The organism is Roseivirga echinicomitans (genome assembly GCF_001592935.1).
In the GTDB taxonomy this organism is placed as follows: domain Bacteria; phylum Bacteroidota; class Bacteroidia; order Cytophagales; family Cyclobacteriaceae; genus Roseivirga; species Roseivirga echinicomitans.
Genome location: NZ_LRDB01000012.1, coordinates 230,687 through 346,029 on the forward strand (window position 1 = coordinate 230,687; position 115,343 = coordinate 346,029).

General features: G+C 39.4%; 108 protein-coding genes (2 of these 108 running past the window's edge). 54 read left to right on the forward strand and 54 right to left on the reverse strand.

The annotated features are described in order from the left end of the window. Both AWN68_RS09930 and AWN68_RS09935 read right to left on the reverse strand, forming a co-directional pair. Positions 1-1,017, reverse strand: partial view of an FtsX-like permease family protein gene (locus AWN68_RS09930; RefSeq protein ID WP_068414794.1) — the beginning only. The gene continues 1,590 nt to the left of window position 1, outside the view; 1,017 of the gene's 2,607 nt are visible here — the first part of the coding sequence; it begins with the start codon at positions 1,015-1,017; the stop codon falls past the left edge of the window. Positions 1,018-1,020: 3 nt separating this feature from the next. Then, positions 1,021-1,353, reverse strand: a complete 333-nt coding sequence (locus tag AWN68_RS09935; protein ID WP_068414797.1) for a PadR family transcriptional regulator — start codon at positions 1,351-1,353, stop codon at positions 1,021-1,023. Positions 1,354-1,565: 212 nt separating this feature from the next. On the opposite strand from AWN68_RS09935, the gene AWN68_RS09940 reads away from it, so the two are divergent. Both AWN68_RS09940 and AWN68_RS09945 read left to right on the forward strand, forming a co-directional pair. After that, entirely contained in the window at positions 1,566-2,165 is a 600-nt protein-coding gene (locus AWN68_RS09940) for a TetR/AcrR family transcriptional regulator (protein WP_068414800.1), read from the forward strand. Between the two features lie 26 nt (positions 2,166-2,191). Continuing rightward, entirely contained in the window at positions 2,192-3,466 is a 1,275-nt protein-coding gene (locus AWN68_RS09945; protein WP_068414803.1) for an MFS transporter, read from the forward strand. Between the two features lie 453 nt (positions 3,467-3,919). Here AWN68_RS09945 and AWN68_RS09960 read toward each other — a convergent pair whose 3' ends face one another. Then, a complete protein-coding gene (locus tag AWN68_RS09960; protein WP_068414811.1) occupies positions 3,920-6,136 on the reverse strand; it encodes a M1 family metallopeptidase in 2,217 nt (738 codons plus the stop codon). Positions 6,137-6,328: 192 nt separating this feature from the next. Here AWN68_RS09960 and AWN68_RS09965 point away from each other — a divergent pair, with 192 nt between their 5' ends. The 7 genes from AWN68_RS09965 to AWN68_RS09995 all read left to right on the forward strand — a co-directional run bounded on the left by AWN68_RS09965 (position 6,329) and on the right by AWN68_RS09995 (position 12,611). Beyond that, on the forward strand, positions 6,329-7,207 hold the full coding sequence (locus tag AWN68_RS09965) for a glycerophosphodiester phosphodiesterase family protein (RefSeq protein WP_068414814.1): 879 nt from the start codon (positions 6,329-6,331) through the stop codon (positions 7,205-7,207). Positions 7,208-7,323: 116 nt separating this feature from the next. Further along, positions 7,324-8,493 (forward strand): hypothetical protein, encoded by a 1,170-nt coding sequence (locus AWN68_RS09970; RefSeq protein WP_068414817.1) that lies wholly within the window; start codon positions 7,324-7,326, stop codon positions 8,491-8,493. Positions 8,494-8,502: 9 nt separating this feature from the next. Next, a complete protein-coding gene (locus tag AWN68_RS09975) occupies positions 8,503-9,498 on the forward strand; it encodes an adenosine kinase (RefSeq protein WP_068414820.1) in 996 nt (331 codons plus the stop codon). Positions 9,499-9,569: 71 nt separating this feature from the next. Continuing rightward, complete coding sequence (locus AWN68_RS09980; protein ID WP_068414824.1) at positions 9,570-10,826, forward strand: RNA polymerase sigma factor; 1,257 nt, start codon at positions 9,570-9,572, stop codon at positions 10,824-10,826. Positions 10,827-10,829: 3 nt separating this feature from the next. Further along, positions 10,830-11,261, forward strand: a complete 432-nt coding sequence (locus tag AWN68_RS09985) for a response regulator transcription factor (protein ID WP_068414827.1) — start codon at positions 10,830-10,832, stop codon at positions 11,259-11,261. A 132-nt stretch (positions 11,262-11,393) separates the two neighbouring features. Continuing rightward, positions 11,394-11,912 carry a DUF4199 domain-containing protein gene (locus AWN68_RS09990; RefSeq protein WP_068414830.1) on the forward strand — a complete coding sequence of 173 codons (519 nt, stop codon included), beginning with the start codon at positions 11,394-11,396 and terminating at the stop codon, positions 11,910-11,912. A gap of 87 nt (positions 11,913-11,999) precedes the next feature. Next, complete coding sequence (locus tag AWN68_RS09995) at positions 12,000-12,611, forward strand: DUF1684 domain-containing protein (protein ID WP_068414832.1); 612 nt, start codon at positions 12,000-12,002, stop codon at positions 12,609-12,611. Between the two features lie 8 nt (positions 12,612-12,619). Here the strand turns inward: AWN68_RS09995 and AWN68_RS10000 are convergent, their stop codons facing one another. Together AWN68_RS10000 and AWN68_RS10005 are read right to left on the reverse strand one after the other, a co-directional pair. Continuing rightward, entirely contained in the window at positions 12,620-13,153 is a 534-nt protein-coding gene (locus tag AWN68_RS10000; RefSeq protein WP_068414834.1) for an NADPH-dependent FMN reductase, read from the reverse strand. Between the two features lie 85 nt (positions 13,154-13,238). Next, positions 13,239-13,535, reverse strand: a complete 297-nt coding sequence (locus AWN68_RS10005) for a phosphoribosylpyrophosphate synthetase (protein WP_068414836.1) — start codon at positions 13,533-13,535, stop codon at positions 13,239-13,241. A gap of 132 nt (positions 13,536-13,667) precedes the next feature. Here AWN68_RS10005 and AWN68_RS10010 point away from each other — a divergent pair, with 132 nt between their 5' ends. Then, positions 13,668-14,168 (forward strand): GbsR/MarR family transcriptional regulator, encoded by a 501-nt coding sequence (locus tag AWN68_RS10010; RefSeq protein ID WP_068414838.1) that lies wholly within the window; start codon positions 13,668-13,670, stop codon positions 14,166-14,168. Between the two features lie 137 nt (positions 14,169-14,305). After that, complete coding sequence (locus tag AWN68_RS10015) at positions 14,306-15,223, forward strand: epimerase (protein ID WP_068414841.1); 918 nt, start codon at positions 14,306-14,308, stop codon at positions 15,221-15,223. A 457-nt stretch (positions 15,224-15,680) separates the two neighbouring features. Here AWN68_RS10015 and AWN68_RS10025 read toward each other — a convergent pair whose 3' ends face one another. Beyond that, complete coding sequence (locus tag AWN68_RS10025; protein ID WP_068414847.1) at positions 15,681-16,700, reverse strand: VWA domain-containing protein; 1,020 nt, start codon at positions 16,698-16,700, stop codon at positions 15,681-15,683. A gap of 106 nt (positions 16,701-16,806) precedes the next feature. On the opposite strand from AWN68_RS10025, the gene AWN68_RS10030 reads away from it, so the two are divergent. The 7 genes from AWN68_RS10030 (at position 16,807) to AWN68_RS10060 (ending at position 23,347) form a co-directional block, all read left to right on the forward strand. Then, on the forward strand, positions 16,807-17,211 hold the full coding sequence (locus tag AWN68_RS10030) for an OsmC family protein (protein ID WP_068414850.1): 405 nt from the start codon (positions 16,807-16,809) through the stop codon (positions 17,209-17,211). Between the two features lie 11 nt (positions 17,212-17,222). Further along, on the forward strand, positions 17,223-17,453 hold the full coding sequence (locus AWN68_RS10035) for a hypothetical protein (protein WP_068414853.1): 231 nt from the start codon (positions 17,223-17,225) through the stop codon (positions 17,451-17,453). Positions 17,454-17,546: 93 nt separating this feature from the next. Beyond that, a complete protein-coding gene (locus tag AWN68_RS10040) occupies positions 17,547-19,616 on the forward strand; it encodes a PAS domain-containing hybrid sensor histidine kinase/response regulator (RefSeq protein WP_068414856.1) in 2,070 nt (689 codons plus the stop codon). Between the two features lie 22 nt (positions 19,617-19,638). Then, positions 19,639-20,250, forward strand: coding sequence for a dethiobiotin synthase (bioD, locus tag AWN68_RS10045; protein WP_068414859.1), 612 nt, complete (start codon positions 19,639-19,641; stop codon positions 20,248-20,250). Continuing rightward, positions 20,243-21,541: an adenosylmethionine--8-amino-7-oxononanoate transaminase gene (gene bioA / locus AWN68_RS10050; RefSeq protein ID WP_068414862.1), complete on the forward strand. Its 1,299-nt coding sequence runs from the start codon at positions 20,243-20,245 to the stop codon at positions 21,539-21,541. Before bioD ends, bioA begins: the two co-directional genes overlap by 8 nt. A 175-nt stretch (positions 21,542-21,716) precedes the next feature. After that, complete coding sequence (dnaN, locus tag AWN68_RS10055; protein ID WP_068414865.1) at positions 21,717-22,838, forward strand: DNA polymerase III subunit beta; 1,122 nt, start codon at positions 21,717-21,719, stop codon at positions 22,836-22,838. 95 nt (positions 22,839-22,933) lie between these two features. Continuing rightward, positions 22,934-23,347, forward strand: a complete 414-nt coding sequence (locus tag AWN68_RS10060) for an RrF2 family transcriptional regulator (protein WP_068414868.1) — start codon at positions 22,934-22,936, stop codon at positions 23,345-23,347. 103 nt (positions 23,348-23,450) lie between these two features. Here the strand turns inward: AWN68_RS10060 and AWN68_RS10065 are convergent, their stop codons facing one another. The 7 genes from AWN68_RS10065 to pyrE form a co-directional block, all read right to left on the reverse strand. Then, positions 23,451-24,152, reverse strand: coding sequence for a hypothetical protein (locus AWN68_RS10065; RefSeq protein WP_068414871.1), 702 nt, complete (start codon positions 24,150-24,152; stop codon positions 23,451-23,453). Positions 24,153-24,224: 72 nt separating this feature from the next. After that, complete coding sequence (locus tag AWN68_RS10070; protein WP_068414874.1) at positions 24,225-24,959, reverse strand: VIT1/CCC1 transporter family protein; 735 nt, start codon at positions 24,957-24,959, stop codon at positions 24,225-24,227. Between the two features lie 67 nt (positions 24,960-25,026). After that, complete coding sequence (gene murA / locus AWN68_RS10075) at positions 25,027-26,331, reverse strand: UDP-N-acetylglucosamine 1-carboxyvinyltransferase (RefSeq protein ID WP_068414877.1); 1,305 nt, start codon at positions 26,329-26,331, stop codon at positions 25,027-25,029. Positions 26,332-26,334: 3 nt separating this feature from the next. After that, positions 26,335-26,973, reverse strand: a complete 639-nt coding sequence (locus AWN68_RS10080; RefSeq protein WP_084362824.1) for a DUF4290 domain-containing protein — start codon at positions 26,971-26,973, stop codon at positions 26,335-26,337. Positions 26,974-27,144: 171 nt separating this feature from the next. Continuing rightward, positions 27,145-29,415: an ATP-dependent helicase gene (locus AWN68_RS10085; RefSeq protein ID WP_068414882.1), complete on the reverse strand. Its 2,271-nt coding sequence runs from the start codon at positions 29,413-29,415 to the stop codon at positions 27,145-27,147. A 215-nt stretch (positions 29,416-29,630) separates the two neighbouring features. After that, positions 29,631-30,725 (reverse strand): glycosyltransferase family 4 protein, encoded by a 1,095-nt coding sequence (locus tag AWN68_RS10090; RefSeq protein WP_068414885.1) that lies wholly within the window; start codon positions 30,723-30,725, stop codon positions 29,631-29,633. 21 nt (positions 30,726-30,746) lie between these two features. Then, positions 30,747-31,397: an orotate phosphoribosyltransferase gene (pyrE, locus tag AWN68_RS10095; RefSeq protein ID WP_068414888.1), complete on the reverse strand. Its 651-nt coding sequence runs from the start codon at positions 31,395-31,397 to the stop codon at positions 30,747-30,749. Between the two features lie 188 nt (positions 31,398-31,585). Between pyrE and AWN68_RS10100 the strand changes: the two genes are divergently transcribed. Next, entirely contained in the window at positions 31,586-32,182 is a 597-nt protein-coding gene (locus AWN68_RS10100) for an NUDIX hydrolase (RefSeq protein WP_157716158.1), read from the forward strand. Here AWN68_RS10100 and coaD read toward each other — a convergent pair. The 5 genes from coaD to AWN68_RS10125 all read right to left on the reverse strand — a co-directional run bounded on the left by coaD (position 32,179) and on the right by AWN68_RS10125 (position 36,629). Further along, positions 32,179-32,634 carry a pantetheine-phosphate adenylyltransferase gene (coaD, locus tag AWN68_RS10105; protein WP_068414893.1) on the reverse strand — a complete coding sequence of 152 codons (456 nt, stop codon included), beginning with the start codon at positions 32,632-32,634 and terminating at the stop codon, positions 32,179-32,181. The two genes, AWN68_RS10100 and coaD, sit on opposite strands and share 4 nt — an antisense overlap. Positions 32,635-32,650: 16 nt before the next feature. Further along, complete coding sequence (locus tag AWN68_RS10110; RefSeq protein ID WP_157716159.1) at positions 32,651-33,475, reverse strand: DUF3822 family protein; 825 nt, start codon at positions 33,473-33,475, stop codon at positions 32,651-32,653. Positions 33,476-33,535: 60 nt separating this feature from the next. Continuing rightward, on the reverse strand, positions 33,536-34,114 hold the full coding sequence (locus AWN68_RS10115) for a hypothetical protein (protein WP_068414901.1): 579 nt from the start codon (positions 34,112-34,114) through the stop codon (positions 33,536-33,538). A gap of 383 nt (positions 34,115-34,497) precedes the next feature. Next, positions 34,498-36,078, reverse strand: a complete 1,581-nt coding sequence (locus AWN68_RS10120) for a TlpA family protein disulfide reductase (RefSeq protein WP_068414904.1) — start codon at positions 36,076-36,078, stop codon at positions 34,498-34,500. Between the two features lie 59 nt (positions 36,079-36,137). After that, positions 36,138-36,629, reverse strand: coding sequence for an NUDIX domain-containing protein (locus AWN68_RS10125; protein WP_068414907.1), 492 nt, complete (start codon positions 36,627-36,629; stop codon positions 36,138-36,140). 38 nt (positions 36,630-36,667) lie between these two features. On the opposite strand from AWN68_RS10125, the gene AWN68_RS10130 reads away from it, so the two are divergent. The 3 genes from AWN68_RS10130 (at position 36,668) to AWN68_RS10140 (ending at position 39,768) form a co-directional block, all read left to right on the forward strand. Beyond that, the gene (locus AWN68_RS10130) at positions 36,668-37,123 is read left to right on the forward strand and encodes a PaaI family thioesterase (protein WP_068414910.1); all 456 of its coding nucleotides are present in this window, start codon (positions 36,668-36,670) and stop codon (positions 37,121-37,123) included. A 3-nt stretch (positions 37,124-37,126) separates the two neighbouring features. Continuing rightward, entirely contained in the window at positions 37,127-38,527 is a 1,401-nt protein-coding gene (locus AWN68_RS10135; RefSeq protein ID WP_068414913.1) for an ATP-dependent DNA helicase, read from the forward strand. Between the two features lie 122 nt (positions 38,528-38,649). Further along, positions 38,650-39,768, forward strand: a complete 1,119-nt coding sequence (locus AWN68_RS10140) for an ATP-binding protein (RefSeq protein ID WP_068414916.1) — start codon at positions 38,650-38,652, stop codon at positions 39,766-39,768. Here the strand turns inward: AWN68_RS10140 and AWN68_RS10145 are convergent, their stop codons facing one another. Both AWN68_RS10145 and AWN68_RS10150 read right to left on the reverse strand, forming a co-directional pair. Further along, on the reverse strand, positions 39,769-40,146 hold the full coding sequence (locus AWN68_RS10145) for a DUF423 domain-containing protein (protein WP_068414919.1): 378 nt from the start codon (positions 40,144-40,146) through the stop codon (positions 39,769-39,771). Further along, positions 40,146-40,823, reverse strand: a complete 678-nt coding sequence (locus AWN68_RS10150; protein WP_068414922.1) for a YggS family pyridoxal phosphate-dependent enzyme — start codon at positions 40,821-40,823, stop codon at positions 40,146-40,148. The genes AWN68_RS10145 and AWN68_RS10150 overlap by 1 nt, the downstream gene beginning before the upstream one ends. Before the next feature lie 115 nt (positions 40,824-40,938). Here AWN68_RS10150 and AWN68_RS10155 point away from each other — a divergent pair, with 115 nt between their 5' ends. Genes AWN68_RS10155 through AWN68_RS10165 form a run of 3 tightly spaced genes read left to right on the forward strand, consistent with a single transcriptional unit; the run spans position 40,939 to position 43,729 of the window. Next, the gene (locus AWN68_RS10155; RefSeq protein WP_068414924.1) at positions 40,939-42,492 is read left to right on the forward strand and encodes a GH3 family domain-containing protein; all 1,554 of its coding nucleotides are present in this window, start codon (positions 40,939-40,941) and stop codon (positions 42,490-42,492) included. Next, a complete protein-coding gene (locus tag AWN68_RS10160; RefSeq protein ID WP_068414926.1) occupies positions 42,492-43,130 on the forward strand; it encodes a LysE family translocator in 639 nt (212 codons plus the stop codon). Before AWN68_RS10155 ends, AWN68_RS10160 begins: the two co-directional genes overlap by 1 nt. Positions 43,131-43,132: 2 nt before the next feature. Continuing rightward, the gene (locus tag AWN68_RS10165) at positions 43,133-43,729 is read left to right on the forward strand and encodes a DUF6992 family protein (RefSeq protein WP_068414928.1); all 597 of its coding nucleotides are present in this window, start codon (positions 43,133-43,135) and stop codon (positions 43,727-43,729) included. Here AWN68_RS10165 and AWN68_RS10170 read toward each other — a convergent pair. The 4 genes from AWN68_RS10170 to AWN68_RS10185 all read right to left on the reverse strand — a co-directional run bounded on the left by AWN68_RS10170 (position 43,726) and on the right by AWN68_RS10185 (position 47,176). After that, complete coding sequence (locus tag AWN68_RS10170) at positions 43,726-44,208, reverse strand: hypothetical protein (RefSeq protein WP_157716160.1); 483 nt, start codon at positions 44,206-44,208, stop codon at positions 43,726-43,728. The two genes, AWN68_RS10165 and AWN68_RS10170, sit on opposite strands and share 4 nt — an antisense overlap. 155 nt (positions 44,209-44,363) lie before the next feature. Continuing rightward, positions 44,364-45,413: a vWA domain-containing protein gene (locus AWN68_RS10175; protein WP_068414932.1), complete on the reverse strand. Its 1,050-nt coding sequence runs from the start codon at positions 45,411-45,413 to the stop codon at positions 44,364-44,366. Beyond that, positions 45,406-46,305, reverse strand: a complete 900-nt coding sequence (locus tag AWN68_RS10180) for a hypothetical protein (protein ID WP_068414934.1) — start codon at positions 46,303-46,305, stop codon at positions 45,406-45,408. Before AWN68_RS10180 ends, AWN68_RS10175 begins: the two co-directional genes overlap by 8 nt. Next, a complete protein-coding gene (locus tag AWN68_RS10185; RefSeq protein WP_068414937.1) occupies positions 46,298-47,176 on the reverse strand; it encodes a DUF58 domain-containing protein in 879 nt (292 codons plus the stop codon). The genes AWN68_RS10180 and AWN68_RS10185 overlap by 8 nt, the downstream gene beginning before the upstream one ends. Before the next feature lie 151 nt (positions 47,177-47,327). Here AWN68_RS10185 and AWN68_RS10190 point away from each other — a divergent pair, with 151 nt between their 5' ends. Next, positions 47,328-47,672, forward strand: a complete 345-nt coding sequence (locus AWN68_RS10190; RefSeq protein WP_068414939.1) for a DUF4296 domain-containing protein — start codon at positions 47,328-47,330, stop codon at positions 47,670-47,672. Positions 47,673-47,692: 20 nt separating this feature from the next. Then, positions 47,693-50,071, forward strand: coding sequence for an endonuclease MutS2 (locus AWN68_RS10195; RefSeq protein ID WP_068414942.1), 2,379 nt, complete (start codon positions 47,693-47,695; stop codon positions 50,069-50,071). Between the two features lie 288 nt (positions 50,072-50,359). Here AWN68_RS10195 and ytxJ read toward each other — a convergent pair whose 3' ends face one another. Then, positions 50,360-50,728, reverse strand: a complete 369-nt coding sequence (gene ytxJ, locus AWN68_RS10200; RefSeq protein ID WP_245657994.1) for a bacillithiol system redox-active protein YtxJ — start codon at positions 50,726-50,728, stop codon at positions 50,360-50,362. Between the two features lie 5 nt (positions 50,729-50,733). Then, on the reverse strand, positions 50,734-52,707 hold the full coding sequence (locus tag AWN68_RS10205) for an alpha-ketoacid dehydrogenase subunit alpha/beta (protein ID WP_068414945.1): 1,974 nt from the start codon (positions 52,705-52,707) through the stop codon (positions 50,734-50,736). A gap of 98 nt (positions 52,708-52,805) precedes the next feature. Between AWN68_RS10205 and AWN68_RS10210 the strand changes: the two genes are divergently transcribed. The 6 genes from AWN68_RS10210 to AWN68_RS10235 all read left to right on the forward strand — a co-directional run bounded on the left by AWN68_RS10210 (position 52,806) and on the right by AWN68_RS10235 (position 63,124). Beyond that, positions 52,806-54,050: a M16 family metallopeptidase gene (locus tag AWN68_RS10210; protein ID WP_068414947.1), complete on the forward strand. Its 1,245-nt coding sequence runs from the start codon at positions 52,806-52,808 to the stop codon at positions 54,048-54,050. Continuing rightward, positions 54,047-54,523, forward strand: a complete 477-nt coding sequence (ispF, locus tag AWN68_RS10215) for a 2-C-methyl-D-erythritol 2,4-cyclodiphosphate synthase (protein WP_068414950.1) — start codon at positions 54,047-54,049, stop codon at positions 54,521-54,523. The genes AWN68_RS10210 and ispF overlap by 4 nt, the downstream gene beginning before the upstream one ends. Continuing rightward, positions 54,524-55,201, forward strand: a complete 678-nt coding sequence (gene mnmD / locus AWN68_RS10220; RefSeq protein WP_068414953.1) for a tRNA (5-methylaminomethyl-2-thiouridine)(34)-methyltransferase MnmD — start codon at positions 54,524-54,526, stop codon at positions 55,199-55,201. Between the two features lie 80 nt (positions 55,202-55,281). Beyond that, on the forward strand, positions 55,282-55,719 hold the full coding sequence (locus AWN68_RS10225; RefSeq protein ID WP_068414955.1) for a hypothetical protein: 438 nt from the start codon (positions 55,282-55,284) through the stop codon (positions 55,717-55,719). Between the two features lie 6 nt (positions 55,720-55,725). Beyond that, positions 55,726-60,027, forward strand: a complete 4,302-nt coding sequence (locus tag AWN68_RS10230) for a WD40/YVTN/BNR-like repeat-containing protein (protein WP_068414958.1) — start codon at positions 55,726-55,728, stop codon at positions 60,025-60,027. A gap of 124 nt (positions 60,028-60,151) precedes the next feature. Continuing rightward, complete coding sequence (locus AWN68_RS10235) at positions 60,152-63,124, forward strand: T9SS type A sorting domain-containing protein (RefSeq protein ID WP_068414962.1); 2,973 nt, start codon at positions 60,152-60,154, stop codon at positions 63,122-63,124. 63 nt (positions 63,125-63,187) lie between these two features. On the opposite strand, the gene AWN68_RS10240 is transcribed toward AWN68_RS10235, so the two are convergent. From AWN68_RS10240 to AWN68_RS10255, 4 genes are all read right to left on the reverse strand, one after another. Continuing rightward, positions 63,188-63,757, reverse strand: coding sequence for a 5-formyltetrahydrofolate cyclo-ligase (locus tag AWN68_RS10240; RefSeq protein ID WP_068414965.1), 570 nt, complete (start codon positions 63,755-63,757; stop codon positions 63,188-63,190). Next, entirely contained in the window at positions 63,750-65,336 is a 1,587-nt protein-coding gene (bshC, locus tag AWN68_RS10245; protein WP_068414968.1) for a bacillithiol biosynthesis cysteine-adding enzyme BshC, read from the reverse strand. Before bshC ends, AWN68_RS10240 begins: the two co-directional genes overlap by 8 nt. An 82-nt stretch (positions 65,337-65,418) precedes the next feature. Beyond that, complete coding sequence (gene rimO / locus AWN68_RS10250; protein ID WP_068414971.1) at positions 65,419-66,729, reverse strand: 30S ribosomal protein S12 methylthiotransferase RimO; 1,311 nt, start codon at positions 66,727-66,729, stop codon at positions 65,419-65,421. 50 nt (positions 66,730-66,779) lie between these two features. Further along, the gene (locus AWN68_RS10255) at positions 66,780-67,040 is read right to left on the reverse strand and encodes a hypothetical protein (protein WP_068414974.1); all 261 of its coding nucleotides are present in this window, start codon (positions 67,038-67,040) and stop codon (positions 66,780-66,782) included. 218 nt (positions 67,041-67,258) lie between these two features. Between AWN68_RS10255 and AWN68_RS10260 the strand changes: the two genes are divergently transcribed. Beyond that, complete coding sequence (locus AWN68_RS10260; RefSeq protein ID WP_068414977.1) at positions 67,259-68,380, forward strand: DUF4221 family protein; 1,122 nt, start codon at positions 67,259-67,261, stop codon at positions 68,378-68,380. A gap of 88 nt (positions 68,381-68,468) precedes the next feature. Beyond that, on the forward strand, positions 68,469-68,846 hold the full coding sequence (locus AWN68_RS10265; RefSeq protein WP_068414980.1) for a hypothetical protein: 378 nt from the start codon (positions 68,469-68,471) through the stop codon (positions 68,844-68,846). 5 nt (positions 68,847-68,851) lie between these two features. Here AWN68_RS10265 and ftsY read toward each other — a convergent pair whose 3' ends face one another. The 11 genes from ftsY to AWN68_RS19240 all read right to left on the reverse strand — a co-directional run bounded on the left by ftsY (position 68,852) and on the right by AWN68_RS19240 (position 77,883). Further along, positions 68,852-69,805 (reverse strand): signal recognition particle-docking protein FtsY, encoded by a 954-nt coding sequence (ftsY, locus tag AWN68_RS10270; RefSeq protein WP_068414983.1) that lies wholly within the window; start codon positions 69,803-69,805, stop codon positions 68,852-68,854. Between the two features lie 73 nt (positions 69,806-69,878). Continuing rightward, positions 69,879-70,034 (reverse strand): DUF4295 domain-containing protein, encoded by a 156-nt coding sequence (locus AWN68_RS18830; RefSeq protein WP_084362825.1) that lies wholly within the window; start codon positions 70,032-70,034, stop codon positions 69,879-69,881. Positions 70,035-70,036: 2 nt separating this feature from the next. Beyond that, positions 70,037-70,219 (reverse strand): 50S ribosomal protein L33, encoded by a 183-nt coding sequence (gene rpmG, locus AWN68_RS10275; protein ID WP_053224769.1) that lies wholly within the window; start codon positions 70,217-70,219, stop codon positions 70,037-70,039. 316 nt (positions 70,220-70,535) lie between these two features. Further along, positions 70,536-71,966 carry an aminopeptidase P N-terminal domain-containing protein gene (locus AWN68_RS10280; RefSeq protein WP_245657995.1) on the reverse strand — a complete coding sequence of 477 codons (1,431 nt, stop codon included), beginning with the start codon at positions 71,964-71,966 and terminating at the stop codon, positions 70,536-70,538. Between the two features lie 69 nt (positions 71,967-72,035). Beyond that, positions 72,036-72,275: a 50S ribosomal protein L28 gene (gene rpmB / locus AWN68_RS10285; RefSeq protein ID WP_068414989.1), complete on the reverse strand. Its 240-nt coding sequence runs from the start codon at positions 72,273-72,275 to the stop codon at positions 72,036-72,038. A gap of 142 nt (positions 72,276-72,417) precedes the next feature. Next, a complete protein-coding gene (locus tag AWN68_RS10290; protein ID WP_068414991.1) occupies positions 72,418-72,978 on the reverse strand; it encodes an AAA family ATPase in 561 nt (186 codons plus the stop codon). Between the two features lie 9 nt (positions 72,979-72,987). Then, complete coding sequence (locus AWN68_RS10295) at positions 72,988-74,397, reverse strand: DNA recombination protein RmuC (protein WP_068414992.1); 1,410 nt, start codon at positions 74,395-74,397, stop codon at positions 72,988-72,990. Between the two features lie 127 nt (positions 74,398-74,524). Beyond that, a complete protein-coding gene (locus AWN68_RS10300) occupies positions 74,525-75,601 on the reverse strand; it encodes a PAS domain-containing protein (RefSeq protein WP_084362826.1) in 1,077 nt (358 codons plus the stop codon). 98 nt (positions 75,602-75,699) lie between these two features. Beyond that, complete coding sequence (locus tag AWN68_RS10305; protein WP_068414996.1) at positions 75,700-77,208, reverse strand: PH domain-containing protein; 1,509 nt, start codon at positions 77,206-77,208, stop codon at positions 75,700-75,702. Beyond that, the gene (locus tag AWN68_RS10310; RefSeq protein ID WP_068415000.1) at positions 77,189-77,725 is read right to left on the reverse strand and encodes a PH domain-containing protein; all 537 of its coding nucleotides are present in this window, start codon (positions 77,723-77,725) and stop codon (positions 77,189-77,191) included. Before AWN68_RS10310 ends, AWN68_RS10305 begins: the two co-directional genes overlap by 20 nt. Continuing rightward, positions 77,722-77,883 (reverse strand): DUF5522 domain-containing protein, encoded by a 162-nt coding sequence (locus AWN68_RS19240; protein ID WP_172796056.1) that lies wholly within the window; start codon positions 77,881-77,883, stop codon positions 77,722-77,724. The genes AWN68_RS10310 and AWN68_RS19240 overlap by 4 nt, the downstream gene beginning before the upstream one ends. 76 nt (positions 77,884-77,959) lie before the next feature. Here AWN68_RS19240 and rocD point away from each other — a divergent pair, with 76 nt between their 5' ends. The 11 genes from rocD to AWN68_RS10365 all read left to right on the forward strand — a co-directional run bounded on the left by rocD (position 77,960) and on the right by AWN68_RS10365 (position 91,615). After that, positions 77,960-79,195 carry an ornithine--oxo-acid transaminase gene (gene rocD, locus AWN68_RS10315; protein WP_068415003.1) on the forward strand — a complete coding sequence of 412 codons (1,236 nt, stop codon included), beginning with the start codon at positions 77,960-77,962 and terminating at the stop codon, positions 79,193-79,195. A 112-nt stretch (positions 79,196-79,307) separates the two neighbouring features. Further along, positions 79,308-81,530 (forward strand): tetratricopeptide repeat-containing sensor histidine kinase, encoded by a 2,223-nt coding sequence (locus AWN68_RS10320; RefSeq protein ID WP_221405716.1) that lies wholly within the window; start codon positions 79,308-79,310, stop codon positions 81,528-81,530. A gap of 75 nt (positions 81,531-81,605) precedes the next feature. Further along, entirely contained in the window at positions 81,606-83,552 is a 1,947-nt protein-coding gene (locus AWN68_RS10325; protein ID WP_157716161.1) for a tetratricopeptide repeat-containing sensor histidine kinase, read from the forward strand. 40 nt (positions 83,553-83,592) lie between these two features. Further along, the gene (locus AWN68_RS10330) at positions 83,593-84,258 is read left to right on the forward strand and encodes a response regulator (RefSeq protein ID WP_068415013.1); all 666 of its coding nucleotides are present in this window, start codon (positions 83,593-83,595) and stop codon (positions 84,256-84,258) included. Between the two features lie 171 nt (positions 84,259-84,429). Then, on the forward strand, positions 84,430-87,387 hold the full coding sequence (locus tag AWN68_RS10335; protein ID WP_068415016.1) for a hypothetical protein: 2,958 nt from the start codon (positions 84,430-84,432) through the stop codon (positions 87,385-87,387). A 157-nt stretch (positions 87,388-87,544) separates the two neighbouring features. After that, a complete protein-coding gene (locus tag AWN68_RS10340; RefSeq protein ID WP_068415019.1) occupies positions 87,545-88,408 on the forward strand; it encodes a hypothetical protein in 864 nt (287 codons plus the stop codon). 56 nt (positions 88,409-88,464) lie between these two features. Then, the gene (locus tag AWN68_RS10345; RefSeq protein WP_068415022.1) at positions 88,465-89,403 is read left to right on the forward strand and encodes a hypothetical protein; all 939 of its coding nucleotides are present in this window, start codon (positions 88,465-88,467) and stop codon (positions 89,401-89,403) included. Positions 89,404-89,655: 252 nt separating this feature from the next. Next, on the forward strand, positions 89,656-90,177 hold the full coding sequence (locus AWN68_RS10350; protein WP_068415025.1) for a hypothetical protein: 522 nt from the start codon (positions 89,656-89,658) through the stop codon (positions 90,175-90,177). A gap of 31 nt (positions 90,178-90,208) precedes the next feature. After that, positions 90,209-90,598, forward strand: coding sequence for a hypothetical protein (locus tag AWN68_RS10355; RefSeq protein WP_068415028.1), 390 nt, complete (start codon positions 90,209-90,211; stop codon positions 90,596-90,598). A gap of 1 nt (position 90,599) precedes the next feature. Next, positions 90,600-91,358 (forward strand): hypothetical protein, encoded by a 759-nt coding sequence (locus AWN68_RS10360; protein WP_068415030.1) that lies wholly within the window; start codon positions 90,600-90,602, stop codon positions 91,356-91,358. A 71-nt stretch (positions 91,359-91,429) separates the two neighbouring features. Next, complete coding sequence (locus AWN68_RS10365; RefSeq protein WP_068415033.1) at positions 91,430-91,615, forward strand: hypothetical protein; 186 nt, start codon at positions 91,430-91,432, stop codon at positions 91,613-91,615. 9 nt (positions 91,616-91,624) lie between these two features. Here the strand turns inward: AWN68_RS10365 and AWN68_RS10370 are convergent, their stop codons facing one another. Both AWN68_RS10370 and AWN68_RS10375 read right to left on the reverse strand, forming a co-directional pair. Then, positions 91,625-94,309, reverse strand: a complete 2,685-nt coding sequence (locus tag AWN68_RS10370) for a TonB-dependent receptor domain-containing protein (RefSeq protein WP_172796057.1) — start codon at positions 94,307-94,309, stop codon at positions 91,625-91,627. A 143-nt stretch (positions 94,310-94,452) separates the two neighbouring features. Continuing rightward, positions 94,453-97,419: a TonB-dependent receptor gene (locus AWN68_RS10375; RefSeq protein ID WP_068415038.1), complete on the reverse strand. Its 2,967-nt coding sequence runs from the start codon at positions 97,417-97,419 to the stop codon at positions 94,453-94,455. A gap of 267 nt (positions 97,420-97,686) precedes the next feature. Here AWN68_RS10375 and AWN68_RS10380 point away from each other — a divergent pair, with 267 nt between their 5' ends. From AWN68_RS10380 to hemB, 4 genes are all read left to right on the forward strand, one after another. Continuing rightward, positions 97,687-98,325 carry a DUF2975 domain-containing protein gene (locus tag AWN68_RS10380; RefSeq protein ID WP_068415041.1) on the forward strand — a complete coding sequence of 213 codons (639 nt, stop codon included), beginning with the start codon at positions 97,687-97,689 and terminating at the stop codon, positions 98,323-98,325. Then, positions 98,325-98,540 carry a helix-turn-helix domain-containing protein gene (locus tag AWN68_RS10385; protein ID WP_068415044.1) on the forward strand — a complete coding sequence of 72 codons (216 nt, stop codon included), beginning with the start codon at positions 98,325-98,327 and terminating at the stop codon, positions 98,538-98,540. The genes AWN68_RS10380 and AWN68_RS10385 overlap by 1 nt, the downstream gene beginning before the upstream one ends. Beyond that, on the forward strand, positions 98,537-98,875 hold the full coding sequence (locus AWN68_RS10390) for a DUF4870 domain-containing protein (RefSeq protein ID WP_068415047.1): 339 nt from the start codon (positions 98,537-98,539) through the stop codon (positions 98,873-98,875). The genes AWN68_RS10385 and AWN68_RS10390 overlap by 4 nt, the downstream gene beginning before the upstream one ends. 62 nt (positions 98,876-98,937) lie before the next feature. Next, positions 98,938-99,912 carry a porphobilinogen synthase gene (gene hemB / locus AWN68_RS10395; protein ID WP_068415050.1) on the forward strand — a complete coding sequence of 325 codons (975 nt, stop codon included), beginning with the start codon at positions 98,938-98,940 and terminating at the stop codon, positions 99,910-99,912. Positions 99,913-99,923: 11 nt separating this feature from the next. On the opposite strand, the gene AWN68_RS10400 is transcribed toward hemB, so the two are convergent. The 9 genes from AWN68_RS10400 to AWN68_RS10440 all read right to left on the reverse strand — a co-directional run bounded on the left by AWN68_RS10400 (position 99,924) and on the right by AWN68_RS10440 (position 108,388). After that, complete coding sequence (locus tag AWN68_RS10400; RefSeq protein ID WP_068415053.1) at positions 99,924-100,898, reverse strand: alpha/beta hydrolase; 975 nt, start codon at positions 100,896-100,898, stop codon at positions 99,924-99,926. Between the two features lie 9 nt (positions 100,899-100,907). Further along, on the reverse strand, positions 100,908-102,005 hold the full coding sequence (locus AWN68_RS10405) for a fatty acid desaturase family protein (protein ID WP_068415056.1): 1,098 nt from the start codon (positions 102,003-102,005) through the stop codon (positions 100,908-100,910). A gap of 240 nt (positions 102,006-102,245) precedes the next feature. Continuing rightward, a complete protein-coding gene (locus AWN68_RS10410) occupies positions 102,246-102,620 on the reverse strand; it encodes a co-chaperone GroES (RefSeq protein WP_068415059.1) in 375 nt (124 codons plus the stop codon). 156 nt (positions 102,621-102,776) lie between these two features. After that, positions 102,777-103,328 carry a mechanosensitive ion channel family protein gene (locus tag AWN68_RS10415; RefSeq protein WP_084362827.1) on the reverse strand — a complete coding sequence of 184 codons (552 nt, stop codon included), beginning with the start codon at positions 103,326-103,328 and terminating at the stop codon, positions 102,777-102,779. A 171-nt stretch (positions 103,329-103,499) separates the two neighbouring features. Beyond that, on the reverse strand, positions 103,500-105,866 hold the full coding sequence (locus AWN68_RS10420; RefSeq protein WP_068415061.1) for an alpha/beta hydrolase family protein: 2,367 nt from the start codon (positions 105,864-105,866) through the stop codon (positions 103,500-103,502). Between the two features lie 90 nt (positions 105,867-105,956). Further along, positions 105,957-106,370 (reverse strand): RidA family protein, encoded by a 414-nt coding sequence (locus tag AWN68_RS10425; protein WP_172796058.1) that lies wholly within the window; start codon positions 106,368-106,370, stop codon positions 105,957-105,959. 9 nt (positions 106,371-106,379) lie between these two features. Continuing rightward, on the reverse strand, positions 106,380-106,655 hold the full coding sequence (locus AWN68_RS10430; RefSeq protein WP_068415064.1) for a hypothetical protein: 276 nt from the start codon (positions 106,653-106,655) through the stop codon (positions 106,380-106,382). After that, on the reverse strand, positions 106,652-107,092 hold the full coding sequence (locus AWN68_RS10435) for a GNAT family N-acetyltransferase (protein ID WP_068415065.1): 441 nt from the start codon (positions 107,090-107,092) through the stop codon (positions 106,652-106,654). The genes AWN68_RS10430 and AWN68_RS10435 overlap by 4 nt, the downstream gene beginning before the upstream one ends. A 6-nt stretch (positions 107,093-107,098) precedes the next feature. Beyond that, positions 107,099-108,388, reverse strand: a complete 1,290-nt coding sequence (locus AWN68_RS10440; RefSeq protein WP_068415066.1) for an aminopeptidase P N-terminal domain-containing protein — start codon at positions 108,386-108,388, stop codon at positions 107,099-107,101. 191 nt (positions 108,389-108,579) lie between these two features. On the opposite strand from AWN68_RS10440, the gene AWN68_RS10445 reads away from it, so the two are divergent. From AWN68_RS10445 to AWN68_RS10460, 4 genes are all read left to right on the forward strand, one after another. Next, on the forward strand, positions 108,580-109,212 hold the full coding sequence (locus AWN68_RS10445; protein ID WP_084362828.1) for a response regulator transcription factor: 633 nt from the start codon (positions 108,580-108,582) through the stop codon (positions 109,210-109,212). Between the two features lie 101 nt (positions 109,213-109,313). Then, a complete protein-coding gene (locus AWN68_RS10450) occupies positions 109,314-111,587 on the forward strand; it encodes a TonB-dependent receptor (RefSeq protein ID WP_068415070.1) in 2,274 nt (757 codons plus the stop codon). Beyond that, positions 111,584-112,675, forward strand: a complete 1,092-nt coding sequence (locus AWN68_RS10455) for an HmuY family protein (RefSeq protein ID WP_068415072.1) — start codon at positions 111,584-111,586, stop codon at positions 112,673-112,675. The genes AWN68_RS10450 and AWN68_RS10455 overlap by 4 nt, the downstream gene beginning before the upstream one ends. Positions 112,676-112,752: 77 nt before the next feature. Then, on the forward strand, positions 112,753-113,664 hold the full coding sequence (locus AWN68_RS10460; protein ID WP_068415074.1) for a DUF6607 family protein: 912 nt from the start codon (positions 112,753-112,755) through the stop codon (positions 113,662-113,664). A gap of 179 nt (positions 113,665-113,843) precedes the next feature. Here the strand turns inward: AWN68_RS10460 and AWN68_RS10465 are convergent, their stop codons facing one another. Both AWN68_RS10465 and ald read right to left on the reverse strand, forming a co-directional pair. Further along, complete coding sequence (locus tag AWN68_RS10465; RefSeq protein ID WP_068415075.1) at positions 113,844-114,419, reverse strand: hypothetical protein; 576 nt, start codon at positions 114,417-114,419, stop codon at positions 113,844-113,846. A gap of 218 nt (positions 114,420-114,637) precedes the next feature. After that, on the reverse strand, positions 114,638-115,343 hold the 3' portion of the coding sequence (gene ald, locus AWN68_RS10470) for an alanine dehydrogenase (protein ID WP_068415081.1). The gene runs 410 nt beyond the window's last position; the window shows 706 of its 1,116 coding nt (coding positions 411-1,116); its start codon lies off the right edge, out of view — the gene reads right to left on this strand; its stop codon occupies positions 114,638-114,640.

The following is a 115,343-nucleotide window of genomic DNA, read 5'->3' on the forward strand; positions in this document are numbered from 1 at the left end:
TACCTCTTCGAATTCAGTAAGCCTATAGTTTAAATTCTGTAGACGTTTTGCTGCGCCAGCTTCCTTAATTGTATTGTTGAAGCCAGTTATTAGTTGCTTAATATCCGTTCCTGATGTGAGCATTAAGTAATTAGCTGAAGGAGAATAAGCACCAGAGGCAATGTCGTAAGGACTATAATTAGGAACTAGATAGTCGAATTCGATACTAGAGTTTTCTTTGATGTCTTTTAAGACTCCAGTGACTGTATAATTAGCGCCTTCACGAATGGGTAAATAAACAATCTTGCCGATTGGATCTTCCTCTCCAAATAGCTTGGCGGCCATGCTTTCTGTAACTATAATGCTATGAGGTTCTGAGAGCACTTCTTTTTGATTTCCATCAATTAGTTGGAAGGGAAAGAAACTGAAGAATGAGGTGTCAGCCTCTAGCCCCCGTTGTTTGTAGAACTCCTTCTTATCACCTCTTTTTACGGTGATTGTCATGTTTTCATTGAGTGCGTTAATTCTCAGATAGTTCTCTATTTGTGGATAGTTTCTATTTAAAATGACAGCAAAATCAGGATGGGTTCGAGCTTCATATTTATCGGTAAAATCTAGAGGTTTTAATACTTCTAACCGGTAAATTTTGGCCCGGTTAGGTATGAAGTTGTCTTTCAGAATTACATCAGTGATGAATAGAGATAATATCATAAAGTAGGCTAGACCAAGACTTAATCCAAGAATATTGATAGCCGTAAAGCTCTTATGCTTGAGCATGCCCCTCAAGGACGTTTTTAAATAATGTCGAATCATGGTAATAAAGCTTAAAGGATGAGTGGAGTTACTTTGGTAATCAAAAAGGTAACTTCGAAATGAACGGATGACAGTCCAGTAGTATAATCTCCGGGCTTTTCTGTAGCCATACGCTTGCACTTGGTCTTGGAATTCCTCGAATAAATCACCTTCAATTTCTTCCAACCTATGTTCTGCACAAAAGAACCGAAGGATTTTCAAGGGTAGTTTTGGTGGCTGCTGCATGGCTCAAGAATTTTGAAAAAGTGTTTGAGGCATGTTATTCCAGAGCGACTCCCGGATTTCCTTGATTTGTTGAACCGCCTGAAGTCCATATGGGGTAGGCTTGAATAGACGTTTGCGTTTTCCGCCTCTTTTTTTGCTTGCTTCACCAAGTTCAGAAGACAGAAAACCTTTTTTTTCTAGCCTATATAATGAGGAGTGAATAGCGCTGAGGTTAATGTTTCGCTCCGTGTGTTTTTCTACCTCTTCTTTCACCAAATTGGCGTAGGCATTTTTGTCTAATACACAGGTGGATAATAATACCACTTCCTCAAACTCGCCTAAAAAAGTGCCTTTCATGTCTTTAAACTATTATTTATATGAATGTAAGTAAAATAAATTGTCAAAACCAATTAAATACATAAATGTAAGGAATATGGTTAGAGCTCAAGAAGTGGCTTTGGTGAGGAATACTGTAAACTTACTTTAGTCTGTTGAGAAGCAAAAAAATGAAATTATAGTAGTAAGTGAACGTTCGTTCATTTAATTTTGCGGCTTATTATTCCAATGAAATGAGACCAAGGGACGCAGATAAGGAGAGGGTAATTAAAAAGAAAGCCATTGAGATGATTGTGAAGTACGGCTTTGATGGCTTGAGCATGCATAAGCTTGCCAAGGCAGCAGGGGTTTCGCCAGCCACTATCTATATCTATTTCAAAGACAGAGATGACCTAATTATTCAGGCGGGTTTGGAAGAAGAACTGAAAATGTTTGATGCCACGCTAAAGGGCTTTGACGCAAGTATGTCTTTTGAAGAGGGTATGCGAGTTCAATGGATGAATAGGACGCATTATTTCTTGGAGAACCCTGATCAGATGAACTTTATGGAGCAGTTAAAACATTCTCCTTATCATCACGAAATTGGTACTAGGGTCGAGTCGAATTTTTCAAACCTTATGTCACAATTTGTGCATAAGGCCATAGACAACAAGGAGCTAGCGCCCCTGCCAATAGAGGTTTTTTGGGCCATTTCATTCGCCCCTCTGTATCAGTTGGTCAAATTTCATATTAACAAAAAAGGAATCACCGGAAGCCCTTATGTACTCGATGATCAGAGTATTCATTTGGCGCTTTCAATTGTGCTCAAAGGTCTAAAACCAACGGTTCAATAAACAACAACGTCAAACTATTTCAACTTTTGAAAACTCAAACATTTACTTCTTACCAAAAACTGATCATCGCTATTCTGGCTTTTTCGCAGTTTACGGTAATCCTCGACTTTATGGTGTTATCACCATTAAGCGCCATTTTATTGGACGAACTATCCATCACCACCCAACAATTTGGGATGGTGGTTTCGGCTTATGCTTTTAGCGCTGGTGCCGCTGGTTTGTTGGCGGCAGGCTTTGCTGATCGCTTTGATAGAAAGAGACTGCTTATCTTTTTCTATTCTGGATTTATTTTGGGAACCCTCTTTTGCGGTTTGGCACCCAACTATCATTTCTTACTCATCGCAAGAATTGTCACCGGGATTTTTGGAGGGGTCATTGGATCTATTGTTTATGCCATTATAACAGATCTTTTTGTGTTGGAAAAGAGAGGTAGGGTAATGGGCTTTGTCCAAATGGCTTTCGCTGCTAGCCAAATTTTGGGAATCCCTATAGGCTTATACTTGGCGAATCATTTCGGTTGGCATTCTCCCTTCCTATTGATTGTAGGGCTGAGTTTGGTGGTGGCCATTGTTATTATGATTTATATGAAGCCTGTAAACGAACACCTGAAGTTACAGACTAAACAAAATGCTTTTGTACACATGGCCAAAACATTGAGTAATAAACGCTATTTAAGAGGTTTTTCTGCCACTACATTATTGGCCACAGGTGGCTTTATGTTAATGCCATTTGGTGCTGCTTTTGCGGTGAATAACCTCGGTATTTCTATCGACCTGTTACCTATGGTGTATTTGGTGACGGGTATTTTCACCATGATATCCGGCCCATTGTCGGGTAAATTGAGCGACAAGTATGGTAAGTTTAGAATGTTCACCATTGGTTCTTTGTTGGCAGCTGGGCTTATTCTACTATATACTAACCTTGATGTAACACCGCTTTGGATGGTTATCGCGATCAACGTGGTTTTGTTCTTGGGGATAACACTAAGAATGATTTCTTCCCAAACTTTACTTACTGCTATTCCAGAGCCGAAAGACCGAGGAGCCTTTATGGGAATTAACTCTTCTGTGATGCAGATTTCGGGAGGCTTTGCTGCAGCCTTGGCGGGGGTAATTGTGGTACAGGGCGAAGATGGAAAGCTATTGCATTATCCGCTTTTAGGGATGGTGGTTACAGGGACCATCCTTATCACCATTATACTCCTTTATTTTATCAATAAAATGGTGCTTACCAAGGAGGAAGTGCATGCTGCCGTAAAATCAGAGCTGGGGTTGGTTGAGGTACCTATTACAGAGGGCTAGGGTAAAAGGGTTTAAAAAAAAGAATGAGCTTTCTGAGGAAGGGGAGAATAACGGTCAGGTTTTAAGGAGACTCATTTTTTGAGTATACTTTCTGACCAAATAAATAAGACCAAGTGCTAAATAGAATCCGCCAAACCAAATGAAGGTGCTGTCGGTTTCGCAACAGCTAAAGTAGAAGTACCCAATAGGTACGAAGTAACAAAGAGCTGTAAGTAAAAATAGGGGCACGGCTATTTTGTGCGCGGGTTGTGCCTTCAGTTCAAATGTTTTTTCTTCCAAAATGCTATTAAAAAAGTAACCGCTTTCCTTTACTGATGGAAGAACCAAAAGGTTATAGCGCTTTTACGAAAGGAAAATCTGCTTGTTTTTTGGTTGAAATACCTTTTCAGCTTACAAAAGAAAACCCCAAAGCCAAGGGCTTCAGGGTTTTGTTGTTTGTTCTGAGCATGAAAACTAGTTCCCTCCTTTTCCTTTGGCTTTATCAAAAGCACTTTTGATGTTACTTCTTGGGAAGATATTATTTTCCGTATTCACATCGGCCAATTCCTTATTAGGGTCGAAGACCATGCTGGCCACTTCCTTGTCTTTGGCAAAAATATGAGTCACTTGGCTTTCACTAAGTCTCCAAATTTCAGCAGGAATTTTCTCAATCTCTTTGGTGCCGTCTTTATATGTCCATTCAATTATTAGAGGAGTAATTAAGCCTCCCGTGTTTTTGAAAGTCACTTGATAAAGGTTTTTACCTGCTAATCGCTTTCTTATGGCATCGTTCGGAATCTCACTTCGATATTCACCTCTTACACGGCTGTCAGTTAACTCAATTTCTTGAGGGCTAGCGTAGAATGGATTGTCAGTATTTTGCTCATCGCCAAGCGTTCCTGCTTGTGCATTCACTTTCTTTTCAATCTTTTGGTTTTCACCTTTGATTTGAAACCATTTCACATCGCTCACTTCCACTTCTACGTTGTCGGTAGTGTAGAACCACCCTTTCCAGAACCAATCCAAATCAACGCCAGAAGCATCTTCCATGGTACGGAAAAAATCAGCTGGTTTTGGGTGCTTAAATGCCCAGCGTTCTGAATATTCCTTGAATGCGGCATCAAATAATTCAGGCCCCATTACGGTTTCTCGGAGTACTACCAATGCGGCAGAAGGCTTTGAATATGCCTCTGGCCCCAATTGAAGTGATTGCTCAGGGTTTGTCATAATTGGGCGCATGAAATCTTTACTACCCTTCATATAAGGTACAATGGCTGCTGGAGAATTAGAGGTATATGGCAAGTAATCATAGTACTCGTGCATGGTTCTATATTCCAAGAATGAATTCAAACCTTCATCCATCCAAGCCCATTGCCTTTCGTCTGAATTCACAATCATAGGGAAGAAATTGTGGCCCACTTCGTGAACAATTACAGAAACCATTCTAGTGGTGATGAAATCATCGTAAGTTCCATCAGGGCGCGGACGACCAAAGTTGAAACAGATCATTGGATATTCCATACCGATACTGGCCGCATGTACCGAAATGGCTTTCGGATATGGGTAGTCAATAGACATGTTTGAGTAAGAAATCAAAGTATTTACAACAGCCTTGGTCGATTCTTTTTCCCAAAGCGGGTTGCCCTCTTTTGGGTAGTATGACATGGCCAAAGGCGTGTTGTTTTTTAATTTAACCGCTTGCGCATCCCAGATGAACTTTCTAGAACTGGCAAAGGCAAAATCCCTTACGTTTTCAGCCTTGAATACCCAAGTAGACTGAGTGGTCGCTCTTTTCTTTTCCTTGGCCTCTGCTTCTTTTTGTGTAGTGATAATCACAGGCTTATCGAAACTCTTTTTGGCTTGTTCAAAGCGCTGAAGTTCTGTTTTTGTAAGTACATCTGAAGGATTTTGTAAAGTACCTGTAGCGGCTATAATGTGATCAGAAGGAGCGGTGATAGACACCTCAAAATCTCCAAAAGTAAGGGCAAACTCTCCCGAACCTAAGAATTGCTTGTGCTGCCATCCGTTGACATCGTCATACACGGCCATTCTTGGGTAGAATTGAGCAATCGTATATAGATAGTTATCGTCTTCAACAAAATGCTCGTAACCAGATCTGCCACCAAGTTGTGCTCTATCGTTTATTTTATACCACCAAGCCATATTGAAACTGTAAGAATCACCAGTTTTTAAAGGTGTTGGTAGCGTGATCTTCATCATGGTGTCATTGATCAAATAGGTCAATGGTGTGCCTTTTTTGTCAGTCACTTTTTCTAGTTTGAAACCACCGTCAAACCCAGCATCTATCATGGATGCGGCAGCACTAGTGCCTAAGCTAGAAGTATTGTCTCTGAGTTGGCCAAAACCGTTGGTGAGTGCTCCTGTGTTGTCGGCTTTTCTCACATTTTGGTCTAACTGAAGCCAAATGTATTTTAGGCTAGATGGCGAATTGTTAGTGTAGGTCACCATTTCAGTACCAAAAATTGTCTGGTTTTTGTCGTCTAACGTAACTGCGATTCTATAATCGGCTTTTTGCTGCCAATAGGCTGGTCCAGGTTCTCCCGATCCTGTTCTGTATTCATTTGGGGTGGGTAGTGTTGTGCCCAGCTGTTCGAATTTTGCTCCCCAGTTTTGTTGGGCAAAGCTCATGAGCGGAAAGAGGCACATCAGAAATAAAATTTTCTTTCTCATGGTTTTTAGGTTTAATGCATCGAAAAGTAACGATTTATAATCCAAGAGTGATAATTAATTGAGTAGATTTTCTTCTCTAGAAAAGAGTTTTTAATTAAGAATAACTACCTCTAACTTCTTACTCGTCTAACCTTAATAGTATCGTAATCACTTTTTTAATTTCCTTTGCGTAATTTGTTTTAAATTCTATTTATGAAAACATCTGTACTACTTCTTTTCTTTCTTTCTCTCAGCTGTGCCGAAGTCCAAGAACCACTCGATGTTCAAGGTCACAGAGGTGCCAGAGGTTTAATGCCTGAAAACTCTATTCCAGCATTTATGCGAGCCTTAAAAGAAGGAGTGACTACTTTGGAACTGGATGTGGTGATTACAAGTGACAAGCAAGTATTGGTATCGCATGACCCTTATATGCTGTCTAGTATTTGTAGTAAACCCAATGGCGAACCTGTTACAAAAGATGAAGAGAAGAGACTTAATATTTATCAAATGAACCACTCAGAGGTGGTTGGCTATGATTGTGGTTCCAGAGGTAATTCGCGCTTTCCTGAACAAGAAAAAGCAGCAACGGCAAAGCCATTACTGACCGATGTAATTTCAATGGTGGAAAATCACTTGAAAGAAAATAACCTTCCAAAGGTGGGCTACAATATTGAAATCAAGAGTGTAGAAAGTGAGTATAATGTGAGCCAACCAGAGGTAGATGAGTTTTCGGCATTGGTCTTAGACGTAATTAAACAAAGGCTCACCAATGATAGATTTACCATTCAGTCATTTGATTTTAATGTGTTAAAGTATTTACATAAATCTAATCCTGAAGTGCGATTGGTGGCCTTGGTAGAAAATGCCAAAGGAATTGATGCCAATTTGGAAGCACTAGGTTTTATCCCAGAGGTTTACAGTCCTTATTTTATCCTTCTTAAGAAGGAAGATATCGACTTCATTCATGAAAAAGGCATGAAAGTGATTCCTTGGACGGTGAATGACCGCAAAGACATGGAACGTTTGGTGGCCGATGGCGTGGATGGTATCATCACCGATTATCCTAATTTGGCAAAGGGACTAAAAAAGTAGCTTGTGTGAATTTTTCAGCATAAAAATTTGCCTTCAATCACATTCTTTTCAAAAGCCTGCGGATAACATTTTGATGTTGGGTATATCTATTTATTTTTGGGCTGCCCAATTTGTACATGCAGATATTTGAAGTTACCGATAGCCATTCAGAAAATGAATTCATCCAATTGCCAGTAAGGCTTTATAGGAATGAAGAAAACTGGATAAGACCCCTTGATAAGGATATTAAAGCAGTTTTTGATCCCAGCAAGAATAAGAACTATAGAAATGGCGAGGCCATTCGATGGATTCTAAAGAATGATAAGGGCGAGGTTATTGGAAGGCTCGCGGCCTTTATCATTAAAAAAGTAGCTGCCGCACAAGAGCAACCTACTGGCGGAATTGGCTTTTTCGAGTGCATTGATGACCAAGCCGCGGCATTTATGCTTTTTGATGCAGGAAAAAAATGGCTGGAAGAGCGTGGTATGGAAGCCATGGATGGCCCAATCAACTTTGGTGATCGAAACAATTGGTGGGGGCTTTTGATTGATGGGTTTTCAGAGCCTAACTATCAAATGCCTTATAACTTCCTTTACTACAAGGACCTTTTCGAAGCTTACGGCTTCAAAGAATACTTTAAACAATTCACCTACGAGCGCCCGGTGGGCAGCCAAGTGGAGCTAGACGATCGCTTTTATGCAAAAGCTCAAAGTAGCTTAGATAACCCCGATTATGAGTTTAGGCACATTAGAAAAGATGAATTTAAAATTGCCCATAAATACTTTTTAAAAGTTTACAATGAGGCTTGGACTGGTCATAACGGAGTGAAATCTATGACCGAAGCGCAGGCACACAACATCTTTAAACAACTCAAACCAATTACCGATGTTAAAATTGTTTGGTTTGCCTTTTACAAAGGAGAACCAGTCGCTTTTTTCATTTCTATTCCAGAATTAAATCAGCTTTACAAACATCTAAATGGCCAATGGAATTTATGGTCGAAGATTAAATTTATGTATATGCTGAAAACGGGTGTATGCAAAAAAGCTTTGGGGATTGTGTTTGGCGTTGTGCCTACACACCAAAGAAAAGGAGTTGAAGGAGGTTTGGTGGTCTCATTTGTGAAAACCCTAGCTTGGAAAAAGGGTTTTCAATACGATAACATGGAAATGAACTGGATTGGAGACTTTAATCCTAAAATGATGCGTGTGGCGGAGCAGATTGGTGCCGAAATTGGAAAAACGCACATTACTTACCGTAAATTATTTGATGAAACGAAGGAGTTTAAAAGAGCTTCCTTTATTTAATAATAGCATATGAAAAAGAAGTACGATGTATATGGCATAGGGAATGCCTTGGTTGATCTTGAGTTCAAAATTGATGAACAATTCTTAACTGAACATAAGGTTGAAAAGGGCTTAATGACCTTAGTGGATGAAGAAACTCAGTTTAGGTTAATCAATTCGATGATACAAACGGATGCCATTCGTAAGTCTGGTGGTTCTGCTGCGAATTCTATGATTGCCATTAGCCAGTTTGGGGGAAAATCTTTCTATTCGTGTAAGGTAGCCAACGATGAGTTTGGCGATTTTTATATGAAAGATATGCGTGAAGCGGGCGTTGACACCAATCTTGATAAGCAGAAAAGGGAAGAAGGAGTTACTGGAAAGTGCTTGGTATTGATTACGCCAGATGCTGACAGAACCATGAACACTTTCTTAGGTGCCACTTCAAATTTCTCTGTAAAGGAATTGGATGAGAATGCCATTAAAGATTCGCAATATGTTTACTTGGAGGGTTATTTGACTACTTCTCCTAATGGAGTGGAAGCCATGATGAAAGGCAAGAAAATAGCCGAAGATTATGGTGTGAAAACATCAATTACACTCTCAGATCCTGCCATTGCTAACTTCTTTAAAGCACAGTTTACTGAAGTAATTGGTGCTTCTGTAGATTTGATTTTCTGCAACGAAGAAGAGGCCAAAACCTATACAGGAAAGGATAATTTGGAAGAGGCACGTGAGGCCATGAAGAAGGATGCTAGGAGATTTGTGATCACTCAGGGTAAGAATGGAGCTATGATTTTTGATGGGGATACATTTATCGACATAGAAGCGTATGATGTAAAGGCAATCGATACCAATGGTGCTGGAGATATGTACGCTGGAGCTTTCTTGTATGGAATCACTAACGGAATGTCTTATGCTGAAGCTGGTAAATTAGCCAGTTTGGCCAGTTCTAAAATTGTGAGCCAATATGGGCCCAGATTGAAGACGCCAGAAGTACACGAAGTATTAAGACACTTGAAGTAGTTGTCTGAAGTATAAAAGAACTAGAAGCCATCTGTCACCTGACGGATGGCTTTTTTCATTATTTTGCATCAATGTCGAAGTCCGAAATCAATAACGCCATCGATCATCTTTTTCGGCAAGAATATGCCAAATTGGTGTCGCTTTTTACGAATCGGTATTCATCGGCTTTGATTGACCAAATCGAAGATGCCGTTCAAGAGTCTTTGCTTAAAGCGGCCAAACTGTGGAGTTTTCAATCCATTCCGGAAAACCCTTCCGCTTGGTTGTACCGGGTAGCCAACAATCAGCTAATTGACCAACTCAGAAGACAAAATAAATCTGTGGCTTACGAGTCTCAAAATGAAAGTGTTGAGGAAAATGTCTCGGAGTTTGAATTGGAAGAAGGACAATTGGTAGATGCACAGCTCAGAATGATTTTCGCCTGTTGTCACCCCTCAATGAAACTTCAAGAGCAATTGATACTGAGTCTAAAACTGCTTTGCGGTCTCAGTGTAAAGGAAATTGCTAGGGCGCTCTTAAAGAAAGAGGACGCAGCCAAGAAGGCCATAACCAGAGCTAAACATAAATTTAAAACAGAAGTAGGTGAACTTTTGGTTCCAGAAGGAGAAGCGATTAATGAAAGACTGGATGCCGTGCTTCAGGTCATTTACCTTTTGTTCAATGAAGGCTATAAAGCCACAGAGGGCGATGAATTGATTCGTCATGAACTTTGTGAGGAAGCCATTCGGTTGGCTTTTATTCTAACCAATGCCAAAGATTGTCATACTAGTGAGCTAAACGCATTGATTGCAATGATGCTTTTTAAGGCGGCTCGTTTCCCTGCAAGAACAGGTAAAGATGGCTCCTTGGTGACATTAGAGCATCAGGATCGAAGTCTTTATCGAGAAGATTATATTCAATGGGCTTGGAAGTTTATGCAGGAATCCAGCAAAGCGGAAAATACTTCTGTATATCAATTAGAAGCAGCTATCTCAAGCTATTATACCGTTGCGGCCAGTTATGAGAAAACGAATTGGAAAGTGATTTTTCAACTTTACGATGGATTAGTGAAATTGAAGCCAGCGCCTGTTGTGAAAATGAGCCGAGTATTTGTGATGAGTAAAGTGCTTGGAGCTCAAAAGGCATTGGAAGCCATGGCTGAAATTGAAGGTGAATCATCTGAAGTGCAATCTTTTCAAGCCTTAAAAGCTGAATTATATGCTGGAGTGGGAGATTTTGATAACGCTAGTATTCATCTAAAAAAGGCTATAGAGCAAGCGCAAAATATTACGGAAAAGAGATTTTTAGAGGCTAAATTGCTCAATTGGAAAACCCCTAAATCAGTTTAACCAATGTCTCCACTAGTAAAAACAGTTCTACGGTTTGGTTTGATTATTCTGGCACTACTCATTCTATTTCAACTAACAAACGCTTCCCTTTTTATTCCTTCAATTTCGGTCGATTTTGTAATTGGAATAGCGGCTATCATCCTCATGGCTTTGGGTATTTATTTGGGGAGGGGAATAAAAAAGGAGAAAATAATAGAGGTAAAGCCTTCCTCAGTGATTGATGAAAAGAGAATTCTTAGCCTTGGCATTAGTCCGAGAGAATTGGAAGTGCTGCAGTTGATTTCAGAAGGTTTGTCTAATCAAGAGATTGCCGAAAGGCTTTTTATCTCTGAAAGCACCATTAAGACTCATATTTCCAACCTCTTTGTAAAGTTGGATGTAAAGCGCAGAACCCAAGCCGTGATTCGAGGGAAAGAGTGGCGTATTATCGCATAACTTCTAGGGGTGCTGTGTTCTACATTCCAAATTCTAACATAGTACTAAAGTCGGAATGTGTATTTTGGTACTAAAGTATGAATAGGTTCTAGCCATTTTGAGCTTGATTTGAATGTACTAAAAATTATAACCATGAAAAATATTGTAGTCCGTTACGGAGTTATTGCCAGTCTAATTGTAGTTGGGGTTCCTTTGCTTTCAGGTCTCATCATCGGCTTTGGAATGGATAGTTTTGCCATGGGCGAAATTGTTGGATACACTTCTATGATAGTGGCCATGACCACGGTTTATTTCGCCATGCGTCATTACCGAGATCAAATCAACAAGGGGGTACTTAGTTTTGGGTTGGGGCTAAAAATCGGTTCTTTAGTTTCTGTTTTGGCAGGAATTGCCTTCGCTATTTATAATGTAGTTTTCGTAACGTTCATTATGCCCGACTTCAACGAGCAGTACTTCGCTTATGCTGAAGGTCTGGAGCTAGGTACTCCCGAATTTGAAGCAAAATTCACAGCCATGATGGAGGCTAATGGTTTTATGTTTAGTGTATTGGGAGGGACAATCCTCATGTTCTCCACTGTATTCTTAATTGGTTTCATCATGAGCCTTATTTCGTCACTTATACTTCAACGCAAACAAGTAATGGCGGTGTAATTGCAATTATGAATGTTTGTTTACCTTAGCATAAAACTGCTCTGGTATCAATTTTGAACAGGCAGTATGGATTAAAATCTAAGTCTCATGCGTTCCTTATTGCTATATGTTCTTCTTCTTTTTGGTCTGTCCCCATTTGTAGGTTTAAATGCTCAAAGTGCGAGTTATATCAAGGAAATTCAAGCCTTTCAAAAGGAGCTAAATGAAGAGTTTTTGAATCCAGATAAATCTCCTTTGACCGCTGATGAGCGAAAAGTGTTTAAGGGGCACGATTTCTTTGCCATTGATGAGGCTTATAGGGTAGAAGCGATATTTGAGCCTACCCCAGATTCAAAGCCATTCCCCCTCAATACTAGTAAAGGAACAACCCAGTTGTATAAGCGTATTGGTATTCTGCATTTCGATTTAAAAGGGAAATCTTATACCTTGGAGGCTTACCTCCGAATTCAAAGGTTCACCATTCCTGGCCAAAAGACCTATGTGTTTCTACCCTTAGTAGATGCTACTACGGGTGAGAGTACTTATGGCGCGGGTCGTTATTTACATTATGAGGGTATTCCCGAAGGAACAAAGTGGATCATTGACTTCAATAAACTCTATAATCCTTCTTGCGCTTATAGCGATAAATATGAATGTCCGATGGTGCCAGAGCAAAATCACTTACCCATTGCTGTGGAGGCTGGGGTAAAGGGGTATTAATAGAGGACCTAACTGAGCTTGTTTATGAAAATGGAAATCTTCTCCTCTAATTTACTCTTCAATGCTTCGTTTATGATCTTTCCTTCAGAAAAATTTTGTTCAAAGGATGGAAGTGAAAAAGTCTCAATAATTTCTGAACCACAACGGGGTAAAAGGATTTTACCTGAGTTCATGGCATTTCCTGCGCCATAGCCACCAGGAGACGTGCTCATCAATAGTGTGGGTTTATCTCCAAAGATATTGATGTCTATTCTGCTACACCAATCAATGGTGTTTTTGAATACTGCTGTATAGTTTCTATTGTGTTCTGCCAAAGAGCAAATAATAGCATCGGCTTGTTCTATTGCCTCTCTGAACTTATAAGCTGCTTCAGGATATCCCTTCTCTTTTTCTCGGTCCACCGAAAACATAGGCATTTCAAAATCATTGAGGTCCAATAAGCTGATTTCAAAACCTTCGAAATAAGTAAGTGCAAATTCAACCAACTGCTTATTAATGGATGTACTACTATTGCTTCCTGCAAACGCGACAATTTTCTTCATACTATTTTTAAGCTTTGATTTGTAAGGTGTGTTTGTGAATTTAATTTTCTTGAATGGAGCATACTATGCTGAAGCAAAACAAAGGTTATTTTAACTTGTTCAGCATCTCGTCTGCAATGGGGTCTGAATAAATGCCGTAACTATTCACTAAAATTCCTTTGCGTTGATGGTCTTCCGAAGAAATGGCGTATAGTACAGCTTGATCGGATGGGTCTTCGTTTACATCAAACGGGAAGGATTTATCTACTTGAAATTCATTATGAAGAATTTCATAATCATCTTTTCCACAGGTAATACAGTTGTGTTTAAGATTAAAGTCTTCCGTATAGCCTTGTTTGCGCAAAGCATTTATTCCTTCTGTTAATGTTTCGTAGGCTTCCATATGATTTTCAAAAATTGTCTTTTGATCTCCTACTAAAGTTAGGATAACTCTTGTGATGTTTCATAGGGAATAACTATAATATTTAACTTTCAGTAAATATTGAAAGTTAAATAATTTGTGTTATGTTTGAGCATGCATTACGATGAAGGGAAAGAGAAATTTATTCAAGCTTGGGGCACTTTAGGTTCTGCTTGGGGAATAAACAAAGCCATGGGCCAAATTCATGCCTTATTATTGATTTCTGAGGAAGCACTTTCTACAGAAGAGGTTATGGAAGAGCTTCAGATTTCTAGAGGGAATGCTAATATGAACATCAGGGCCTTGATAGATTGGGGGATTGTTTCTAAAGCATATAAGCCGGGAGAACGTAAAGAGTATTTCACTACAGGTAAGGATGTACTAGAGTTGGCACGCCAAGTGTCGAGAGAACGTAGGAGACGTGAAATTGAACCAGTGATGCGTGTACTAGAAGAAATGCAACAAGTTGAAGGGGATACGGCTGAAGTTGCCCATTTCAAAACAGTAACTAAAGACTTGGAAGGTTTTACCAAGCAAGTGGATGGTGCACTGGATAAATTTATCCGCTCAGATAAGAATTGGTTTTTTCAGGTTTTGATGAGATTAATGAAGTAAAAAAAATTTAGCTAATAACTTTCATAAATTATTGAAAATATGAAAAACTCTATTTTGTTTTCTAAATCTGAAAAGAGGCTTAGGTAACCTTCATAATAGTACAATAGTCAATGAATTTTAATATCAAACAGAGCACTATGAAAAGGATCGTAATTACAGGAGGAACAGGCTTCTTAGGAATTAGCTTGGCTAAATTCTTAATAGAGAAAGGGTTTCAGCCAATTTTAGTTGCCCGCCACAAACCTGATTTGGACTTTGACTTTGTGCTATGGGATGGTGTCAATCTCGGAGATTGGTGTCAAGTTTTAGAAGGAGCCACCGCCATTGTAAACTTAGCGGGAAGGTCCGTTGACTGCATCAAAACACCCGACCACTGTGACGAAATATTGAGGTCAAGGGTAGATTCTACAAAAGTGATTGGAGAAGCATTAAAATCGGTAAAGAACCCTCCAAAAGTTTGGGTTCAAATGTCCACAGCTCACATCTATGGTGATTCTGTTGCTCAAGTTTGCGATGAAGGTTCTTCTACTGGTTATGGATTAGCACCATTTGTTGGGAAGGCCTGGGAGAAAGCGTTTTTAGCCGCCTTGCCTGAAAACACTAGAGGTGCCAGGTTAAGAGCAAGTTTTGTGATTGGGCGAAACGGAGGTGCATTGTCAAGTTTAAAACGAATTGTAAATCTTGGTTTAGGGGGCAAAGTTGGGGAAGGAAAACAAGGGATGAGTTGGATTCACGAGCATGACTTGAATGATATGATTCATGAAGCGATAGTCGACCATAAATATGATGGCTTCTATATAGCAAGTGCTCCAAAGCCTGTATCAAATCAGGAGTTTATGAAAGAGCTGAGAAGTAGAATGAGGCCCTTAATTGGGCTTTCATTGCCATTGCTCATGGTGAAGTTCGGAGCAAAATATATTTTCAAAACTGATTCCGAATTAGCGATTTATGGTAGGTATGTGAAGCCCGCGAGATTAGTCGATCAGGGGTTTGTTTTTAAATACCCCGACTTGAGTCAGGCATTTGATAACTTATTCAACCACAAAGAAAATTAAGGCTATGGGACATTATAAAGTATATTTTTCAATCTCCATCATTATAGGTGTTTTGGCGATTTATAATACGTCATTGTTTTTGTTTTACTCAGATCATGAGGGTTTACTGTTTCTAATGCTATTACAATTGCCCTTGGGGTTTATGCAGTTGACATCAGGTTTACACTATGTTACAAGCCTTAAACTCTTTCCTATTTGGTTTCAAGACTTTATAAGAACCTATTGGTGGCTTGTCTTCGCTTATTTTGTTGGGTTATATATATTATTTAGGTTCTATGAATATGAAGATTTTGTAATACAAATTTGGTTTTTTGTAGTGCCTTGGCCTATTGCTATTTTTCAATTCTACTTTGTGTTCCGGTTATATCGATTCGAATTAAGTAAGGGGCTTCCGCAATAAAAAAGCGTTCTCCAAAGATAAATTGAAGAACGCTTGATAAGATTTTTAGAATACTCGTTACTGTATGTTACAACTACCGTTAAAATCTGAGGCGTCAAAAATAGTTTTGGCACTTCCTTTTAGATTGCCCTGCACCACCTCAATGGTGAGTTGGTTACTTCCAGAACGTTTGGGAGAGCAGTACTCCAATAGATAGTAGCTGTTGGCTTTGCTGTTAATCAAGTCCCCAATTTCTTTAAATTTGTCCAGCAACTCGCCAATGTTTACGGCAGAAACAAAGCTCGTCTTTCCTATCTCTTTTAATACGGGCTCATCGATTTCTCCTCCAAGTCCAATGGTGTAGAACGAAATGGAAGGGTCTGCTTTTCTCACGGCTTCTAATGCCTGTCCTTTGGTATACCGGTTGGCTTGATCGGTTCCGTCAGTAAAAATTACTACCGAGTTCGAACCAAATTTATCCAGTTCCTGAGACTGACTGAGTCGCTGTGTTGCAATTCCAACACTTTGTATCACCGCACCATAAAGGTTGGTGGAATTGTCTGAGCTCATAGAGGCGTTAATATTGTCTATGGCATTTTTCAAGGTAGTGGTATTGGAAGTAATGGGCTGCAACTGTTTAATGTTCTGAGAACCATCGAACCACCAAATCTCAACCTTAACTGCTCCAGATGAAGCTTCTCCTTCTGAGGGTACTACCTCATCTATAAAGCTTTTGGCCGCTGATTTTAATGGAGCCAAGTTCTGACTACTTAAAATACTGCCACTTAAATCGAGTAAGAGCATAATATTGTAGTCCAAAACTTGCTCGTTGGGCTGTATTTTTCGTACTGCCTCAAACTCTGAAATTAGACTTCCGTTTTCGTAGATGTTGAAATCCGCTTCTTTTAAACCAGCCTTTCCTTTTCCTGCGCCATCCTGTACTTTAAAAAATACAGAGACATTGGATGGAAGGTTTGTGAACTGATTTTCGATGGTTACTTGTAGCTGTGGTGTGGTATCGCTGTTTCCACCACAACTTTGTATGATCATAAATAAAAATGCAGCCATCAGGCTTGCGGTAATACGTACTTGAGTCATGTTATCTCTAGGTTGGTGCTTCTCACACAACCATGAAACTTATGTCAATATTGTGTGGTTAACTGCATAATTGATTTAATTTTGAACTTTAATAAAACCACGCAATATGAGAGTTACCACAACGTTCAAGGATGATTATGAATTTCAGTCGGTCAATGAAGAAGGCAATGTTTTAGACATTGATATGTATTCTGCCGACAAGAAAAAGCACATGTCTCCTACACAATTGTTGCTTTCTAGTTTGGCCGCTTGCGCTTCTGTTGACTTGGTTCAAATGTTAAAAAAACGCAAGAAAACTGTAAACGGACTTACCGTGGTAACCGATGGAACTCGTAGGGATAAACATCCGAGAGGCTTTACTCATATTACGCTCACTTTTACGGTGGATTCGCCAGATGTTACTGAAGGGGAGTTTGAAAAAATGGGCCATTTAGCCGCTACAAAATACTGTTCAGTAGCTGGTACTTTAAGCGCTGAGGTAGATCATAAATTCATCGTTAACCGAGCCTAAGCGCATAGTTTGTGAGAGTTGTTAAAGAAATATCCAATAGCAAGTGTAAGATCACCGTTTTTTCTTGGAATGGGAAATTCCTCATTAAGTTGGAAAACGGAGGTTTTGAACAAACCTTTAAGGTAAGTGAACTTGATGTGCTAGAGCAGGAACTAGACGATATACTGAACGATACCTTTATTACAGAAGCCATTGAACGTTTTGATGAGATGGCTAAATCGCTCCGTAAGGCTATCCCTTAGTTTGAAGGCTATTAATTTTTTGGGTTGAATGCGTAAGTAGTTGCGTATTTTTGTTATTGTTGTTCTTTAACATCTGCTTTTGCTAGACGTAACATGATTTATTTACTACTCTCTTTAGCCGTAATCTTAGCATTTGTCTTAGCCTACCTTCTGTTCAAAACGGATAAAAGAAGGTCTCATTTACAAGAAGAGCTTAATGCATTAAAAGAGAAGTATGAAGAGGATCAATTCCACTTAGATTTTTTTCTAGAGCATACTTCTGATTTCCTTTTCAAGTTCGATACCAAGGGAATCGTAAACTATTCATCGATGAACGTGGTCAGAGTAATGGGGCGAAACCCTAATGTAAGACTCGCTCACTATAGTACAAGCTACTCAGACAACCCTATCAATAAAAAAGCACGAGAAAGAATTGATGGATTTCTTTCTGGGAAGTATGATTCTGTTCCTCCTTATTTTGTAGAAGTTAATGATGCTAGAGGGCTTCCACATATGTTGGAAGTGTTTCACAAACCCGTCTTTAACGATCAGGGTGAGTTGGTTTCCGTGACGGGAATCGCGAAAAACATTACTGGAATTTATAATGCAGAATTAGAAATCAAGAAGTTTGAAAAAGAACAGATATTGATCTTAGATGCGATTCCTGACACCATGTTTACTTTTGATAAACGAGGTTTTCTCCTGAACTATCATGCGAAGAATGAGATAGCTACACAGCTTTCTGCCGAAAAGCGATTGGGAGAGAATATAGTGAATATTTTTCCTGAGGATATTGTCTCACTAATGTCTGAAAGTTTAGAAGAGGCGCATCTTACCGAAGAGATGCAAACGGTTGAATTTAAACTGGTCATGAACAAAAAGGAGCATGTTTGCGAAGGAAGGTTTATTAAACTTACCGATGATAGAATCCTTTTGATGATGCGCGATATATCAGCTCAAAAGCAATTAGAGGAGGGTTTGAAACTGGCTAAGGAAGCCGCAGAAAGTGCAAATCAAGCGAAGAGTACCTTTTTGGCTACCATGAGTCATGAGATTAGAACCCCGATGAATGGCGTAATAGGAATGACTAACCTCTTAAATGAAACATTATTGAATACTGAACAACGTGATTATGTAGATACCATAAAAGTAAGTGGAGAGACATTACTTCGAATAATCAATGACATTCTTGACTATTCCAGAATTGAATCGGGAAAAGTGATGTTAGAAGAATCGGTGTTTGGCTTGAAGAGAATTGTGGATGAGTCTTTAAACCTTGTGGCCTATGAAGCCAAAGGTAAGAAGGTAGGTTTGAATCTATACATTGATGAAAATGTACCTGAGTTTTTCTATGCTGATAGAAATAGACTTGGACAAATACTCGTCAATTTACTCTCCAATGCAGTTAAGTTCACCGAGAGAGGTTTTGTGTCGGTTAAGATTTCTATGATTGAATTAAAAGGCGATACAGCCAATTTAGAGTTCAAAATTAAAGATACAGGGATTGGAGTGGCAAAGGAGGAAATTAAAAACCTCTTTAAAGAATTCACCCAAGTAGAATCATCAAACTCGAGAAGGTTTGGCGGTAGTGGTTTAGGTCTGGCGATTGTCAAAAACCTGTTGAAGTTGTATAACGGTAAGGTTTCAGTTCAAAGCGAATTAGGGAAAGGTTCTCTATTCACTTTTAACATCTTCATGAAACTAGCCATTGGCGAAATGACAGAGCAGCAAATGGAAGGGATGATTGGTCCAAGTCGCTATGAGGTGGATAAATTGGGAGATGTACTTTCAGGGAAATACCCTTTAAAAATTCTTTTGGCAGAGGATAACAGGATTAACAGTAAACTGATATGTCTAATTTTAGAGCGTATGGGGTATGTGCCAGATTTAGCCAAAACAGGATTGGAAGCATTGTCTCAAATGCAACATAATTCGTATGATGTGATTTTAATGGATGTTCAAATGCCAGCAATGGATGGTATTGAAGCCACAAGGAAAATTCGCGAGCTCAACCTCAATTCTCCCCCATATATCATCGGTATTTCGGCCAGTGCTTTTGATGAGGACGTTAAAAATGCAATCGAAAATGGTATGGACGATTACTTGATAAAGCCCATCAAGCTTGATGCCTTGAGAGATAAACTTATTGAAATAGGGCAAAGGCGTTTTCCTTTTGTGTCTTGAGTTTCGTTTATAGCTTTACGACATGAATTATTTTGTGACGGCCATAGGTACCGACAGTGGAAAAACGTTGGTTTCTGCAGTTTTAGTAGAAGCATTAAAAGCCGATTATTGGAAACCAATTCAAGCAGGAATACCGATGGATACCACCACGGTTAAAGAGTTGGTGAGTAATGAGATTACCCGATTTCATAATGAAACTCACGTATTCAAAATCCCCGCTTCACCGCATGCCGCAGCCAAATTCGAACATTTAGCAATACAATTGGATGACTTTGTGCTTCCCGAAACCACGAATGATATTGTAATTGAAGGGGCTGGCGGTGTTTTAGTACCAATTAATCAAGACGATTATGTAATTGATATAGCCAAAGAATTATCAACTCCAGTTATTTTAGTAGTGAACCTCTATTTGGGCTGCATTAACCATACTTTACTTACAGTGGATTATTTGAAGAGAAACGAGGTGCCGGTATTAGGGATAGTTTTTAATGGCGAATCGAATTTCGAAAGCGAAAGCATCATCGAACAGAAATCTGGCTACAAGGTATTGCTAAGACTGCCAAAACTAAGTTTGATCAATAAGGAGATAGTTAAGTATTGGGCGGACGAATTGATGTTGAGTTGGTATGAGTGACTGGATAAAAAGAGATAGAGAGGCCATTTGGCATCCTTTCACACCCTTAAGGGGAATGGAAAGTCCACTGATGATAGAGCGGGCAGAGGGAGTCAATCTATTCACCAGTGATGGAGCAAAAATCATTGATGCCATTTCTTCCTGGTGGGTAAACTTACACGGGCACAGTCATCCGCATATTGCCAAAGCCATTGCTGCTCAGGCTGCAAAATTGGAGCACGTGATTTTTGCTGGTTTTACGCACGAACCAGCCATTCGGTTGGCGGAGCGCTTATTAGAAATACTACCAGAAAATCAATCAAAAGTGTTTTACTCCGATAATGGAAGTACGGCTACTGAAGTCGCCATAAAAATGGCTTTTCAGTACTTCTATAATCAAGGAATTAATAAAAAAAGAATCATAGCCATCGATGGCGCCTACCATGGCGACACTTTTGGTGCCATGTCAGTAGGAGAGAGGGGGCCATTTACTGAGCCATTCGACCCATATTTATTCGATGTCAGTTTTATTGATTTTCCAGAAGAAGGAAAAGAGGCGTTTGTATATCAGCAGTTCAAATCTTTGGTAGAAAAAGGTGAGGTTGCCGCTTTTATTTTTGAACCGATCATTCAGGGTGCATCGGGAATGCGTGTATACAGTATTGCTTTGCTCGATAAGATGATTGCTTTGGCGCAGCGTCATGAGGTGGTCTGCATTGCCGATGAAGTTATGACGGGTTTTGGCAGAACAGGGAAATTGTTTGCTTCTGATTGGCTCACCAATAAGCCGGATGTTTTTTGCTTATCAAAAGGACTAACGGGGGGTGCAATTGCCATGGGGGTAACTACTTGCACGGAAAAAATTCAAGCGGCTTATCGTTCAAATGACTTGATGAAGACCTTCTTTCACGGCCATTCATTTACTGCGAATCCAATGACCTGCGCAGCTGCAAATGCTTCATTGGATTTGTTACTTACCAAAGAAAGTGAGGAGAATAGATTGAGGCTAAACCATAGTCACCTTTCATTTATGAAGGTAATAGAAAGTCATTCTATGGTAAGAAATGCGAGAGTTCTCGGTACAATCTTGGCATTTGAAATGAATACCGAAAAGGACACCTCTTATTTCAACGAAGCACGTCATTACCTCTATCCATACTTTATCGGCAAAGGTGTTTTACTCCGTCCTTTGGGTAATGTGCTTTATTTGATTCCCCCCTATGTGATATGTGAAAAAGATTTAAAATATGTGTATCAAACCATATTGAATTTCTTAAATCACCCACCAAAATCCGAAGAGACCCAACCTTAGAAAACCTCGTTTTTTACCCCAAAAAGAAGTTTTTAGGCGAAGTGCTCACTTCGTCTAACATAAGCCAATAGTTAAATCTGTCCTTTCAGTCAAAAAGCTAGGTTTTGATACCGAGTATTGATTTTATTTTTAACTTTATGCGATTATAGTACCCATAGTAATAAACCCAGTTTTTATGAAGTTTATCGTTTCTTCAGCAGAATTGCTAAAGCGCCTTTCCAATATCAATGGTGTGATCACTACTAATCCAGTAGTGCCAATCCTTGAAAACTTTTTATTCGAAATTAAAGATGGACTTTTGACCATCACGGCTTCTGATCTTCAAACCTCTATGATAACAGAGATTGATGTGGAAGCAAAAGAGAATGGAAGCATAGCGGTTCCTGCTCGTATCTTAATGGATACACTTAAGAATTTACCAGAGCAGCCAGTTACGTTTACTATTGATAATGAAACTTACAGCGTTGAAATAAACTCTGATAATGGTAGATATAAATTGGCTGGTGAAAACGCCACTGATTTCCCTAAAGTGCCAGAAGTGACCGATGCTTACCAAGTGGACATGTCTACAGAGGTGTTGAGTAGCGCGATTAACAATACAATTTTTGCAACTAGCAACGATGAGTTGCGACCAGCAATGACTGGGGTTTATGTGAAACTTGCAGAAACAAACACCACTTTTGTAGCGACTGACGGGCACCGTTTAGTACGTTATAGAAGAGTAGATGTAGTTTCCGATACAGGAATGTCAATAATTATTCCTCGTAAAGCCTTAAACTTGTTGAAGTCTACTTTGCCTTCAGAAAATTCGAATGTGGTTGTTGAATACAATGCATCTAATGCCTACTTCCACTTCAACGCGATTAAAATGATTTGTCGTTTGATTGATGAGCGTTTTCCTGATTACGAAAACGTAATTCCTTCTGACAACCCAATCGAAATGAAAATCAACAAAAGCGAGCTTTTAGGTTCGTTGAAAAGAATTTCGATTTATGCCAACAAAACTACACACCAAATTAGGTTGAAAATCACGGGTAGTGAGCTTACTGTTTCTGCCGAAGATTTAGATTTCTCTAACGAGGCAAAGGAAACTTTGGCTTGCGAGCATGAAGGAGAAGATATCGAAATTGGTTTCAATGCTAAGTTCTTGGTGGAAATGTTGAGCAATCTTCATTCTAAAGAAGTTACGCTTCAAATGTCAGCACCTAACCGTGCTGGTTTGTTGATTCCTGGTGATAAAGACGAAAGCGAAGATATTTTAATGCTGGTAATGCCGGTAATGTTGAATAACTACTAATTCATCATTGAACAAAAGGACAAAAAGGGAGCTTTAGGCTCCTTTTTTGTTTTCAGCCCTATATTTTTGATAACTTAGTTAACTAAGATTGAAAAGTGCTATCTAAGAAAACCCAATATGCCTTCCATGCTTTGACCTACTTGGCCGAAAACCAAGGTAAAGGCCCGATACTCATTTCTGAGATTTCAGAAGAGAGAAAAATCTCATTGAAGTTCCTAGAGAATATTTTATTGGAGTTGAAGAAGTCTGGAATTTTGGGGAGCAAGAAAGGTAAAGGAGGTGGCTATTACCTCATTAAGGAACCTGAGGAAATTGGATTGGCCAAAATTATTCGATTGCTAGATGGCCCAATTGCGTTGCTTCCTTGCGTGAGTTTAAACTATTATGAAAGGTGTGAAAACTGTCAAGAAGACATTTGCGGACTCAATGTAGTGATGAGTGAAGTCCGTGACAATACGCTTAAGGTATTGGAGAATAAGTCTTTGAAAGATGTTCTGCGTAATTACTAAAAAGACATCCTATTAGAAGAGTAATGATATTGACTCTTGTAACATCAATGCTTGACCACATTCCCATATAAAATAAATTTCCACAGGAAAGTGTAATGGGTTGTTAACGTATCTTTTCTTCCAGCTTAGTGTCTAAATCTATAGAAAATACATATAGTTCATCCAAAAGTCTGCTTAGTTCAATTTCGTTTTCGATCAGATTGAGGATTAGGTTTTTGAACTCTACACTTTTAATTCGATCGAAGCTTACTACTTTTTGTAAACCGAAGTCTACATCCTTGATTAAGAAGTCATTATAATACTTCTCCTTCATACTGACATGGTTTTGAGCTACTTCCTTTAAGGCGATGTATTTATTCTTTATCGTGATCAGGTCATTTTTGAGGTCAGCATTATTGGTGGAGTAATTGGTGTTGAGGTAAAAATTTATGCCTTCAAACTGGTGGTTGGCCTTAAATGTTTTGTTGATGGCAAAGAGGTACTTAGAGATTTCTTCATTCTCTAAATCACCTTCAGTATAGAGATAGCCATCTGAATAAAGGATTTGAGCCAACTGGTTCTCATTTTCAAGCAGTTCCAATCGTTCATCTATCAACGATTCAAACTCATTCATGTTCAACTCATGTTCAGCATGTACATTTTCAAGTGCGCTCTTTTCAAGCTTGAGATCTTTCGAGTCCTCATAAATAACATTGAGTTGATAAGCCACTGTAATACCGAATATTACAATGAAAATTTCTATCATGTAGGTGATTACATCGGCTTTTTTGACTTTGCTGAGTCTACGAGAAGTTCCAAATTTCATTCTATAACAAGATTTGACATTGAATATAAAGCAATTGCTTTATAATTGACAAGGAAAGTTGTCTATGGATGCTTATGAAATCATCCTTTCAAGTATCACGCCTACATAATAGGCTAAAACAGCAGCAGACCCGCCTAAGAAAAGTGTCTCTAAAACGCCTCGTACACGGCTGGTAGAAGTTACATAGCTCTTTGCGTAGCCAATGGCACCAAAAGCAACAAAGGTCAGGATGGAAGAGTAAAGGAATAGATCCGCATCAAGTCCTTGTGTGTAATCAATCACGTAAACAATGAGTGGAATAAAGCCCATAAATAAGAAAGAAATAAAGGTCACAAGTCCCATTTGAAAAGGCGACTTGGTTTCTTCTATCATCTCCAATTCCTCCTTCATCATTACATCTACCCAGCGATCTTTGTCTTCTGTGATTTTATCCACGACTTGTTCCAAAAGCTCACCTTCAAAGCCCTTGGCTTGATAGATTTCTCTGATTTCCTCACGTTCTTTTTCTGGCAAGTGGTCCACTTCCCAGTATTCAATGGCTTTATGTTTATCGTAATTCTGTTTTTCTGATTTGGTTGAGAGGTAGCTTCCAACGGACATGGCGAAACCATCAGCAAATAGGTTGGCAAACCCGAGAATAATGACTATAGAACTGTCTAGATGAGCTCCTGCAGCTCCTGCTACAACAGCAAAGGTGGTAACGCTACCATCAATTCCTCCATAAATAAACTCACCAATGTAATCGTGAAATTTAGAGAAGAACGATGTTTTACCGTGTAAATGTGCTTCGTGGTGTTTTTTGCTCATGCCGTCTTTGAGTAGTTAGGTTGAACCTGAATATTAGCTCAATATAACATGAATGGCTTCTTAAACCTTATTGTCTTTGAATCTTAGCTCCTAAAGCGTTTAGTCTTTGATCAATGTGTTGGTAGCCTCTGTCGATTTGCTCAACATTGTCAATCACACTGGTGCCTTCGGCAGAAAGCGCTGCAATCAGCAAGGCTTGTCCTGCACGAATATCGGGTGAAGTCATTCGAATTCCCTTTAACTTTTGTTGACGGTTTAGGCCAATGATGGTGGCCCTATGTGGATCGCAAAGAATGATCTGAGCACCCATGTCAATCAACTTGTCTACAAAGAACAAGCGGCTTTCAAACATTTTCTGGTGTACTAAAACGGTTCCTTTGGCTTGTGTCGCCATAACCAAAATAATACTTAAAAGGTCTGGGGTTAGCCCTGGCCAAATGGCATCGGAAATGGTCATAATAGAACCGTCAATAAAGGTTTCTATTTCATAATGATCTTGACCTGGGACAAAGATGTCATCACCTCTAAACTCCATTTGAACACCCATTTTTCTAAAAGTATCGGGAATTAAACCAAGCTGATCAATGCGACAATCCTTAATGGTGATTTCAGATTGAGTCATGGCGGCCATTCCAATAAAACTACCGATTTCAATCATATCAGGCAGCATGGTATGCTCTGTTCCGCCAAGCGAATCAACGCCTTCAATATGCAATAGGTTAGAACCTACTCCGGTGATTTTCGCACCCATTCTATTGAGCATAGCGCAAAGCTGCTGTAGATAAGGCTCGCAGGCAGCATTATAAATGGTGGTCTTCCCCTTGGCCATTACGGCTGCCATTAGGATGTTGGCCGTACCCGTAACCGAAGCTTCTTCCAAAAGCATATAAGTGCCTTTCAGTTGTGAAGCATCAATGTGGTACATACCAGTTTCGGCTTCGTAAAGGAAGCGTGCTCCTAGTTTTTGAAAACCAATAAAGTGGGTATCCAGCCTTCTTCGGCCAATTTTATCACCACCAGGTTTTGATATTTTTGCTTTTCCAAAACGGGCTAAAAGTGGCCCTAGAATCATTACCGAACCACGGAGCGATGAAGCTTTGGTTCGGAACTCTTCAGTTTCTAGATAATCAATGTTTACATTTTTTGCACAAAAGCGGTAACTCTCAACCCCCAAAAATTGTACTTCGACACCCATGGCACCAAGTAATTCAATGAGCTTGTTTACATCACGTATGTCGGGGACTTTGTGAAGTGTGACAGGTTCAGAAGTGATTAAAACAGCACACAGAATTTGTAATGCTTCGTTTTTAGCACCCTGTGGAGTAATTTCTCCATTCAGTTTAGTGCCGCCTTCAATTACAAAAGATGCCATTAATTATGCGCGTCTACGTTTTGTGTAATTCTTTTTTCTGTTTTGGTTAGATGGCCCAGAAGATGGTCTTCTTTCTCTTACGCTGGTATTGAAAAGGCCTTCTTCTTTGATTTTTTCGATATTGACTACCAATTGGCCTTTCGACATTCTGTGAATGTGCTGAGCAATTACTTCGTCTTCAATATTGTCTTTGTTCCAGTTAGAAAAGAAGCTTTTCATTAAACGACCGATGTGAATAATAGCATTCTCTCGAGACTCTTCATCTTCCATTTCAACCGCTAATTTCACCATCATCTCAAGATTCCTACCATAATGGCGGAATTTGATCTCATTGGTTTTATAAGCCATACGCTGTGGCTTCTTGCCAATTGATTCTTTTTCAGGCATTGGAAAAGGAGACTCTACGTCTAAATCAAAACGTGACATGATGTATAAATCATCCCATACTTTTTGATCGTATTCGGCATTTTCGCGAAGCAAATTGGGGTTAATCTGACGCATAAGGTCAGTTAGTGTTTGTGCGTATTGGTTACGCTTTTCTTTGTCTTCAACGGTTTTGATATATTCTACCAGTTTCTGTACGTTTCTACCGTATTCCTTCTGGATTACATCTTCTCTTTGGGTATTATATTCTAAACTCATGTTTTTACTTTTCACTACGAAATTAACAATTATTCTGGAAGAAGAAGGTCTATTTGATCGTAGATATTCATCGGTTTGAGCACCGTTTTATAAAATGGATCCTTCTTTCGGGATTAATATAAACCTAACGCTTAAGGCGCGGGGTTGTTATGGCAGTAAGTTAATTCTTTTTTATTCTACAATCCTCAGCTTTGCAAAGCTTAATAGCAGGGTTTTTTCGCCAAAGCTCTCAAATATCACTTTTGCTTTTTTGTTAGAGCCTTCCACATCCATTTTATGAACCTTGCCAAAACCAAATTTAGGGTGCTCCACTTTCATTCCTTCTTTAAGGTTTGAAATATCACTCGGAGTGAAATTATCCGAAGGCTTATGGTACGACATCGGCTTTTTAGGCGCAGCATTTCTATTCGCAATTAAATTTCGAGCGTAGTTTGAGCCTACTTCTGGCGCATTTCTACTAGGGCTGAGGCTTGATGGTTTTTGTTCTCGACTCCCGTATTTTGTATTTACCCTGATGTAGCTAGGATCTACTTCTTCAATAAATCTGCTAGGTTCGCAATTGAGTAAACGACCGTAACGGTACCTCGAAAGGGCATAAGAGAAGTATAGGTTTTCCTTTGCCCTAGTGATTGCCACGTAGAACAGACGCCTTTCTTCTTCCAAATCGGCCCTGCTGCTCATCATCATTTGCGAAGGAAAAAGGTCTTCCTCCATGCCCACAATGAATACATTCTTAAATTCAAGTCCTTTGGCCGAATGAATCGTCATTAAAGTCACTACATCCGTCTCTTCATTTTCCTTGTCATTATCCGTTAACAAGGCAATGTCCTGCATGAAGTTATTCAGCGATTTGTCTTCAACTTCTGGCGTGTCGACAAATTCTTTGATGGCGTTCAATAATTCCTGAACGTTTTCATAGCGGTTCAGTCCTTCAATGGTTTTGTCTGCGTACAACTCTTTTAATAAACCAGAGTTTTTGGCAATGTGACTGGCGGTTTCAAAGGCATCTTTGGTTTCAACATATATTTTAAAACTTTTGATCAACGTAACAAAATCGTTGATGGCATTTGCAGCTCTGCCGGGTAAAAAGGAGTTGATATTGGTAAGTACTTCCCATAGCGGAATATCATGTTCGAAAGCCGCTACCACAATTTTCTCTACCGAAGTAGGACCGATGCCACGTTTCGGTAAATTGATTATTCTTCGGAAAGATTGTTCATCGTTAGAGTTGATGGCGAACCTAAGGTAGCCCATCAAATCCTTAATTTCTTTTCTTTGGTAGAAAGAGAGTCCACCATAAATACGGTAGGCAATACCTGACTTTCTTAAGGCTTCCTCAATTGAACGCGACTGGCTATTTGTTCGGTACAGAATAGCGAAATCTTCGTTTTTATAGTTGCGATTCGCCTTTTGTTCAAAAATTTCCGAAGCTACAAAACGTCCTTCTTCATTGTCTGAAACCGACTTTATCAACTCAATTTGGTTGCCATCGTTGTTGGCGGTCCAAACGGTCTTTTTTAGTTGGCCTTTATTTCTTCCAATTACAGAATTAGCCGCGTTAACAATGTTTTGGGTAGAACGATAGTTCTGTTCCAGTTTGATCACCTTCAGGTCTGGAAAGTCCTTTTCGAAATTCAGAATGTTCTCAATATCCGCTCCACGAAAAGCGTAGATACTTTGTGCATCATCACCTACTACCGCTATGTTTTGATTGACAGCCGAGAGCTTTTTGGTGATTAAGTACTGGGAAACGTTGGTGTCTTGAAACTCATCCACCAGCACGTACCTAAACCGATGTTGATATTTGTTCAACACATCTAAGTGATCTCTAAAAAGTACATTGGTATTGAATAGCAAGTCGTCAAAATCCATGGCGTCTGCTTTTTTACAACGCAAACTGTAGGCCTTGTAAAGCATGCCCATTTCTGGTTTCATGGCCGTATCATCGTCAGCCTTGTAAATAGGGTTGGTAGTGTATTCTTGCCAAGAGATTAACCGATTCTTCGCACTCGAAATCCTACTGAGCACAGTGTTTGGCTTATACACTTTGTCGTCTAAACCATATTCTTTAACAATGTTTCTGATCAGAGACTTAGAATCGTCTGTATCGTAAATGGTGAAATTGCTTGGGTAGCCTAACTTCCCCGCCTCGGCCCTTAGAATTCTAGCAAATACAGAGTGAAAAGTGCCCATCCAAAGGTTTCTGGCATTAGAGCCCACTACGCTTTCAATCCTTTCGCGCATTTCTTTTGCAGCCTTATTGGTAAAGGTGAGGGAAAGAATATTGAACGGATCAACCCCTTTTTCCTGCATTAGGTAAGCGATTCGGTAGGTAAGCACCCTTGTTTTTCCGGAGCCGGCACCTGCAATAATCATGGTGGGGCCTTCCGTGTTCACTACTCCTTCGTATTGAGGCTCATTAAGGGAAGAGAGGTAATCCATTCTGCACAGTTTTCAACCTGCAATTTAAGCTTTGATTCTAGTTTTTGGCTATTAAACCTGAATTATGCATTAGACTTTCTATTCCATAGATAAATTACTTCAAAAGAGTCCCTTAACATATATTTATTGAATCACCATAGCTATGCTATGTCTCTTCAATATAAGTAACTCTTTTTTTGTGCTTTATCTCTTCATCACGAAATCCAATGCGTAATTCAAGTTAAACTATAGAAGTATTCCTCATAATTAAGAATTGTATTCTCCATGCTGAAAGTCTCGAAGGCGGTGGTTAACCCGTTTTTAATAAACTTATCTATGGTGGGCTGATCGGAGAGGAGCTGCTTTATTTTTGATGAGAGTTCAGTAATGTTCCCGTTTTCGAAGAGAAAGCCATTGTAATCGTTCTGAACTACATCGGCTATGCCCCCAAAGTTGGTGGCAATTACAGGGCATTTCATCGCCATAGCTTCAATCAATACTAAGCCGAAACCATCCATGGTAGAAGCAAGAATGTTGATGTCGAACAAACGGTAGAGGTTCAGCACTTCTTTTCCGGAGACATCACCCAAACAGATCACTTTATTTTTAAGGCCGAATTGTTCAATGTAGGGTGTCAGTTGGCTTTGTTCTATCCCCGCAAAAACGAGTTTAATACTTGGATCATTGAGTTGAGCGACCGCCTCAATAATTTGTGGCTGTTCTTTGAAACGTGAAACACAACCGACAACTTTCTCACCAGGCTGAATACTGAGTTTGTTTCTGAAATAGTCAACAGATTTTTGGCTCCATTGGTTGAGGCGCTCTGCAGGAATACCATTATGAATTACTTTTAAATGATCTTTTGGGTAACCTTTATCAACAAAAATAGTTTTTAGTCCTTCACTAATCACCACAATTCCAGCAGTGTTTTTCACATAAAACCATTTCTGTAACCAGCCGCCAGCACTCAATGGGTTTTGTCTGCGGGTGTGTACTATTTCAACTTTGAGATTGTACCTCAGTTTTGCGAAAATGGCAGTGTAGCGATCGTAGCTCGACTGGGCATTAATTACTTGAATGCGATGTTTTTTTACTGCATCTCTGATCTGTCGCCAGTTCTCAGTATCAAACTTCCCTTTGAATGTCATCGGGATTCGCTGCACTTTGCTGCCGTCCAGTAAATCCCAAATAAGCATGTCTTGCCTGCAACCCACAAAAACCTCATGCCCTTTTTCGGCCAGCCCTTTTGCCAAATAAGCAATAGAGTTGGTGGAACCTGCCAAACCGCCTTGGTAGGTAATAAAAAGAAGCCTGAGTTTGTCTTTCGGCATATTTTAGATGTACAGTGCTTATTAACCCTTCCAGTTGGAAGGGTCCTGTCTCCACTTTTCTAAAGAAGCTAGGTCGTCTTGGTTCACATATCCAAGTTCCTTCGCCTTTTCAAGCATTACTGAATAGTTACTTAAGCAATGAAGCTTAATTCCTGCTTTCTCAAAATTATCGTCCGCCAACGGAAATCCATAAGTGAAAATGGCCAACATGCCCAACACTTCATAACCCGCTGCTTTTAGTGCTTCGGCTGCTTTTAAAGAACTTCCTCCAGTAGAAACCAGGTCTTCTACAATCACCACTTTTTGTCCTGGAGCAACCTTTCCTTCAATTAGGTTTTCCATGCCATGCCCTTTTGGTGAAGAGCGCACATAGATAAACGGAAGCTCCACTTCATCGGCAAGTAAAGCACCTTGTGGAATACCTGCGGTGGCTACTCCAGCAATGGATTGAGCCTCTGGATACAATAATTTACAGGCTTCGGCAAGCGCCTTTTTTATATAAGTTCTGGTCGCTGGAAAAGAGAGCGACAGACGGTTATCACAATAAATTGGAGATTTCCATCCCGAACTCCATGTAAACGGTTGAGACTTATTAAGTTGAATTGCTTTTATTTCTAATAAATCTGAAGCAACTCTTAGTGCAGTATCTTTAGGGGTGCCTATTTTTTCCATGGCACGAATTTAAGGGATTTTTTTTCTGAAATTTATAAACCCAACACAGGTATTGTTCTTAAAAAATATTTCATATTAGCAAAAATTAGTGCTCACATTAGATGAGAATATACATCAAAGATAAGCCTCTCCGAATCAAACGGCCGGAGGAAGTTAAGGATCATTCTAAATTCGATCTTGTTATAAACGTGGATGACGTTATCCTGAATGAAAAAGCATTCAGAGGTAATATGTTGATCACGAATGCTTCGCAAGGAATGATAAAGTCATTGCTCTTCATTTTGCATCATAGCAAGTTAAAAGGCTTCAAATCAGTTACGCTGATAACCCCTGAGTATGATGAAACTATTCGTTTGATTAAGGATAAGTTTAAGATAATCAAGGCTGCTGGTGGAGTGGTGGAAAAGGACAACAAAGTGTTGATGATCCACCGGTTAGGAATGTGGGATTTTCCGAAAGGTAAAATTGAAGGAAAAGAGAGTGTTGAGGCGGGAGCTAAGAGAGAAGTGGAAGAGGAGTGCAGCGTAAAGGTGCATGTAAAGGAAGAAATTTGCGTTACTTGGCATACTTATGTACGTGGGGGCAAAGATATTCTAAAGAAAACAAGTTGGTTTTTGATGGATAGCCTTGATGATTCTAAAATGAAACCTCAAGTAGACGAGGACATTGATGAAGTGAAATGGATGAACTCTAATGAGGTTAACGTAGCACTTTATAATACCTACCGTTCCATCAAGCATGTGTATAAAAAGTACAAGAAAAAAAGAGGGAAGAAGGCCGTTTAAAGCTTGTAGGGTATAAATTCCTGAACATCGCCACCATAGCGATGAACTTCTCTGATAATAGTAGAACTGACCGATGATAGCTCTGGAGATGTAATCAAAAATACAGTCTCAAGTTCATTGTTTAGGTGTCGGTTCACCTGAGATATACTGTTCTCGTATTCAAAATCTGTTGTGTTTCTTAAACCTCGAACGAGGTATTTAGCACCCATTTTGCTGGCTAAGGTGGCTGTGAGTTCATTATAAACCACGACAGAAACTCTTGGTATTTTGCTGAAAGTTTCCTCGATTTTCTTTACCATGAACTCGATATCGAAGTATCTATTTTGTTTGGCAGTATTGTAACCTATCGCTATCACCACTTCATCAAAAATACCTAAAGACCTCATTACAATGTCTTGATGTCCTTTGGTGAAAGGATCAAAAGAACCAGGGAAAATAGCAATGCGCTTCATAGCAATGGGGTGTTTGTTATGAATTAGTGGTAGAGAGACTCCCAAATATTTCTACGTGTTCGTAAAGCTCTATTTCATCAAACTGATGACTTGTTTTAAATTGTGTAGACCTTTTACCCAAGCTAAGGTTTTTAAAGTATTTTTTCAGCAATGGTTCCAAGCTTTTTATTCTGTCTTGAACGCCCCAAAGTATAATCGGAGTGTCCTGACCTTCTTGGCTAAATTGCTGAATACACATTAGAATCAGTTTGGGCAACTGTTTTATGTCTGTAATTTTAAACTGATTGTAAATCATTAATTTTTGCCCACTAAAACCTGCAAGCATTAAAGTGTCTGAATTACAATTGAGATACAAAACTGGTTTTTTGATTTTAAGTAGTTGGTTCTCAATACTATTCAAAAAGGTAGAGCCTTCGTGGAAGACATGAATGCGGGCCCTTTTGTATTTTGAGAAGAACCAATCTTGAATGACTGAAGGATAGCCAAAAACATAAGTGGCTGCCAATGATTTGTGTTGGTGTATGGCATAGTTATCCAACTCGGGATTACTATCCGTATTAAGTCTTATGTAGTTGTAAGCTGCATCTTCATCAAACAAAAAACTGGGGACCAGACAGAATTGATTATTTCGGATATAGATATGGATAGTTGGCCAAAAACCAGCAGGTACTAGCTCATGCTGGTCATGGATTTTGTTTAGGAAATCAATAGGGGATGATTCAATGAGATAATTTTCGAATAACAAAAGCTTCTGCTTTTGTTCATCAAATACAGTGATTTGACAATCCCGGTCACCAATAAAAAACGAAAGACGACATTGATCAATGTGATCAATGTTCATTCTTTCGTCTTTAATTTTTATGAGTTGTTGGTTTGTAACAGTACTCACTATAATGATTTACTACCAGTTACCTGAAGTGGTGATTTCAGTTCTAGAACCGAAACGTAAGGGTCTTCTATTTTTAATTTCGTTATCCTCTGTTCTTGATCTGTCGAAAGGATAAGTATCAACTACCTCAACATAATCTACACTAACACCTGAACGAATCGAATCTTTTGCATAAAGCGAAAAGTATTTATCTGGAGCGTGCGGTAATTTTGGAAGGTTCATTGGATTGAAATTAGGTATTTTAAACAATGAATCTCTCACTGTTCTAAAACCTAAAGTGTCATAAGAAAAAGTTGAAATTTCTTCACCGTAAGCTTGAGGAGTAATGGTTTCAGTTCTTTGGATTAACCAAATTTTACCACTGTCCACATAAGAGATTAGTTTCTCCCATGTATCGGCATAGTCACCGTAGGCAACTTGGTATGCAATTTGGGCATCACGAATGAGCTCAAGCTTGGCTTTTACCGTAGCTTCTACTCTTTCAATTTCTTTTGCTTTCTCAATAGTTGAGGCGATGCTGTCATAAAGGAAGTAGCCAAATGTTATGGCTCCTATGAATATGACTACAGTAAGGATTTTAGTTAGGCTCATTTTTAAGGTTGATCTTTTTGCGAAAATAACTATTTTATTAGGTAACTGAAATAAATTGAACTGCTATTTTATGCAATTCTAATGAATTTTGAAATAACCTGTCTGATTTAAAAGGCTTTTCGAAACTAGTAATATTTTGAATAAGATGGTGCAACCGACCGTCAGGGTTTCGTTTTATTTCTTCAAAGGGTTTAAAATCCGTTTGAGCGATGATTTGAGAATCAGCTTCTGTTTAAGTGTATACGCCTTTTTTAGCTTTTTCTAATTTTTTCAAGCTCAATAATATTTTTTACAATTTAATAGTTGATCGAGACGCTCATATACGCAAATGAGGTTTTTTGATTCCAATGATCAAAATCGGAGTGTTAATATCCCCACATTCACTAGCTGCTTGAAGCGTTTAGTACCTTCATCAACTGTGCTTTTAGAAGCTCTGATTCACTTGGCCTTGGAGCGTCTTTGTTTACCAATCGTCCATTGGTATCATAAATCATGTAGCGCGGAATGAATTGAATTTCTAAATCATCCATTTGCAATGAATTATCCGCATTCATGATTCGGTAATTGGTACCTCCCTCTAGCTCTAATTTTTTTAATGCCTTTTGCCATGGGGCCTCTGTTCGGTCAGTAGAAAGGTAGAGGTAGACGATGTTTTCGTTGTTTAGCTCGCTTTGTAATTTTTTAGAACTTGGCATTTCAGCAATACAAGGGGCACACCAGCTGGCCCAATAATCAACATAAATGACTTTCCCTTTGTTGGCCGAAATGAATTCATTCAGAGTTCTAGTTTTTCCGCTATTGTCTACCAATTGAACATCATCATCTATTTCGAATTTGACATTATACTTTTTGACAAAGTCATTAAATAACAACGTGTCTTGATAGTCATTTTTGAATTTGGTGAGGTACTTAAGTCTGGTTTCAATATTAAAGTGTGCAGCTTCAGAAAGCATTTTGTCCACGTTTTTGTACTGAAAAAGTTTTCGCTCGGTTGGACTGAATTCGGTGGACGCCTGTATTGAATCGTATGAGGATGGGTAATTCCATGTACGACTTGCGCTTTCTCTCCCTTTTATTTCGAGCATCTCTATTGGATAGAGTCGTTTGGCTTTGGTTTCTATGAAACTTTGGTAAACCCCTGAAACGAGAAGAGAGTCATTTCTAACGGCAAGCATGGGGTGATCTCTTTCTAAGTCTTTGAGTATTTGACGTAAATACTCGAAGTTTTCTTCCTCAGGGACATACCTTAATTCGGTCACTTTATTGGTTAGCTTCCAATACAAGTCACTTAGCATGGCATTATGATGTTGTTCCGTGATAAGACCTTTTTCTCTGAATGAGTTGATTCGTTTAATGTCTTCCGTTAATTCTTGATTCAATACTTTCCCCATCTTGATTCTGTAGTTTCTATCAAACTCTTGAGAGCTAATGGTCTTGTCTTCACCTCTTGAGTATAGTCTAAAGCCCAGTAGAGAGTGATTAAATATAATCATAGCAGGTAAATCGTCTTGGTATACAGAGTCTCGTTGGTTTAGGCTAAAGTTTGTAATCTCCGTATTTTCTTTTCGGTTAATGATTTTGGCTATTGGCTTCTTTCCCTCATAGTCAAAAACTACGGTGTCCCCCTTCTGAAAATAATAGGTGAGTTCATCCAAGGCTTTATAGGTAAGCTTAACTTCAAGCAAGTCACGCTTCGTGTTTATGGCCACTGTGTCTGAAGGAGAGTTGACTTCAAAACGATAGCGGGTGGGTATAAACTCATCGTTGATGATTGCTATTTGATGCGGGTGAGTCATGACAGGTTGGTCATGAAAAGTAGCCAAAGTGTATTTAGCATGCGATTGTGGGTTCTTGAAAATTAGAACCACCTGATCTGGCAATTGGGGCTGATCTATTGGCTTGGCTTTGTGATCACTACAGCCTAAACTCGAGATTAAGATCAGTAAAATGAGGTGTTTGTTCATAACATTTGGCTTATTCTATAAATATATAGAAATACCACATTCATAAACTAATTATTTAGTTATTTGTTTCTCAAATAACCAGTTCTGCTTAAAAGGCTATCAAAGCTGCTTATGTTTTGAATCACATAATGCAAATGTGCTTTTGGGAGTTGTTGTATTTCGGATAGAGATTTAAATTCGACTTCTGTGATGATTTGTGCATCAGCCTCCATTTCAGGATCAGCACCTTTTTTGAGTTTTCCGCCCGTTATTTTGATTTCAAAAAATAATTCAATGCCATGCAGCGGTGGATCGAGGTATTCATGCACAAATAGAAATTTTACTGCTTCAATGTGTAAATGGGTTTCTTCCATAAACTCACGCTTTAGTGCTTCATGGGCATTTTCTCCATACTCCATGCCTCCGCCCGGTGGCGCCCATAAAGAGCCCTGTTTACCCAAAGCGGTATGGTGAACCATCAGCAGGCCTTCTTCGGTAATGCATATTCCGCAAACACGAACCCGAAGTTTTTCCCCATAATTAGATTTGATTTTGGATTCCAGTGAGTCCATAAATAGGAGATACGATATATTTGTCCAAAATTGAAAAGATGATAAAGGTATTGAATCCCAACTTTAAATCAAGAATCGAGAAATTCCTTGAAAGGCAATATTTCATGAAGCTGGTAGGCTTTGATTTGAATGTGATTGAAGCGGGAACTACGGAAGGTTGGTTGACATTGACACAGGAACATCAGCAACAAACAGGTTTGGTACATGGAGGCGTTACAGCTACCGTGGCCGATATTGTTGCGGGCTTTGCTGCATATACGGTTGTGCCAGAAGATCACCATGTAGTGACGGGAGAGATCAAAATCTCTTATTTCTCTAAAGGAAAGGGAGATAGACTTCATGCCATTGGCAAAGTGATTAAGCAAGGTAGAAAACTGAACTTCTGCGAGGCGGAAGTGTGGTGCTTAGATGGAGAGAAAAAAACATTGATTGCTAAAGCCACTACTACTATGGCTACCATTTTCCCTGAAGACATCTCACGCGCTAAGCAATAACCATTGGCAAAACCTTCTGAAATATTATTGAGCAAATTCCCTTTTGAGCCCACTTCGGGTCAAAAGGAACTTTTCCGTATGTTCGATACATTTCTACTGGACAAAGATTTAGTAAAGCCTACCCTGACCATTCGAGGTTATGCCGGAACGGGTAAAACTACTGTCATTGGAGCGGTGGTAAATATGCTTCCCTTCTTCAATATGAAGTATGTGTTGATGGCACCCACAGGCCGAGCGGCCAAAGTGATGTCTTCTTATTCCAAACGCACGGCTTTTACGATCCACAAAAAGATCTTCCAACAAACGGAAGAACCAGGAGGAAGTCTTCGCTTTTCTCGACAGAAGAATTACCATACGAATACACTCTTTATAGTGGATGAAGCTTCAATGCTTTCAGACCAATCGGATTATGGCACCAAGGGTTTGTTGACCGAGTTGATGGACTACGTGTTTGAAAAGGAGGGGAACAGACTCTTGCTGATTGGTGATGTAGCCCAGCTACCGCCAGTAGGTAGTGCCGAAAGCCCAGCTTTGGAAGCTTCTTATCTAAAACATAATTTCAAAACCGATAACTTTTCCATTGAGCTTACCGAAGTAATGCGTCAGGAGGAATCTTCGGGAATTCTTTTCAATGCCACACAGCTTAGGAGAGAGCTAGGCAAGGAAAAGTTTGATATTAAGTTTACCACAGGTCAGTTTAAAGATATTTTTAAAATGACTGGAGAAAAGCTGGAAGATGGCCTTCGCTATGCTTATGATAAATATGGCACCGAGAATACGGTGATTGTTTGTCGGTCGAATAAAAATGCGGTGCAGTACAATCAGTACATCCGCAGGGCCATTCAATATAGAGAAGACGAATTGGAGGCTGGAGATATATTGATGATTGTTCGGAACAACTATCATTATTTGCCAGAGAATACGCCTGGAGGTTTTTTGGCCAATGGTGACTTTGTCGAGGTAATGAAAATCGTTCGCTTCGAAGATGTTTACGGATTACGTTTTGCCACCCTTAACCTGCGATTACTAGATTACCCTGACCATGAACCTTTTGAGGCGAAAGTAATTTTAGACACACTTTATACTCCAGAGGCATCATTACCGAGTACCGAGCAGAAAAAGCTTTACGAGCAAGTGGTAGAAGACTATGCAGATGTGGAATCGAAAGGCGAACGAATTAAGCTGATCAAGAAAGACCCTTATCTGAATGCCCTGCAAGTGAAATTCGCTTACGCGCTTACCTGCCATAAATCTCAGGGTGGGCAATGGGAGGCCGTTTTTGTAGACCAAGGTTACCTGAATGAAGATATGATAGATCAGGATTATTTGCGCTGGCTGTATACAGCTGTCACACGTGCCTCAAAGGAGCTTTTTCTCGTTAATTTCCATCAGAAATTCTTCTGATTTACCTTTTCTCAGAAACTGTTTTTAGTCTTTTTGGTGAATTGATTCACCGATAGTTATGACTTTTGGTGAATTAATTCACCAAAAGTCATTATATTTGAGTTGGTTTTAGTGAGATTACTATGATTAAGCGTGCGCTAGAGGAGAGAATTAGAAGCAAAATAGGGCGAGGTAAAGCCATTGTTTTGATTGGGCCAAGGCAGGTAGGGAAGACTACATTGATCAATCAGATTTTGAATGGTGAAGACTTTCTTTTCTTGGATTGTGATGATCCAACTGTGAGAAATATTATTTCTACTGCAGGCACTGAAGAGCTTAAAAGCTTAATTGGTTCCCATAAATTCATTTTCATTGACGAGGCACAACGAGTTCAAGAAATAGGCTTGAAGCTTAAGATTATAATTGATCAAATCAAACCACATCAATTATTTGTGAGCGGCTCTTCCGCATTCGAACTTAACAATGAACTGCATGAGCCTCTTACAGGGAGGAAGTGGGAATATGAGTTGTTCCCAATTTCTTGGAGCGAACTTGAAGGGCATGTAGGCTACCTTAAATCAGAACAACAATTACCGTTGAGATTAATTTATGGTATGTATCCTGATGTTATTAATAATCCAGGAGAGGAGGTTGAAATTCTTAAAGAGCTTGTGAATAGTTATCTGTATAGAGACCTTCTGGCTTTTGGTGGAATAAAGAAGCCTGAGGTTTTAGAACGTCTATTACGTGCTTTGGCTTTTCAAATAGGTAATGAGTTTAGTTATAATGAACTATCAAATCTTTTAGGTATTGATAAGAATACGGTGAATTCATATATGGATGTTCTTGAAAAAGGGTTCGTTATTTATCGTTTACCTTCTTTTAGTAAAAACCTTCGCAATGAAATTAAGATGAACCGCAAGGTGTATTTTTACGATAATGGAATTAGAAATATGATTATTGGAGATTTTAAAAACCCAGATATCAGGAATGACATGGGCGCTTTGTGGGAGAATTTTTTAATTACCGAGAGAATAAAACTTAATCGATACTTTCAACCGACAGCGCACTCTTATTTTTGGCGAACAAAACAAAAGCAAGAGGTAGATTATGTTGAGGAGCTTAACGGTGATGTTTCTGGCTATGAAATAAAATGGAACCCAAAGGCTAAGATCAGTCCTATTCAAAAATTCACAGAGACGTATAACAGTAGTATCTCTAGATTAAGCAGAGATAATTTTAGACCTTTTTTGGAGGTATAATTAAAGACTATTCTTAACCCCTAAAACCAAGAATAGCCAACCCATAATAAAGCCCAAACCTCCAATTGGAGTAATAGCGCCTAACCATGTAACATTGGTCAATGATAAGGTGTAGAGCGATCCACTAAAAATGAATATGCCGGCTACAAAGCAGATGGCAGCATAACCGAAATAGTTACTTTGATAGTTGATCATTAAGAAGCCCAGAACTAAAAGCGCCAAGGTATGGTAAAACTGGTATTTTACGCCTGTTTCAAAAGTGTCCAATCGATTATTGGCAGTCAATGTGCTTTCCAAAGCATGTGCACCAAAGGCGCCAATGGCTACGGATAACATTCCAAATATTCCTGCTAAGATTAAAACGGTTTTTGCACTCATTATTGATTGTAGTTTCGTCCTCCAAAAATAGCAGATCCAATCCTCACCATAGTACTTCCTGCTTCACAGGCTACTTGGTAATCGCTGGTCATGCCCATTGATAATTCTTTCATTTCTAAATTTTCAGACTGAATTTCGGCTTTGATTTGCTCGAAAAGGGCCTTTAGCCCAGTGAATTCACTCTTCACCCTTTGCATGTCGTCAGTATTGGTGGCCATGCCCATCAGTCCAACAACTTTAATATTTTTTAAATTTTTAAAATCTTCAGATTTTAAGAAGTCAAGCAATTCTTCTTCTGAAAACCCAAACTTGCTCTCTTCCTTGGCGATGAAGACTTGAAGTAGACAAGGGATAATACGCTCATTTTTCTCTGCTTGCTTATCGATTTCTTTCAATAACCTATCACTATCCACTGCATGAATGAGGTGAACAAAAGGAGCTATGTACTTTACTTTATTTCGCTGCAAGTGGCCAATCATGTGCCACTCACTGTCTTTTGGGAGTGCTTCGGCTTTTTCTGTAAGTTCTTGCACTTTATTTTCGCCAAATGCAAGTTGTCCTGCCTCATAAGCCTGTAACAAATCTTCCTTGGGCTTAGTCTTACTAACGGCAATCAATTGAGCACCGAATGGTTTTAGAATTTCGCGGTATTTTTTTATGTTGTTTTCTACACTCATTTGAGTTGCCTTATTTTCAGTAGTACTTTTGTTTATATTTGAAACTCTCAGTAGACTCCAAAGTTAGGATAAATTCGCTTTGAAGTGGGCTTGCTGATCATATGAAATTAATTGAATGGCCATATTAGGGACTATACTTAAAAGAGGAATAAAGCTTAGGGAAACATTAGAACAAGATTATACATCGCCCTATGAGCTTCAGAAAAAGGAGTTATCTAAACTGCTTATTAGCGCAAGAAATACGCAATTTGGTAGAGAATACGACTTTGTAAGTGTCCTTGAGTCTTTCAGAAATCATGGTGGACACGATTTTTTGGATAAGTTTAAAGCCAACGTGCCCGTATGTGATTACGAAAAGATGAATGCGGATTGGTGGCATAAAATCAGAGAAGGTGAAGAGGATGTTTGCTGGCCAGGTAAAACGAAGTTTTTTGCCCTAAGCTCTGGTACTTCAGGTGCAGCCTCAAAATATATTCCTGTCACCAAGGATATGATTCGCCAGATCAGAAGAACAGGAACAAGACACATCTATACACTTTCTAAATACGATTTGCCCGATAAATTCTTCCAGTCTGGAATGCTTATGCTGGGAGGAAGTACCTCGCTCAATTTCTCTGGGAACTATTATTATGGTGACTTGAGTGGTATTACGACTGGGCAGTTGCCACTTTGGGTGCAAGGTTTTTCAAGACCAACACCAAAGATTAAAAAGAACAAAGATTGGGCAGCCAAGCTAGACGAAATTGTCGAGTCGGCTCCAAAATGGAACATTGGGATGATTGTAGGTGTGCCCGCATGGATGCAAATTCTAATAGAAAGAATTATTGAAAGGTACCATGTCAAGGACATTCATGAAATTTGGCCTAACCTACAAGCCTTTGTGCATGGTGGTGTGTCGTTCGAGCCTTATAAAAAGGGTTTTGAAAAACTGTTGGGTAAGCCAGTTCATTATATAGAGACTTATTTGGCTTCTGAAGGGTTTTTAGCCTTCCAGTCTGAGCCAAATAAAAAATCAATGCGGCTGGTGTTGAATAATGGTATTTTCTATGAGTTTGTTCCTTTTAATGATAAGAATTTTAGCCCAGATGGTGTCATTGTTGAACATCCAGAAACGGTCATGATTGATGAGGTAGAAGAAGGTAAAGATTATGCTTTATTGATTTCTACCTGTGCTGGAGCATGGCGTTATCAAATTGGTGATACTGTTAAGCTTGTAGATAAAAGGAATTCCGAGATTATAATTACAGGCCGTACGAAGCATTTCTTAAGTCTTTGTGGCGAACACCTTTCTGTAGATAATATGAATCATGCCATTGAATTGGCTGCTGAAGAACTGAATATTAGCGTTAAGGAATTTACCGTAACCGGTATTCCTGATGGCACGTTATTCTCACACAAATGGTATGTAGGTACTGATGATGAAGTGGACAGTACTGCTTTGTGTGAACGAATCGATGCCCACCTTAAGGTAGTGAATGATGACTATGCCGTAGAACGAAAGCATGCCTTGAAGAATGTAACGTTAGAGATTATACCGACAACGGTTTTCTATGATTGGATGCGTTCGGAGGGTAAAGAAGGCGGTCAATCTAAGTTCCCGAGGGTGCTCAAGGGAGATCATCTAAGTAGTTGGTCAAGTTTTCTAGCGCAACAACCTAAGAAGTTCTAATGCATCCTTTACTCAATGGTTTATTGTTTGGTCTGTTGCTATGTATCCTAATTGGCCCTGTTTTCTTTGCGCTTATTCAAAATAGCATTGAAAAGGGTTTTTGGTCTGGATTCTTTATGGCCATAGGAGTGGCGTTAAGCGATGTCTTTTATATTGTAATTACCTACTTCGGAGTTTCTCAACTTGTGGAGAGTGAGAACTTTAAAATGTGGCTGGGAGGAGTAGGGGGAGTTATTATGCTGGTGTTTGGGCTTTTCTATTTGTTTAAATCCGTCCCCAAAACGACCGTCATGAAAAATACCAATGGTGGTAAACATGGCTTCAAACAGATCTTAAAAGGTTTTTTCCTGAATGGTGTAAATCCTTTTGTGTTGTTTTTTTGGATTGGGATTATGAGTAAAGTCTCCATCGATTTTGAATACACTTCAAATCAAGCCTTTGCGTTTTTTACTGCTCTAGTTGGTACAGTCTTTATTGTAGATGTCCTTAAGTCGTATTTCGCTACCAAACTCAGAGAGATTGTTACAGCTCGTTTTATGAGAATCATGAACCGCACCGTAGGTGTGGCTTTGATCCTTTTTGCCCTCCGATTACTTAATTTCTTACTAGAGGGTTTTGGAATTCAACTCTTTGCGTAGCCATGAAAAAATCATTCTTTCTTACTGTCTTTCTGGTTTTTACCACCTTTCAGGCGCTAGGGCAATCTTCTGAACTAACAGCATTTAATGCGGATCGACTGCAACTGAACAAGGTAGGAATGGTTGTTTTAGGCAGTTGGGCTATAGGTAACTTCGCCACTAATGCCGCTTTACTGAGAAACCCTAGCTCTAAAGAGCAAGGCTATTTTTACAGAATGAATATTTATTGGAATGTAGTGAATTTAGCCCTGGCCGTTCCTGGCTTACGTAACTCCCTAATTACCGACCCAAGTTCAATTAGTCTAACGGAATCCATTGGTGATTACCATCAAATGGGAAAAGTGCTTTTGATCAATGCTGGCCTAGATGTAGCTTACATTACGGGTGGTTTCTTAATGAAAGAAATGACCAAATCACGACCAAATAGGCAAGACCTGCTGAATGGGTATGGTAAGTCTTTAATGCTACAAGGTGGATTTCTCTTTGCTTTTGATGTAGTGATGTATGGCTTGCTGCAATCCAAGAGCGATAGCCTGAATAAAATAATAGAAACTGTCAGTGTAAATGCTGACGGATTTAGTCTGGTTTTTAGGTTTTAGTCTTTAACTCTAAAGAAATATGATGGGCGTTTTCGACTTAAAAAACGTCTTACTCTCTTTCTGGATAAATGCCCATTTTTTTTAACATGAAAAAGTCTGTCACCTTTAGTGAATAGATTAGAAAAATTTATTTCCAAAGTTTGATGTCTTGATGTCAGCAGGCTTGCAGTATGATCCTCCAAGGATATCAAACTTGATTGTTGGTTGTCAGACATAACTAAGCTGTCTTTTATTGAATTTGTTTGGCTACCTGAGATACGAATTGTGTCAAATATCGGAACAACTTTAAGTTCAATGAAGCCATTTTCCTCATGCCAAATACCAGTTGCCCATTGCGATGCCAAATCATGGCTCCTTGAATAAGAGAAAGTGGAGTCAGATCTTAATTCTAATTTTTCTCCGAAATAACTTCTGTAAGTTCCTGAAATACTAGATTGAGCATCAAGAGCTTTTTCTGCAACAAAGAAAATGGCTATCAATACGAACATTATATACTTATGTGAAATGCACTTCATATTCATCATAATCTAAGGCATTCACATAAACTATACAATACTAGTTAGGTATTGTCTTAGTGGATTGTAAGTTTAAATAGAGAAATGATCAGAGTGCATTTCTAAAGCGGTTTAGATTCTTAATCCTCCAACACGTTGCTCACAAAAGTACTTTTAGAGAGCATAAATAGAATGAAGAAAACCAATCCCCATTTGGCGTAAATAGGATAGAAGTCCGTGGTGTTCTTGTAACGGGTTTCTTTTATTTCAGCTTTTTCGTATTGGTCGATCAGGCTAAAAACGTTTGAAAGTGCTTCGTTATCAGAAGCACGATAGAACTGGCCATCACCAATCTCGGCAATCTTTCTTAGCGTGGTTTCATCTAGCGTATTCTCTATGTAATTGGGTCTGCCAAAGAAGTCTTTTCCGTAAGGTACTTTTCCATCCTTACCAATACCAATGGTGTAGATTTTAATGCCGTAAGCAGCAGCCAATTCAGCTGCAGTAATTGGGTCAATGTTTCCGGCAGTGTTGTCTCCATCACTCAATAGAATCATCACTTTAGAAGCCGCAGTTGATTCCGTCATTCGGTTGGTACCCGTTGCTATGGCGCTGCCAATGGCCGTGCCTCGGTTCTCGATTTTACCAAAGTCTACTTCAGTGTCTATGAAACTGCCCAGTAATTCATAATCCGTGGTTAACGGAGAGAGTGAGTATGCGTCACCGGAAAAGATTACTAGTCCAATTCTGTCCTGAAACCGGCCATTGATAAAATCACGCGCTGTCTGTTTAGCGGCTTCAAGCCGGTTCGGTTTAAAATCTTCAATCTGCATTGATTCAGAGGTGTCAATGATCAATACGATATCAATTCCTTCTGTCCATTGCTCTACTTCTTCATTGGTACGCTGAGGGCGAGCGAGTGCAACAATCAGCATGGCCAAAGCCAAGGCCGTAAATAGGTTAGGAATAACCCTCAAGTAGCTTGTCCAGCTGCGTTCTATGTCTTGTTTGGGAAGTGCAACAGGGAGCTTTTGCTTTATTTTAGTGCCGATCAGCCATTTAAGAAGAAACAGAATCAGAACTAATGGGAGAGCGTATAGAAAAATAGGAAACGCCCAATCAAAGGATTGGAAACCCGTAGGAGTAAACCACTCCAATGAAAGCCAACTATATTTCGATTCGTCAAGCATTTTTAATTACTTCTGAAATGTGATTGTATCGGTCTTGAGTATAGTCTTTCAAAAACTCAAAATCGTTCTGTAAGGCAGAAACGGTAGCCTTACTGTATATGTTTTTATCAATGGATTTGAGCGTTTCATCCAAGCTGGAACTTTGCGTCAATAATACAATTTCCTTGGTGGTTAGTTTGGTATATGGTAGATTTTCCAAACCTTCCATATAGCTCTTCCAGTACTTTAAAGTCTTTTCAATATTCGCCTTGGTCGTATCGTTGCTCAAAGCATCAATCTGTAGATCGAAGGCTGCTTTGAACTTCTCAAGACCTTTGTTCAATCTGTACAGTCTTATTCGTTTTCTAATTTCTTTACCCCATACTACTAAAACGATTATGGCTAAAACACCTAAAACCACTAATGCGATAATGAAATAAGGATAGTTGAATTCAAGTGATACAGGCCTGTAGTAAGAGTTTTCTTCCATACTCACACTATCGGGCATTTGTGTAACTACCTGATCGAGAATAATCGAATCCATTAAACTGAAATTCGGAATACTGTCGCTTGCTGTAATAAGAAACACAGGTAAGGACAGTCTCTGAACCGTATCAATCTCAAAAGTAGTGAGGTAATACACCGCACTGTCAATACTGTTTAAGTCGTCAGACTGCGTGTTGAAGTATTCCTTTTTAACCAGTTCAAAAGGAGCAAAGTTATAGAGCGAATCAGGAAATATAACAGACCTGTTTTTCTTGTCTTTATAACTGAAAATAAACGGAACCGGCTCACCGATTTTCACACTGTCTTTCAGAAAAAAACCAATGGGCTTTGTTTCCTGAGCGTGAATTGCCTGACTTCCAGAAAAAATTAAGGCGGCTAGAATGGTAAGTTTAACGATCTTAATCACGCTTCATTGATTTATTTCGCAGTTTGAAAAGTTTGATGAGTTGGGGGATATAATAATCCTTGGTGTTGATTTCTACATAATTGATCTGGTGCTTTCTGCAAAACAGCTGTAAGTCATCTTTATTCGTAGAGTATCGTTTTTCTAGCTTATTTCTGAAATCCCTTGACGAAGTATTTACCCACACCGTTTTACGGCTCTCTTTATCGTAAACAGGAATTATTCCCAAGTTAGGTAAATTAGTTTCTCTGTCGTCTTTCAAGTGAATCACCACAAGATCGTGCTTATTCGACAAGGTCCTTAGGTTCTTCTCGTAATCGGTGTCAATAAAATCCGAAATTAAGATTACTACACTCTTTTTATTGATGGCTTCAAGCGCTAAACCAATCGCCTTACTGATATTAGTTTTTCCAGATTTTGGTTTTAGGTTATAGAGTTCATGAATAATGGCATAGCCATGTTTGCTGCCTTTTCCTGACTTCACGAACTTTTCTTTTTGATCTGAAAAGCAAATGAGACCCACTCTGTTTTGCTCTTTAATAGCAGAGAGCGTTAAAACGGAAGCGATTTCTTTTCCCACATCTACCTTTTGGGCGCCTGGATTTCCTATTTCTTGCGAACCACTGACATCGAGTAAGAAGAAAACAGTTTGTTCTTTTTCTTCCTTAAAAGTCTTTACAAAGGTTCCATGCCCTTTGGCCGAAGTGTTCCAGTCAATATTTCGGACGTCATCACCATAGTGGTATTCACGCACTCCGTCAAACTCCATCCCCGATCCTTTGAAAATGGAATGGAAATCCCCTTGCATCCGGGAATTGATGGCTTTTCTGATTTGTATTTCGTACTTCCTAAGCTTGGAAATTATGTGCTCCATATCTAAAAGGCCAAAAATAGAATTAAATCGGTTTTATTCAGCGTCAACTATCTTAAATTTGGTTAAGAAGCATTCCGCTACCGTGCAGAATACGTTACCTTTGACAAATTCGTTTGAAAATCGAAGTTGAAAATAAAATTGAGGATTGAGTGTGAAAAAGCTTTTTTTGTTGGCGGTTAGTTGCTTGTTTTTTACCTGCGGTAGTAAAGAAGAGTTGCCTGAAGGATTATTGTCAGAATCTGAGATGATCGACATCATGATCGACATCCGAGTAGCAGAGGGTAAGGTTACCCATTTGTTGCTTAAGCCCGACTCCGCCAAACAGGTGTTTAAGATAATGGAAAAGAGGATTTTCGAAGAGCATGATGTAGATACTGTTGCCTATAAAAGTAGCTATCAATACTATTTGCTTCATCCAGAAAAGGCTTCTGTCATATTTTCAGCCACCTTGGATAGCCTCAATGTTATGAAAGAAAGAGTCACCAATCAGCGATAAGAATAAGCCCCATTTACTGAATGCTTTATCCCCCGAATTTAGAAGAAAAGTTAGGTTTTGATAAAATCAGGGCCATTTTACTCGAGAAATGTGAGAGTAACCTAGGTGCCCAGTACGTTTCAAAAATAAAATACGCCATAGATCGTAATTCTATAGATAAGTGGTTGGAGCAAACCCACGAATTCACTCGAATTATTCAAAGTGGCGAGCTTTTCCCTAATGCTAACTACATCGATGTTTCATCACACCTCAAGAAGGTACAGATGGAAAACTCATTTCTTTCGGAAGAAGAGTTTTTCGATTTGCTGTTGGTTTTCAAAACTGCCGACCAATGCTTGGGCTTTTTCAGCCAAAAACGAGACGATTACCCTGAGCTGGTTCAGCTTACTCATCCATTGCTATGGAATGATGCATTGCTTTGGTCCATAGACCGAAAGTTTGATGAGCGTGGAAAGCTAAAAGACAATGCGTCTGCTTTATTGGCTGAAATCAGAAAAGGGATTTTTACCGAGCAGCAGAGACTTAGAAAAGTACTTGATGGTATTTTAAGACGGGCACAAAAAGATGGCTTTACACCAGACGATGTGTCCATTACGATTCGTGAAGGCCGAATGGTAATTCCTGTGTTGGCGGAATACAAAAGAAGGGTGCGCGGCTTTGTGCATGGCGAATCTGCCACTGGCCAAACCGTTTATTTAGAGCCTAGCGAAGTACTCGAAATCAATAATGAAGTTCGCGAATTGGAGTATGCTGAAAAGCGCGAAGTCACACGAATTCTAACAGCATTGACCGATGAGGTGCGTCTGGAACTGGAGAACCTTTCAGGGATAATGAGATTTTTGGGCGTCATCGATTTTATTCGAGCCAAAGCTCGGTTCGGAATTGAAATTGGAGGAATAAAGCCTGTTTGGAACGAAAATAAGGGCTTTAAATGGAAGAAAGCCCGACATCCGTCACTTTACCTTTCTTTTAAAAAGTTAGGGAAGACGGTAGTGCCATTGAATATTTCACTCGATGCAGAAAAACGAATCTTGGTGATTTCTGGGCCAAATGCCGGAGGGAAGAGTGTTTGCCTAAAAACAGTAGGTTTATTGCAATACATGTTCCAATGTGGCTTGCTGGTTTCTGTAGATGAAACTTCACGCTTCACTATTTATAACGACCTCTTTATTGATATTGGTGACGAACAATCCATCGAGAACGACTTAAGTACTTACAGTTCGCACTTGGTGAACATGAAGAACCTTTTGGGACATGTTAATAAAGCCAGTTTATTTCTGATTGATGAATTTGGAACGGGTACCGAACCGCAGTTTGGTGGTGCCATTGCCGAGGCCATTTTGGATGAACTCCGCAGTTCGAAAGGCATGGGCGTAATTACTACGCACTATGGCAACCTAAAGGAGTATGCCGACAAGCAGCATGGTTTGGTGAATGGAGCCATGAAGTACGATTTGAAGAACCTTCAACCTATTTATCAACTAGAAATAGGCAAACCTGGAAGTTCTTTCGCTTTAGAAATTGCCAGAAAAATTGGTCTTTCAAACCAAACCATAGAATACGCCAAGTCTAAAGTAGGAGTGAAGCAGGTTTCTGTAGATCAGCTTTTAGGTCAGTTAGAAAGTCAGCAGTACGAAGTAGAGAAAGCTGAGAAAAGGGTGAAGGTGAAGGAAAAGGAGTTGGATGAATTGACCAACCAATATGCCGAACTCAAATCTCACCTCGAAAATCAAGAGAAGAAAATACTGAATACGGCCAAACGTGAGGCTAAAGTGCTTCTGGATAGTGCCAATAAGGAGGTGGAGCGTGTTATTCGCGAGATAAAAGAAGCCCAGGCGGATAAAGAGAAAGTAAAGCAAGCCCGCGAAAGCTTAGAGGTTGCCAAGAAGAAAACCAAAATCACTTCGCAAGAAAAAGAGGTAGTTCAAACCGAGACGGGTGCCATTGAAGTAGGGAGTTATGTCCGTATTAAGGGACAAGAGACCTCAGGGAAAGTGGTGTCTATCAAGGGCAAAGATGTTGAGTTAAGTATTGGAGCATTGAGCTCTATGGTCAAGCTTAATCGCTTAGAGAAAATTACCCGCAAAGAAACCCGTGAAAAGACCAATGTGATGTTGGGCAAAGCGGGAGTTTCGATCAATGAGAAAATGGCCAACTTCACTCAGAAATTAGATATTCGTGGCTATCGTGCCGAAGAGGTCATTCCAAAACTAGAGCAATATATGGACGAAGCCATTCTGCTTGGCTTTAACGAACTCCATATTCTTCATGGAAAAGGCAATGGAGTGTTAAGACAAATCGTCCGAACTCACCTCTCGTCTTACAAAGAAATTGCCCAAATGAAAGACGAACATGTAGACCGTGGAGGAGCAGGAATTACCGTGGTTACAATGCGTTAGTCATTGGTTGAGTGGTCATTAGTCATCGAGGGTAGTCCATAAACTCAATTCATCGTCATTGCGAGAAATAGACTTCTCGGTAGCGAAAGGCTATGACGAAGCAATCTCACTTTTCAAATTACAGAAACTGCTGGCTAGAGACCGCTTCGTTGCAATCCATTGCTATCGCATGGCCTGCGTCTCGCAGTGACGGTCGTTTTAGGCGTCATTCTGAAATTTTAGACTGATGTGAGTCAGGATAAAATGAAAGAATCTGTTTGATATACTGCCTTTGGAGTTAACTCAACCCTAAACCAACTTCAACATCGCATCATAGTCAATCGACATGTGCGAACTGTTATGAACAGCTTTGCTGTTTTTAATCACAATGGCTTGTGGAGATTCATGTTGCACGCGAAATTGTTCAGCAATGGCGTTTGAGATTTCTCTAAACTGAATCAAGTCTAAGTAATAAACTTTCAATTGGTTACCTTCTGCTGTCCAGTTACGCTCCAAGCGGTTCAGCGCCATGCTGCTAATGCTGCAACGGGTACTGTGCTTATAAATCACCACCGTTTGGTTTTTGCTCTCTTCAATTATTTCAGAAATCTGATCTAAACGCTCCAATCTATTCCACGGCACTTCAACTGTGTCTTCCTTCTTTTTATTCCAAAACATAAAACTTAGTAATTTATCAAGTCATTCAACTTCTCTACAAGTCTTTGTTTTGGTAAAAAGTTCTCTTCTAAGTGTTTTCCGAAAGGAACAGCAGTATCCAAGCTGCCCACTCTAGCTACAGGAGCATCTAAATTTTGGAAACAGTTTTCACCAATCCAGGCCGCTATTTCGGCACCAATACCTCCAGTGAGCGTATCTTCGTGCAATACAATTACCTTATTGGTTTTCTTCACCGTAGCTTCAACTGCTTCTTTATCCCAAGGCAGCAAAGTTCTTAAGTCTATAATTTCTATTGAGGCTTCCGAAGTGGCCGCTAATTCTTTCGCCCAGTGCACGCCCATGCCGTAAGTAATGATAGAGATGTCTTCACCTTCTTGCGCAATGGCAGCTTTTCCTACTTCAACAGTATAGTAATCATCTGGAATATTCTCCATTACCGAGCGGTACATGACTTTGTGTTCGAAGAACAAGTAAGGATTTGGATCTTCAATGGCAGCAGCCAAAAGCCCTTTAGCATCTCTTGGGTTAGAAGGATAAACGATTTTCAAGCCAGGGGTGTGGAAGAACCAAGCTTCGTTGGATTGAGAGTGGAATGGTCCAGCACCAACGCCAGCGCCAGTCGGCATCCGCACCACTACATCTGCATTTTGGCCCCAGCGGTAATGACTTTTCGCGAGGTTGTTGATGATTTGGTTAAAGCCACAAGTAACGAAATCGGCAAACTGCATTTCAACCATGGCTTTGTAGCCATTAATACAAAGGCCGAGTCCCGTACCAATAATAGCAGACTCGCACAAGGGTGTGTTACGCACTCTTCCGCTTCCGAATTGATCTAAGAAGCCATCAGTGATTTTGAAAACACCACCATAATCGGCAATATCTTGCCCCATTAACACCAAGTTGTCAAAGCGTTCCATACTTTGCTTCAAACCATCCGAAATAGCATCGACAAAACGCTTTTCAGAAATAGCATCGGTTTTGGGTTCAATTACCTCCTGAAGGAATGGTGCATGCATATCGTCAATTTCCATTTGCGTAGCAGGAGGTAATTCTTCTGCATAAGCCAATTCTAAACCTTCTTCAATGTCGGCTTTGATTTTCGCTCTGATTTCTTTTTCCGCCTTGGCGGTAAGTATTTTTTCCTTCTTTAAAAAGGACTCATAATTTTCAACGGGATCTTTTTTCGCCCATTCTTCCATCAAAGCTTTCGGAACATATTTAGTGCCGCTGGCTTCTTCATGGCCGCGCATTCTAAATGTCATGCATTCCACAATCACTGGCTTAGGGTCTTTTCTGATTTCTTCGGCCAATTGCTTTATGGTAGAATGTACTTCAAGCAAATTGTTGCCATCTACTTTTACTGCTTTAATACCGTAGCCCGGGCCTTTGTCTACAAAATTCTTGAATCGGAACTGCTGTTCACTAGGGGTGGATAGGCCGTAACCGTTGTTTTCAATCACGAAAATCACAGGCAAGTCCCAAACTGCAGCAACGTTAAGTGCTTCGTGGAAATCGCCTTCCGAACTGGCACCGTCTCCTGTAAAGACTAAAGTAGCTTTTTTACTTTCTTTGAGTTTGTCGGCTAAGGCAATTCCATCTGCCAAGGCCATTTGTGGGCCTAAATGCGAGATCATTCCCACAATGTTAAATTCCTTTGTCCCAAAGTGAAAGGAGCGGTCTCTTCCTTTTGTGAAACCGCTTAATTTGCCTTGAAATTGTGCGAAAAGGCGACTGTACGGAATGTTTCTGCCCGTGAAAACACCTAGATTTCGGTGCATGGGTAGAATATATTCTTCTTGTTCGATAGCGTTTACCGCTCCAACAGAAACCGCTTCTTGCCCAATTCCAGAGAACCATTTGGAGATTCTTCCTTGTCGAAGTAGAATGAGCATTTTTTCTTCGATCATACGTGGTCTCAGAATTTGCTCGTAGAGGTTTAAAAGTTCTTGCTTGGAGTACCCTTCTCGTTTAAAAATCATAATTGTTCACATGGAGTGCGCAACAAAATTAAAGTAAACCCTCAATTGCCGAAATTAATGTGCATTATTTTTATTTTTGCCAACCTACCCAATTGTATATGATCCAATTTGAACGATTTGAGTTAAAAAACGGCCTTCAGGTCATTTATCACGAAGACCTTACCTCGCCTATGGTGGTGGTGAACGTGCTTTATGACGTGGGGTCCAGAGATGAAGAAGAACATCGTACTGGATTTGCTCACCTTTTTGAGCATTTAATGTTTGGCGGTTCGCTAAATGTGCCCAATTATGACGAGCCTTTGCAGAAGGTTGGGGGAGAGAACAATGCGTTCACAAGCCCAGACATTACAAACTATTATATCACGCTTCCGGCCGAAAATATGGAAACAGCATTTTGGTTGGAGTCTGACCGAATGCTTAGCCTTTCTTTCGACCCAAAAGTATTGGAAGTTCAGCGTTCTGTGGTGATCGAAGAATTTAAGCAACGGTATTTGAATCAACCGTATGGCGATGCTTGGTTGAAGTTAAGACCATTGGTGTATAAAGAGCATCCTTACAAATGGGCGACCATCGGAAAGGAAATTGAGCACATTGAAAAGGCGACCATGGGAGATGTGAAGGATTTCTTCCATCGTTTCTACAAACCGAACAATGCTGTTTTAGTGGTGGCTGGGAATACTTCCTTGGAAGAAGTAAAACGACTGAGCGAAAAGTGGTTTGGTGAAATCCCTGAAGGAGAAACGAACGAGCGAAACTTACCCCAAGAGCCAGCTCAAACCGAATTCAGAGCATTGGAAATGGAAGCGCCAGTACCAGCAGACTCACTTTACATGGCTTTTCATATGGAAGGTAGAGCAGATGAAAAGTACTATGCCACCGATTTATTGAGCGATATATTAGGACGTGGTAAGTCGTCATTATTGCACGATCAGATGGTGGAAAAACAAAGGCTGTTCAGTTCAATTGGAGCTTATGTTATGGGTTCTAGTGATCCTGGATTATTGGTCATCAATGGGCAATTGAGTGCTGGTGTTTCGCTTGCTGATGGTGAGAAGGCAGTGTGGGTTTTGATTGAAGACTTCAAAAATGCATCGATTGAAGCCACTACTTTGCAAAAGGTGAAAAACAAAGCGGAGTCAACCATTGTTTTTGGGGAGGTGGAATTACTGAACCGTGCAATGAATTTGGCGCATGCTTGGACTTTGGGTGATCCTGATATGGTAAATCATGAAGGCGAGAAAATTCAGGCTGTTACGGTGGAGGATATTAAAGCGCAGGCTAATAAAATATTAGTCAGAACAAACGCTTCGGTATTAAGGTATAAAGCAAAAAACGAAATATGAAAATCAGGGTAGGTTTTGGGTACGATGTACACCGTTTGGAAGAAGGAAAAGACTTTTGGTTGGGTGGAATTAAGGTGCCTCATACACATGGAGCCGTTGGTCATTCTGATGCAGATGTACTGATTCATGTGATTTGTGATGCGCTTTTAGGTGCTGCCAATCTACGTGATATCGGCTTTCATTTTTCGGATAAAGATCCAAAGTTTAAAGGAATCGATAGCAAGATTTTACTGAAGGAAGTAGTAGCGCTTGTGGAGGCCAAAGGCTTTTCTATTGGTAATATAGACAGCACAATTTGTTTAGAATTGCCGAAAGTCAATCCGCACATTCCTGAAATGCAAAAATGTCTTGCAGAGGTTATGGGGATAGAGGAAGAAGATATTTCTATCAAAGCTACAACCACTGAAAGGCTTGGTTTTGTTGGTAAGGCTGAAGGTGTGGCCGCTTATGCCACAGTGTTGATTCAAAAGTAAATGGGCGAAGTTAAAATTATAATCACCGAAGATGGTTCGCATTCGCTGTACCACGCTGAATTGAACGAAACCTATCATTCGTTTCATGGGGCTGTACAAGAGTCGCGTTATGTGTTTCTGAAAGAAGGGCTGGATTTCCTTCTTTTGAGTTTTGGTGTAGATAAAATCCGAGTGCTTGAGGTCGGTTTTGGTACGGGCTTAAACGCCATCCTTACTTCAGAATGGGCGGCAGCACATCGGGTGAAAATTGAGTACACCACCTTAGAACCTTTCCCATTAAAAAGTGAAGTGTATGAAGCGCTGAATTATCACGAGTTTTTTGAAGATAAGACCGTGAAGGAGCGGTTTTTAGAACTCCATAATGCCGCTTGGGAAAAGAAATTTGAGCAAAATGAATTTTTTACCATCCTGAAAACGGAAGCCAAACTTCAGGATTTTACAACTGATTCACTTTTCGATATCGTCTTTTTTGATGCCTTCGCGCCAAGTAAACAGGCCGAGATGTGGAATTTGGAGGTGATTAAAAAAACAGCTGGTCTACTCGATGCCAATGGGGTTTTTATCACCTATTGTGCCAAAGGCCAACTGAAAAGAGACTTAAGTGCAGTTGGCTTAACGGTTGAAACGCTCCCAGGGCCTCCAGGTAAAAAAGAAATGGTAAGAGGGGTAAAGCGTTAATACCAATGTGGCTTTAAATTTGTAATCAAGTTCATGATGCATTTTGATAAATTGTATATTGAAGCAGTTTTTAATTTCTGATGATGAAAGCAAACCCATACAAACTACTCAGTTATAATCTTTTTGTCGTTCTGTTTTTATTGACAGGATGCAAATCTGCGGAAAAGAAAGACTCACCAGAGTTTACAGTGAAAGATGCGCGTGAATTTTCATTGAATACTGAAGGAGTAAAGGAAGTTGCTCCTTCTAATATGATCAAAGATGCAATTAGACTAAAAGGTGAGATTGAGTCGGTAAAGAGTACTTCTGATCGTGGAAATACTTATGTTTTTGTAGTCGATGAAATTGTGAAATATGGGGCTACATTCGCCACGGTTGCGCCTGAAATTGGAGATAAGATAAGTATTGAAACCCCCGCAGACGTTCAATTTAGCAAAGGTGATAAGGTGTTAATAGATGTTTTGACCCCAATTACTAAAACAAAGGAAATGCTTAGCGCTACAATGGTTCAAAACTAAGCAACCATGAAACCATTCTGGAAGGCAGGATTCCTGACGGTAATACTTTCTTTACTTGCCTACTTTATTTTTAAGGGTGATGATCAATGGTTTACTAAGGAGTATAACCGATCAATAGTCTTTGAGGCCATTCCTGATTCATTAGAAACTCAGGAGAGCGAGGCAGAATTCGAGAACCCAATCAAGCGACTTCAATTTGAATACGAGATGCTCGCCAATCCTACTACGGGTAAAATTCCATCAGGAATAAGAGAAAAGGAACTTCGTTTTGCCGAGGCGCAGAAGAGTATTTCAGATTTGAATATTCGGATGCAGGCAAGCGGTATAAGTAAAACGCAAGCGTCTTCTTTTATAAGCAGAGGCCCTTATAATATTGGGGGAAGAACCCGTGCGCTGGCAATTGATATTTCAAATGAAAATGTGATTTTAGCTGGGGGGATTTCTGGTGGCGTTTGGCGATCGAAAGATGCTGGACAAACTTGGACAAGAACTTCTTCTGTAATGCAGTTGCCAGCAGTTTCTGCTTTAGTGCAAGATCAACGTACAGGTAATACAGGTACATGGTTTTATTCAGCGGGTGAACTTTTCGGTAATTCCGCCTCCGCCAATGGTGCATTTTATCTTGGTGATGGTATTTTTAAGTCTACAGATGGAGGACTATCGTGGACGGTAATTTCTACTACCACTCAAAATGACAATACCAATCTGGGGGATTTTGGTTTGGTGGGAGAAATAATAATTGACAACTCTAATGCTGATGTACGCGAAATGTATGCTGCTCGACTTGGTAATATTGTAAGAACCACTGATGATTTCGCTACTTATATGACCGTATTGGGAGCTAATAATACCGGCTTTTCTTATAGTGACGTGGCTATATCCAGCAGTGGCGTTTTAATAGCAGCGATTGCCAATAATGTAAATAACGGACAAAACGCGCAGGAAGGAATTTACAAGTCTGACGATGGCTTGACTTGGGTTAATATAAATCCGTCTTCAGGTTTGCCAAGTTCATACGAAAGAATTGAAGTGGCATTTGATCCTCAAAACGAAGATATATTTTATGCTGTAGGTTCTAGTTTTTTACTTAAACATACCATTAGTACTGGTGAATGGGTTACACTGACAGGTAATCTTGGTATTTCAACAGATTCTGGACAGGGGCATAATACTCAAGGAGGTTATAATTTAGTCATGAAGGTTCATCCTTCAAGTTCAGACACTATTTTCATTGGGGGGACGAACCTTTTGCGTAGTTCATCGGCCTTTACTACCAGTTCTGATCGAGTAAATATTGGTGGGTATAGAGAGGATAATAATTCAGAGAACTTTCCTAAATACGACAACCATCACCCAGATATTCATGCCTTGGTGTTTTATCCATCAGACCCAAATAAAATGCTTTCGGGATCAGATGGTGGGGTTCATGTGACACTTGATAATGCAGTTGCAGGTACAAGCAGTCCAGTAGTTTGGCAGTCTCTCAACAGAGGTTACCTCACCACACAGATTTATGCCATTGACTATTACCGATTTAATAGAGGAGAGGAGCTTTTGATTGCTGGAATGCAGGATAACGGAACTTGGGGTGCAAATGAAAACCTATCCAATACAGATTGGGTTGAAATTTTTGGAGGAGACGGTTCATTCAATGCTATTACTTATAACTCATTGTATGTTTCTGCCCAAGAGGGCCAATTAAGGAGGTTTGAGGTAAATGCTGAAAGCAATACATATGAGTATAAAGGAGATATTTCTCCGAGTAAAGATGATGCTGACTTTTTGTTCGTCAACCCATTTATTTATGATCCGGTAAATCAAGATAGAATGTATGTTGGGGCAAAAGGTAAAATTTTTTTTACCAATAATATCCGTGAAAACCCTAGTTCAGGAGATTGGCTTGAGATATCCATGGGCACCGCTAGAGCAAATGATTTTGTGTCAGCTCTTACCGCGTCTATTGAACCTGAAGGAGTACTTTATTTCGGGACACGCAACGGTAGAATATTTAAAGTAGCCGATGTAAGTGGCGGTCTTACTCCTGTGGAGGTTACAGGAAGTAATATGCCTGGTGGAACTATTACAAGTTTAACTGTTGATCCAGCGGATGCAAATCGAGTATTTGTCACCTACGGGAACTACGGAATTGTAAGTGTTTGGATGAGTGAAGATGGCGGGCAAACATGGGCCTCCATTTCAGGTAATCTAGAAGAAAACACTAATGGATCGGGCAGCGGCCCTTCGGTACGATATATCGAAATGTTGCCAAATGGATCGTCTCCGATTTACTTTGTAGGGACATCTCTAGGTCTTTATAAAACTTCCGTTTTGGATGGCGATAACACCGTTTGGACACAGGAGGCCTCAGGTATTATAGGAAACTCAATTGTCAGCATGATTAAAGTCAGGCCTGTTGAAGGGCAAGTAGTGGCGGCTACGCATGGTAATGGTGTTTTTCAGGCCAGTTATGATGTAGCTTTTGCTCCAAACATTAACTATTCCATCGATTATGCAACACAAGAGGCGACACTCAGGGGCCCCGTTTCATTTACAACAGGTGCTGGCTTTTCATATCAATGGATTAAAGACGACAAAGATATTTCGGGAGCAACCAGTTCAGAATTATTGGTTTCAGAGCCTGGGGTTTATAAACTGAGGGTTATGGATCAATTGGGGCCAGTGGAAGTTTCCAATGCTATTAACCTAAAGTTAGATAAAACAGCACCCGTTGTAAGCTCTATTGTGAGGCTAAACCCAACACAAGAGCAGGTTGAGGCTATTGAGGTTAATTTTCAGCTCACTTTTGATGAACCTGTTCAAGGGTTAACCACTACCTCATTTGAACTCGCTGGAACAGCATCAGGTAACATTGCGTCTGTTTCGTCTGTTTCCTCTACTGTATTTAATGTTCAGGTGGACAATATTAGTGGAGCAGGCTTACTAGACTTGAATATTAAATTAGAATCTGGGATTATGGATCTATTCAAGAATGCTTTTGGAGGATCCATATTAAGTGAAGAGACTTATATTATTGTCGATTTGACAGGGCCTAAGGCTAGCATATCAAGATCACAACCCACTTCAGAAGAAACGAACAGAGCGGAGGTCGCATTTGCTGTTGATTTCAACGAAGCCGTTAAAAATGTGGGGGTAGAAGATTTTGAACTGTCTTCAACGTCAATTTCAGGAAACATCGAGCGTGTAACCTCTAGTTCAATTTCAAGCTATTTGGTATTTGTTACTGGCTACTCCACAAATGGATCAGTGAATCTTGATTTTAAATCTAGTACGGATATTAAGGATATGTCTGACAATGCTTTTGACACTAACCTTATTTCGGAAGAAAGCTATATAATCAACGCTGCCTTGGCACCAACCGCTACAATTAAGCGTAATGCACCAACCGTATCATCAATCAATCGTCTGGATGTGCTGTTTGTGGTTGAGTTTTCTGAAGATGTAACCAATGTTGATATTACAGATTTTGAATTGAGCTCAGGGAGTATTCAGGCCACAGTGGCGGAAATAACAGAGGATTCGCCAAGTAAATACCTTATTAAGGTGAATGGATTTTCAACCCAAGGTTTAATAGACCTTGACTTCACTAACGCTACGGGAATTGAAAATACTGGAGGGAATGTGTTTACGGGTGGGCTTACGCTAGAGGAAACCTATACGGTTGATTTTTCAGCAGGGCCCAGTGCCAGTATTGCAAGACAATCCCCTTTAACGGAAAACACTAACCTCACGGAAGTGACCTTTGAAATTACTTTTTCAGAAGGAGTGACAAATGTGGATTTAAGCGACTTCGAACTCTCATCAGTCTCAGTGGATGCAGTGATTCAAGGCGTATTCTCTAGTGTTTCTAACACAAGTTACTTGGTAATCGTTGAGCAAATTGAATTTGATGGCTTGATAGATTTAGATATTAAATCTTCTCATAACATTGAAAATGCCGAGGGTAATCGATTTAATGGGATATTCACTTTGGACGAAACCTACACTGTAGAAAATATCATTACTGGAATTGATGATGATCCGTTGATGATCGATTTGATAATTACAGTAGAGGAGAATCCGTCCTCAGGTGTTTTTAGAATTAGATTGAATGCAGATATCCCTTTGGGTTTAAATTATATAGTTACTGACAGCCAAGGAGTAGAGGTTTTAAATGGAAAAGTGGTCAGTTATTTCATAGGTAAAATAATAAAGCTTGATTTAAATACTGTGGCAAACGGTGTATATGTATTAAGAATGGAGACTCAGTACGGTTTTATTCAAGCAAAATTGTTAAAACAACAACAATAAAATATATCTTTAATGTTCATCTGAAAATCCGTTTAGGAAAGCTATGCCATTTGGAGAAAAAAAATAATCCAACGGTATACTTACAAACGTAGATGAAAGCAGAAATACCTTAGACTACACTTATATGAATAAGATTAGATTGCGAAACTTGGGAGTTGTTGGAGTGTTTGTAGTGCTGTTTTTAATCTACTTCGAGTATCAATCGTCAAGGTTATTCAAAGTGAATACTGAGCCACAGTTCGTGATTGCTCAAGTAGAAGATTTAAATGAAGGAGCAGAAGCTGAATCAGAAAACCCTCTAAAAAGGCTTGAATACGAAATGGACATGTTAAAGGATCCTTCAACTGGAAAGATTCCCTTTGATATTCGTCATAAAGAATTATCATATGTTCGAGCGTTAAATCAAACTGATAGAAATAATATAAGGTCTTCTGCTGCAGGTGTTTCTCAAACCAACGCATCTCCTTTTGTGAATTTTGGGCCCTTTAATATTGGAGGTAGAACTAGAGCGCTTGCTATTGATGTAACAGATGAAAATATCTTTTTGGCTGGAGGAATTTCTGGTGGAGTTTGGAGATCAACGAATCAAGGCACTTCTTGGACGCGAACTACAAATTTTGATCAAATACCATCCGTGACAACAATAGTTCAGGATAAGAGGACTGGTAAAACCGCTAACTGGTATTACGCAACGGGTGAGAATATAGGCAACTCTGTTTCTGAAACGGGCGCTTTCTATTTGGGAGATGGTATTTATAAATCGACAAACGGAGGTGTTTCTTGGAGTTTAATTACTGGAACAGCAATCAATTCTGCTACGAGTTTGGGGAAATTTAGTTTAGTGAATAAGCTGGCGATTGACTACTCAAACCAAACAGAAACAGAACTTTATGTCGCAGGATTAAGTAAGATATATAGAACGGTAAACGATTTTCAAAGTGTTACCACAGTATTAGGACTTTCAAATACAGGAGTTGGTAATTCGGCAGACATAGCGATAGCAAGTGATGGGACGATAATTGCAAGTATACCTAACAAGTCTAGTAATGGTTCGAATGCAGAAGAAGGTATCTTCATTTCCTCCGATGGAATTAGTTGGACATCGATAACCTTACCAGCCGCATGGCCTGCAACATTCAGAAGGGTAGAATTGGCCTTTGACCCGCATGATAATAATTTCTTTTACGCACTTGGAGAGTCTTTCTTTTATAAATACGATAGAAGCACTTCTACCTGGACTGCTCTTACTAGTAATATTAATGTGAACAGTGAGTCTGTTGAAGGTTTTGATGGTCAAGGCGGGTATAATTTAGAGGTGGCTGTTCACCCAGGGAATCAAAACACTGTATTTATTGGAGGAACCAACCTTTTAAGGTCGCCAAATGGTTTTACTCTGGAAACGGATAGAAAGCACATTGGTGGATATACAGGCACCGGAACTGCTGGCCCTTATGAAAACCATCACCCCGATATTCATACCCTTTCATTTTTGCCATCTGACCCTAAAAAAATGTTTTCAGGTTCTGATGGTGGGGTTCACAGAACAAATGATAATATCGCAAGTACTGTGGTTTGGACTTCACTCAATAATGGTTACGTTACTAGTCAGTTTTATACAGTAGATCTTTACCGCGATGATCGTGGCGATAATCAAATTATAGGAGGAATGCAGGACAACGGAACTTGGGCGATTTTCCAGAATAATCCAATAGGTGTATGGATACAAGCCTATGGTGGTGATGGGGCCTATTCAGCAATAAGTTATAATTCGTTGTATGCTTCCGCTCAAGAAGGCCAAATGGGTCGTTTCGAGCTTGTTGACAATACTTATCAAGCTTCAGAGGATATTGCTCCAAGCGATGATAGTGATGAATTCCTTTTTATAAATCCGTTCATAGTAGATAGAGTCAATCAAGATCGTCTGTATGTAGGGGCAAAGGGCAAAATATATTACACCTACGATATTAGAGAAAACCCTGGGAAAGGAGAATGGGAGCAAATTAATGGTACTGGCATTACCAGTCAACCAGTTGCTGCAATGGCTACTTCGGTTCAACCAGAAGGGGTGCTTTACTTTGGGACCACCACAGGAAGACTTCAAAAAATAGCCAACACAAAGGAAATCACTTCTGTTGAAAATATATCGGGAAGTAACTTACCTCAAGGTGCTTCGGTGACTAGTATTGCAGTTGACCCAAGGAATGCAAATCGCGTATTCGTCACATTTGGAAATTATGGAGTTATAAGTATTTGGATGTCGGAGGATGGAGGAGGTACTTGGTCTTCTATCTCTGGTAACCTAGAAGAAAATGCTAATGGGAGCGGAAATGGGCCGTCAGTTCGGTCGATTGAGATTTTGCCAAATGGAGCTTCCGGAGAGAAGATGTTTGTGGGTACTTCTACTGGTTTATACATGACAAGTAGTTTAAATGGTGCCAGCACAGTGTGGACACAGCAGGCGCCTAGTATCATAGGTAATAGCATTGTTAATATGGTCAAGGTAAGGCCTATTGATGGAAAAGTGATTGCTGCTACCCATGGTAGTGGAGTGTTTGTAGGGTATTATGACACTGGGTTTAATCCGGAGATTAATTATTCGATGACGGGGGAAAGTAGTGCGGTTTTAAGAGCCAACCAGTCATTTAATCAAGGACAGGGTTTTGCGTTTAAGTGGTTTAAAGATGGTACAGTGCTAGCTGGTCAAACGGGAGCAGAGCTTATAGTGAACGCTAATGGTACTTATAAATGTGAGGTCACTGATCAATTAGGGCCAGTTGCATTTACCAATGAAGTGACTTTTAATTTTGATGTGGTCGCGGGAATAGATGATGATCCAATTCAAACGAGTGCTCAGGTAAGTCCAAATCCATCCAACGGAGTCTTCAATATTAATTTAGATGCGGCATACGCTACTGGTTTTGATTATTCTATTGTGAACAGTAATGGTAATCAAGTAATCACTGGCAAGAAAGAGTTTTACAATACAGAAGAGAGATTTCGAGTGAATTTGAGTACAATGCCTGATGGGCTCTATATTCTGAATATTAATAATGACAAACGGAGGGATGTAATTAAGCTCTTGAAGCAAAGAAACTAAGGAAGGCCTTAAAAGAGAATATCGAAACGGCTGTGATTGAGAAATTGCAGCCGTTTTTATGTGTTAGAATGAATAAATCTTGTGATGTGTAATGCAGAAATCAAGCGGAATGTCATAAGACTCTGAATAGGGAATATGATCCAGTGGAGGTGTGATCGCCAAGCCTACCTTGATTAATTTGTCTCCGGCTTGCGCAAGAAACTTGTCGTAATAACCACCGCCATAGCCGATTCTAAATCCTTTTCTGTCAAAGCTTATGAGTGGGACAAAGACCACATCTAGGTGATTAATATTGAAGAGTTCCTCGCCTAGGGGCTCGGTCACCCCAAAGTTGCCGACCATAAGTTTGGTGGTGGAATTGTAGGCGATATGTTCAAGGGTCTTTGTTTTACTGTTTACCCTAGGCAACACGACTTGGTGCTCCGATGTTTCAATGAGCTTTTTAAAAAGTGGTGTGGTGATTACCTCTCGCATCTTAGCGAGTGGAAGGTACATGTGAATATTTTTAAACTGGCGTTCTGTAATGAGCTTGAATGCTTGTTCGCAAACCAATGACGATCGGAGTGCATGTTCTTGATGCGTAAGTGTTTTACGCTTCTCCAAGAACGTTTCTCTGAGCACCTTTTTAGTCATGGGCTGCAATCAAGTGAAACTGGTAACCGAAGGCATCTAGGCTGTCTAGGCAATTCTGAATAAAAGCAGGGTCGCTAAGGTAGAAGTTTAAGAAGTTGTCTTTTCGTTCTTGTGGGCTTCCGCCCGGAAATAAGCTTTCCTTAATGGCCGAAATACGATTGACTAAAACATCGTGATTTCTCTTTTCAGCCTTCATTAACTTCTTCTCAATTTTTTGGATTGAGTTTTCCGCCCTTTTTTGCTCAGCAGCAACCAACTTTTCGAGTGTAACATCAATGGGTTTAGCGACATTTAAAACCTCTGCGAAAATAGACTTGATTTGTTCCAACTCACTATGTAAGGTCAATTGGTTTACAGTGTTCTGTTTTACCTTTTCTTTAATTAAGGCTTCTTCTGGTTTAAAGATATCCTCGAAATTCAGTTTCGACTTTTCAATTTTACGCTGGATGTTTGGGGTGACAACCCCTGCGAAATTCCGGGGCATTAGCATTGGGAAAGGCGTTTCGAAATGAGTGAAAACCTCTTTTAGCTGAAGCCAATAAACCAATTCTGAAGGGCCGCCTACATAGGCCAAATTCGGTAAAATCATTTCCTGATAAAGCGGTCTTAAAACCACATTTGGGCTAAAACGCTTAGGGTGACTTTCTATTTCGGCTCTTAACTCACTTTCTGTAAAGCTGATTTCAGTATCGAGCACATAAAACTGCCCATCTTCTTTTACAATCCGTGATCGAATATTTCCTTTCAGGTAGAAGAAATTAATCTCTCTTGGAAAGACTTGTGTTTTGTAACCTGCTTTATCCAGCTGAGCTGAAGTTTCGGTAACGCTGTCATTCACAGAATGCTTAAAGATATCGTCAAACATCACAGGCTTGAGGATATTTTTAAGTTGAGCATTGTCTGCGTCTACCACTACTAAACCTTCATCACCAAAAAGTGCGTTTACATAATGCCTTCCTGCTTCGGCTAGGGTATTTTTCTTTAAATAAGCTTCCTTGAAAAAATCAGGTAGGCTTATAATTTCGTCAAAAATTGGTTTAAGTGATTTTGGATCAAATCGTCCAACCGCACCTGTTTGCTCAGTTTCCCAACTGAATTTTTTGCCGTTAAAACGGAAGTAGCTGATCTCTTCGAAGTCGTGATCCTCAGAAGCCATCCAATAGACAGGCACAAAATCGTAAGCTGGATAATGCTTCTTCAACGCTTTGCAAGCGTTGATTACCGTTACTATTTTATAAATGAAATAGAGTGGGCCAGTGAATATGTTTAACTGATGACCAGTTGTTACAGTAAAAGTGGTTCCAGCTTTTAGAATTGCTATATTTTTCTTGGTTGCTTTACTGGTTTCAAACCCTCGGTACTGTTGCTCAAGTACACTTGAGAGTACTTTTCTGCTTTCATCACTGAAGTGTTTTTCTTCAATCTGAAGTTTAAAGTTTTCAATGTTTGGCAAACGATTGTAGAAGCCCGTTAAGGCTTCTTTTCCTTCGATGTAATCTAAAAATGACCTTGAAAAGCTGTTCGTTTTATTGAAAGGTATTTTGCTCAATAGTACTTGTGATAGTTCCGAAACAGCCATAGTCGTTTGTTACAAAGGGTTTTGATTGTTAGATCAGCCTTGACAGCAATTCAATCTAATGCAGCATAAACATGAAAAGTGCTTAAACTGGTTCACCATAAAGATCAAATTCTGTAGCATCTGTGATTTTAATGTTAGCGAAATCGCCAATTCTTAAGTGATGTTTTTTCGCATCGATGATAACTTCGTTATCTACTTCTGGAGAATCGTGTTCCGTTCTTCCATAATAGTTTCCGCTTTCCTTTCTATCGATTAGCGTTTTGAAAGTCTTACCAATTTTCTCTTGATTGATTTCATTAGAAATTTCTTCCTGTATGCCCATTACGATATTGGCCCTTTCTTGTTTCACTTCATCAGGTACATCATCAACATAAGAATAGGCATGCGTGTTTTCTTCATGCGAATAGTTGAAAATTCCCAATCGATCGAAACGCATTTTCTTCACGAAGTCGACCATGTCATTGAAATCTTCTTCTGTTTCGCCAGGGTGACCAGCAATCAAAGTAGTTCTTATGGCGATACCTGGGACTTTAGCCCTGATTTCTTCAATTAATGCCTCAGTTTTTTCACGGGTAGTCCCTCTACGCATCAATTTCAACATTTTGGTAGAACCGTGCTGAAGTGGAATGTCTATGTAACTACAAATATTGTCACGCTCTGCCATTACTTTTAGCGCGTCCATTGGGAAGCCAGTAGGGAAGGCGTAGTGCAAACGGATCCACTCAATGCCTTCCACATCAGAAAGACGTTCAAGTAATTCGCCAAGATTTCGTTTTTTGTAGATATCTAATCCGTAGTAAGTAGAATCTTGAGCAATGAGGAGCAATTCTTTTGTGCCGTTTCTGGCCAAGTTTTTTGCTTCTAAAACCAATTCTTCGATTGGACGTGATTTATGTCCGCCACGCATCAAAGGAATGGCGCAGAAGGAGCATGGTCTGTCGCAGCCTTCTGATATTTTTAAGTAAGCATAATGATTTGAAGTGGTGATAATTCGTTCCCCCACCAATTCGTGCTTGTAATCTGCTTTAAATTTCTTGAGAAGCGCAGGGAGCTCCATCGTACCGAAGAAAGCGTCCACCTGAGGAATTTCAGCTTCAAGATCATCTTTGTAGCGCTGTGAAAGGCAGCCAGTTACGTAAAGCTTTTCAATTTCGCCATCATCTTTGGCATCAGCATAACGCAAAATGGTATCGATAGACTCTTGCTTGGCGTTATCGATAAACCCACAGGTGTTTACAATGATGATATTAGCATTGTCTTTTTTAGACTCGTGAGTTGTTTTGATTCCGTTACCCCTCAATTGAGTGAGCATCACTTCTGAATCTACTAAGTTTTTTGAGCAACCTAGCGTTACAATGTTCACCTTGTCCTTCTTCAGTCCCTTCGTTTTCATTCCTTATTGCATTAATGCGCAAAGGTAATGAATTATAAAGGCTTGGTAATTTATTTTCTCTTCTTCCTAAAGGTAATTGGGACAACTTCGTCAGTTGGCATTCCAATTTGGTAAAGCTCCCAGTCAGCGTCATATTTAGCAAGTATTTCCCGAATGCAGTCTACTCTGTCTCCACTTGGGTTTTCGCAGTCGGCCCAGTGGAATACTTCTACTCGGTAATTGTAGGATTTTTTCTCACCGTTGATTCTTACTTCGACTTCAATGTCTTGTTCCCCAGTGATTTGAGGAATATTAATGGCTATAGCTCCCATAATCTATGTACGTTAATGAACAAATGTTTTCTATCCGCTTTTGTTTTAACAAGGGTAGTGCCAAGAAGTTAAATGTTTGTTTTTTAGTTAGTTATAATTTTCGGTGGTGAATGAATGCACGTTATAGGGCAGTGAGATGTTCGATTTCGACTATAAAAGTTGCAACGTTCTGATTTAAATGTTGGATTTTGTATTTTCAAGAATTAGTCAACTCAATTATGAAGAAGCTTTACGTGCATTTTTCCTTTCTCGTCATTAGCATTTCTATTCTTTCATGTAGTGTTCAGACTGAGGTTACTCCGCAAGAGACTTTGGAGTTAGCATTTGTAAAAGACATTTACTTGAATTTGGATAATGAAACCTCTGCTAGAGGCAACAGTTTTTATCAATTGCTAGATCGTGACTCTGTAACTCAAATTGCTTTTTTTAATCGTCTTAATTTCAATTTGTATATTTATGATTTAATAAACGGGAAACTTGAAGAGCAAATAAAGTTTGAGAAAGGTGGTCCAGACGGATTAGGTGATATGATTATGGCCTTTCATATTGCTGAGGATAATAAAATTAACTTTCACAGTTATTATAGATCAGAGCTTATTGTTGCAAACTTCTCAGGAGAGGTCGAATCAAGGCTTAAGATGAGAAAGGATGATTTAGATTTTATGCCGGTTTCTTCACAAAATAAGCCTTTTATTGAATTAGAAGATGATGTTTTTATCTATTCTGGCAAAACCTCCAATGATCTAGATTTTCTAAATGCACCAATGCTCTTAAGGTACAATATTAAAAATAATCAGTCGGAGGATACAGGAGTAAGGCTGCCAGATTTATACACGACAGGAGCGTCTGAGTTTATCCCGGGTGATTTATCAGAACCAAGCTTAACATCTAATCCAGAAGGAAAGATTTTGCTTTTGAGCTTCCCTCTTGATGATTCTGTCAAAGTAATCAGCGTGAATGGGGAGGTTAAATCAGTCTTTTTTGGAATTAATAGTCATGAATTGGAAAGCCCCTTAAAAAAGGATAATGGAGCGAGGGATCCTTTAGGGAAGTTGAAAGATTTGTTGACTTTTTCGCGGTATGGTGCTGTGAAATATGATCCTTACCGCAAAATATACCTTAGGACATATATTGATAAGACACCACAGAACCTATTGGATCAGGATATTCTTAAAGGTGATCAAAAGATAGTTTTTGCCGATAGCTCATTAAACGTAATAGGTGTTGCTGACTTTATTGGTACAGACAACTTACTTTTCTCAAAAGAGGGAATGCTTCAAGTGATGTACAATAGTCAATTGGAAGATAGTTTGCAGATAAAAGTGTTTAAATATGAATGATTTTAAATTGAGGATATTGTTCTGTTTTTTACTACTTACATCAATTGTATCATGTTCCCGCAAAATACTAAGTTTGGAGGAGTAATTATTGGCGGGGCTTGAATCAGCTGGGAAGAATGATTTGTTAAGTCGTGAATTTATACTTGAGATTCCAGGAGTATGTTTAGGCTGTATTGGCTCGGTGGAACAGTTCATCTTGGATAACGTAGACACCTACTCGAATCGAGTAGGTTTTATTCTTTATGATATTACATCAGTTAAAACAACACAAATTCGATTTGGAGGAGATATAACTAATAAAAGTAACGTATACTTGGATAAAGGTAAGGTGTTTGACTTTGAAGGAAATATATCGCTATATCCTGCTATTTTAAGGTTGAAGGGTGGTTCGGTTGAAAGCTATGAGCTTGTTTCACCTGAAAACGAAAATGCAATGGAGAATTTTTATAAGGAGTTGCTGCCTTAATTTTCTTACTTCTTAAAAAGCGAATCTACGAACTCAGCTTTATTGAACACCTGAAGGTCTCCAACTTTTTCTCCAACGCCAATGTATTTGACTGGGATTTTGAATTGATCAGAAATACCAATTACCACTCCACCTTTGGCTGTGCCATCAAGTTTCGTAATGGCCAAAGCAGTAACTTCAGTAGCCTTTGTAAACTCTTTGGCCTGCATAAATGCGTTTTGGCCAGTAGAACCGTCAAGTACTAATAAAATTTCATGAGGAGCTTCTGGCATGAACTTCTGCATCACTCGCTTGATTTTAATCAGCTCGTTCATCAAGTTCACTTTGGTATGTAGTCTACCTGCAGTGTCAACGATAATGAGATCAGCACCCATTTCAACTCCTTTTTTTACCGCATCAAAAGCCACAGCAGAAGGGTCGGTGTTCATACCGTGTGCTACAACAGGCACATCGATTCGTTCTCCCCAAAGTTTAAGTTGGTCTACAGCAGCAGCTCTAAACGTGTCGGCAGCACCTAAGACAACGGATTTACCTTGTTTCTTGAACTGGGCAGCTAACTTTCCAATGGTAGTGGTTTTTCCCACACCATTTACGCCCACCACCAAAATGATATGTGGCTTATGAGTAGAAGGGAGCGTGAACTCTGTAAGATCTTCTGAATTGTTCTCAGAAAGGAGTTCCGCAATTTCTTCTCGAAGAATTCTATCGAGTTCCGTTGTATTGAGGTATTTGTCTTTGGCAACACGCTCCTCAATACGCTGAATAATTTTGATGGTGGTTTCAACCCCAACATCAGATGTAATTAGAATTTCTTCTAACTCATCGAGTATTTCATCATCAACTTTGGATTTACCGGCTACGACACGACTCAGTTTGGAAAAGAAACCGTCTTTAGTTTTTTCCAGCCCTTTGTCGAGCGATTCTTTTTTTTCTTTCGAGAAGATTCCAAATAAGCCCATAATCGTACGTTAAATTAGCAATAAAAAAGTCCCTCAAGAGGGACTTTGATATATTTATTAAAAGTGCAATTTCTTACTTGTCAGCAAGTACTGTTTTTACCATATCTTCAGTAACAATCTCTTCTTTAAAGGTGTATGCACCCGTTTTTGGAGATCTTACTGCTTTAATTACCTTGGCGTATTTTACACCACCTTGTACTTTCAGGGTTGCAACTACTTTCTTAGCCATTATTACTTAATTTCTTTGTGAATAGTGTATTTCTTCAAAATCGGGTTGTATTTCTTCAACTCCAATCTCTCGGTTGTGTTTTTGCGGTTCTTAGTAGTGATGTACCTAGATGTACCGTGCATTCCACTTGTCTTATGCTCAGTGCATTCCATGATCACTTGAACTCTATTGCCTTTCTTAGCCATTTCTTTTGCTTCTAAAATTCGGACTGCAAATATAGCTAACTGTTTTTTATAATGAAACCCATGATGCCGAAATATTTCAAGTGTTTTCTTGGGCTCTGAACGGGAGGTGTTTAGTAATTTTCAATCTGTATAAATTAAGAGTGTTATCGCTGATTAAATCTAATGAGGGAACGTTTGGGTACGTTATTCAATTTCTATTAGATTAATTGTTCTACATGTTTTCTGGTGTGCGATTTTAATCAAAGGAGATATGTCTAGAGGGAGAACAATAAAGGCCAGCATAGCCGGCCTTATATTGTTCTAAAATTGATTCTTTTTACTTGTTTCCCTTGAGGGCTGGTAAGGTAAATTGCGCCAACGGGCTGCTTTGTTTCATTAAAGCTTCAATGTCTTCTGATTTTCTTGGTGCGAAACCAGAAAGTAACTCAGAACCGTTTTTGGTGATAAGAATATCATCTTCAATCCTAACCGCAATGCCCCACCATTTTGGGTCGCATTTGCTGCCATTAGGGATGTAGATACCCGGCTCGACCGTAATCACCATATTCTCTTGTAGCGGCCCTCTCGGCCCCTTATCGTGTACGTCTAAGCCAATGTGATGCGAGAGCCCATGAGGGAAGTACGTATGGCGTGTGGTCTCGTTTTCAATCACTCCTAAGGCAGCTAAACCTTTGTTGATTATTGTTGAAGCTAATGCTCCCATTTCACTCATTGAAACACCCGGCTTGGCCATTTGAATAGCCTCTTCTTGTGCTTGATAAACTAAGTCGTAGATCGCCTTTTCTTCTTTCGAGAATTTGCCATCAATCGGAATAGTACGGGTTACATCGGCGGTATAGCCATGGTACTCCGCACCCAGATCCATTAAAATCATTTGATCGCTTTGAATGTCTATTTCCGTGTTTTCAATGTAATGAAGAATACATCCGTTATTTCCAGCACCTACAATCGATGGGTAGCCTTCATACTCTGAGCCGTATTTCTTGAATACAAATTCGTGAATGCCTTGCACTTCCGTTTCTGTCATGCCAGGGTGCATGGCCTTCATTACTTCGGCTTGGCCTACTGCCGAAATGAATACTGCTTTACGTAAAAGGTCTAATTCATCTTTGGTTTTAATACCGCGTAGCTCGCCCATAATTGTGTTAAGACCTCGGAGGTCTAAGTTGTTCTTTTTTGGCTCTGCACCAAGGCTATTGGCTTCAACTCCGTAACCTACTTTGGTTTTGAACTGCTGTATGAGGCTGAAAAGATCACCTTCATCTCGAGCGTTGTCTCTTACATCGTTTTTGAAGTCGTAAAAGAGGATTTTATCGAATTTCTCGAAGTTAACATCGTAGGTCTTGAAATCTGTGTTGTTAAGGGAGTTAAGAATCCCCAACTTTTCTTGTGCTCCAGCGGAACCTAGCCTACGTCCTGTCCACTGCTCTGCTTGGGCATTTCTTGTTTGAACAAAGAAAATTTCGTTATACTCATTCCCGCTTTTATCGGTTTGAGCATTCTTGAATACCAATAAGACGGCATGAGGCTCGTTGTAGCCTGTTAGGTAAAATAAATCTGGATCTTGATGATAGATGAAATCTACATCGTTAGCGCGGTTGCGCACTGGGCTTGCAAAGAAAATAGCCACAGAATTGTCTGGTAGTTTTGCTCGTAGAGCATCTCTTCTTCCTTTATGGAAATCAGCACTCAAGTAGTCTTTTCGAACATTTTCTTGGGCTTGTAAAAAGAAAAATCCTGAAAACATAAACGTTATCAGGATTATCAAAGTCTTAAATGAAAACTTCATAGGAGTACAATAACGTTTAGAACGCTATTATACTAAAACGTTACCGTTTTCTCTTGCTTTTTTTAGTACAGCGGTGATGCCATTTTTATTAATGGTTCTTAAAGCTGATGTAGCAACTTTTAAAGTGATCCATTTGTCTTCTTCAGGAAGATAGAATCTCTTTTTCTGAAGATTCGGGTAGAATTTTCTCTTTGTTCTATTTTTAGCGTGAGATACGTTGTTTCCTGTACGTGCTCTCTTTCCGGTGATGTCACAAACTCTTGCCATGGGTAAATATAATTTAGTCGCTTTTGAAAACGGAATGCAAATATCGTAATTATTTGGAAAGACACCAACCTGAGGTGAGAAATTTTACTTAAAAGTTTGGTGGCGTTTATAGATAGGAAACCAATCGAGAGGCTTTTACTGACTATTCCTTATAGAGACTGTCACGAATGGCTTTTATTTCGGTTAATATTTTATCGGTTTTGCTTTTCAATTCTTCTGCTCCATCAATTCTCAAAACCTTACAATCGAGTAATTCAATCCAATCATTATGAACTTTTAGTGACCTGCCATCGAAATTGGGCTTTTCATATTGTTTTGCCCATTCCAAAAAAGCTTTAGAGTCCTCCTGTGTTTTTTTGTCTGTTATTAGCTTTTCTCCATAGCGCTCAATCTCTCGCTGTTGAAGTCGTTCGATTCTTATTCTGTCGTTTAAACGAATAAAGATTGCTAAGTCAAATAATCTTTCCCATTCTTTTCCCCAGCTCACCAGCGAGCCAGTGATAATGACGTTTTCATGTTTTTTGAAATCCGTTTTTAAATTTTCATTTCTTTCAGATAAGGCTATTTTTTCTTGAAAGGGTAGCTCTGTTTTTTTCCAATAATAGAGGTCAACATCTAGATGAACAAAACCTGTGCGTTTTCCGATTTCTTTCCCCAATGTGGTCGTTCCAAAGCCAGAGGCACCAAATATCAAAATCTTCATGCTAAGTAATTATATTTTTGCTTTGTTTGTGGGCGTTGAGTCTACTTTACCTTGCCTGTATCGTTCGTCTTTATCCTCCTCGTCTATAATCAAGGAACTGTCAGTTAATTCGGGTAAAATATTTTTTGTTTCGGCTTCTGTAAGGACTTCCACGTCTTTTAGTTTTCTTTGGATGGCGCGGGTTCTTTTGCCCATCACATCATCGAGTTGGTTTAACCCTGACTGAATGTTTCTCTGGGCTTTTTCCATAATTCCGCTAAAGTTTTCAAACTCCTTTTTTACGGCCCCTAAAACTTGCCAAACTTCGCTGCTTCGTTTTTGAATCGCTAAAGTTTTAAATCCCATTTGTAAACTGTTGAGTATGGCGGCTAGGGTAGTCGGGCCAGTGACTATAATCTTATAGTTTCTCTGCAAATCTTCGAGTAGGGCGGCTTTGCGTACTACCTCGCCATAAATCCCTTCAAAGGGTAAGAACATTATGCCAAAATCGGTAGTGTTTGGCGGATCAATATATTTTTCGCTAATGTCTTTGGCCATTTTTTTGATGGTGTTGTCAAGGTTCTTTTGGGCGATTAAAATTTTGTTTTGATCACCTTCGTCATAGGTCTCTTGGAGTTGCTCATATATGTCTTTTGGGAATTTAGCATCAATAGGAAGCCATACATTTTTCCCTGAATCGTCTCTGCCGGGTAACTTAATAGCAAACTCAACCAAATCAGTACTATTGGCTTTTGTTTTTACATTTGATTCATACTGATCGGGAGCAAGAATTTGTTCGAGTAGCAACGAGAGCTGTATTTCACCAATGCCACCACGCATTTTTACGTTACTCAATACTTTTTTGAGCCCGCCCACATCTGTGGCTAAACTTCTCATTTCACCCAGCCCCTCTTGCACAGCCTGTAATTGTTTTCCCACGGTTTCAAAAGATTGGCTTAACCTCTCGTTCAATGTTTTTTGAAGCTTTTCGTCTACCGTATTTCTCATTTCATCAAGCTGCTTGGTGTTGTCTTCACGAATTGATTTTAATTGACTTTCGACCGATTGCTTAACTTCTTTTACATTCTCTGTGGTTTGTTTATTGATTTGATTTTGCTGAATAGAGAAATCACCAAACTTCTGACGAAGCAATTCATTTAGCGCTTTAATGTTTTCCGTGAATTTACCCTCGAAAGATTTTTGGCTGTTTGTCAGTTCTTCTCTGTTGGTTTTTGATAAGCTGTTCGTTTCGGTTCTGTTTCTTTGAAATTCATCTTTGATCGATTTCTCAGTTCTTTCAAGTGTGGAATCAAACTTCACCATTAAATCCTCCACTTGTTTTAGCTGCAGTTTGATGTCAACTTTGGGTTTCTTGATGAGGCTTACCCCGATGTTGACTAATAATAGTGCAACTATAATTATGAGTAAAGTTTCGATCATGGTAGTGCTTACTTTGAGGCTACAACGTATAAATAATCGCTATATGTTTTATTGAGTCTGAATTCCTTCTTAATAAAGAGTTGTGGTTGTACACTGTGTTTTGAAAGAAATATACTTGAATTTGATCCTATTTGCCTTTTTTTAAAACTTGTTCGAAGGATACTTTTTTACTTAGGTAGGTGTGGGTGAGTTGGATAGTGAAGTCGTTCAGCTCTTTCACTGAAGATTTCATATAAACAGCCAATTGTTTTAAGGTTGCTTCGTCCAGATTTTCCATATCGATCAAATTAGAAAGCCCCATAATGTTGGTTACTGGTTTTCTGATAATATGAGATATATCAAACAGAATCTGTTCGAGCGTAAGCTGGTATTCTCGGTTGTCGGTAATGTCTAAGTTTGTACCTACAAGCCTAATAGGCTTACCTGTTTCATCTCTCTGAACAAGAGACAAGGACCTAATGTGTCTGATGGTAGAGTCGGGATGAATAATCCTGTACTCCATATCAACTTCATTTACAGAAGGCTTGATGTTCTCAATGTTGTTAGCGATCATTTGATGATCCTCTGGATGGACTAATGATATCCAAGATTCAGGGGTTACCTCAAAATAGAGATTAGAGACTCCATAAACCTTATACATGGTGTCATCCCAAATTAAAGTGTTGTTTATGAGGTCTCGATCCCAAATTCCCAATTTAGATCCTCGAGCGGCTAGGAGAAAACGATCGTTAGTCATTTTGAGCTCTTCCTCTGCATGTACTCGATCAGTAATGTCTCTAAAGTTATCTACAATACCATTTATGGCAGGGTCATGAATTAAATTGGTGACGACTGCTTCCACCCAGCGCCACGAACCATCTTTATGTCTGATGCGTGAAGTGTGGCCTTGAACAGGGACTCCAGGTTTTTGCATGCAAATATTTATGGCTTCACCTGATGCTGCTTGGTCATCTGGGTGCACCAAAGACCAAATCTCCATATCCATTACTTCTTTAGGAGTGTAGCCTAGCATATTCTTAATAGAGCTTGATACGTAAGTAGTTTCAGCTTCAGGAGAGATAATAATAACGCAATCGGCTCCATTTTCTACGAGAGCTTCAAACCGTTTCTCATTTTGCTTCATCAATGCTATACGCATTCGCCATATCACTACTAAACAAGCGGTAATTACAGCGATAAAAATATACGGTAATGCGTTCTCCATCTTTGAATATATAGAATAGGGTCCCTTTAACCTATTTTGGTGGGGTGCTATTCTGCTATTTTATATTAAAATTTACTAACACTCAAGCGGGTGTTAAGTTACATCCACTCTCTCTTGTCTGTTTGAACCCTATAAAGCACGAAATTTTCCAACTGTAAGGCTTCAGAAAGCCTAATATAGGGGATGCTCATTTCACCTGCCGCAGTATATAGTTTAATAGTGGCAAGTTGTTTTCTGCGCTGATACCAGCTTTGTTTTACTTTTACCGCTTGGATTTTATGGATTTGGGTCAGTACGTTTTCTGTGCCCACAATTCCTCCGTTACTCCTGATCAACTCTTCATTAATTTCATAGCTTCGTTTTTTGTGGTAGGCCTGCCCCAGGAAGAATGAAAGTGGTAAAGCTAGCAAAAAATAGAAAGCAGTATCTTGGATTAGAAACCAAGCACTTAAAGCGACTAATGAAGGAAGAACTCCATAGAATAGCACAATTCTAAATTTTATGACTGGGCTAATAGAATGTTTGACCTCGGTTCCTAAATACTCTGAAGGGAAAACCATATTGATGACCTTCGCTAATTGTTCTTTGTAGCTTCCGGGAACGTTGATTTTTGACTTGTGTGCATTTACTTCAGAGCTGGAGGCCTGAGCAATTTGCAAAGTGTACATTTTGAATAATTTTCGAATAGGGTTAGTAGACCACGATACCATTTGAACTTTGTTTCTATTGATGGTTACTTCCTCTCTGTTTAATAACCCCCTCACCAGTTTCAGCCCATTTTTGCTCATCCAAAGCTTTAAATCGTAGTATTTTAGGAGAGAGTTTCCTAATGAAAAGAGGAATGAAATAACGGTTACAAGAATAGCAGAAACAACAAAAGCGAATAATGTATTATGTTCTGCAAAGCTTTCGAATTGTGTAAACTGATCCGATACAAAATCACCAATGTCGTTTGTGAGTTCATTCATAGTGGTGAACACGAAAGCAAAGATAATCCCCATTGAGCGCAGGTGATTCTGGCTTACCCCAACTTTGAGAAGGTCTGAAGGAGTTAAATGAAGCAGCAGCTCTGAGGGACTTCTATCCAAACTTATTTCTTTTTCTTCCTCCGTGCCCGATTCGCTAATGAGGTGTTCTTTTTCGGCTATGATATATTCTCTCAATGCGATCGCTTCGTCTTTGCTGAGCGCATCAATACTAATTTCGGATTTGTTGGCGCCAGCAGAATCGATTTCTACACTGACCACATTGAATAATCGGTGGAGTAAGTTTTGACTAAAGTTGATTGTTTGAATTCGCTCAAATGGGATATTTGTCCTTGTCTTTTTCAAAACTCCTTTGTCTAAGACAATGGCATTGTCTTTTATATAGTAGTAAAAACGAAAATAGGTAAGTACAGAGCCTATTAGGTTATAGGCAGCAAAACCAATTACCACATAAAGGATAATGTCATCAAAGGTTGAACCTGCTCTGCGGCCAATAATCAGGGATACAAGAATAGGCCACATGGCCCTGATTGTCATTCTGAAAAACTTAATTAGAATAATGCCGATGGCTACCGATGGCTGACGTTGAGGGATAGAGAAATCATGATTGTTTTGTTCCATCCTCTTCGGTTTTCTTGAGTACAAAATCTTTCATGGATAGCGCATCTTTGTCTGGTAAACCAGGGATAACCAAGTCGCTACTCTGACCACCTGCCGTATATAGCTTCAAGCTATTTATTTTGTAGAGACGCTCAATAGGGCCTTGTTTCAATTCGGCATGCTGTATCCTGTTAAAAGGCACTGTAGTGCGTACCGACCAGATTAAGCCCTTGGTGTATATGATGTCTCGTTGACGGAGGGCGTATTGTTTCTTTTTAAAGCCAAGAATAGTAAGTGTTATATTAACAGCAGCCAGAATAATAATCACACTCATAGAGATTAGGTAGCTGTTTATTTTTTCTTCAATGTCAGAAAACTCAATAATGGCGATGGCACCTCCAATAAGAATGACAAAAAATAAGACTGATGAAATAAGGCTTACTTTAAGGTAGTTTGGATCAATGAGTTTGAAATTGATTCCCTCTAAACCTGGAAGTTCATTGGGATCAATAGAGAGATTCTCGAAATGGTTTATCATTTTTTATAGCCATAAGGGCAGTGTCTACAACCATTTTTACAGCAATGACCTCTTTTCAAGTGGTACTTCGCTGTGAAAACCATTCTGCCCAGTTCGTCAAGGTAATAATCTTCTTTTTCTGTGACAAATGTTGATTTTGATTTAGAATCTTTCGACATCTTTTTTGGGCTAAATTAGTTTGTTTACCTTTGGCCTACCCCTGATTTTAGGTAGCAAAGATAAAATTTTAAAGAGATGGAAACAGTTCAAAATAGTAAACAAGCGATTAATCTAGAAAACAAATATGGTGCACACAACTATCATCCGCTACCGGTAGTTTTGGCCAAAGGCGAAGGCGTATATGTTTGGGATGTAGAAGGGAAAAAGTATTTTGATTTTCTGTCTGCCTATAGTGCTGTAAACCAAGGTCATTGCCATCCAAGAATTGTGCAGGCCTTAAAGGATCAAGCAGAAATACTGACCCTAACCTCGAGGGCTTTCTATAACGATGTATTAGGAATGTACGAGAAGTACATGACCGAGTATTTCGGTTTTGATAAAATATTACCCATGAATACTGGAGCCGAGGCGGTTGAAACAGCCATTAAACTTTGTAGAAAATGGGCTTACGAAAGAAAGGGAATTGCTGAAAACGAAGCTAAAATTATTGTTTGCGAAGATAATTTTCACGGAAGAACTACTACAATCATCTCCTTCTCGAACGATCCAGTAGCCAAGAAGAACTTTGGCCCATACACCAAAGGTTTTATTAAAATACCATATAACGATATTGATGCCTTAAAAGCAGCCTTAGCCGAAGAAAATGTGGCTGGATTTTTAGTGGAGCCTATTCAAGGCGAAGCGGGTGTTTTTGTGCCAGACAGCGGTTACTTAACTGAAGCCGATCGTTTGTGCAAGGAGAATAACGTACTCTTTATTGCCGATGAGGTACAAACTGGTATTGCAAGAACGGGTCAGCTCTTGGCCTGTGATCATGAAAATGTGAAGCCAGATGTCTTGATTTTGGGTAAAGCCGTTTCTGGCGGTGTGTATCCGGTGTCTGCAGTATTGGCCAACGATCGAATTATGGATGTAATCCAGCCAGGTCAGCATGGAAGTACTTTTGGCGGAAACCCATTAGCCGCTAAAGTGGCAATTGCGGCTTTGGAAGTAATTAAAGACGAAAAACTTGCTGAAAATGCGCAGCGTTTGGGAGAAATTTTCAGAGAAAGAATGAGCGCATTTATCAAGACCAGCGACTTGATTACTTTGGTACGAGGCAAGGGGCTTTTAAATGCGATTGTAATTAATGATACTGAAGACAGTTCTACTGCTTGGGATATTTGTATGGCATTAAAAGAGAACGGTTTATTGGCCAAACCAACCCATGGCAATATCATTCGTTTTGCTCCACCATTGGTAATGACAGAAGAGCAACTACACGAATGTTGTGATATTATTGAGAAGACCATTAGAGAATTTGCTGCTTAAGCAATTCAATACTCATTTCTAAAACCGACTTTTGAACTCTGTATAATTGGAGTATCTTAAGTCGGTTTTTTTATGTGTGATTAGTATGTGTAGTGATTCAAATTTTAAGCTATTGGTACCTCGTTCTTTGTTGTTTTTAGTCTGTTTTTTTGGAGCAATAAATCTTGCGCACTCTCAATCTGTTGAAGACAGCCTGAAGGTAGCCTTAAAGAATGCCCCTGATTCTGGTAAAGTGCCTATTCTGATTAATTTAGCCAAGGTGTCACAGGATAATAATCAATCTTTAATCTACGCTAAGCAGGCATTGAGCTATGCTAAACTAGACTCAGAGAAGAGTTCTGCCGCAAATCAAATCGCCTGGACTTTCAAGAATCTATTTCAATTTGACTCAGCCAAGGTATATGTAAAAAAGGCACTTGGTTACGCTGAGAAGGGAAATGATCTGTTGATAACCTCCGATGCCTATAGTACTTATGGGAGTGTGTTTTATAATATTGGAAGCTATGATAGTGCCCTCTTTTACAATAAAAAAGCATTAGAATATCGTATTGAAGCAGGTGATAAACAGGCGCAAGCCGCTTCAATGAATAATATTTCAACGACACTTCAGCGGCTCTCGAGGTATGGTGAATCGATGGAGTACATCAATCAGAGTATTTCGATCTATTTGGCATCAAATGATAAGAGAAGTGCGGCAGACTCATACCTTAATAAAGGTAATCTTCTAAACAGTCTGGGCGCTATGGATTCTGCATATGTAAGCTTTCAAAACGCCCTAAAAGAGTATGAATCACTTGGTTTGAAATCTATGATGCCCTATGCATTGATAAATATGGCAACAGTCGCGGTACATCTAGATCGTTTAGAGGAGGCGCAAAAAGGCTTTGTTAAGAGTAGAGATATTCTGCTGGAAGGAGAAAAGAACCCTCAGTTGTTAGGTTTTTCATACAATGGAATTGGTGGAGTATACCAAACGAAAGACATGTATGACTCTGCTCTTCTTATGTTTTTAGAGGGAGAGAAATATGCCTTGTTAGCTCAAAATGAGTACCTGATATCGATGGTCTATAATAATTTGGGAGATACCTATGCGCACAAGAAAGAGTATAAGACTGCAATAACTTATCTTGATAAAGCGTACGAACTAAAAACTAAAATTGGTGATCAAGCAGGTTTGGCCTCAGTAAGCATAACTTTAGCTAGTACCTATGCGAATTTAAGAGATTATAAAAAGGCTGATAAATTTTACTTGGAGGGAATTAAGCTAGCTGAACAAGTTGATGACAAGGTAACAAAGCGAAAAGCTTATAACGAGATGTATTTGTTTCAAAAGGAGATAGGAAATTTCTCACACTCGCTGGATTATTTAGAAAAGTTTATGGCATTGGACGACTCCTTGATCAATGATCGAAATCTAGATAAAATTGCAGAACTCAATACCCAATACGAAACTGAAAAGAAAGAGCAGCAAATTGCTTTGCAAGACGCCCAATTGGGCGAACAAGAGTTGATGCTTGAGCGAAACCGCTTGCTGATGATCGGCTTGATTTTGATTGCCGTTCTATTCTTATCCGTCATATTCTTAATAAAAAACAGGGCTAAAAAGAATGAGCAGCTAATTCTTCAAGAAGGCCAACTCAAGCTTCGCGATGCTGAATTAAATGCCGTAATCAATTCTCAAGAAAAAGAGCGTAGCCGTTTTGCAAGGGATTTGCATGATGGCTTTGGTCAACTTATTTCTGTGCTTAAACTCAACCTTTCTGGACTTAATGATACCGATGCTCAATATCCTGAAAAACGGATGGAAGTATTCAAAAATGGTGAGTCTGTAATTAATGACATGTATGCTGAACTCCGGTCCATTTGCTTCGATTTAATGCCTCAAACTTTAGTGAAAAAAGGAGTGACTATTGCGCTGAAGGAGTTTGGAGATCGCATTACACAAAGCAAAAAGGTGGTCTGCGAAGTTATAGTCTTTAGCAATAAAGAGCGACTTCCTGAGGTTGTGGAGATTTCGCTTTTTAGAATTTGTCAAGAGTGGGTGAACAATGTGATGAAATATGCTGAGGCGAGTCACATCACCATTCAACTGACCAGAGATGAGGAGGAGCTAACCTTAACTGTAGAAGACAATGGAAAAGGCTTTGAGGCTGATCTCTTTTATAGTGGCAAAGGTAATGGTTGGAAGAATATTCAAACTCGACTGAACTTAATCAAAGGAGAATTCGATCTAGACACCCAACCAAACAGAGGAGGTACCATGATGACGGTTAATTTACTAGAGGTAGAAATGAAAGAAGTTTCTGCTAATGCAGAAAGGAGTATTACGGTTTAATCATTTTTTTTCAATAGTTTTATTCTGTGTGTGTGGTTTGGTCAAATCACTTTTTCTGTCAATAATCTCATTTTGATGAAGAAGTATTTTTATGTGTTGTTAATCGTCTTGTTGCCAAATATATCGTTGGGCCAAGATTTATTTCGTTTTAAACAACTGGTCAGGAAAGCGGAGTCTAATTATTACGTTAATCCAGATAGTACACTTTACTATGCGAAGGAGTTAGTCACAGAAGCCAGTAGGGCTAATGATCTTTATTTTTTAGGAGAAGGTAATCGGTTGATAGGTGTTTATTATCAGTTGAGTGCCAAACCCGATTCTGCATTATATAATTTTGAAGAAGCCATCACCATTTATAAGCAAATCAAGGATTCTACACAGTTGATTAGGGTAATGATATCGGCAGGAGTGATGGAAACAGGTTTGGGTAATTATAACAAAGCCTTGACCCGTTTCTTGGAAGGCCAACTGGTTGCTGAAAAAGTAGGGAACGAGGCTTATAGGTTGCGCACCGTGGCAGAAATTGGACGTATTTACTCTATTCAAGGCGAGCATCAAAAGGCCCTTAAGCAGATGCAATATTATTATGCTAAGGTAAAGGACTCTAATGAGGTTAGCGAGGTGGCTGCTGCACTTAATTACCTCACTGGTGAATTCATGCTGCTTGATATTCATGATAGTAGCCTCTATTACCTAGAGAAGAATCTAGAAGTGCAAAAGAAGCTTGATTTCCCTATCGGTATAGCAGCTGTGCTTCAAAATAGGGCCACTGTTTATGGTAAAATGGCGATGCCTGAAAGAGCTTTGGTAGATTTTGAGCAAGCTTTGGACTACTACCGAAAAGCCAATTTCAGTCAAGGGATTGGTCAAGTGAGTATCAACAGCTCGGCAGTTTTTATTGGAAAAAGAGACTTTAAGAAGGCTATAGAACTATTAAACGAAGGGGTTTATCATAGTTTCTTAATAAAAGATTATCATACACTTAGGGCTCAATACTATGAGCTGGCCAGTGCTTATGATTCAATTGGAGACAAGGCGCATGCATTTGAATCTTTTAAGAATTTCTCTGCGATGAACGATACGCTGATGAGCATCGATAAGCAACGTACAATGTCTGATTTGTTCACCAAGTACGAGACGAAAGAAAAAGAGCAGCAAATAGAACTACAACAGTCTTCTTTAATTGCTCAAGAGGCCCATTTAGAAAGAAATCAAACATTGATTATTGGTTTGGTATTTATTGCGTTGTTGTTGGTTATCCTAGTTCTACTCAATAGAAATAGGGCCAAAAAGAAAGAACAATTAATAAAACAAGAAGCTCAACTCAATCTTCGCGATGCTGAATTAAACGCAGTCATCAACTCTCAAGAAAAAGAACGCAACCGCTTTGCAAGGGATTTGCACGATGGCTTTGGTCAACTAATTTCTGTTCTCAAACTCAATCTTTCTTCCCTTACCGATAAGGATGCACAACAACCAGAGAAAAGGTTGGAAGTATTCCAGAATGGAGAATCAGTCATCAATGATATGTATGCGGAATTGAGGTCCATTTGCTTTGATTTAATGCCACAAACGTTGGTGAAAAATGGACTTGGCGTGGCCTTAAGAGAGTTTGGTGATCGAATTACACAAAGTAAAAAAGTGGTTTGTGAGGTAATGGTATTTGGTGATGAAGAACGTTTGCCAGGGCTTATGGAGATTTCGCTTTTTAGAATTTGCCAAGAGTGGGTAAACAATGTGATGAAATACGCAGAGGCAAGTCACATCACCATTCAGTTGACCAGGGATGAAACCGAACTTACCTTGACCGTAGAAGATGACGGAAAGGGCTTTGATGCTGAACTCTTTTATAGTGGCAAAGGGAATGGCTGGAAAAACATCCAAACTCGTCTGAACCTGATCAAAGGTGAATTCGATTTAGATACCCATCCAGATAGGCGTGGCAGCATGGTGACCGTTAATTTATCTGACGCGTCAATCATAAAAATACCCACCAGTACTGAAGACCAAATCACGGCTTGATCGGATATTTTTAATAGATTAGAGAGAATACCTTGCCATCATGAAATGGTTGTTCAATTTTGTGGGCAAGGAACAAATAGCAGAAACAATGAAAATCCTCCTTGTCGATGATCACTCCATATTATTGGATGGCTTAAAAAAGCTGATTGAAGAAGATGAAATGCTCTCTGTGGTAGATGCCGTTGGTTCTGTTCCAGACGCTATCCGCTCCATAGATAAGCACAAACCCGACTTAGTGATTACGGATTATAATTTAGGTGATGATGACGGACTGAGCTTAGTGCAGAAATCAAAGCGTCTTTTTCCAGATATGAAATTCATCATTTTGAGCATGCATGATGAAGCCCATTTGGTAAAGGAAATTTTGAAAGAAGGCGTAAATGGTTATGTGTTGAAGAAAGACACTAAAGCAGAATTGATTGAAGCCATTTATGCGGTAAGAGGAGGGAAGATGTATATGTCCACCGATATTAATGCCATGTTGGTGAAAAGCCTTTACGAGCCCGATGAAGGAAAGCTATTGACTTCACGTGAGCGCGAAATTCTAAAACTGATTTCTCAGGAATATTCCAACAGACAAATTGCGGAAGAGCTTTTTATCAGTGAACGTACTGTAGAAACTCACAGAAAGAACATTTTTCGCAAAACAAAAACCAGCTCTTTAGTGGGACTTATCAAATTTGCCTACGCGAATAATTTGATCTAATACCATTTAAACCTCTATAAAATTCATATTTGAGCTTTACTCATCCGTGCCAGCACGGATGCAAATACCCCATCCCTAGCGTATTCTTTCTGATACAGAGTGGTTTTAATTTTACATTAATCCAAAGGCTTGATTTTCAATCGCCTTGATTGACCACTAAATACTGTACTCATGAAAAATTCCGTCTTACTCTTATTTATGGTTTTTGCTTTTTCTGCAAAGGCTCAAATACTGGAAACTACCACTTTAGCATCTAAAGGTGTGAAAGGTAAAGTCAACAGTATTGTAAATTCATACTATGAATTTGTAGCGGAAAAAGGGCTTCAAAAATCTGTGATTGAAATTGAGAAATTTGACAAAAACGGCAACCTAATAAGCATAAGCCGAGATGAACTCTTAACTGGAAATAAGTATGAATACACTTACGAGTTGGATAAAAAGGGAGTTTTGGGGGTTGAGAAAATTGCCAATGGTGCTACAGGGTTAAACTTGCGCAACACTAAGTATGACTATAAAAAGGGCTTACTAGCTACAACTACTCAAGTGCAGGGCTTAATTACTACGGTTAAGAACTATGGCTATAATGACAAGGATCAACTTATAGAAACTGAGGTGGTCGAGGATGAAGAGGTTAAAGGAGTAGTCTACAGCGAAAGAGATGAACAAAACAGAATTATCAAAACTTCACAGAAATTAAAGGGTGAAGAAGTGGTCAGTGTGATTTCTACATTTGAGTATAAAGATGAGGGTGTAAATGAAATAACTGCCGAAACCAGAGCAACTGTTAATGGAACATTCTTTATCACCACTTTAACCGATAAAACAACAAAGCTGAAAGTTCAAGAAACTACCAAGAACCTAGGAAATAACCAGCAATCTGTTTTGAAGCATTACTATGAAAGCGATGCTCAAGGAAGCTGGATTAAAAGTGAGGTATTAGATGAGCAATTTGGAAGATCCAGTTTAGTCTTACGCAAAATCACTTATGCCGATGGACAAACTACGGGTAGAACTGAAATGGCTCCAGAAGACAATAGAGCACAGTATTTCAGACAATACTCTAATGTAAGTGTAGCCATTAACGGCAAAATAGTACCAGCTACCAGTCCTAACCTTATTTCTGGTACGGACGATTACATTACTTATGTAAGCTCAATAAATGCTACGGTTATATTAAAGGGCTATAACAAATCATCGAATCATACCACTTGGCATGAGGGTGTAATTGTATCCCATAATCCTGAAGATATTTTCTGGGCAGGTGGGCCTAATTACCCAACTATTTTCCAAAAAGGGCTTATTGTAACTACAGGAAAATACAGATATGATGTAGGAGCTAATAGTATTAATTATTTAACCAGTCAGAACAAATCATTCTTAGCTATTAAAGAGCCAGAAGAAAAGCCTGGGCTTAAGAAGGCAGAGTTATTAGAAGATAATCGGTTTTGGGCTAAAATGACAGATAGTACCTATGTTTTGGTTTCAAAAGGTTATGGTGTAACTATCAGAAAACAACTAGAACTAGATGGAGGGGATAAGTTGATATTGTCATACCTTGGTGGGGCTGATGGTTGGTTTATCTTGCCTAATTATAGAACAAAATTTGATGAAGGTAAGCCAGGTGATATACACAATACGGAATACTTAGAGGAGCCGCTTAAGCAATTAAAAGAACGCTATCCCTCTATTAATTTTAGCAGTATTGTTTACGACAACCTTCCCCTAAATAAATATCGATTAAAAACGGTTGATGGCACCGTAGTCTCTGGTATTGCCGAAACAGCCACTTGGGCTCCAGATAAACAACAAGTTCTATACTTTCCACTTACTTCGGCTTATTATAGGTTAGATGGTTTCTATGATAAAGCAGATGATAAGGAATTTGCGAATCAACCCTTAACCTTACTGTCAAAGGGAGAGAAATCGATTTACTACTTATATAACGAGAATAAAAACATCACCTACTTTGTAGAGGGCAGGCGCTTAATCAAGAGTAATTTAGGCTCACGTAAATTGTATGCCGATCAAGGAAAATATGGCGCAGTAGTTTATGATTCAACCACGAACGCAAGCTACGGCATGCAATACGATTTGAAAGGAACAACTAAGATTGGCCCAATGAAGGCTTTGTCTTGGAATTCAGTTCAAACCTATATCATGAAATTTGAAAAGGGGCAATGGGTCATTTTTGAAAAGGGTGAGGGAATGAGTAATTATGATTACAGTCTAATGGATGGTGATGATGTTGTTCATTTCTATACTAATGCACTGAATGTAGTGAAGGCTTATCGTTTCAAAGGCTTTAAAAATATTGAGCCAGGCGATTTTCTACCTGCTGAGTTTGTGCCAGATAATGAGGTGGCAAGTTTAGCAACTAAATTAAAAGTGGACCCTTCAAAGCCTAAAGAAAAACCAGTAGTTACAAAAGCTCAACCAAATACCTTTAAGAGAATAGGAACTACCTATAATCTATGGGACGGAAACGGAGAGCCAGTGGTAGACTATTTGCAATTTTTTGGTAACCTAGGTAGTCCCGATGCCTATGTGCGTGATACAGCAAGAAGTATAACCTACGAGCTTAAGGGCTATTTTACCCAAGATAATATAGAAGGCTCAAGTAGAATAGTTATGGGGCCTACCGACTATAAGGTGTTAAAATGGGGAGATAAAAATGTTGCGTTTTTCATCAATGGGAAATCGATAGTTGATGTAAAGCGTGTATATGTCAAGAACCAAGTAGACTCGGAAATGTGGGGCGAGGTGATTTATGATAGGCATAGCGGCTCAACTTTTTTAGCCGAGTACCCGCAAAAGGAAGGGTTCTATTTTGGCGCGCTTAATAAGCTTCTGGCCGATAATGAAAAAACTGTTTTAGTTAAGCAAAAAGACGGTAAGTTCACATTAATTGTAGAGGGTGTGATTGATAAGAGTACAACATTCACAGTCGATATCTATCAAGGAGATCTTATTTATGTCAATAATGGCACAAGTCAGAAGGCGTATAGGTTCAAAGGTTTTGAAAAAGCTGAATACTTAGATCTTCTCTTTCCTGAAGTCATCCCTCAAGCCGAATTGAAGACTATTTTAAATGAGATTGACACGGCTAAGACTAAAGGCGGTAAGGATTGATCATCATTCTTTTACTCTCCCTAATACCACTCATGTTCCTCTTTCAAAGCTGAAATTGATTTAACTCCGTACTGGTACGGAGTTAAAAACACCGCTTAGGTTGTATGTTCTCAAGGCTTGAATTCAGGCAATTTTGAATAGTAATTAAAAACCTAAGATGATGAAAAAGGTATTGGCTATCTGTATTTTAATTGGGCTTTCTAGCCATTCAGTTTTTGGCCAGGGCTACGAAGTTTTAAATGACGACCCTTCGAAGCTAATCAAAGGACATGTTGCCTTAGAATATTTAACTGTTGATGCCGGCATGGCGAATGTAAGCGGTGCTTATGCTTGGGCCTTGGGGGTCAATTCTTATTATCCTTTGTTGCCTTCTCTTGGTTTGGAAGGAAGTTTAAGAACACCGCTGTTAAAAATCGAATCTTCTGGAGGCTTGGCCCTTGCTGCTGAAGCTGGAGTAAGCAAAACCTTATTCTCGAAGACTAAATTAAAAGAGGATCTCAAAGTATTGATGAGTTTCAATCAGTCGCGATCGGGAGGCTTCGTAACGACCAGGTCGAGTACCCTAACCATGCCTGGGAATATAAGAACAGAGATGTTTGTTCGAGGAGGTGGTTATTACAGAAATAGTAGCTATGAACCAGACGAAGTTGGATTTAATACTACAATAAGCTCCATTACACATACAGGAGGCTATGTAGGAATCGGTATTTCAAAAGGCACATTCTTTCAGTTTAAGAGTGAAGAAACACAAGAAAAGTTCGCCCTCGGAAGCATCTTCAAATTCTATGCAGATGTACTCATTTTACCCACTAATATTAAAGATCCAGCTTACGATGATTCGAATGCAATCGGCTGGAGGCTAGGTGTAAAGTGGTACAATAGTCCATACAGCAGCGAAAGTGATTTTGGAAGAAAGAAAGGCTTCTTCGGCAATATGTTCGCTATTGGCGAACTGGGCACACGGCCATATGAGGGTGCCGTGATTACCGCTTCTGTTGGCTACATCATTAAGAAATTCTAGGAAATATTACATAACATGAAATAACCATAAAATTAAACATATTAAAATTCATCACCATGAAAAAGTTCACCCTATTATTAATCCTTGCAATGGCCACCATTGGCTTGAATGCACAAACAGACTGGTCCAAAGTCGACTATGTTAAAAAGTATAAAATGAAAACCAAAATATCTGGTGGTGTTGCTAAAACACTAAAAGGTAATCCCACTTTCATTAATGATTACTATATATCCCAAGCCTCATTGATGAAGGGAAAGTCTCAGGCAGGGGTAATGCAAAAACAAGGAGTAGGTTCTGTATTCGCAGAGGCTGCATTAGCAGGAGTGAGTGCAGAGGCACTCCAGAAATTGATCGAAGAACTTCATGCTCAGTTTGTTCAGGAACTAAAAGGAATTGGCTTAACCATTACTGATGGTCAATCCGTGATTGATGAGGCAAATAAAAGCGGTAAAGCGGACAGGAAAAACGCATGGATTGGGAAAACTGATGGCGAAGTTATTTTTGATAAACTGGGGCTATTGGACAATACATCCGATATCAAAGAGATAAATATTTTCAGACCGAAGGATATGCCAATTTACTCAACATCGGCAAAAATACCGGGTAACTTCTATAACAATGCCGCGAAGAAGGGTGATATGAACCTGATCAGCATCAATTATGTGATTCGATTTGCATCGTTTGATGGTAAAAAGAGTATGACTAGAAATAGTTTAACAACAGAAGCAGGGTTGTCCATACTGCCTAATGTTTCAATCACAAATCCAAAAGCGGCTTGGGGGTCAATAACTTTTGATAAGCCAATTGAAGGTGACAATGACTGGAGTAAAGGTTTAGTAGAGACTAATTCAAGAGATGGTTCTTTCTGGGGGCTTTCTTCAAAAGGTGAATATTCTATCCATGCTGATGAAGCTAAGTACATTGAAGAGCTGAGACAAATCGTACTGAATACACAAAAAGCCATCGTAGCTCAAATTAAGTCCAACATGAAATAAAATATTAACTCAAGTTTCAGAAGGAAACTAAGTAGTAGTTAATCATAAACTAAGATTATTTTTGGCTCGAGTTGGGTGCCTTAAATAGTGGTCGATTCGGAAAGCCTCGGGAGCGGGGCTTTCTTCGTTTCGTGATGAGCGAGTCAGTGCTAGCACTGACTCGCTTTTGCCTTTCATAGGGGATGTTTAGGGGCTGTTATTCAACCTAATTTTATCATGTAATTAATCGGTAAAGAGGTAAATTCTTTAAAAATGGAAACTTATCTGAATAGAGTTAGCGCTTTTGATAAAGAGCAAACCTACACATTGGATGACAGAAGTATATCGAATGGACAAAGCCAGTGGGACTTACAGGATATTGAAAATGTTCATTTGAGCTTTAAGCCAACAAAGCATTATGGCAATATTTATCAGTGTGCAATCGAGTCTAGATCGGGAAAGATTACCCTTAGCAACAGGCGCTATATTGGACCAGCAAGTTTTGATTATCAGTCAGCCGAATACAGTCAGTTTATAAAAATATTATTGCTGAATCTGGATGGTTATGGACTGACCAATTTCAAATCAGGCAAATCTAAATCTAATTACTGGTTAGAGGTAATAGCATCAACCCTCTTTTTTGGACTGATACTTATTGTTCTAACCATGTTTGGTGCTTGGCTTGCTTCATTGGTATTCTTGGCCATCATCATCTTGCGGCTTATCCCTTATTATAAGAAAAATCGGCCGATGACTTTTCCAGCTAGGCATATCCCTGACCACATTTTACCCTGAAATCAACTTTTTAAATCTTAAAATATAAACTATGAAAAAGGTATTAATAGGACTTTTCTTTGTGTTTGCTGTAATAGTATATTTCGTTGCTAGCTCGTCTAGCTATGGAGAAAAACTAGAATTTAATGGCACTGACGTTTATTACACTGATCTAGTTACTGAAACTGATGCCCAAAAACTGGGAGATTATTTGATTGAATCAGAGTTTGCCGATGGCAACGGAAAATCTGTTCAATTAACAAGAAGAGACTCTACTTATTTGTTCAGAATGGTGGTGATTGATGGTGTGACAGAAGACAGCACCAAAGATATAAGTTTTAAGGCATTGGCTATGCTTATCTCAATGGAGGTGTTTGATGATGCTCCTGTTGAGCTAGAGGCCTGTTCGAATACTTTTGAAACTCTTCGAGTATATAAGTAAAATGGAAGCGTCCAAAAAATCCCGATTTACAGGCGTAATAGCCGGGTTGACCCTCTTAATGATTGCTGGGCTTAGTGCTTGTATTATCATGCTTATTTTGATGTCCGTTGATGATATCTCATTTGACAAAGTTATGGTCTTCGTGCTGGGCCTAGCGGTAACTGTAATTAGCTTGCGGACAATTGTTAAGCAAAATCAAAGCTACAGTCAACAGAGAGTAGATATGGCTAGAAATGGTGGTGAGGCCGTTCTAACCCAATGGGAAATAGACAAAACGCAATGGACTCACTTCTGTAAATCTAAATACGAATCAGACATCAACGAGTCTTCTGGCTACGGTTGGTCTGCTGCTTGCTTAATGGGGCTTGTCTCCGGTTTTTCGCTTTGGAATAGATTTGATTTAGGCCAGATAGTTGCGTTTGTACTGTTAATCGCTGGTGTTTTCTTTTTTATTGGAAAATATGTAGCAGGATTGAAAGCTAGGTCTGATTTTAAAAGGCAATGTCAATTGGAAGTGGCGGATATTCATTTTGCAAGATCCTCTATTATATTCAACAGTAGGCTTATCCTCCTAAATGAGTTAGGCTACCGGCTCAAAGACTTTTCAATTCAAGATAAGTTTAACATGAAGGTGATTATATTTACGGTCGAGTCTGGGGTTGGAAGTAGAAAGTCTAGCAGTGGTTATACAATCCCTATGCCAGCCGATAAAATGGAAGAAGCAAATCAGCTATCCTCCTATTACAACGGAATTGCTTAAATTAGGGTCAGTATAATAACTGGCAGAGTTGTTGTAAACGAGGTTGGTTAGTTACCAACCTTAATCTAGAAATGAGAAAAGTAATTAACTTTTGTTTTGTCTTGCTCGCAATTGCTGCGGTAGTCTATGGACTAATAGAGCGTGATTCTAAGAATAGGGCCACCAAGGAATCTCATGCTTTGGAATTGATTAAAGACAAGTCTCAAAATGATAATCTGATCTCTGATATAGAGGAGGATGTAGCTGTACCCTATTAACTATTCAAATTATTTTCCTCCAAACTTATTCAGCTTATACCCCAGCCTAAACCTAAAGATTTGGCGCAAAACGTTGGTTTCAGAATTTTGGATGTATTCTGAGGTTACATTCCGATTAATTACAGAGCTTTGACCTAGTAAATCACTTGCGGTTACACTAAAATCCATTTTCTTTTTGAAGAAGGACTTACCCAACGACATGTTCCAGATTACTTGGCTGGTGCCTTCAATGTTGCCCACTTTACCATTTTGTTGATGGCTGAGTGAGGTAGTGATGAAAATCCCACTTTCTGATTTATAGGTAGCGCGCAGGGAAGAAGCCATTTGGGAATAGCGTCTATTACCTGCTTCATTACTCTGGTTTTTTACATTAGAGAAACCGGGCCTTGCACTAAGTGAGATATCAAGCTTCTTACTAAAGTTGCTGTTTACCGCAAATCCAATTCCATAATTAGAGTTTTCTGAAACTTGAATGACACCATTTAAGAACTGAGGATTTCGGCTAAAACTAGCAGAGCCGCCAATTTGAACATTGAGTTTCAATTTTTCTATGGGCTTTGAAATATTGACACTCCCATTCAGATTTCTTCTTCCATCCATATTTACGGGAGTACTTAATCGAGCACCCACAGGTAATTCAATACCATCAGGGCTATTTGTTCCATTCCCAATAATCGTACTGTTTACTACTATGTTTTCTGTAGTTCCTGCAGATAGGTTGAAGGAGATATATGATTTTGTTTCCTTGTTAAAAAGGGCATAGGCTAAGGTTAGCCTGTTAGAGTAACTTTCAGAGAGTTCTGGGTTTCCTCTTCTTAGGAATAAAGGGTTACTGTTGTCCAGCACATCTTGCAATTGTCTGGCTTGAGGTACCCCCATACCTCTTGAATAATTCAATCTTATTTGTTTACCCTCCTTGTTCCTGAAAGACAAACTAACATTGGGGAGAAAGCCTTCAAATTTTCTGTCTAAGGCGGTAAATCTTGGGAAAATCTGATTATTCTCGATTCTTTGGAGCTGGTATTTTGCCCCAGCAGTGATGTTTATTTCTCCAATCTTAAACTGAATTCCCGAGTTAAATTCGTCCTTGGTTAATCTGTTGTCATACTGACTTGATCGAAGGGTGTCGATGTCCGTATAATTCGATTCATTGTTATTGTAGTTGAGTAGTAAGTTTTCGTTGTCGGTTTTGTTAACATCCCTTTTATATGAAAGCTTCAAGCTCTGTTTTTCTCCTATGGGTTCGGTATAAGAAACTTGAGTGGAAAACCTATTGGTGTTATCTTCCGGTCTACTGAATTGGTCGTAATCTTGGTTGCTTACATCTCCAGTACTAAAACGATTGATAGACCTTACAGAATCAATACCAGTCGATTCACTTTGACCAAGGCTAGAGTTGATTGAAATAGTTCTGCCTTTTTTGGAGAATTTATGCCACCAACTAAAGCTACTACTCCAGTTATTTCCATCAAGCTCAGAGAAGTTCCTATTGTTAGTACTATTGATTTCTTCATCATTCATAAAAGTATTTCCAGTTACATGAGAAGTGTTCTTTCCCTCGCTTAATGAAAAACTCTGTCTCAGTGTAATTCGATCATTGTCGCTTGGTTTATACTCTAAACTCAGTGATGTACTATGAGATATATTATTGTTTTCACGTTCAGATCTTTGGTTGTAAACCCTACCAGAATCAGCTGCTTGAATATATTGTTGAGAAGTTTCATTAATCGATTTAGTAATTGACCCTCGGTAAGCATAGGACGCATTTGCTGTAAGCTTCGGTAGGATTTCAGAATAATAGTAAGTGTTGAAATTACTCTGTTGTGAAATGCCTCCGCTTGGCCCCATTCCCTGAACCATAACCATACCTTGGCTGCCTCCAACATCTACATATCGAGGAGCTCCACCTCCTGAGCTTAGATTATTGAAAACTCCAGAAAAAGAAAACCTGTCTTTGCCTCGAATAAAGTTAATATTGCCACTTGCTAGATAGCGTTCTGGTGGACTGTAAGTCAGGCCTAAGGTTGAAAAATAGCCTCTTCGTTTTTCTGGTTTGGTCACCACATTAAGCACCTTTTCCCTTTTTCCATCATCGTGACCACTAAATATGGCTTCCTTACTTTTTTCATCTATCACCTGAATTTTACTTACCATATCTGCTGGTAAATTCTTCAAAGTGAATTCTGGACTGTTTTGGAAAAAGGGTTTTCCATCAACTATTATCTTTGTAATAGCTTCCCCTTGAGAAGTTAATTTTCCATCTTTTACTTCCAACCCAGGCATTTTTTTCAGTAGGTCCTCAAGGTTGGCTTCGGAAGTCGTTTTGTAGGCAGATGAGTTAAATTCTACGGTATCCTGCTTTAAAACTACGGCAGGAGCAATACCTTCAACGCTTACTGAATCGAGCAGCATAAGGTCATCTACCAAAAATATTTTTCCTAAGTCGATTGATTGATTATTGAATTCGAAGGTTTGAGAATAGGGTTTAAAGCCTACGTAAGTGATGTCGATTTTGTAAGTGCCCTTGGTTAATTTTGAGAAGCTAAACTCACCTTTTTCTGAGGTGGTTATGGCTTTAAAAAGGCTATCGTTTTGCTGGAGGAGGATCACATTGGCCAAATAGAGTGGCTTTTGTTCCGTGCTGTCGAGCACTACTCCAGAGATGGTTGCTTCTTGTGATATGCAATATGACAAGCACAAGATTGAGTATAAAAAAATAATAACTAGTTTCATGAATTATGACCTTGTCATGAAACTAGTTATTAAAATTAGAAAACTTAAATTTTAGTTTGTTAAAAAATTAAAATTTGATGTTTAATATATGTCTGATTTGGAGCTTAGTACATGTCTCCAGTTCCAATACCTCCGTTGCCACCACGGCCACCTCTAGCTCCACCTGCACCTCCTTCATTTCCACCGAAACGTTGTCTTGGATTATCAAGGTTAGGAACCGTTCCGCTACCAAAACTTCTGATATTGAAAGTGAAGGTTAACATTACATACTGGGTAAGTATTTGTGAGTTAGTGTCCTGAATATAAGATCCATTGATGCTTCTTGAAACTCTCTGGTTTTGCTTTAAGAGGTCAAAAACGGTCAGTTTCAATTCAGCTTTGTCCTTTATTAACTTCTTGCCAAATTCCATATTCCAAACCAAATAACTTTGGTTAAATCCATCGCTAAGGCCAGGGTTGGCAGTGTGGTTCACTTCAGATCTAAACACGAAGCTAGGCCCGAATATCCAGTTCAATCTCAAACGTGTTGACTGAGTGAAATTCTCTGTATTGGTTTGGCTTTGAACCGTATTGCTGGTTGTGCTATAGCTAGAATTACTAGAAAGCGTGAAATCAATCTTTTCACTAATGTTACTGCTGAATACTGCGCCCAATCCTAAACTAGGAGAAGAAGAGTGATTCATTTCTTCGTTAATCATTTCCGGTGTACGGCTATAATTTCCAGAAAGGGTTAGGTTCAAGTTAGATTTCACAGAGGCCATCGGAAGGCCAAATGAAACAAAACTTCTTACACTGTAATAGCCACCCAAGTTCATAGGTTGAGAATATTGAGCACCAGGCTCTAAGGTAATATCTCCTACCGATGTGTTCTCTCTTGAGGCAATAATGGTATTGTTACCAATGTAATTGTCAGAATAAGTGGTGTTCAATGTGGCGAAAAATGTAGTCGACTTTTCAATGTTTGTTTTGGTATATCTAATCGTTGCGTTGTGCTGGTAATTTTGATCCAAGTTTGGATTACCTGCGCTAATGAATAGAGGGTTAGAGTTATCAATTACATTTTGCAGTTGACTTACCGATGGAGCTTGTGTACTGGTTCTGTATGAAACATTCACGTTTTCTGTACGCCCAACACTGTATCGGTAGTTAAAACTTGGTAAAAAGTTGTTAAACGTTCGCTGTACGTTGTCATCTGTAGGGAAAGTTTGATCGTTGTCTAATGTCGCATTTTGATAATTAGCACTTACCGAAAGGTTTGCTTTGTCGCCTCTTAAATTATAACCCACAGTAGCGCCATGTGTAATATAGTCGTTCGTGAAAATATTACTCAATGGAATGTTAAGGTCTGAGTACTGACCTGCGCCTTCATTGTAATCATATGTTTCCTTGTTCGAATCATTGTATTGATAACCGTATTGATAGGTCATTAATAATTGACTCTTGTCAGTGAGAGGCTCAGTATAAGTAGCGTTTGCTCTTAGGGTTAGCCCCGGTTGAGTCAATGACGCACTTTGTCTAAGGTCTTGATTCTCAGGATTACCTTGTCTATCGTAGAAAACGTTTTCAGACAACAAAAGACTTTCACCTGTGCTTTTATTCAGTGCAGTATTTACGTTGATCGAGAAGGTTCGCCCTCTTTTATCAAATGAACGTCTATAAAGGAGGTTGTTAGAGAAATTATAGGCCATTAGGTCACTTGTGTTCTCGGTATCCGTAGAGTTCAGAATGTCATCGTTGAGCATAGTGGTTCCTGTTACAAAGGAAGAACCCACATTGTCTTGAAGCGTAAGCTGTGGCCTAATTGTGAACGAGTTCTTATCGTTGATTTTATAATCAATTTTTGCGCTGAATCTATGGTTAATGTTGGTGCTCGGTGAAATTGTATTCTCCTCATAAGTCTGACCTTCGTTTTGAGGCAGGGTAAACTGTCTGAAAATCGATTGGTTAGAGGTATTACTGCTTTCATTATAGAAATAGCTTCCTGAAAAGTCTAATTTTTTGTTGGGCTGATAAGAGTAGTTGATACCAAAAGCTGTGGTTTTAGAAATTCCACCTTGTTGGCCAACAAGAAAGTCGCTGGTGTTTCCTCCGTTAGAGAAGCCACCGCCTCCACCTCCGCCACCGCCAGCACCACCTCGGCCACCACCACCTCCAGCGCCACCTCGGCCACCACCACCTCCAGCGCCTCTGCCACCACCAGAAGTGATACCTAATAAATCGCTGGTAGCAAAGTTTTGGATGTTAATATTGTTGGTTTGCGCTAAAATGGTGGTTCTGCTTTTAGGTCTGAAAAGGTTAATGCTTCCTCCAACATTATAAGTTTCGTCAGTTCCTGCACCAGCGTATACTTTTCCGAATTCACCATTGCTCATACTTGCTTTGGTGATAATGTTTAACACCTTAGAAGTTTCGCCATCTACAAAGCCAGTGAACTGAGATTGGTCACTGCCTTCATCATAAACTTGAATTTTTTCAATAATCTCTGCTGGTAAATTTTGTAAAGCAGCACTGGCGTCTGTGCCAAAAAATTCACGTCCATCTACCAATACTTTTTTGACTGATTCGCCTTGAGCCTGAACTTGTCCGTCCACTATCATAATTCCAGGCATTTTCTCTAAAAGATCTTGGGCCGTGGCATCTGGATTTACTTTGTATGCTGCGGCATTCATAATGGTAGTATCTCCATTTTGCTCTACTCGATCTACAAGTCCCTCTACAGTTACTCCTTCCAGTTGCTTAATGTCTTCCGACATTAAAATTGTACCTAGATCAAGAGTTCCTCCTGCTACTGTAATGTCTTTTTTGAAATCGAAATACCCTACAAATGAAATTTTAAAAGAGTAGTTACCATCGGCTATTCCGGTAATTCTAAACTCTCCATTCAAGTCACTTATTTTGGCTTTAAGGCTAGCGTCTGCTTTGTTAACAATACTGATAGTTGCGGCCACCATGGGTACACGGTCGGCACTATCGAGAACGGTTCCTTTCACTACCCAAAACTGCGCTTGGGCGCTGCTTGCAAAAGCTAGGAACATAAAAATGATTGCGGTTCGGATGACTTGATTTTTCATATTGGCACTTTGACATAGGATTTTTGAAAAGGTTTATTTTGCTTTTTTATCGTTGTATTACGGTAACTAATTATTGTTTAACGATAATTAATTTCTACATTTGGTAAAATTGAAAAATATGAATGTCTCGAAAGCATCTTTATGGCTGACCAATATTTTGATAGGAGCAGCTATTTGTTGTGCTGATTTGATTTGGCTTTTTACACATTCAAACAACTCTGACTTTAAACAAGGAATAGAACTTAAAACGGATAAAGACCTAACGATATGAAAAACAATAATTTACTGATTAAAATCTGCGTTGTCTTTTTAACATTTGCTCGTTTGGCAACGGTGATTGGAATGGCAATAGTACTCTACTTTGGGATTTTCGAGAATACCGAGAAGTATTTCACGGTGGAGATGAGCCGAGAGAATTTTGATAAAGTGGAAGAGGGGAGTACACTTGAAGTAAAAGCAGAATATCAAGATTCAATTAAAGAGGCGAAGCTTGAATCCAGCACTAAGAACTATATTATTTCCTTCAATAAGAGTCCTCGTACTCTAATCTTTGTTGTTCTGATAGTCGTTATGGTTTTTTCCATCTACTTTATCCACCTGTTGCTTCAGTTTGTGAAATCCGCATTGGGGGAAGATTTCTTCTGTCTGGAAAATGTTACTCGCGTCCGTATGATGGGTTTTATTTTAGTTGGGCTTGGTGCTGTACACCTAATGATGAATCTTTGGATTAGTTATATTGCGGGCAGTTATTTTGAACTTGACACGCTGGGTGCTAAAACAATAAAAGTGAGTTTTTCACCAGATATTTTCAGTAGTACAATTTTCGTTGGACTTATTGTATTGGTGGTGGCCCAAGCTTTTGATCATGGTTTAAAATTGAAAGAGGATAAAGAATTGACAATCTAGTGGCCATTATAGTAAACTTAGATGTAATGTTGGCCAAGCGAAAAATGCAGAGCAAGGAGCTTGCTGAGCAAATTGGAATCACATTGGCCAACCTTTCCGTGTTAAAAACTGGGAAGGCACGGGCGATTAGATTCAGTACGCTCGAAGCAATTTGTAAGGTGTTGGATTGCCAGCCAGGTGATATTTTGGAACATAAAAATGATGATGAATTATGACAAGTGAAGAAAGACCATGGGTTTTGGGGTCTCATATTGGAACCCTAATAGGATATGCGGTTGCATTGGGAAGTTTTATAGTGCCACTAGTTATTTGGCTTTCGAAGAAAGATGAATCAGAAGTGATTGCCATGCATGCCAAGGCATCGTTGAATTTTCAGCTGTCTATGCTGCTCTATACTTTTATTGCGGGTATAGGAATATTCTTCCTTATTGGGATTCCATTTTTGATCATCATTCCAATTGTGAATTTGATCTGTGTAATTCTGGCTACTATCGAAGCTGACAAAGGCGGACTGTATAAATATCCGTTAACCATTAACTTTGTGAAGTAAGCACCTCAATTCTTTTGAAGTTTACTGAACTGAAAGCATAGTATTTCCATTTATAAGAGCGCATGAACATCCGTCCGAGAAGAAACAGAAAGTCAGAAGCCGTTAGGCGAATGGTGGAAGAAACCAAAGTGACAACCGATGATTTTATTTTCCCTTTGTTTTTGCTCGAAGGAGCCGATGATAAAATTGAAGTAGACTCTATGCCGGGTATTTACCGCTTGGGTTTGGATAAAATATTGAAAGAAATTGAAGGCTGTTTGAAGCTTGGAATTAATGTTTTCGATGTGTTTCCGGTGGTGCCAGAGCACTACAAGGATAAAACAGCCACCAAGAGTTTCGATCCAAATTTCTTTTATCAAAAAGCCTTAAAAAGAATCAAGTCTGAATTTCCAGAAGCCGCGATTATGTCAGATGTGGCTTTGGATCCTTATAATTCCGATGGGCACGATGGCTTGGTGAAAAATGGCGAAATTCTAAACGATGAAACCCTTGAGGTTTTGGGGAAAATGGCTTTGGCTCAGGCCGAAACAGGCATCGATATCATTGGCCCTTCCGATATGATGGACGGCCGTGTAGGCTACATTCGTGAGGTGTTGGATGATAATGGTTTCAATAATGTTTCCATTATGTCGTACACTGCGAAATATGCTAGTGCTTTTTACGGTCCATTTAGAGATGCATTAGATTCCGCTCCAAAAAATGGGGATAAGAAAACCTATCAGATGAATCCTGCTAATCAGAGAGAAGCCTTAATCGAGGCGGACTTAGATATAGAAGAAGGGGCAGATTTTTTAATGGTAAAGCCCGCTTTGGCTTATTTGGATGTAATTAAGTTATTGAAAGACAATTATGCTCAGCCGATTGCTGCCTATAATGTCAGTGGTGAATATGCCATGCTAAAAGCTGCTGGCATGAAAGGCTGGATTGACTATGACCGTGCCATGATGGAAACGCTTTTGAGTATTAAGAGGGCAGGGGCAGACGTGATTTTAACTTATCACGCCAAAGAATTTGCGCTTTTGACCAAAGGGTTATAATGTCACGAAGTTTATTTTCTTACCTGAGAAACACCTGCTAAAAAGTTAACCAAGCTATTGATGAAATAGGCCCTTGGTGTTTCCATAAAAGCAGCATGGTCTCCTCCTGGAATTACCGTCCATTGTTTGTGTGAAGTGCCTAATCTTGTGAAAAGTTTGGCTTGCGTTGCTGTAGGCCCAATCGGATCAAGCTCACCTTGAAGAATTAGTGTAGGGACTGTTACTTTGGCTGGATCCAGTTCGTTAAACTGGTCGTACCTGTTCAAGTCAACCCTTACTGGGTCTGCTTTGAGTGCCGCTTTTACATAAGCATCTATCGCTTTTTGACTAATAGATCCGGGAGTAATAAAATCGCTGGCAGCTGCTTCTGCTGTAGTTGGGCTCATTGCTGGCTTTGCCCCACTCGGCTCGTCTGGGAATATTTGGTCGCTATCTTTCCAATAACCGAAAAGTGTTAATGATGAAATGAGCTCAGGGTGGCGTTGGGCGGTAAGTTGCGACATGGTTGATCCCATTGACCAACCGAAAAGGTGAGGAGGGTTCTCCCATATTTTTTGCTGAGCCATCCATTGCAATACCACAGCTATATCTTTTGCAGCCCTGTCTGGTGTAAACCAACCCGTACTGTCTCGTGGAGTAGCGCCATAACCTCGGCCGTCAATTGCATAGACAGCATATCCTCGCTCAACCAAACCGTCCATTAAGGAAAGGTCTTCGCCTTCCACTTGCAGGTCAAAGTCGGGGATTGCACTCCAAGTTCTTCCATGTACAAGTAAAATGGCTTCTGTAGCATTAGGGTTCGACTTGCTCCAAACTGCTATAGGATGCGCATCAGCGAGTACGGTATTCTGTATTAGTTCGGCCCTAGTTGTTTCAAGGGTTGTGCTTTGAGTGTTTGGCGATTGACAGCCAAAATTGAGCAATAAAAAACCTACTGAAATCAATAAGTAGGTTTTAAAGATTTCAGTAGGTCTATATTTTCTCATTATAGAATATTATGCCATTTGGCTACGGCCAAGGCTCTTGAGCATTTTGCCATGTGCAACAATAGCGTCCATGAAGCTTTTTTCTGAATTGTAAGGAAGGCCATACTCTTTGGTGGTTTCCATGACAATCTTCGATATTTTCTTATAATGAACATGGCAAATGTTCGGGAACAAATGGTGTTCAATTTGGAAGTTCAATCCGCCAACATACCAAGAGAATAGTTTGCTCTTAGGCGCAAAATTCGTGGTAGTGAAAAGCTGATGCACTGCCCAGTTGGTTTCTAAATTTCCAGTGTCATCTGGGATAGGGTATTCCGTGGTTGGCATAACGTGAGCCGGTTGGAAAATTAACCCCAATGAAAGCCCTGTAATGAAATGCATGATAAAGAAACCCAATAAAACTACCCAAGTAGGGGCAGGGATAAAGATTAACGGCAATACTAAAGCGTATCCATAGTAAACGATTTTAGAAATAATCGTTTCGATTAAAACACCAGTGTAAGTTCTTTTTTGAGCCTTCAAAAGCCCTAATTTTTTGTAACGATACAGTTGCTTAAAGTCTTTTGTTGTTAGCCATAAGAAGGTCATAAGGCCATATAAGAACCAACCATAAATATGTTGAAGCTTATGCACTTTCAATAGTGGTGCATGCGGAGAAAGCCTCATTAACTTACCTGGGTCAATGTCTTCGTCCATTCCTTCAATATTGGTGAAAGAATGATGAAGCACGTTGTGCTGAACTTTCCAGTTAAAGGCACTTGCCCCGATTACATTCATCACATAACCCATGTATTTATTTACATGCTTATTTTTCGAATAGGCACCATGGTTGGCATCGTGCATTACGGCCAGACCAATACCAGACATTCCAATACCCATAATAGCCCACATCAACAGCAGAATCCAAGTATTCGTAATCACTCCGGTAAGCATGAGTGCATAAGGAGCGAAGTAGAGTAAAAACATCACTATCGTCTTTGTGACCATTGTTGCATTTCCGTAGACGGAAATCTTATTGGTCTCAAAGTGCTCTTTGACCCTTTTTCGGAGATCGCTGATGAATTCAGCCTGATTGCTCCTTGAAAATTTTATTGCTTTATATTTCATAAGATATTTTTAACAAGCTTTTGAGTGTTGAATATAACCTGTTGTGTTTCGCAATGTTTACTCAGAACGGTTGACTCATCTAGAACGACTCTGACTAAATATTGGTTTCTTTTTGGTGCAAAGATAACAGTCTGATTCAGCAATGACAAAATTGATTTTTTTAATTGGTTAAAGAACAGATGAATGTGGCATTTATTATAGGTTCTGAGGCCTACTTAAAATGTTGGAGTAATGACTGATTCAGAGGATTTCATCTCTTTCTAACATCAGGATGGAAGACTGAGGGACAATGAATAGCTTTTCGTTCCCATACCTTATTTCAATGGCTTCTCTCTGAAGAAAAATGGCTAAATCACCTTCTTCCACCTGTAGGGGGATGTATTTTATTTTTTCCTCATTGTCTTTCCATGGTTCGCTATCTTCAATGGGTATAGGTATAGGGTAGCCTGGGCCAACTTTGATTATATACCCGCTTTGTACCTTTTCCCTTTCTTGAACCCCCGGAGGTAGGTATAAACCAGTTGCTGTTTTTTCGGCTTGTTTCTTAGGGCGTATTAAAACACGGTCTCCAACAATGATAAGGTTTCTGAGCTTGTTGTCTGCTGTTAATTCCATAGTCTAAGTTGTGAATTACAAAGATAGACTGAAAGTGGTAATTTCGACTGCTTGGGTCGAAATGGCTAGAAACAAAATAGAGAATCTACTTGAATGGGAAGGCTAATTTCTTATTAAAATTTAAACGTTTTGTGTTCAGTCAAATGTAAAATAGCTTTATGCAATCTCTCTTATTTCACTAAATAATTCTTCTTTGACAGGCGCGTTAAAGCCTTTGTTGAGTAGGTGTTGATACAAAGCCGTTTCTAACTTGTAATCTAATTCTAAAAAGTGATCTAATAAACACCAAGGAGCAACCTTCAATTCAACATGATTTTTATGAAGTTTGGTTACCGTGATTTTTGATTTTGGAGATTTTAAGATATTAGAATAGCCCTTTAGAAAATCATAAATGCTCTGTTTTACCTCAGTCATATTCTCTGAATAAGAGATATTAAGCTTTAATTCTAATCTGATAATGTTTTTATCACTTAGATTATTTAAAGTGCCTAATAAGAATTGAGCATTTCCAACTTCAATTGTCTCACCATCAATCGTTTTTATTTCACTGCGCGTCCAGTTACTTGATGTCACAGAACCTATCTCTCCATTCACCTCAATGAAATCACCTTTTTTAAATGGTTTTAGCGTCTTTAGGAAGATGCCTCCTGAAAGATTAAATAAAGAAGATAAAAAGGGCTCTTTCATTTTATGGGTTATGGTTCTCATAAATAGATACTTTGATGAAAGTTGTTTTCAATTCTTATACCAACTACACATATGTGTATGTAAACCCTACTCATATTCCAAAAATAGTCAAATTATTTATTAATCTTTAATATATGGTGTCATTTTGGGAGGTGATTTTCGTTTTGGGAATTGATATGCCAGCTGATCAGCTTAATTTAAGGCTATTTTATCGATGATAATTACTCCCTTAGGACTCTTATCAAAGACAAAACGAACTTTGAATAATTCATTGAGATTGAATTCGGATGATTTACTAATGAGCATATCATTATATATAAAGAAGGTGTTGTAAACTGCTTCGGAAGTTTTAGCGGATTGAAGGCTTGGGGTCTTGAGGACGTCAACAGTGAGTTGTCTTTGTAAATAACTGTACTCACTTAAGGTAAGTTGTACGGTATTATCTGATGTATCAGTGAGCAAAATACTGAAGTCAATTGGGTCTGGTGCTTTTTTATCGTCTTCCTCTTTGTCTTCACTTTCTTCTGTATCTTGGTTATTTTCGTTTGAATTGTTATTGCCGTTGTTCAGTTCATTATTCTCATTTAACTCTTCATCCTTTTTCTTTTTGTCTCTGTCCTTATCTGGATAAGATCTCTCTTTGGATTCTGCTAACTCAAAAGTAAGTGCTGCTGCTTCGGCTAGCGTAAAGTTATCATCAACAGAAAACTCAACCCAAGCGGTCTTCCCTTCATAAGCTAAACTATCCCAACCTACATACACAGCTTGAGTTGCTTTGTTTCCCCATTTCATGCCTACCATTTGTTCTCGCCAAACGGTTAAGTTTTCAGAGGTGACCTTTCCTCCACTAGAATTGGTAGTTAGATCTAAGTCTTCTTCAAAATCAGCAATGATTTTCCAACCTGACGATTCATATTGATTGAGGTAAATCGTAGTGGGGAGCCAGTTGTTACCACTTCGGTGATCTTTGAATAAAGCTTCATATTCTTTTTTGCCCTGCAATGTGGCTTGCAGAAATGCACTTATATATACTCTGCCAATTTCCAATTGATCTTCCATGGGCAAAAGCGCCTTTTTATTGAGCAATGAACCATAAGGTTGTCCAGAATCTGAATTGCCCCAAGTGGTATTGAACTGGCCATGATTTGCACCATATATATAGACAGCCGATTTGAAGTGATAAATTGAATCGGTGAATTTGACTCTTTCGTATTGTCTAAGGCCAGCAAACGACTGAACGTCACCATCATTCGCACCATGTAACACCAAGTAGTTCACATTTTCTAATGGTGTTTGAATTTCTCCAGGCTTATACTGACCATCAACAGGGGCAATGGCCACAACTGATTTTATATTAAAGTCGAAGTCGAATTTTTGCTTGGCATCATCAGGGTAGAATTGCAACTTATTGAAAAAGCCAGCCACAGCAGCAGCCTCTCCGCCACGCGAATGCCCCATCACGGCAATGTTTTCTAGGTCTACCTTATTCTGAAATACATTGTCTGTTTCATCGTTCCACTTTCTCCAATATTTAAGGTGTTCTAAAAGTAACCAGCCTCGGGCATCATTTTCTTCATCCAAGCCATCACCGAATATGTCTTTCCATGAGCTGTTGATAAAGTTTTCATCTACACTCACCATAATCATTCCTTGGCTGGCCAAGAGCTTTCCTAAATACTCATAACCGGGATCAGAAAAATCTTCCATCCCATGATTGCCATGAACGATTAATGCCAAAGGAAAAGGGCCGTCACCTTCGGGATACCAAACTCGGCCGTTGATAGGAAGCGCTTCTTCATCGAAACCCCAAAAATGAGTTCGTAATTTTCCAGCGAATCCTTCCCAATTATCTAATAAACGAGATCCGTCTACTGAATCGGTAACAATGGTAACTCCCTCAGCGAATTCCTTTCGCTGTTTATCATTTCCACTACCATAAGTGAGGTATCCAACTTTGTAGGCTCCTTCTTCAGCAGGGTTAGTGGCTTCAATCAGTTGAGCTTTGTAGGGTGAAGTTTGAGCTGCGTCAATGTGTTCTATCTCAGGTTTGCTTCCTGTGTCGAATAACCAGATAAGCCCCCAAACCAAACCTGCTAAACCAATAAGGCTGCCTAGGCTTGATACAACAACCTGATAAATTGAAAGTCCACCTCTGTTCTTTTTGGTAAGTGAAAATAAACCAGCACCTGCCAGTCCAGAGAAACCGATGACGAGCAAAGGGAATTTTATAGCCAAGCTATCTCCAAAAATTATGGTGGTTAAAAAGAAAGCGCCTGGTAGCACCCAAAGGAAACTCTTGGGTAGTTTTTTCAGAATAAGGAGTAAAAGAATTAAGCTGGCGCTACAGAGAAATGCAAGAATCAGCCCGATGACGATAAGCGTTAAACCGATGGGAGTTCCTGCTTCTAGCACAAACATAAAGAGTGCTCCCAAAATCCAAATTACGACTGCGGTTGTGGCGATGGCCTTGTTTGCACCTTTCCAAGCGACTTCCCCAGGTGTTATTTTTGAAATGAATGATTTAACTGCTTGGAAGATACGTTTGAAGAAATTGAGCATGTCAGATAATGGTTTCCAAAATCTACTTATAAATCATTGATTATCAAATCTGTAATTTACAAGGAGCACTGTTTTAAAAAGTAGAGTTGCTCAAATAGTAGCTATGCACTTGAGTTCAATGGCAATAGGAGTAGGGAGTGAGTTAATTTCTACCGTAGTACGACAAGGTTGATTTTCTTTAAAGTATTCTGCGTATATGCGGTTGTATGTTTTGAAATCAGCTTTCATATTGGTGAGAAAAACGGTGACATCTACCAGCTGATCCCAGCTGCTACCAGCATCTTCCAGAATGAGTTTTACATTTTTGAAAACTGAGTGACACTGAGCTTCGATGTTGTAAGAGAGAATATTACCCTCAGCATCCAATTCAACCCCAGGGATTTTTTTTGTTCCTCGTTCTCTTGGCCCAACTCCGGAAAGGAATAGCAGATTGCCTACTTTTCTGGCATGTGGGTATAAACCTACAGGTTCTGGCGCTCTATTGGAATTTAATTTGTCACTCATGATATGTTCTTATTGCGGAGCCCAAATTTGCTTGGCGTTAATTTTCTCTAGTCTTGAAGGAATCGAAATCCTTTCAGATGATTTACAATAGAAAACAAAGCCTTTATAAGAAGTGCTATATTGAAAATACTCCTTGAAAAACAGTTTGCCCTGATGTTCAATCACTAAACCATCATCCATTTTTGAAAGCATGTGGCTAAAGTCGTTGGCTTCTATTTTAACAATAGCGCCAGATGCCTTTATGGCTTGTTGAATGGCGGCTTGTGCCGCGGCTGCTGTACTCATTTCAAATGCTTTACAAGTTCAATCCGATAATTCTCAAGTTCGTCTTTTGGTTTCACATTAAAAATATCAAAGCCATTTTTAAGGGAGAAAGCCAGCATCGCTTTATGTCGGTTCAATGTTTTGAAACGAATTTTAGAATAACCATTATTCAAGGCCCAAACTTCCATTTCATCTGCTAAAGCCTTCGCCACGCCAAGTTTTCTGTACTCGGGCAAAACACCACCTAACCAACTGTATAGAGAACCATCTTTGTGTTTGTGATAACCTACTTTGCAGCCTACCAGCTTATCTTCAATCTTAGCCAATAATATGATATGGACTTTATCCTTGATTTTACCTTCGTAGTAATCGGATTCCAACAGTGGGTCAAATTCAGGAACACTTCCTAAGACCTTTAATGCCTCTTGGAGTGTTCCTTCATAAATTTCTATTACCATTCTAAATTAAGCGTTCATGATGCTTTCAATTTCATCTGCTTCAATTGGGATGTTACGCATTAGGTTGAACGTGCCATCCTTCGTAATAACTTCATCATCTTCCAATCGAATACCAAGGCCTTCTTCTGGAATGTAAATCCCTGGCTCTACGGTAAACACCATGCCTTCTTTAAATTCAGTATAAATGCTGGCTACATCATGCACATCTAATCCAATATGGTGAGACGTGCCGTGCATAAAGTACTTTTTATACGCTGGCCATTCTGGGTTTTCGTTGGCTATATCTGTCTTATCAATCAGGCCTAAACCGATCAATTCGCTTGACATTATTTTACCTACTTCTTTATGGTATTCAGGAATTCTATTTCCCGGTGTTAACATGGCAGTAGCCTCTTTTTTCACTCTCAATACCGCATCGTAGACCTCACGCTGTCTTTTTGTGAATCTGCCATTTACTGGGATTGACCGGGTCATGTCCGCATTGTAGTTGGCGTATTCGGCTCCAACATCCAGGAGCATCACATCACCATCTTTCAACTGATCTTTGTTTTCAATATAATGAAGCACGCAAGCATTGGCGCCACCACCAAGAATAGGAGTGTAAGCAAATCCTTTTGATCTATTCTTCGCAAACTCATATAGAAATTCAGCTTCAATTTCATATTCCCAAACGCCTGGCTTGGTTAATCCGAGTACTTTTCTGAATGCCTTTTCGGTAATGTTGCAGGCAGTTTGCATGAGTTCGATTTCGCGCTTCTCTTTTACGTTTCTTAAATCGTATATGATCGGAGCGAGTCTTTCGTACTCATAATTTGGGTAGGTGGCATGACACCATTTGCTAAACCTATCAGTACGCGTTTCTACTTCTGTGGCATTACGAATATGCTCGTTTTGATAGAGGTATATGTTCTCTATTTCGGCCAGCATGGTATTGAAAGTGTTTTCGAATTTATCAGTCCAAATTACCGTCTGAATCCCTGAAGTTTCTGTGGCCTCTTCTTGCGTATATTTATGTCCTTCCCAAACAGCAATGTGTTCATTGGTTTCGCGTACAAAGAGTACTTCTCTGAATTTTGGGTCTGGAAAGTCAGGGGCAATTACTAAAACGGACTCTTCTTGATCGATTCCCGAAAGGTACAGCATGTTGCTGTTTTGGCGGAATGGCATGGTACCATCTGCATTGGTAGGCATAACATCGTTAGAGCAAACTACAACAACTGAGTTTGGCTTTAAACGGGCTTTTAGTTTTGCTCTGTTCTTAATAAACAGGTCTTTTCCTATTGCTTCGTATCTCATAATCTATGTTTTTATGAATTCAGACGAAATAACTAGGAAAAAGGGAGAAAAGGAAGGAAACCACATTAAGTCTTATTCACGATTCTTTTATGATTCCGTCTGCTGGGGATGATTTTTAAATAGCGCATCTGTTTCTTATTTACCTTTTTGCCTTACCTTTGTGTGGAATTAGTCTAAATAAGAATAGTTAATTGAGTCTCGCCCCACTTTACATCTGTTTCCCCCAGTACTTAATTCAGCAGGGATTGCTGGCTTTGGCCAATAATAGTGGGCATTATAGTGATATTAAGGTGTTCAGGCATACGGCAGAACTTAAGGAATCTATTGGAAGTCATAATAAAGAAACCGTAATCTTAGACTACCTCAATGAAGATGAAAATTTCGTGCATGAACTCAATCGTTGGATTCAAACGCACCCTAATTTGAATGTGCTGGTAATTACCGATGATTTAGACAGCAACCGAATTCGGAGTGTACTGAAAATGGGGGTGAGCGGTTTCTTAACGAAATCCTGTAGCGAAGCCGAAATACTCGAAGCCATCAGTGCTATTAAAAATGGTAAGACGTTTTTCTGCAACAGGGTGTTGAAGGCCTTAGTAGATGACGGCAACGAATACTTTGAACTTTCGGAAAGAGAGAAGGAGGTGGTGAAACTTATCGCTGTCGGTAATTCATCATCAGAAATAGCTGAAACGCTTATCATCAGTATCCATACGGTAAACTCGCACCGCAAAAACATACTCAAAAAACTGAAACTTAAATCCCCCACAGAGCTCATCATCTTTGCTGCAGAACAAGGTTGGGTGAGTTTAGAACGAAAGTGAATCACTAATGCTAGTGATTATTTTCCCTAGCATTAGCGATTGTTCGTCAGCTTAAAACCCAACTACCTTTGTGTTATTAAGAATTAATCTAAATAACACTCGTGCGCAGCGCATTTACCTTCATATTCATCCTCATTTGTCCAGCCGTATTTGGGCAAGAGATCACGGTTACAGACCAAAATACAGGAACACCCATTGAAGGGGTGGCCTTTATGTTTCAGCCCATCAATGGAGGTTATAGTGGTCATGTGATATCTGACAATCAAGGGCATGTAAACCTTAAGGCAGTTGACTTTCCTATCGTCATAAAAACCCAGCATGTCGGTTATCAGTCTTTTTCTGACACCCTAAAGGTTTCGAAAGATTACGTGATTAAGCTCGTGCCGAAGAATGTTCAACTCGATGATTTCATCGTTACAGGACAGTTTAATCCGCAGTCCGCAGAGCAATCGGTTTTCACTGTAAAAGTGATTGACCAAGAAGAGATAAAAGCACGAGGTGCGGTTAATCTATCCGAAGCGCTTTCCAACACTTTGAACATTCGCTCTTCGCAAGATCTGGCCATCGGAAGCTCAGGAATTAGCATGCAAGGTATTTCTGGCCAGAATGTGAAAATTCTGTTGGATGGAATTCCGCTGGTCAACCGAAACGGAAATGGAAATGCAGCCGATCTTTCGCAAATCAACCTGAATAATATCGAAAGGATTGAGATTGTGGAAGGCCCAATGGCGGTGAATTATGGTGCGAATGCTTTGGCCGGAGTAATCAACCTTATTTCTTTTAAAGATGCAGAAAACACCACTGAAATCTCGGTGGGATTGCAAGAGGAAACGGTAGGTTCTGAGTTCGGTACGGGAGAAGGAAAGCACATTCAAAGCATAGATGTAAAACAGCAGATTGCTAACCAGTGGTTTGGGCAAATTGGTGTACTGCACAACGACTTCAAGGGTTTTCAGGGGAACCAAATAGGAAGACCAAAGGAATGGAACCCTAAAGAGCAATATCAGGCGAATGCCTTAATCAGGTTTAGCCCAAAGAATCACTCCATTTACTACCGATTTGATTTCTTGGATGAGACGATCAATGGCCTCGGTAAGTCGAACAATAATTATTTACCCTCGGGAGAAAATCAGCCTTTCGCTATTGATGAAAAGTACTTGACTCAGCGTGCTATTCATCATGTTCAAGCGGAAGGCAAACTCCCTTTTTTGAGCCGATACAATGCTTTTGCCTCATATTCTGATTTTGAAAGAGTAAAATCCAAGCTGTCTAAAAACTTGGTTACTGGTGAAGAACGATTAACCACTGCCGATGGTGACCAAGACGTAAGCACTTATAAAGTGTGGGAGTTTGGTGGCACTGGATACTTGGCATTTTCTGATAAACTCGACCTGCAAACTGGCTATAACCTAAGTTTCGAAAAAGTAGGCGGAGGTAGAATTCAAGAGGGTGAACAAGAGATCAATGACATCGCTATTTATGGTTCATTAGAATGGAAGATGGTTGATAATATTCTTGTCCGACCAGGGCTGCGTTTGGCCACCAACAGCACTTTCGGAACGCAGCTCATTCCTTCGGTGCAAATCAAGAAATCTTTTGATGGGAATGCAGACTTGAGACTCTCTTATGGAAGAGGCTATCGTGCACCTTCAGTGCGTGAACTCTATTTTGAATTTGTTGATTCGAACCACAGGATTTACGGAAATGAGAACCTTAATCCAGAATTTTCGCATCATTTCAGTTCCAACTTCACTAAATCTTACGAGGTGGGAAATGCTAAGTCTGAGGCTGGAATTAACCTCTTCTATAATACAATTGACGACCAAATTGGGATCGCACAATCAGCCTCTGATGCTACCGCTACTACTTATGTGAATATAGATAAATACAAAACTTTGGGGCTTGGTGTCAATCAGAAAATGGAATGGGCGAAGCTTTCTACAAGTATTGGAATTTCTTATGTAGGCCGATATAATCGGCTAGATGATGACCAACAAGGCGATCTTGATGAGTTTTTCTACACCCCAGAACTCAATGGAAATGTTCAATACGACTGGACAACAATAGGAACAAAGATCAATGTTTTCTACAAATACACAGGGGCATTAAGAAATTACATTTTCTCAGAAAATACTGCTGGCGAACAAGAGGTAATCATTGGTGAAGTAGAAGGATATCACTGGTTGGATTTAACCTTGTCCAAAACGTTTTTCACCCATTTCGATATGATCCTCGGGGCAAGAAACCTTCTAGACATTCAAAGAATCAACAACTCAGGAGTTTCAGGCGGAACGCACTCTGGTGGTGCTTCTGTGCCTGTATCCTATGGAAGAAGCTATTTTATAAAATTAAACTATAACCTAAAATTAAAATGACGAACAGTAAATACACATTGAAGTTAATTCTTGCTTTAGTAGCGATTGGCTTCTTAAATGCCTGCGATGGGGAAGATGATCAGCCTAAAGTTGATCCTGCGGTTTCCAGTGCAATTATAGATGCAGAGGTAGGAGGGGCAGACCAACCAAACCAAGTTTTCATCGACTTTTCTTCTAAAACTCAAACGGTAGTGAATCGTGCTTCTTGGGATTTAGGTTTCTATACAGGTAGCGAGTTCAGGGTAATTCTGAATAACCCTTCGAGCATGCTTACTCAAGCGATTGATAAGAATGATTTAGCACAAGTAACTGCGGAAGATACCGTTGGAATGGGGGCTCAAATGGATATAGATGCCATTTTCGGTTCATTGTTTGGAGCGCCTGCAGAGTGGTTGCCACAAGCGCAAACTTGGATGGATCAGCCTGATGGTTCTCTGGAAGGAACAGCCATAGCGGAAATCTCTGCCACTGCTGATCAAAATAAGGTCTACATCATTAACCGTGGTAAAAATGCTGATGGAACGGCCAGAGGCTGGATGAAAGCTCGTTTCTTAAGAGAGGGGAGTGGGTACAAAATGCAGTATGCAGAGATCAATGCTACCACTTTTAGTGAATTACAGATCAACAAAGACAGTGACTATAACTTCAATTACGTCAATTTCAACCAAGGCTTAGTAAACGTAGAGCCAGAGAAAGCCAAATGGGATATTTGCTTTACTGTTTTCACTAACCTTTTACCCATTGACGCAACTTCGAAAATACCTTATGCCTATAAAGACTTTGTGATCCAAAACAGGACCAATGTGGAAATAGCGGAAGTAGCGGTGGCAGACTTTGCCTATGAAGATTTCACTTATACCAACTCAACTGATTTAAGCTATTCTTCAGATTTAGCTACGATTGGAAGCAATTGGAGAATTGTTGCACAGCCTGGCTCAGACAAAGAAACGGGAGCTAATCCAGACCTTTTCTATGTAGTGAAGGATAGTGATGATAACTATTATAAACTAAAATTTACTAGGATGTTAGACCCAATTTCTGGTGAAAGAGGCTACCCACAAATTCAGTACGATTTGTTGGTTCAATAAGCATTTGCCGAAAGGTCAGAAACTCCAATTAATCAGGTTTAAATAAGCATTAATACACGTTCAAATAAATAGTAAAAATGAAGAATATACTCATTTGCCTAATGCTAGTAATGTCTACACTAGCTGTGGCACAAAGCAAGAAGAAACAAGACCAACAAGCGATCAAAGAAATGTGTGGCTGTTATGAAATCACTTTCAATTTTGCAGAAACATTTGATTATCAAAGAGATTACCAATTCCATGATAACTACAGAACCAAAGGTTTTGAGTGGGCCCAATTGATAAAAGATGAGAAGGAAGAAATCTCAATTCAACATTTGTTAATCGTTGGGGGAGGTCAAATTGTGAAACATTGGAGGCAGGATTGGCTTTACGAAAACACAGCACTTTACAGTTATGTGAAGGACAATAGCTGGGAGCTTCACACCTTACCAAAATCGGAAGTAAAAGGCCAATGGTCACAGAAAGTTTATCATGTAGATGACAGTCCACGTTATGAGAGTTCAGGTTCATGGGTACATGTAGATGGAAAGCATTATTGGGAAGGCGCTTCTGATTCCCCCTTACCAAGAAGGGAGTATTCAAAGCGTAGCGACTACAATGTGATGCTTCGAACCAATAGACATGAACTCACTGATTTTGGATGGATTCATGAGCAAGACAATGGAAAGGTAAATCGTACCGAAAAAGGAGATGAACTTTTAGCCGAAGAAAAAGGCATGAATGTCTACACTAAAGTAGATGACAGTAAATGTGAAGCAGCACAAGAGTGGTGGAAGAAAAATGAGCAATACTGGGCAGATGTGAGGTTGGTTTGGGATGAAGTATATGGAGCGAATCCTGATTTTAGCTATGCTGAAAGCCTGAATGATAAAATGCTTTACGAAGTACTTTTTGCTTTAGGCGATGAAATGGCTACTGCCGACAATTACAATAGCATGGAAGTTCAAACTAAAGTGTCAGAGATCATTAAATCATACATGGATTAGATTGTAGGAGCTGGGTGAAAGTCCGTCAAGGGAGTTTTGCGCCAAATGGTTTTACTGGAAAGAGCACTTTGGAAGAGGTGCTCTTTTTTTATGACTAGTCTCTATAAAAAAAAACACGTACCGAAATGAGGAGATCGGTACGTGAATAACTACAAACTAAATCATCTATGATTGATTTCTTATTTGATGGTTACGTTGAAGGTTACACTGATGTCCGTTTCTCCACCAGCATTGGTAGGGCTTCCTGTACTAACACCAGAAGCATCTTTGTCTGGTTCGTGAATAAGCAGCACTTGTAAAGTTCCAGTACCTGCAGCACCAAGTAAAACAGAGCCCGACAAACCAATTGGTTTTGTGTTGACGTCTTCGTCTCCGTATTGGTAAGTGAAATTAATATTGTTGGCGACAAAGAACACTTGATGCTCATCACCTTCTTCCTCTACCTCTAAAGTAATATTTTCTGCAGGTGATTCCGCTTCATTTAAGAAAGCCACGCTTACATCATATGAACCATTTGCGGCCAACTCTACCGGGTTGGTGATTTCTGGGTCATCTCCTCCAGTTCCATCAAGGTCCTTAAAGATTGCTTCAACGGTTTCTCCTTCATTGGGGCCAGTTCCAGTAAAAGTCACCTTTAAGGTGGTGATAAGTTCTTCTTCATTTACCGGCTCTGGATCGTCCGAACCACATGCCGTTGTGGTTAAAAGGGCTGCAAATACAGCTAATGAATAAAGCTTGATACGTGTAAATTTCATAATTATTGAACGTTGTGTTTCTAAATATACTTAAATATCACTATTGATACGAGAATTGTATATGCAACAATAGTGCAAGTGCAACGTTGTTGCAAGTAATTGAAACAAAATTATTCTCAATTCTTTATTAATGGTGAATAATTGTGCCGTTTGGTTTGCTGGAAAATAAAAAAGACCGCTTTAAAGCGGTCTTTTAATATTTATAGCATTGAACGTGATTAGTTCAAGTGATTTTTCACATCTACATAAGGTAAGTCAAAAGCTTCAGCAACGGCTCGATAAACCACATCACCTTTGATTACATTCAGTCCAAGCTCTAATTCCTTGTTCTCAGTACAAGCTTTCTTCCATCCTTTATTGGCCAATTGAATAGCATAAGGTAAAGTTGCGTTAGTAAGCGCAACGGTAGAAGTATAAGGTACTGCGCCTGGCATGTTCGCTACACAGTAGTGAACGATGTCGTCAATAATGAAAGTAGGATCCTCATGGGTAGTTGGTCTACAAGTTTCAATACAACCTCCTTGGTCAACAGCAACGTCAACAAGAACCGTTCCCTTTTGCATGTCTTTCAACATGTCTCTAGTGATCAAGTTAGGCGCTTTTGCACCCGGTATTAATACCGCACCAATGATCAAATCCATAATAGGAATAAGTTCACGAATGTTTACTTCACTAGAATAACGAGTTACCACATTTGCTGGCATTACATCGTTCAAATAGCGCAAACGATCAAGGTTGATGTCCATAATGGTTACTTGAGCACCAAGGCCAGCAGCCATTTTAGCAGCTTGAGTACCAACGACTCCACCACCTAGAACAAGCACTCTGCCTGGGCTAACGCCTGGTACACCGCCAAGTAATACACCTTTTCCCTTAATTGGTTTTTCAAGGTATTTAGCGCCTTGTTGGGTCGCCATTCTACCA

Excerpts from the sequence above, each read along its gene's own strand:
- AWN68_RS09935 (WP_068414797.1), bottom strand. The coding sequence starts at position 1,353 with ATGAAAGGCACTTTTTTAGGCGAGTTTGAGGAAGTGGTATTATTATCC.
- AWN68_RS09940 (WP_068414800.1), top strand. The coding sequence starts at position 1,566 with ATGAGACCAAGGGACGCAGATAAGGAGAGGGTAATTAAAAAGAAAGCC.
- AWN68_RS09960 (WP_068414811.1), bottom strand. The coding sequence starts at position 6,136 with ATGAGAAAGAAAATTTTATTTCTGATGTGCCTCTTTCCGCTCATGAGC.
- AWN68_RS09965 (WP_068414814.1), top strand. The coding sequence starts at position 6,329 with ATGAAAACATCTGTACTACTTCTTTTCTTTCTTTCTCTCAGCTGTGCC.
- AWN68_RS09970 (WP_068414817.1), top strand. The coding sequence starts at position 7,324 with ATGCAGATATTTGAAGTTACCGATAGCCATTCAGAAAATGAATTCATC.
- AWN68_RS09975 (WP_068414820.1), top strand. The coding sequence starts at position 8,503 with ATGAAAAAGAAGTACGATGTATATGGCATAGGGAATGCCTTGGTTGAT.
- AWN68_RS09980 (WP_068414824.1), top strand. The coding sequence starts at position 9,570 with ATGTCGAAGTCCGAAATCAATAACGCCATCGATCATCTTTTTCGGCAA.
- AWN68_RS09985 (WP_068414827.1), top strand. The coding sequence starts at position 10,830 with ATGTCTCCACTAGTAAAAACAGTTCTACGGTTTGGTTTGATTATTCTG.
- AWN68_RS09990 (WP_068414830.1), top strand. The coding sequence starts at position 11,394 with ATGAAAAATATTGTAGTCCGTTACGGAGTTATTGCCAGTCTAATTGTA.
- AWN68_RS09995 (WP_068414832.1), top strand. The coding sequence starts at position 12,000 with ATGCGTTCCTTATTGCTATATGTTCTTCTTCTTTTTGGTCTGTCCCCA.
- AWN68_RS10000 (WP_068414834.1), bottom strand. The coding sequence starts at position 13,153 with ATGAAGAAAATTGTCGCGTTTGCAGGAAGCAATAGTAGTACATCCATT.
- AWN68_RS10005 (WP_068414836.1), bottom strand. The coding sequence starts at position 13,535 with ATGGAAGCCTACGAAACATTAACAGAAGGAATAAATGCTTTGCGCAAA.
- AWN68_RS10010 (WP_068414838.1), top strand. The coding sequence starts at position 13,668 with ATGCATTACGATGAAGGGAAAGAGAAATTTATTCAAGCTTGGGGCACT.
- AWN68_RS10015 (WP_068414841.1), top strand. The coding sequence starts at position 14,306 with ATGAAAAGGATCGTAATTACAGGAGGAACAGGCTTCTTAGGAATTAGC.
- AWN68_RS10025 (WP_068414847.1), bottom strand. The coding sequence starts at position 16,700 with ATGACTCAAGTACGTATTACCGCAAGCCTGATGGCTGCATTTTTATTT.
- AWN68_RS10030 (WP_068414850.1), top strand. The coding sequence starts at position 16,807 with ATGAGAGTTACCACAACGTTCAAGGATGATTATGAATTTCAGTCGGTC.
- AWN68_RS10040 (WP_068414856.1), top strand. The coding sequence starts at position 17,547 with ATGATTTATTTACTACTCTCTTTAGCCGTAATCTTAGCATTTGTCTTA.
- bioD (WP_068414859.1), top strand. The coding sequence starts at position 19,639 with ATGAATTATTTTGTGACGGCCATAGGTACCGACAGTGGAAAAACGTTG.
- bioA (WP_068414862.1), top strand. The coding sequence starts at position 20,243 with ATGAGTGACTGGATAAAAAGAGATAGAGAGGCCATTTGGCATCCTTTC.
- dnaN (WP_068414865.1), top strand. The coding sequence starts at position 21,717 with ATGAAGTTTATCGTTTCTTCAGCAGAATTGCTAAAGCGCCTTTCCAAT.
- AWN68_RS10065 (WP_068414871.1), bottom strand. The coding sequence starts at position 24,152 with ATGAAATTTGGAACTTCTCGTAGACTCAGCAAAGTCAAAAAAGCCGAT.
- AWN68_RS10070 (WP_068414874.1), bottom strand. The coding sequence starts at position 24,959 with ATGAGCAAAAAACACCACGAAGCACATTTACACGGTAAAACATCGTTC.
- murA (WP_068414877.1), bottom strand. The coding sequence starts at position 26,331 with ATGGCATCTTTTGTAATTGAAGGCGGCACTAAACTGAATGGAGAAATT.
- AWN68_RS10080 (WP_084362824.1), bottom strand. The coding sequence starts at position 26,973 with ATGAGTTTAGAATATAATACCCAAAGAGAAGATGTAATCCAGAAGGAA.
- AWN68_RS10085 (WP_068414882.1), bottom strand. The coding sequence starts at position 29,415 with ATGGATTACCTCTCTTCCCTTAATGAGCCTCAATACGAAGGAGTAGTG.
- AWN68_RS10090 (WP_068414885.1), bottom strand. The coding sequence starts at position 30,725 with ATGCCGAAAGACAAACTCAGGCTTCTTTTTATTACCTACCAAGGCGGT.
- pyrE (WP_068414888.1), bottom strand. The coding sequence starts at position 31,397 with ATGGAAAAAATAGGCACCCCTAAAGATACTGCACTAAGAGTTGCTTCA.
- coaD (WP_068414893.1), bottom strand. The coding sequence starts at position 32,634 with ATGAAGCGCATTGCTATTTTCCCTGGTTCTTTTGATCCTTTCACCAAA.
- AWN68_RS10110 (WP_157716159.1), bottom strand. The coding sequence starts at position 33,475 with ATGAACATTGATCACATTGATCAATGTCGTCTTTCGTTTTTTATTGGT.
- AWN68_RS10115 (WP_068414901.1), bottom strand. The coding sequence starts at position 34,114 with ATGAGCCTAACTAAAATCCTTACTGTAGTCATATTCATAGGAGCCATA.
- AWN68_RS10120 (WP_068414904.1), bottom strand. The coding sequence starts at position 36,078 with ATGAACAAACACCTCATTTTACTGATCTTAATCTCGAGTTTAGGCTGT.
- AWN68_RS10125 (WP_068414907.1), bottom strand. The coding sequence starts at position 36,629 with ATGGACTCACTGGAATCCAAAATCAAATCTAATTATGGGGAAAAACTT.
- AWN68_RS10130 (WP_068414910.1), top strand. The coding sequence starts at position 36,668 with ATGATAAAGGTATTGAATCCCAACTTTAAATCAAGAATCGAGAAATTC.
- AWN68_RS10140 (WP_068414916.1), top strand. The coding sequence starts at position 38,650 with ATGATTAAGCGTGCGCTAGAGGAGAGAATTAGAAGCAAAATAGGGCGA.
- AWN68_RS10145 (WP_068414919.1), bottom strand. The coding sequence starts at position 40,146 with ATGAGTGCAAAAACCGTTTTAATCTTAGCAGGAATATTTGGAATGTTA.
- AWN68_RS10150 (WP_068414922.1), bottom strand. The coding sequence starts at position 40,823 with ATGAGTGTAGAAAACAACATAAAAAAATACCGCGAAATTCTAAAACCA.
- AWN68_RS10155 (WP_068414924.1), top strand. The coding sequence starts at position 40,939 with ATGGCCATATTAGGGACTATACTTAAAAGAGGAATAAAGCTTAGGGAA.
- AWN68_RS10160 (WP_068414926.1), top strand. The coding sequence starts at position 42,492 with ATGCATCCTTTACTCAATGGTTTATTGTTTGGTCTGTTGCTATGTATC.
- AWN68_RS10165 (WP_068414928.1), top strand. The coding sequence starts at position 43,133 with ATGAAAAAATCATTCTTTCTTACTGTCTTTCTGGTTTTTACCACCTTT.
- AWN68_RS10175 (WP_068414932.1), bottom strand. The coding sequence starts at position 45,413 with ATGCTTGACGAATCGAAATATAGTTGGCTTTCATTGGAGTGGTTTACT.
- AWN68_RS10185 (WP_068414937.1), bottom strand. The coding sequence starts at position 47,176 with ATGGAGCACATAATTTCCAAGCTTAGGAAGTACGAAATACAAATCAGA.
- AWN68_RS10195 (WP_068414942.1), top strand. The coding sequence starts at position 47,693 with ATGCTTTATCCCCCGAATTTAGAAGAAAAGTTAGGTTTTGATAAAATC.
- ytxJ (WP_245657994.1), bottom strand. The coding sequence starts at position 50,728 with ATGTTTTGGAATAAAAAGAAGGAAGACACAGTTGAAGTGCCGTGGAAT.
- AWN68_RS10205 (WP_068414945.1), bottom strand. The coding sequence starts at position 52,707 with ATGATTTTTAAACGAGAAGGGTACTCCAAGCAAGAACTTTTAAACCTC.
- AWN68_RS10210 (WP_068414947.1), top strand. The coding sequence starts at position 52,806 with ATGATCCAATTTGAACGATTTGAGTTAAAAAACGGCCTTCAGGTCATT.
- ispF (WP_068414950.1), top strand. The coding sequence starts at position 54,047 with ATGAAAATCAGGGTAGGTTTTGGGTACGATGTACACCGTTTGGAAGAA.
- mnmD (WP_068414953.1), top strand. The coding sequence starts at position 54,524 with ATGGGCGAAGTTAAAATTATAATCACCGAAGATGGTTCGCATTCGCTG.
- AWN68_RS10225 (WP_068414955.1), top strand. The coding sequence starts at position 55,282 with ATGATGAAAGCAAACCCATACAAACTACTCAGTTATAATCTTTTTGTC.
- AWN68_RS10230 (WP_068414958.1), top strand. The coding sequence starts at position 55,726 with ATGAAACCATTCTGGAAGGCAGGATTCCTGACGGTAATACTTTCTTTA.
- AWN68_RS10235 (WP_068414962.1), top strand. The coding sequence starts at position 60,152 with ATGAATAAGATTAGATTGCGAAACTTGGGAGTTGTTGGAGTGTTTGTA.
- AWN68_RS10240 (WP_068414965.1), bottom strand. The coding sequence starts at position 63,757 with ATGACTAAAAAGGTGCTCAGAGAAACGTTCTTGGAGAAGCGTAAAACA.
- bshC (WP_068414968.1), bottom strand. The coding sequence starts at position 65,336 with ATGGCTGTTTCGGAACTATCACAAGTACTATTGAGCAAAATACCTTTC.
- rimO (WP_068414971.1), bottom strand. The coding sequence starts at position 66,729 with ATGAAAACGAAGGGACTGAAGAAGGACAAGGTGAACATTGTAACGCTA.
- AWN68_RS10255 (WP_068414974.1), bottom strand. The coding sequence starts at position 67,040 with ATGGGAGCTATAGCCATTAATATTCCTCAAATCACTGGGGAACAAGAC.
- AWN68_RS10260 (WP_068414977.1), top strand. The coding sequence starts at position 67,259 with ATGAAGAAGCTTTACGTGCATTTTTCCTTTCTCGTCATTAGCATTTCT.
- ftsY (WP_068414983.1), bottom strand. The coding sequence starts at position 69,805 with ATGGGCTTATTTGGAATCTTCTCGAAAGAAAAAAAAGAATCGCTCGAC.
- AWN68_RS18830 (WP_084362825.1), bottom strand. The coding sequence starts at position 70,034 with ATGGCTAAGAAAGTAGTTGCAACCCTGAAAGTACAAGGTGGTGTAAAA.
- rpmG (WP_053224769.1), bottom strand. The coding sequence starts at position 70,219 with ATGGCTAAGAAAGGCAATAGAGTTCAAGTGATCATGGAATGCACTGAG.
- AWN68_RS10280 (WP_245657995.1), bottom strand. The coding sequence starts at position 71,966 with ATGTTTTCAGGATTTTTCTTTTTACAAGCCCAAGAAAATGTTCGAAAA.
- rpmB (WP_068414989.1), bottom strand. The coding sequence starts at position 72,275 with ATGGCAAGAGTTTGTGACATCACCGGAAAGAGAGCACGTACAGGAAAC.
- AWN68_RS10290 (WP_068414991.1), bottom strand. The coding sequence starts at position 72,978 with ATGAAGATTTTGATATTTGGTGCCTCTGGCTTTGGAACGACCACATTG.
- AWN68_RS10295 (WP_068414992.1), bottom strand. The coding sequence starts at position 74,397 with ATGATCGAAACTTTACTCATAATTATAGTTGCACTATTATTAGTCAAC.
- AWN68_RS10300 (WP_084362826.1), bottom strand. The coding sequence starts at position 75,601 with ATGGAGAACGCATTACCGTATATTTTTATCGCTGTAATTACCGCTTGT.
- AWN68_RS10305 (WP_068414996.1), bottom strand. The coding sequence starts at position 77,208 with ATGGAACAAAACAATCATGATTTCTCTATCCCTCAACGTCAGCCATCG.
- AWN68_RS10310 (WP_068415000.1), bottom strand. The coding sequence starts at position 77,725 with ATGATAAACCATTTCGAGAATCTCTCTATTGATCCCAATGAACTTCCA.
- AWN68_RS19240 (WP_172796056.1), bottom strand. The coding sequence starts at position 77,883 with ATGTCGAAAGATTCTAAATCAAAATCAACATTTGTCACAGAAAAAGAA.
- rocD (WP_068415003.1), top strand. The coding sequence starts at position 77,960 with ATGGAAACAGTTCAAAATAGTAAACAAGCGATTAATCTAGAAAACAAA.
- AWN68_RS10325 (WP_157716161.1), top strand. The coding sequence starts at position 81,606 with ATGAAGAAGTATTTTTATGTGTTGTTAATCGTCTTGTTGCCAAATATA.
- AWN68_RS10330 (WP_068415013.1), top strand. The coding sequence starts at position 83,593 with ATGAAATGGTTGTTCAATTTTGTGGGCAAGGAACAAATAGCAGAAACA.
- AWN68_RS10335 (WP_068415016.1), top strand. The coding sequence starts at position 84,430 with ATGAAAAATTCCGTCTTACTCTTATTTATGGTTTTTGCTTTTTCTGCA.
- AWN68_RS10340 (WP_068415019.1), top strand. The coding sequence starts at position 87,545 with ATGATGAAAAAGGTATTGGCTATCTGTATTTTAATTGGGCTTTCTAGC.
- AWN68_RS10345 (WP_068415022.1), top strand. The coding sequence starts at position 88,465 with ATGAAAAAGTTCACCCTATTATTAATCCTTGCAATGGCCACCATTGGC.
- AWN68_RS10350 (WP_068415025.1), top strand. The coding sequence starts at position 89,656 with ATGGAAACTTATCTGAATAGAGTTAGCGCTTTTGATAAAGAGCAAACC.
- AWN68_RS10355 (WP_068415028.1), top strand. The coding sequence starts at position 90,209 with ATGAAAAAGGTATTAATAGGACTTTTCTTTGTGTTTGCTGTAATAGTA.
- AWN68_RS10360 (WP_068415030.1), top strand. The coding sequence starts at position 90,600 with ATGGAAGCGTCCAAAAAATCCCGATTTACAGGCGTAATAGCCGGGTTG.
- AWN68_RS10365 (WP_068415033.1), top strand. The coding sequence starts at position 91,430 with ATGAGAAAAGTAATTAACTTTTGTTTTGTCTTGCTCGCAATTGCTGCG.
- AWN68_RS10375 (WP_068415038.1), bottom strand. The coding sequence starts at position 97,419 with ATGAAAAATCAAGTCATCCGAACCGCAATCATTTTTATGTTCCTAGCT.
- AWN68_RS10380 (WP_068415041.1), top strand. The coding sequence starts at position 97,687 with ATGAAAAACAATAATTTACTGATTAAAATCTGCGTTGTCTTTTTAACA.
- AWN68_RS10390 (WP_068415047.1), top strand. The coding sequence starts at position 98,537 with ATGACAAGTGAAGAAAGACCATGGGTTTTGGGGTCTCATATTGGAACC.
- hemB (WP_068415050.1), top strand. The coding sequence starts at position 98,938 with ATGAACATCCGTCCGAGAAGAAACAGAAAGTCAGAAGCCGTTAGGCGA.
- AWN68_RS10400 (WP_068415053.1), bottom strand. The coding sequence starts at position 100,898 with ATGAGAAAATATAGACCTACTGAAATCTTTAAAACCTACTTATTGATT.
- AWN68_RS10405 (WP_068415056.1), bottom strand. The coding sequence starts at position 102,005 with ATGAAATATAAAGCAATAAAATTTTCAAGGAGCAATCAGGCTGAATTC.
- AWN68_RS10410 (WP_068415059.1), bottom strand. The coding sequence starts at position 102,620 with ATGGAATTAACAGCAGACAACAAGCTCAGAAACCTTATCATTGTTGGA.
- AWN68_RS10415 (WP_084362827.1), bottom strand. The coding sequence starts at position 103,328 with ATGAGAACCATAACCCATAAAATGAAAGAGCCCTTTTTATCTTCTTTA.
- AWN68_RS10420 (WP_068415061.1), bottom strand. The coding sequence starts at position 105,866 with ATGCTCAATTTCTTCAAACGTATCTTCCAAGCAGTTAAATCATTCATT.
- AWN68_RS10425 (WP_172796058.1), bottom strand. The coding sequence starts at position 106,370 with ATGAGTGACAAATTAAATTCCAATAGAGCGCCAGAACCTGTAGGTTTA.
- AWN68_RS10430 (WP_068415064.1), bottom strand. The coding sequence starts at position 106,655 with ATGAGTACAGCAGCCGCGGCACAAGCCGCCATTCAACAAGCCATAAAG.
- AWN68_RS10435 (WP_068415065.1), bottom strand. The coding sequence starts at position 107,092 with ATGGTAATAGAAATTTATGAAGGAACACTCCAAGAGGCATTAAAGGTC.
- AWN68_RS10440 (WP_068415066.1), bottom strand. The coding sequence starts at position 108,388 with ATGAGATACGAAGCAATAGGAAAAGACCTGTTTATTAAGAACAGAGCA.
- AWN68_RS10455 (WP_068415072.1), top strand. The coding sequence starts at position 111,584 with ATGACGAACAGTAAATACACATTGAAGTTAATTCTTGCTTTAGTAGCG.
- AWN68_RS10460 (WP_068415074.1), top strand. The coding sequence starts at position 112,753 with ATGAAGAATATACTCATTTGCCTAATGCTAGTAATGTCTACACTAGCT.
- AWN68_RS10465 (WP_068415075.1), bottom strand. The coding sequence starts at position 114,419 with ATGAAATTTACACGTATCAAGCTTTATTCATTAGCTGTATTTGCAGCC.